At 45.3% G+C, this 106,404-nt stretch carries 98 protein-coding genes and 1 riboswitch; of the genes, 29 read left to right on the top strand and 69 right to left on the bottom strand.

Features of this window, described 5'->3' with window-relative positions:
• Positions 1-579 precede the first annotated feature (579 nt).
• Positions 580-1,461, bottom strand: coding sequence for a nucleotidyltransferase-like protein (locus AB1K83_RS15460; protein WP_413059115.1), 882 nt, complete (start codon positions 1,459-1,461; stop codon positions 580-582).
• Between the two features lie 130 nt (positions 1,462-1,591).
• Here AB1K83_RS15460 and AB1K83_RS15455 point away from each other — a divergent pair, with 130 nt between their 5' ends.
• Positions 1,592-1,942 carry a YgzB family protein gene (locus AB1K83_RS15455; RefSeq protein ID WP_413059114.1) on the top strand — a complete coding sequence of 117 codons (351 nt, stop codon included), beginning with the start codon at positions 1,592-1,594 and terminating at the stop codon, positions 1,940-1,942.
• Positions 1,943-1,988: 46 nt separating this feature from the next.
• Here AB1K83_RS15455 and perR read toward each other — a convergent pair whose 3' ends face one another.
• From perR to bcp, 3 genes are all read right to left on the bottom strand, one after another.
• Entirely contained in the window at positions 1,989-2,432 is a 444-nt protein-coding gene (gene perR, locus AB1K83_RS15450; protein WP_413059113.1) for a peroxide-responsive transcriptional repressor PerR, read from the bottom strand.
• Positions 2,433-2,521: 89 nt separating this feature from the next.
• Positions 2,522-3,460, bottom strand: coding sequence for a D-2-hydroxyacid dehydrogenase (locus tag AB1K83_RS15445; RefSeq protein ID WP_413059112.1), 939 nt, complete (start codon positions 3,458-3,460; stop codon positions 2,522-2,524).
• Between the two features lie 18 nt (positions 3,461-3,478).
• Entirely contained in the window at positions 3,479-3,955 is a 477-nt protein-coding gene (bcp, locus tag AB1K83_RS15440; protein WP_413059111.1) for a thioredoxin-dependent thiol peroxidase, read from the bottom strand.
• 136 nt (positions 3,956-4,091) lie between these two features.
• Between bcp and AB1K83_RS15435 the strand changes: the two genes are divergently transcribed.
• Positions 4,092-5,396, top strand: coding sequence for a glutamate-1-semialdehyde 2,1-aminomutase (locus tag AB1K83_RS15435; protein WP_413059110.1), 1,305 nt, complete (start codon positions 4,092-4,094; stop codon positions 5,394-5,396).
• A 132-nt stretch (positions 5,397-5,528) separates the two neighbouring features.
• Positions 5,529-6,611 carry an FUSC family protein gene (locus AB1K83_RS15430; protein ID WP_413059109.1) on the top strand — a complete coding sequence of 361 codons (1,083 nt, stop codon included), beginning with the start codon at positions 5,529-5,531 and terminating at the stop codon, positions 6,609-6,611.
• A gap of 44 nt (positions 6,612-6,655) precedes the next feature.
• Here AB1K83_RS15430 and nikC read toward each other — a convergent pair whose 3' ends face one another.
• The 9 genes from nikC to mutY form a co-directional block, all read right to left on the bottom strand.
• On the bottom strand, positions 6,656-7,555 hold the full coding sequence (gene nikC, locus AB1K83_RS15425) for a nickel transporter permease (protein ID WP_413059108.1): 900 nt from the start codon (positions 7,553-7,555) through the stop codon (positions 6,656-6,658).
• Between the two features lie 18 nt (positions 7,556-7,573).
• Complete coding sequence (locus AB1K83_RS15420) at positions 7,574-8,578, bottom strand: ABC transporter permease (protein ID WP_413059107.1); 1,005 nt, start codon at positions 8,576-8,578, stop codon at positions 7,574-7,576.
• Positions 8,579-8,675: 97 nt separating this feature from the next.
• Positions 8,676-10,325 carry an ABC transporter substrate-binding protein gene (locus AB1K83_RS15415; protein WP_413059106.1) on the bottom strand — a complete coding sequence of 550 codons (1,650 nt, stop codon included), beginning with the start codon at positions 10,323-10,325 and terminating at the stop codon, positions 8,676-8,678.
• Between the two features lie 24 nt (positions 10,326-10,349).
• On the bottom strand, positions 10,350-11,336 hold the full coding sequence (locus AB1K83_RS15410) for an ABC transporter ATP-binding protein (protein ID WP_413059105.1): 987 nt from the start codon (positions 11,334-11,336) through the stop codon (positions 10,350-10,352).
• Positions 11,308-12,330, bottom strand: a complete 1,023-nt coding sequence (locus AB1K83_RS15405) for an ABC transporter ATP-binding protein (protein ID WP_413059104.1) — start codon at positions 12,328-12,330, stop codon at positions 11,308-11,310. The genes AB1K83_RS15410 and AB1K83_RS15405 overlap by 29 nt, the downstream gene beginning before the upstream one ends.
• Positions 12,331-12,590: 260 nt before the next feature.
• Positions 12,591-14,342: an ABC transporter ATP-binding protein gene (locus tag AB1K83_RS15400; RefSeq protein ID WP_413059103.1), complete on the bottom strand. Its 1,752-nt coding sequence runs from the start codon at positions 14,340-14,342 to the stop codon at positions 12,591-12,593.
• 52 nt (positions 14,343-14,394) lie between these two features.
• Positions 14,395-14,940 carry a DUF402 domain-containing protein gene (locus tag AB1K83_RS15395; RefSeq protein WP_413059102.1) on the bottom strand — a complete coding sequence of 182 codons (546 nt, stop codon included), beginning with the start codon at positions 14,938-14,940 and terminating at the stop codon, positions 14,395-14,397.
• Positions 14,941-15,643: 703 nt separating this feature from the next.
• Entirely contained in the window at positions 15,644-15,835 is a 192-nt protein-coding gene (locus AB1K83_RS15390) for a gamma-type small acid-soluble spore protein (RefSeq protein ID WP_413059101.1), read from the bottom strand.
• Between the two features lie 69 nt (positions 15,836-15,904).
• Complete coding sequence (gene mutY, locus AB1K83_RS15385; protein ID WP_413059100.1) at positions 15,905-16,966, bottom strand: A/G-specific adenine glycosylase; 1,062 nt, start codon at positions 16,964-16,966, stop codon at positions 15,905-15,907.
• Positions 16,967-17,095: 129 nt separating this feature from the next.
• Between mutY and AB1K83_RS15380 the strand changes: the two genes are divergently transcribed.
• Complete coding sequence (locus AB1K83_RS15380) at positions 17,096-18,079, top strand: metal-dependent hydrolase (protein ID WP_413059099.1); 984 nt, start codon at positions 17,096-17,098, stop codon at positions 18,077-18,079.
• 246 nt (positions 18,080-18,325) lie between these two features.
• Here the strand turns inward: AB1K83_RS15380 and AB1K83_RS15375 are convergent, their stop codons facing one another.
• Positions 18,326-18,658 (bottom strand): YfhH family protein, encoded by a 333-nt coding sequence (locus AB1K83_RS15375; RefSeq protein WP_413059098.1) that lies wholly within the window; start codon positions 18,656-18,658, stop codon positions 18,326-18,328.
• Complete coding sequence (gene recX, locus AB1K83_RS15370) at positions 18,645-19,460, bottom strand: recombination regulator RecX (RefSeq protein ID WP_413059097.1); 816 nt, start codon at positions 19,458-19,460, stop codon at positions 18,645-18,647. The genes AB1K83_RS15375 and recX overlap by 14 nt, the downstream gene beginning before the upstream one ends.
• 91 nt (positions 19,461-19,551) lie before the next feature.
• Here recX and AB1K83_RS15365 point away from each other — a divergent pair, with 91 nt between their 5' ends.
• The 6 genes from AB1K83_RS15365 (at position 19,552) to AB1K83_RS15340 (ending at position 26,130) form a co-directional block, all read left to right on the top strand.
• On the top strand, positions 19,552-20,454 hold the full coding sequence (locus AB1K83_RS15365; protein ID WP_413059096.1) for a TIGR01777 family oxidoreductase: 903 nt from the start codon (positions 19,552-19,554) through the stop codon (positions 20,452-20,454).
• A gap of 59 nt (positions 20,455-20,513) precedes the next feature.
• The gene (locus AB1K83_RS15360) at positions 20,514-21,314 is read left to right on the top strand and encodes a polysaccharide deacetylase family protein (RefSeq protein WP_413059121.1); all 801 of its coding nucleotides are present in this window, start codon (positions 20,514-20,516) and stop codon (positions 21,312-21,314) included.
• Positions 21,315-21,382: 68 nt separating this feature from the next.
• Positions 21,383-21,769 carry an OsmC family protein gene (locus AB1K83_RS15355; protein ID WP_413059095.1) on the top strand — a complete coding sequence of 129 codons (387 nt, stop codon included), beginning with the start codon at positions 21,383-21,385 and terminating at the stop codon, positions 21,767-21,769.
• 333 nt (positions 21,770-22,102) lie between these two features.
• Positions 22,103-22,279 (top strand): SE1561 family protein, encoded by a 177-nt coding sequence (locus AB1K83_RS15350; RefSeq protein ID WP_413059094.1) that lies wholly within the window; start codon positions 22,103-22,105, stop codon positions 22,277-22,279.
• Positions 22,280-22,302: 23 nt separating this feature from the next.
• The gene (locus AB1K83_RS15345) at positions 22,303-23,841 is read left to right on the top strand and encodes a fumarate hydratase (protein ID WP_413059093.1); all 1,539 of its coding nucleotides are present in this window, start codon (positions 22,303-22,305) and stop codon (positions 23,839-23,841) included.
• Positions 23,842-24,225: 384 nt separating this feature from the next.
• Positions 24,226-26,130, top strand: coding sequence for a heavy metal translocating P-type ATPase (locus AB1K83_RS15340; protein WP_413059092.1), 1,905 nt, complete (start codon positions 24,226-24,228; stop codon positions 26,128-26,130).
• A 71-nt stretch (positions 26,131-26,201) separates the two neighbouring features.
• On the opposite strand, the gene AB1K83_RS15335 is transcribed toward AB1K83_RS15340, so the two are convergent.
• Entirely contained in the window at positions 26,202-27,101 is a 900-nt protein-coding gene (locus AB1K83_RS15335; protein WP_413059120.1) for a YihY/virulence factor BrkB family protein, read from the bottom strand.
• A 104-nt stretch (positions 27,102-27,205) separates the two neighbouring features.
• On the bottom strand, positions 27,206-27,589 hold the full coding sequence (locus AB1K83_RS15330) for a YtxH domain-containing protein (RefSeq protein ID WP_413059091.1): 384 nt from the start codon (positions 27,587-27,589) through the stop codon (positions 27,206-27,208).
• 230 nt (positions 27,590-27,819) lie between these two features.
• On the opposite strand from AB1K83_RS15330, the gene AB1K83_RS15325 reads away from it, so the two are divergent.
• Together AB1K83_RS15325 and AB1K83_RS15320 are read left to right on the top strand one after the other, a co-directional pair.
• Positions 27,820-29,169 (top strand): alanine/glycine:cation symporter family protein, encoded by a 1,350-nt coding sequence (locus tag AB1K83_RS15325; protein ID WP_413059090.1) that lies wholly within the window; start codon positions 27,820-27,822, stop codon positions 29,167-29,169.
• Positions 29,170-29,246: 77 nt separating this feature from the next.
• Complete coding sequence (locus AB1K83_RS15320) at positions 29,247-29,468, top strand: DUF1128 domain-containing protein (protein WP_413059089.1); 222 nt, start codon at positions 29,247-29,249, stop codon at positions 29,466-29,468.
• A gap of 51 nt (positions 29,469-29,519) precedes the next feature.
• Here the strand turns inward: AB1K83_RS15320 and motB are convergent, their stop codons facing one another.
• Together motB and motA are read right to left on the bottom strand one after the other, a co-directional pair.
• Complete coding sequence (motB, locus tag AB1K83_RS15315; RefSeq protein WP_413059088.1) at positions 29,520-30,281, bottom strand: flagellar motor protein MotB; 762 nt, start codon at positions 30,279-30,281, stop codon at positions 29,520-29,522.
• Positions 30,265-31,080 carry a flagellar motor stator protein MotA gene (gene motA / locus AB1K83_RS15310; protein WP_413059087.1) on the bottom strand — a complete coding sequence of 272 codons (816 nt, stop codon included), beginning with the start codon at positions 31,078-31,080 and terminating at the stop codon, positions 30,265-30,267. Before motA ends, motB begins: the two co-directional genes overlap by 17 nt.
• Before the next feature lie 183 nt (positions 31,081-31,263).
• On the opposite strand from motA, the gene AB1K83_RS15305 reads away from it, so the two are divergent.
• The 3 genes from AB1K83_RS15305 (at position 31,264) to AB1K83_RS15295 (ending at position 33,725) form a co-directional block, all read left to right on the top strand.
• The gene (locus AB1K83_RS15305; RefSeq protein ID WP_413059086.1) at positions 31,264-32,496 is read left to right on the top strand and encodes an aminopeptidase; all 1,233 of its coding nucleotides are present in this window, start codon (positions 31,264-31,266) and stop codon (positions 32,494-32,496) included.
• A 108-nt stretch (positions 32,497-32,604) separates the two neighbouring features.
• Positions 32,605-32,745, top strand: coding sequence for a hypothetical protein (locus AB1K83_RS15300; protein ID WP_413059085.1), 141 nt, complete (start codon positions 32,605-32,607; stop codon positions 32,743-32,745).
• A 404-nt stretch (positions 32,746-33,149) separates the two neighbouring features.
• Positions 33,150-33,725: a beta-class carbonic anhydrase gene (locus AB1K83_RS15295; RefSeq protein WP_413059084.1), complete on the top strand. Its 576-nt coding sequence runs from the start codon at positions 33,150-33,152 to the stop codon at positions 33,723-33,725.
• A 108-nt stretch (positions 33,726-33,833) separates the two neighbouring features.
• On the opposite strand, the gene AB1K83_RS15290 is transcribed toward AB1K83_RS15295, so the two are convergent.
• Entirely contained in the window at positions 33,834-34,379 is a 546-nt protein-coding gene (locus tag AB1K83_RS15290; protein ID WP_413059083.1) for a GNAT family N-acetyltransferase, read from the bottom strand.
• 299 nt (positions 34,380-34,678) lie between these two features.
• Here AB1K83_RS15290 and AB1K83_RS15285 point away from each other — a divergent pair, with 299 nt between their 5' ends.
• The gene (locus AB1K83_RS15285; protein ID WP_413059082.1) at positions 34,679-35,440 is read left to right on the top strand and encodes a tryptophan-rich sensory protein; all 762 of its coding nucleotides are present in this window, start codon (positions 34,679-34,681) and stop codon (positions 35,438-35,440) included.
• 241 nt (positions 35,441-35,681) lie between these two features.
• On the opposite strand, the gene thiT is transcribed toward AB1K83_RS15285, so the two are convergent.
• Complete coding sequence (gene thiT / locus AB1K83_RS15280; protein WP_413059081.1) at positions 35,682-36,236, bottom strand: energy-coupled thiamine transporter ThiT; 555 nt, start codon at positions 36,234-36,236, stop codon at positions 35,682-35,684.
• Positions 36,237-36,344: 108 nt separating this feature from the next.
• Positions 36,345-36,448: riboswitch (TPP riboswitch) on the bottom strand.
• Positions 36,449-36,552: 104 nt separating this feature from the next.
• Between thiT and AB1K83_RS15275 the strand changes: the two genes are divergently transcribed.
• Positions 36,553-36,891: a DUF4870 domain-containing protein gene (locus AB1K83_RS15275; protein ID WP_413059080.1), complete on the top strand. Its 339-nt coding sequence runs from the start codon at positions 36,553-36,555 to the stop codon at positions 36,889-36,891.
• Positions 36,892-37,205: 314 nt separating this feature from the next.
• Positions 37,206-37,961, top strand: a complete 756-nt coding sequence (gene map, locus AB1K83_RS15270) for a type I methionyl aminopeptidase (RefSeq protein ID WP_413059079.1) — start codon at positions 37,206-37,208, stop codon at positions 37,959-37,961.
• A 265-nt stretch (positions 37,962-38,226) separates the two neighbouring features.
• Here the strand turns inward: map and AB1K83_RS15265 are convergent, their stop codons facing one another.
• From AB1K83_RS15265 to AB1K83_RS15250, 4 genes are all read right to left on the bottom strand, one after another.
• Positions 38,227-39,363: a DEAD/DEAH box helicase gene (locus tag AB1K83_RS15265; RefSeq protein ID WP_413059119.1), complete on the bottom strand. Its 1,137-nt coding sequence runs from the start codon at positions 39,361-39,363 to the stop codon at positions 38,227-38,229.
• A gap of 63 nt (positions 39,364-39,426) precedes the next feature.
• On the bottom strand, positions 39,427-40,128 hold the full coding sequence (locus AB1K83_RS15260) for an aspartate/glutamate racemase family protein (RefSeq protein WP_413059078.1): 702 nt from the start codon (positions 40,126-40,128) through the stop codon (positions 39,427-39,429).
• 182 nt (positions 40,129-40,310) lie between these two features.
• The gene (locus tag AB1K83_RS15255; protein WP_413059077.1) at positions 40,311-41,351 is read right to left on the bottom strand and encodes a lipid II:glycine glycyltransferase FemX; all 1,041 of its coding nucleotides are present in this window, start codon (positions 41,349-41,351) and stop codon (positions 40,311-40,313) included.
• A gap of 50 nt (positions 41,352-41,401) precedes the next feature.
• Entirely contained in the window at positions 41,402-42,622 is a 1,221-nt protein-coding gene (locus AB1K83_RS15250) for an ATP-grasp domain-containing protein (RefSeq protein ID WP_413059076.1), read from the bottom strand.
• 608 nt (positions 42,623-43,230) lie between these two features.
• Here AB1K83_RS15250 and AB1K83_RS15245 point away from each other — a divergent pair.
• The 4 genes from AB1K83_RS15245 to AB1K83_RS15230 all read left to right on the top strand — a co-directional run bounded on the left by AB1K83_RS15245 (position 43,231) and on the right by AB1K83_RS15230 (position 50,267).
• Entirely contained in the window at positions 43,231-44,964 is a 1,734-nt protein-coding gene (locus AB1K83_RS15245) for a methyl-accepting chemotaxis protein (RefSeq protein WP_413059075.1), read from the top strand.
• A gap of 161 nt (positions 44,965-45,125) precedes the next feature.
• On the top strand, positions 45,126-46,862 hold the full coding sequence (locus tag AB1K83_RS15240) for a methyl-accepting chemotaxis protein (protein ID WP_413059074.1): 1,737 nt from the start codon (positions 45,126-45,128) through the stop codon (positions 46,860-46,862).
• Between the two features lie 143 nt (positions 46,863-47,005).
• Complete coding sequence (locus AB1K83_RS15235; RefSeq protein WP_413059073.1) at positions 47,006-48,076, top strand: SDR family oxidoreductase; 1,071 nt, start codon at positions 47,006-47,008, stop codon at positions 48,074-48,076.
• A gap of 178 nt (positions 48,077-48,254) precedes the next feature.
• Positions 48,255-50,267 (top strand): methyl-accepting chemotaxis protein, encoded by a 2,013-nt coding sequence (locus tag AB1K83_RS15230; protein ID WP_413059072.1) that lies wholly within the window; start codon positions 48,255-48,257, stop codon positions 50,265-50,267.
• 135 nt (positions 50,268-50,402) lie between these two features.
• Here the strand turns inward: AB1K83_RS15230 and cyoE are convergent, their stop codons facing one another.
• The 15 genes from cyoE to AB1K83_RS15155 all read right to left on the bottom strand — a co-directional run bounded on the left by cyoE (position 50,403) and on the right by AB1K83_RS15155 (position 67,765).
• Positions 50,403-51,311 (bottom strand): heme o synthase, encoded by a 909-nt coding sequence (gene cyoE / locus AB1K83_RS15225; protein ID WP_413059071.1) that lies wholly within the window; start codon positions 51,309-51,311, stop codon positions 50,403-50,405.
• 199 nt (positions 51,312-51,510) lie between these two features.
• The gene (locus AB1K83_RS15220; RefSeq protein WP_413059070.1) at positions 51,511-52,257 is read right to left on the bottom strand and encodes an amino acid ABC transporter ATP-binding protein; all 747 of its coding nucleotides are present in this window, start codon (positions 52,255-52,257) and stop codon (positions 51,511-51,513) included.
• A gap of 15 nt (positions 52,258-52,272) precedes the next feature.
• Positions 52,273-52,932 (bottom strand): amino acid ABC transporter permease, encoded by a 660-nt coding sequence (locus tag AB1K83_RS15215; RefSeq protein WP_413059069.1) that lies wholly within the window; start codon positions 52,930-52,932, stop codon positions 52,273-52,275.
• 70 nt (positions 52,933-53,002) lie between these two features.
• Entirely contained in the window at positions 53,003-53,821 is an 819-nt protein-coding gene (locus AB1K83_RS15210) for an amino acid ABC transporter substrate-binding protein (RefSeq protein ID WP_413059068.1), read from the bottom strand.
• A 183-nt stretch (positions 53,822-54,004) separates the two neighbouring features.
• Positions 54,005-54,796, bottom strand: a complete 792-nt coding sequence (locus AB1K83_RS15205) for an ABC transporter ATP-binding protein (protein WP_413059067.1) — start codon at positions 54,794-54,796, stop codon at positions 54,005-54,007.
• Positions 54,797-54,943: 147 nt separating this feature from the next.
• The gene (locus AB1K83_RS15200) at positions 54,944-56,218 is read right to left on the bottom strand and encodes an ABC transporter substrate-binding protein (protein ID WP_413059066.1); all 1,275 of its coding nucleotides are present in this window, start codon (positions 56,216-56,218) and stop codon (positions 54,944-54,946) included.
• 72 nt (positions 56,219-56,290) lie between these two features.
• Positions 56,291-57,352 (bottom strand): branched-chain amino acid ABC transporter permease, encoded by a 1,062-nt coding sequence (locus AB1K83_RS15195; protein WP_413059065.1) that lies wholly within the window; start codon positions 57,350-57,352, stop codon positions 56,291-56,293.
• 4 nt (positions 57,353-57,356) lie between these two features.
• The gene (locus tag AB1K83_RS15190) at positions 57,357-58,241 is read right to left on the bottom strand and encodes a branched-chain amino acid ABC transporter permease (RefSeq protein ID WP_413059064.1); all 885 of its coding nucleotides are present in this window, start codon (positions 58,239-58,241) and stop codon (positions 57,357-57,359) included.
• A gap of 3 nt (positions 58,242-58,244) precedes the next feature.
• On the bottom strand, positions 58,245-60,140 hold the full coding sequence (locus AB1K83_RS15185; protein WP_413059063.1) for an AMP-binding protein: 1,896 nt from the start codon (positions 60,138-60,140) through the stop codon (positions 58,245-58,247).
• Between the two features lie 16 nt (positions 60,141-60,156).
• Positions 60,157-60,930 (bottom strand): ABC transporter ATP-binding protein, encoded by a 774-nt coding sequence (locus tag AB1K83_RS15180; protein WP_413059062.1) that lies wholly within the window; start codon positions 60,928-60,930, stop codon positions 60,157-60,159.
• A 507-nt stretch (positions 60,931-61,437) separates the two neighbouring features.
• Positions 61,438-62,289, bottom strand: coding sequence for an STAS domain-containing protein (locus tag AB1K83_RS15175; RefSeq protein ID WP_413059061.1), 852 nt, complete (start codon positions 62,287-62,289; stop codon positions 61,438-61,440).
• A 426-nt stretch (positions 62,290-62,715) separates the two neighbouring features.
• Positions 62,716-64,443: an AAA family ATPase gene (locus AB1K83_RS15170; RefSeq protein WP_413059060.1), complete on the bottom strand. Its 1,728-nt coding sequence runs from the start codon at positions 64,441-64,443 to the stop codon at positions 62,716-62,718.
• A gap of 106 nt (positions 64,444-64,549) precedes the next feature.
• The gene (locus tag AB1K83_RS15165) at positions 64,550-65,797 is read right to left on the bottom strand and encodes a peptidase U32 family protein (RefSeq protein ID WP_413059059.1); all 1,248 of its coding nucleotides are present in this window, start codon (positions 65,795-65,797) and stop codon (positions 64,550-64,552) included.
• Between the two features lie 17 nt (positions 65,798-65,814).
• Positions 65,815-66,735: a peptidase U32 family protein gene (locus tag AB1K83_RS15160; protein ID WP_413059058.1), complete on the bottom strand. Its 921-nt coding sequence runs from the start codon at positions 66,733-66,735 to the stop codon at positions 65,815-65,817.
• Positions 66,736-66,958: 223 nt separating this feature from the next.
• Positions 66,959-67,765: an alpha/beta hydrolase family protein gene (locus tag AB1K83_RS15155; protein ID WP_413059057.1), complete on the bottom strand. Its 807-nt coding sequence runs from the start codon at positions 67,763-67,765 to the stop codon at positions 66,959-66,961.
• A gap of 199 nt (positions 67,766-67,964) precedes the next feature.
• On the opposite strand from AB1K83_RS15155, the gene AB1K83_RS15150 reads away from it, so the two are divergent.
• Together AB1K83_RS15150 and AB1K83_RS15145 are read left to right on the top strand one after the other, a co-directional pair.
• Positions 67,965-69,128: a saccharopine dehydrogenase family protein gene (locus tag AB1K83_RS15150; protein ID WP_413059056.1), complete on the top strand. Its 1,164-nt coding sequence runs from the start codon at positions 67,965-67,967 to the stop codon at positions 69,126-69,128.
• 13 nt (positions 69,129-69,141) lie between these two features.
• Entirely contained in the window at positions 69,142-70,665 is a 1,524-nt protein-coding gene (locus tag AB1K83_RS15145; RefSeq protein WP_413059055.1) for a Na+/H+ antiporter NhaC family protein, read from the top strand.
• Positions 70,666-70,714: 49 nt separating this feature from the next.
• Here the strand turns inward: AB1K83_RS15145 and AB1K83_RS15140 are convergent, their stop codons facing one another.
• The 8 genes from AB1K83_RS15140 to AB1K83_RS15105 all read right to left on the bottom strand — a co-directional run bounded on the left by AB1K83_RS15140 (position 70,715) and on the right by AB1K83_RS15105 (position 78,546).
• A complete protein-coding gene (locus tag AB1K83_RS15140) occupies positions 70,715-71,428 on the bottom strand; it encodes a 3D domain-containing protein (protein WP_413059054.1) in 714 nt (237 codons plus the stop codon).
• A 340-nt stretch (positions 71,429-71,768) separates the two neighbouring features.
• Positions 71,769-72,767: a FecCD family ABC transporter permease gene (locus tag AB1K83_RS15135; protein ID WP_413059053.1), complete on the bottom strand. Its 999-nt coding sequence runs from the start codon at positions 72,765-72,767 to the stop codon at positions 71,769-71,771.
• Positions 72,760-73,776 (bottom strand): FecCD family ABC transporter permease, encoded by a 1,017-nt coding sequence (locus AB1K83_RS15130; protein WP_413059052.1) that lies wholly within the window; start codon positions 73,774-73,776, stop codon positions 72,760-72,762. The genes AB1K83_RS15135 and AB1K83_RS15130 overlap by 8 nt, the downstream gene beginning before the upstream one ends.
• A gap of 42 nt (positions 73,777-73,818) precedes the next feature.
• Positions 73,819-74,832 carry an ABC transporter substrate-binding protein gene (locus AB1K83_RS15125; RefSeq protein ID WP_413059118.1) on the bottom strand — a complete coding sequence of 338 codons (1,014 nt, stop codon included), beginning with the start codon at positions 74,830-74,832 and terminating at the stop codon, positions 73,819-73,821.
• Positions 74,833-74,978: 146 nt separating this feature from the next.
• Positions 74,979-76,019: an NAD(P)/FAD-dependent oxidoreductase gene (locus tag AB1K83_RS15120; RefSeq protein WP_413059051.1), complete on the bottom strand. Its 1,041-nt coding sequence runs from the start codon at positions 76,017-76,019 to the stop codon at positions 74,979-74,981.
• A gap of 120 nt (positions 76,020-76,139) precedes the next feature.
• On the bottom strand, positions 76,140-77,114 hold the full coding sequence (locus tag AB1K83_RS15115; RefSeq protein WP_413059050.1) for an MBL fold metallo-hydrolase: 975 nt from the start codon (positions 77,112-77,114) through the stop codon (positions 76,140-76,142).
• 25 nt (positions 77,115-77,139) lie between these two features.
• The gene (locus AB1K83_RS15110; protein ID WP_413059049.1) at positions 77,140-78,141 is read right to left on the bottom strand and encodes a YecA family protein; all 1,002 of its coding nucleotides are present in this window, start codon (positions 78,139-78,141) and stop codon (positions 77,140-77,142) included.
• Positions 78,142-78,315: 174 nt separating this feature from the next.
• On the bottom strand, positions 78,316-78,546 hold the full coding sequence (locus AB1K83_RS15105; RefSeq protein ID WP_413059048.1) for a hypothetical protein: 231 nt from the start codon (positions 78,544-78,546) through the stop codon (positions 78,316-78,318).
• A gap of 197 nt (positions 78,547-78,743) precedes the next feature.
• Between AB1K83_RS15105 and AB1K83_RS15100 the strand changes: the two genes are divergently transcribed.
• Together AB1K83_RS15100 and AB1K83_RS15095 are read left to right on the top strand one after the other, a co-directional pair.
• A complete protein-coding gene (locus AB1K83_RS15100) occupies positions 78,744-79,094 on the top strand; it encodes an alpha/beta fold hydrolase (protein ID WP_413059047.1) in 351 nt (116 codons plus the stop codon).
• Positions 79,095-79,106: 12 nt separating this feature from the next.
• On the top strand, positions 79,107-79,712 hold the full coding sequence (locus AB1K83_RS15095) for an alpha/beta fold hydrolase (protein WP_413059117.1): 606 nt from the start codon (positions 79,107-79,109) through the stop codon (positions 79,710-79,712).
• 306 nt (positions 79,713-80,018) lie between these two features.
• Here the strand turns inward: AB1K83_RS15095 and AB1K83_RS15090 are convergent, their stop codons facing one another.
• Positions 80,019-80,414 carry a VOC family protein gene (locus AB1K83_RS15090; RefSeq protein WP_413059046.1) on the bottom strand — a complete coding sequence of 132 codons (396 nt, stop codon included), beginning with the start codon at positions 80,412-80,414 and terminating at the stop codon, positions 80,019-80,021.
• A gap of 230 nt (positions 80,415-80,644) precedes the next feature.
• Between AB1K83_RS15090 and AB1K83_RS15085 the strand changes: the two genes are divergently transcribed.
• On the top strand, positions 80,645-80,788 hold the full coding sequence (locus tag AB1K83_RS15085; protein WP_413059045.1) for a hypothetical protein: 144 nt from the start codon (positions 80,645-80,647) through the stop codon (positions 80,786-80,788).
• A gap of 72 nt (positions 80,789-80,860) precedes the next feature.
• Here the strand turns inward: AB1K83_RS15085 and AB1K83_RS15080 are convergent, their stop codons facing one another.
• The 7 genes from AB1K83_RS15080 to AB1K83_RS15050 form a co-directional block, all read right to left on the bottom strand.
• Positions 80,861-81,085, bottom strand: a complete 225-nt coding sequence (locus AB1K83_RS15080) for a hypothetical protein (protein ID WP_413059044.1) — start codon at positions 81,083-81,085, stop codon at positions 80,861-80,863.
• Between the two features lie 163 nt (positions 81,086-81,248).
• A complete protein-coding gene (locus AB1K83_RS15075; protein WP_413059043.1) occupies positions 81,249-81,422 on the bottom strand; it encodes a hypothetical protein in 174 nt (57 codons plus the stop codon).
• A gap of 135 nt (positions 81,423-81,557) precedes the next feature.
• Positions 81,558-83,681, bottom strand: a complete 2,124-nt coding sequence (locus tag AB1K83_RS15070) for an AAA family ATPase (RefSeq protein ID WP_413059042.1) — start codon at positions 83,679-83,681, stop codon at positions 81,558-81,560.
• A gap of 574 nt (positions 83,682-84,255) precedes the next feature.
• The gene (locus AB1K83_RS15065) at positions 84,256-84,816 is read right to left on the bottom strand and encodes a DUF4256 domain-containing protein (RefSeq protein WP_413059041.1); all 561 of its coding nucleotides are present in this window, start codon (positions 84,814-84,816) and stop codon (positions 84,256-84,258) included.
• A 246-nt stretch (positions 84,817-85,062) separates the two neighbouring features.
• On the bottom strand, positions 85,063-85,437 hold the full coding sequence (locus AB1K83_RS15060) for a flagellar brake protein (RefSeq protein WP_413059040.1): 375 nt from the start codon (positions 85,435-85,437) through the stop codon (positions 85,063-85,065).
• 45 nt (positions 85,438-85,482) lie between these two features.
• Positions 85,483-85,710 (bottom strand): flagellar brake domain-containing protein, encoded by a 228-nt coding sequence (locus AB1K83_RS15055; RefSeq protein ID WP_413059039.1) that lies wholly within the window; start codon positions 85,708-85,710, stop codon positions 85,483-85,485.
• 21 nt (positions 85,711-85,731) lie between these two features.
• Entirely contained in the window at positions 85,732-86,778 is a 1,047-nt protein-coding gene (locus AB1K83_RS15050) for an HD-GYP domain-containing protein (protein WP_413059038.1), read from the bottom strand.
• A gap of 765 nt (positions 86,779-87,543) precedes the next feature.
• On the opposite strand from AB1K83_RS15050, the gene AB1K83_RS15045 reads away from it, so the two are divergent.
• A complete protein-coding gene (locus tag AB1K83_RS15045; RefSeq protein ID WP_413059037.1) occupies positions 87,544-89,277 on the top strand; it encodes a hypothetical protein in 1,734 nt (577 codons plus the stop codon).
• Between the two features lie 113 nt (positions 89,278-89,390).
• On the opposite strand, the gene rlmD is transcribed toward AB1K83_RS15045, so the two are convergent.
• From rlmD to AB1K83_RS15025, 4 genes are all read right to left on the bottom strand, one after another.
• A complete protein-coding gene (gene rlmD / locus AB1K83_RS15040; RefSeq protein WP_413059036.1) occupies positions 89,391-90,758 on the bottom strand; it encodes a 23S rRNA (uracil(1939)-C(5))-methyltransferase RlmD in 1,368 nt (455 codons plus the stop codon).
• 269 nt (positions 90,759-91,027) lie between these two features.
• On the bottom strand, positions 91,028-91,147 hold the full coding sequence (gene cydS, locus AB1K83_RS15035; protein ID WP_413059035.1) for a cytochrome bd oxidase small subunit CydS: 120 nt from the start codon (positions 91,145-91,147) through the stop codon (positions 91,028-91,030).
• Positions 91,148-91,159: 12 nt separating this feature from the next.
• Positions 91,160-92,185, bottom strand: a complete 1,026-nt coding sequence (locus AB1K83_RS15030; RefSeq protein WP_413059034.1) for a cytochrome d ubiquinol oxidase subunit II — start codon at positions 92,183-92,185, stop codon at positions 91,160-91,162.
• A complete protein-coding gene (locus tag AB1K83_RS15025; protein ID WP_413059033.1) occupies positions 92,182-93,528 on the bottom strand; it encodes a cytochrome ubiquinol oxidase subunit I in 1,347 nt (448 codons plus the stop codon). The genes AB1K83_RS15030 and AB1K83_RS15025 overlap by 4 nt, the downstream gene beginning before the upstream one ends.
• Positions 93,529-93,915: 387 nt before the next feature.
• On the opposite strand from AB1K83_RS15025, the gene AB1K83_RS15020 reads away from it, so the two are divergent.
• Positions 93,916-94,344 (top strand): NUDIX hydrolase, encoded by a 429-nt coding sequence (locus tag AB1K83_RS15020; protein WP_413059032.1) that lies wholly within the window; start codon positions 93,916-93,918, stop codon positions 94,342-94,344.
• A 401-nt stretch (positions 94,345-94,745) separates the two neighbouring features.
• Here AB1K83_RS15020 and AB1K83_RS15015 read toward each other — a convergent pair whose 3' ends face one another.
• The 9 genes from AB1K83_RS15015 to AB1K83_RS14975 all read right to left on the bottom strand — a co-directional run bounded on the left by AB1K83_RS15015 (position 94,746) and on the right by AB1K83_RS14975 (position 106,168).
• Entirely contained in the window at positions 94,746-95,660 is a 915-nt protein-coding gene (locus tag AB1K83_RS15015) for a diacylglycerol kinase (protein ID WP_413059031.1), read from the bottom strand.
• A 33-nt stretch (positions 95,661-95,693) separates the two neighbouring features.
• Complete coding sequence (locus AB1K83_RS15010; protein WP_413059030.1) at positions 95,694-96,263, bottom strand: thioredoxin family protein; 570 nt, start codon at positions 96,261-96,263, stop codon at positions 95,694-95,696.
• Positions 96,264-96,415: 152 nt separating this feature from the next.
• Positions 96,416-97,846 carry an Asp-tRNA(Asn)/Glu-tRNA(Gln) amidotransferase subunit GatB gene (gene gatB / locus AB1K83_RS15005; protein ID WP_413059029.1) on the bottom strand — a complete coding sequence of 477 codons (1,431 nt, stop codon included), beginning with the start codon at positions 97,844-97,846 and terminating at the stop codon, positions 96,416-96,418.
• On the bottom strand, positions 97,846-99,312 hold the full coding sequence (gatA, locus tag AB1K83_RS15000; protein ID WP_413059028.1) for an Asp-tRNA(Asn)/Glu-tRNA(Gln) amidotransferase subunit GatA: 1,467 nt from the start codon (positions 99,310-99,312) through the stop codon (positions 97,846-97,848). Before gatA ends, gatB begins: the two co-directional genes overlap by 1 nt.
• Positions 99,313-99,340: 28 nt before the next feature.
• Positions 99,341-99,628, bottom strand: a complete 288-nt coding sequence (gene gatC, locus AB1K83_RS14995) for an Asp-tRNA(Asn)/Glu-tRNA(Gln) amidotransferase subunit GatC (protein WP_413059027.1) — start codon at positions 99,626-99,628, stop codon at positions 99,341-99,343.
• A gap of 389 nt (positions 99,629-100,017) precedes the next feature.
• Complete coding sequence (locus AB1K83_RS14990) at positions 100,018-101,142, bottom strand: CamS family sex pheromone protein (protein ID WP_413059026.1); 1,125 nt, start codon at positions 101,140-101,142, stop codon at positions 100,018-100,020.
• Positions 101,143-101,147: 5 nt separating this feature from the next.
• A complete protein-coding gene (ligA, locus tag AB1K83_RS14985; protein WP_413059116.1) occupies positions 101,148-103,160 on the bottom strand; it encodes an NAD-dependent DNA ligase LigA in 2,013 nt (670 codons plus the stop codon).
• A gap of 26 nt (positions 103,161-103,186) precedes the next feature.
• Positions 103,187-105,424, bottom strand: a complete 2,238-nt coding sequence (gene pcrA, locus AB1K83_RS14980) for a DNA helicase PcrA (RefSeq protein WP_413059025.1) — start codon at positions 105,422-105,424, stop codon at positions 103,187-103,189.
• Between the two features lie 51 nt (positions 105,425-105,475).
• Positions 105,476-106,168, bottom strand: coding sequence for a heptaprenylglyceryl phosphate synthase (locus AB1K83_RS14975; RefSeq protein ID WP_413059024.1), 693 nt, complete (start codon positions 106,166-106,168; stop codon positions 105,476-105,478).
• Positions 106,169-106,404: the final 236 nt, after the last annotated feature.

Raw genomic sequence — 106,404 nt, 5'->3', positions numbered from 1 at the left:
AACTCTCCATAAAAGAGAAATTCGAATAGCTCGAGTTTCTTGCTGGCATCATTTAAGATGTCAATTTCGAATCCGAATATTCATTTTGTTCCTTTCACCGACGGGGTCGGCTCCAGAACTTTATTTGTTGACGTTTTGCTGTTCAGTTTTCAAGGTTCATTTTGCCGCCTCCAAAAGCGACTTCTCTAATTTAACATCGCTGCCGGTAAGAGTCAAGAGGTTTTTCGAAAAAGTTTTTCTGACCTGCTTTCACTTTGTCTCCCAAGCGACGTTTACTATCCTAACATGCTAGCTATTAGATTGTCAACAACATTAGCGAAATAATTTTTCTACCGCTTTTCAGCAAAAACCTCCACTTTTCAAAGTGGAGGAGAATATATACAGACCGGCATTACATTTAATCATCTCTTTGCTTAACTATCCGCACGCTCGGGGCTACGCATGCAGTCAGAAGCAAGTATGCAGCTTCAGGTGTTCTTCTATAAACGCATTCGATAAATGCATTCGATGATATACAGAAAAATTCATTTCTGCCACATTGCTGCGCCGCCTGCATGCAATATTCCAAACTTGAAAATCCTACTGATCTAGCCTATTGCGGTTCACACTATACTCCCTATGAAAGATGAAATCGTTTTTCGAATCCGTTTCAAATACTTGGATCAACCCTTTTTCGACTAGGAATTCGATAAACACTTCTAAATTGATGGAGTACATTTCCAGTTCTTCATTCTCATGGAGTTCTTGAATGGTCCAGCGCTGCTGTGCCGCCATGACGGTTCTAATATGCCGGGAACCATCCAACGTCCGATTATGGATGAAAAACTCACTGGCCAAGAATAACAGCTCCAACCGTTTTTCCAAAGGTTCTTCACTCAAAATCAATTCCTCATACAACTTATAAATCGACGGATCAATTTTCTTCACCTGTGACCATACCGTAATTTCAGGGAATGATCCTTCCTCGATAACAGCCAATCTTGCGAGGTGATGAAGTGATTGAACGACATGGTGGTAAGCGTCCAAGTAGTTCCCTTGTTCAAAAAATGTTTTACCTTCCATATATCCTCTCACCAATTTCGAAAGCTCCAGTCCCATCTTTATATATCGTCCGTAGGAAGGATAAGAATGCAATGCGGTCTTCAGCTGCTCCACATACTCGTTCCGGTCAAAATACAACTTTCCGTAAAACAACCAATCGACCACTTTCCTTTTCGATCCGACCAAAACCCATTTTTGAAGTTGTTTTTCACTGATGACGTGCATAGCGGCTTTCTCTTCGCCGTCCGTATAATGTTTTGTATAAATCGGGATGTCTTCATTTGCAGTAATGATTAGTAGTATTGCGTCAAATGTATCGGTAACCGGGTCTCCAGGCATCCTTTTTTCCACCAGGATGACTCCAAGCGTATCTGGAGAACTTGCTCGCTCTTGATAGATTGACCTTAGCACCTGTTCCACTACCACACCTCCTTGCCGTTAATGTTTCGACGGTTCTCTTAAAAAATCCTTCATCTTTAAATTGATAAATAACGGAGTGATCGAAATATGTGCTATAGTAATTGAGGATATATGTAAGGAGGAAGGCTACTTGAAACCTTATAAAAATAAGATAAACCGGATCCGCTCGTTTGCCTTATCGTTAATATTTATCGGTGTAGTCATTATGTATATGGGGATCTTTTTTAAAAACAATGAGATTATCATGTTAATCTTCATGGTTCTGGGCGTGCTTGCCATCATTGCGAGCACCATTGTGTATGCGTGGATCGGCGCACTTTCCACCCGGGCGGTCCAAATCGTCTGTCCGAATTGTGGCAAACAGACTAAAATGTTGGGACGCGTCGATATGTGCGGACATTGCCGCGAACCGCTAACTTTGGATCCATCACTCGAAGGCAAGGAATTTGATGAAGCCTACAACCGTCCCGATAAAAAATAGTGTCAAATAAGAAAAGCGTCCAACCCTCAAGGGATGGACGCTTTTCTTATTTGACTGTCACATTGTCCTCAGCGCACGATGGACATGTACCGTACACTTCCAGACGATGCGTGTTCACTTTAAACCCGGTCACGTGGGAAGCGAAATGCTCCACTTCTTCCAGACCCGGATGATGAAAATCTACAATTTTCCCGCAATGCTCACAAATAATATGATAGTGATCGTGTGTCACAAAATCGAACCTACTGGACGCATCCCCATACGTAAGCTCCTTGATAAGCCCCGCATTGCGGAATACTCGAAGGTTATTATAAACGGTTGCTACACTCATGCTAGGAAAATCCTTTTCTAGCGCTTTATATATTTCATCAGCTGTCGGGTGTGACTCGGAGGAAATCAAATATTCTAAGATCGCATGTCTTTGTGGTGTAATTCTGACGCCTGTCGTTTTCAATGTGTCCAGCGCGTCTTGCAAAAGCACTTCAGACATTGCTAAACACCCCAATCCAGAAAGATTATTTCTTTATAATGATTATCAATAGTGTACTTAAGAATTGGGGTGCCTGTCAACTAAAATGCTTAATATCCCTTGAGCGGATCTACGGTATTCAGGAGATCCCGATCCCCTTTCAGCCACCTTTCCAAATTGGCTTCAAAAATCTCAAGGGACCGTTCTACATACTTACCAGAAAAACTAGAGGCATGCGGGGAAATTGAGCAATTTGGCAGAAACCATAACTCACTTTCCTCCGGCAATGGTTCCGTTTCAAAGACGTCAAGTACGGCGTGGCCAATTTCACCTGTCTTCAAAGCCTCGATCAAGTCGGCTTCGTCAAACAAATCACCGCGTCCGAAATTCATGAACACCGTCGATTCCTTCATTGCCTGGAAATACTCTTTTGTCAGCATCCCCCGTGTCTCCTGCGTGCTTGGCAAAACGGAGATGACAAAATCGGCTTTTCCCAGCCGTTCAAGCAGATGGTCAAAAACGATGGTTTCATCCATCCACTCGCTGTCCCTTCCGGACCTGTTGCAACCGATTGTCCGGACGCCGAAAGCTTGAAGTAGCCGTCCGATCTCACCCCCGATTGTACCAGGGCCAAGAATCAAGGCCGTCGCGCCTCTCAGTTCGCGGGAATATACTCTTTTATTCCACTCTTTCTTTTTCTGTCGATCATACATGAGAAACAATGATCTACGAAGGGCCAACATATAAGCGAGCACCGATTCTGCCATCGGAATCTTATGAATTCCTTGTGCATTCGTCATGAGGATCCCGCGCTCCGCGATATACGATAAAGGCATTTTTTCGATTCCCGCAGAAGCGATCATCAGCCATTCGAGGGATTTAGCTTTTTCCAAGAGCTGAATGGTAATATCATTCCCGTAGGTTACGAGGATTTCCGCTTGCGAGATTGCTTCATCCGTTTGTTCGAATTGAAAATGAACTTGCGGAAAGCGTTTCAATAAATTCTCTTTCTGATATTCCTTTACCGGAAACATAAATACAACATTCATCACCGCACCTCAGATCCCTTAGGAATTAACCAGCTGTTCCAACGTTGCCAAAGCGTCCTCGATATGTCCCTTCACTTTCACTTTACGCCACTCTTTTACAACTGTTCCAGTCGGATCAATCAGGAACGTAGAGCGCTCAATTCCCATATACTCTTTGCCGAACATCTTTTTCAACTTCCATGCCCCATACTGTTCCGCCACCTCATGGTCAGCATCAACGAGCAAGGAAAATGGAAGTCCATGCTTGCCGATGAACTTTTGGTGGGAGGTCTCGCTGTCAGGACTCACCCCAAGGATCACCGCATTCAATTCACTGAATTGCTCATGCGCATCACGAAAATCACAAGCTTGCGTCGTACAGCCAGGTGTTGAATCTTTCGGATAGAAATAAAGTATGACATATTTTTTGCCCGCAAAGTCTTCCAAAGAAACTGTCTCGCCTTTTTCGTTAGGCAGTGAAAAAGCAGGTGCCTGCATTCCTACTAATGTCGTCATTGTACATTCCTCCATCATCGTGGTTATTATAGATACAATCGTACCGGACAACGATGTCACTTTCAATTCTTTGGCGTATTGCCCTGATTTTGTTTACAATGAAGGTCGTAATGAATGGAACGGAGGCAACTAAAAAATGAATAGAACTCAATCGGAACAAGTCTATACAGAAGCATGTGAACATATTGTAGGCGGGGTGAACAGTCCATCCCGCAGCTATCGGGCGGTTGGAGGAGGAGCTCCGACCGTTATGGATCGGGCGGAAGGCGCATATTTCTGGGATGTCGACGGCAATAAATACATCGATTATTTGGCAGCATACGGACCGATCATCACAGGGCATGCACATCCTCATATTACCGAAGCAATTACGAAAGCTGCAAAAACTGGAGTCTTATATGGCACGCCAACGAAACACGAAGTGAAATTCGCGAAAATGTTGAAAGAAGCAATGCCACGTATGGATAAAGTGCGCTTTGTCAATTCAGGGACAGAGGCGGTCATGACGACAATCCGTGTCGCACGTGCCTATACGGGTCGAACTAAAATTATGAAGTTCGCCGGTTGCTACCACGGGCACTCTGATTTAGTACTCGTTGCTGCAGGTTCTGGGCCTGCTACACTAGGCACGCCCGATTCAGCAGGAGTTCCTTCATCTATTGCGCAGGAAGTAATCACTATCCCGTTCAATAATCCGGAAGCTTACCAAGAAGCGATGGAGAAATGGGGAGATGAAATTGCTTGCGTACTGGTCGAGCCGATTGTAGGAAACTTCGGCATCGTAGAACCGAAAGATGGATTCTTGCCTTTGGTCCATAAGCTGGCGGCCGACCATGGCGCTTTGATCGTTTACGATGAAGTCATCACCGCATTCCGCTTCCATTATGGCGGAGCTCAGGATCTCCTCGGATTGACACCCGATTTGACGGCTCTTGGAAAAATTATCGGAGGCGGACTACCGATCGGGGCATATGGCGGCAAGAAAGAAATCATGGAACAAGTGGCACCGCTCGGCCCTGCTTATCAAGCGGGTACGATGGCCGGAAATCCAGCCTCGATTTTGGCGGGTATTGCATGTTTGGAAGTGCTGCAGAAACCTGGCGTTTATGAGGAAATGGATCGGCTAGGGGCTTTATTGGAAGAAGGTATTCTGGAATCTGCCCGGAAACACAACATTACATTGACAACTAATCGCTTAGGCGGTGCGCTTACTTTATATTTCACCGATGTGATAGTGGAAAATTATGAACAAGCGGAAGCAACGGATGGTGAAGTATTCGGGAAGTTTTTCAAGCTGATGTTGAAAAACGGAGTCAATCTCGCTCCTTCCAAATATGAAGCGTGGTTCTTGACGACAGCTCATACTGAACAAGATATTCAAGATACTTTACTCGCGGTGGATCATTCATTCAGCGAACTGGGCCGCATATTCAATAATTGACCATTTATCAAGACAAAGGTAAAGTAACAGAAAATAGGAACTTACTACTGATATGAAAGAATAGGATACACGGGGTCTCTTCAAGTTAGGAATTCGTGTATCTCTAAACCTTTATTAGAAAGGAATAATTGCATGAAATTAGGTGCCCGCATCTTTAAAACGGGCGTTGCCATTGTGTTCGCTCTGTTTGTAGCGGATTTACTTCAATTATCCCATCCCGTTTTTGCTGGGATTGCTGCGATCTTTGCCATCCAGCCGTCGATTTACCGTTCGTATTTGACTATCATCGAGCAAATTCAAGGAAATATTATAGGCGCAGCTATCGCCATTTTGTTCGTTCTTTTATTTGGACACCAGCTTCTTATCGTCGGTCTCGCTGCGGTTATCATCATCTTGATCATGTTGAAGCTGGGATTGGAAAAGAACATTTCCTTGGCACTCGTCATGATGATTGCCATTATGGAAATACAGGGTGAAGATTTCTTAGTATTTGCAATGCAACGATTTATCACGATTGTCATCGGAGTGTTAGCTGCGTTTACCGTCAACTTGGTGTTCATGCCTCCTAAATATGAAACCAAGCTTTTTCAATCCATTCACCAAACACAGGACGAGATCATCCGGTGGACCCGTTTGGCCGGGAGGCAAGTATCCGAGCACATCGCTACGAAAAAGTCGCTTAATAAATTGAAAGAGCGTCTCACGCAAGTCGATCAATTTTACCTATTGTTTAAAGAAGAACGCAGCTATTTCAAAAGAAACACAAGGGAAAAAGGCAGGAAACTGGTCATCTACCGCCAAATGCTTGCCACTTCCAGAAGTAGTTACGATGTGCTGAAACGATTGCACCAGTTTGAAAATGAACTTATCAATTTGCCTGAGCATTTCAGAATGATGGTCCAAGAACGTCTAGACGCTCTTCTGACTTACCACGAGCAACTGCATTTGAAGTTTGTAGGCAAGTTGAAGTCGGAGCGTACGAGTATCAGTCCAAACGAAGAATACATCCAACGCCATGAGGTTATGGAAATTTTCGCAAAAGAAATTGCCATTACGAAAGAGGAAGAAGAATTTTCTGCCTACCATCTTCTCCATATCTTATCGGCTATCCTGAATTACGAAGAGCAGTTGGAACACCTTGACAAGCTGATCATTTCGTATCAGAAGCATCATCATAAGGAATCGGAAATCGAGTGGGATGAAGAAGTGTATTAAACCAAAAAACCTGGAGACGGATGATCACCGCTTCCAGGTTTTTATTAATTTTTCATCCGCGGATCAAGCGCATCCCGCAATCCATCTCCCATCAAATTGAAACCGAGTACGGTCAGCATGATTGCCATGCCCGGGAACACCATCGTCCATGGGGCCGTTTGAAGATAGTTTTTCGAATCGGCCAGCATCTTTCCCCACTCAGGTGCTGGCGCCTGTGCGCCGAGACCCAGGAATCCTAGTGCAGCCGCCTCCAAAATAGCTGTCGCAATCGCCAATGTGCCTTGGACGATGACAGGAGCCATGGAATTCGGCAGTATATGGGAAAACAAAATCCTCCCATCTTTCATCCCAATACCTCTCGCCGCCGTAATATACTCATCTTCTTTGATACTTAACACTTTTGATCGGATCAATCGTCCGAAATTCGGCACATTAATAATCGCGATGGCAATTAAGGCGTTCTGTAAGTTCGGGCCAAGCACGGAAACAATCGCAATCGCGAGCAAAATAGATGGAAATGCCAGCATAATATCAAAAATCCTGGATATGATCGTATCCACCCAACGACCATAATATCCCGCAATTATTCCCAGTGCACTACCGACCACAACCGATCCCACGACTGAAAAGAATCCGACCCAGAGTGAAATACGTGCACCATGAATGACTCTGGACAAAATATCCCTGCCCAGGTCATCCGTCCCCAGCCAGTACTCGGACGACGGGGGAAGGAGACGATCAGCCAGAACTTGATCATTGATCCCTTCTTTAGCTATCAGTGGTCCGAATATGGCAAGCAATATGAAGAAGATGACAATACCGGCTCCGACGACTGCCACTTTACTTTTTTTGAATCCGTTCCACGCCTCGCTCCACGGCCCGGCAGTTTTGCTACTAATTTGCGCTTCCGCAATCCCGTCCACTTTCGGAGTTAACTCAGTCATAGATGCCTCCCCCTCTCCTTAGTCATATTTAATCCTCGGATCAATTAAGCCATATAACAGATCGACAATCAGATTAATCATCACGAAGAAAAACGCTACGATGAGAATGCCGGATTGGATGACCGGATAATCCCTATAACCGATAGCATCGTATATATATCGACCAATTCCCGGCCACGCAAAAATCGTCTCCGTCAAAATTGCTCCGCCCAACAGCATCCCCATCTGCAATCCGACAACAGTCAATACAGGAATGACTGCATTTTTCAAGGCATGCTTATAGACAACCCAGAACATTTTTTGCCCTTTAGCCCGAGCGGTCCGGACATAATCGGATCGCATCACTTCGAGCATACTTGATCTAGTCATCCGTGCAATAATTGCCATTGGAATCGTCGCTAGGGCCAATCCAGGCAAAATCAAATGCTTGAGCACCACTCCCAATTGGTCGAAGCGGCCTTGTAAAATCGTGTCCAGCACATAGAGGTTCGTAATAGCATTCACCGGATCCCTCACCTGTTCCCTCCCAGTGACAGGCAACCAGGAGAGTTCCAAAGCGAACACCCATTGCCCCATGAGTCCTAACCAAAATATCGGCATCGATACACCGATCAGAGCGAAAATCATAGCCCCATAATCAAACCACGAGTTCTGAAACCACGCAGAGATGATTCCAGCGTTTATGCCAATCACAACCGCAATTATAATAGCAAATAAAGTAAGCTCGAATGTCGCTGCCAGATAGGGCCAAATTTCATCTGCGACAGGCATGCGGGTCCTCATTGATTCTCCAAAGTCACCGGTCAAGAGGCCTCCGAGGTATTTGAAATACTGGATATACCAAGGAGTATCCAGCCCTAGCTTGACGGTTAACGCTTCCACCGCCTCTTTGGTCGCTTGCTGCCCGAGTATGATTTGGGCCGGATTTCCCGGAATTGCACGGATAATCATGAAAACAACAAATGTCATTCCTAGAAGGACCGGAATGAGTTGCAACAACCTCTTCCCAACGTAGTTGAGCATCGCGTTCACCTCTCCAACTCTGAAATCCACTTGGCTATGTAACCTTTGTATGAAAGGAAAAAGGGAGAGATCCTCCCGGGCTCTCCCTTTCCTTCTATCACTTAAACTCTACATTTGATAGTAGATCAGATCCTGTTGGGTGCGGTTTAAGTCCTGTCAATTCCTTCACTCCGCCAAGCAAAGGAGTCGAGTGGGCCAATGGAACCCAAGGAGCTTCCTCATGGATAATTTCTTGAGCTTTCTTATACAATTCAATACGCTTCTCTTCATCGACTTCCGTCTGTGCCTCTATGAAAATATCGTGAAGTTCATCGTTTTTATAGTACGTGTAGTTGTTGCTTCCTATATTGTCTTCATCTAGAAGGACATACAGGAAGTTATCCGGGTCTCCGTTGTCCCCAGTCCAGCCTAGCATGAAAGCATCGGCATCCCCTTTACTTGCAAGCTCGAGATAAGTTCCCCACTCGTGGGAGACGATTTTAGCCGTAATACCGATATCCGCAAGATTTTTTTGGATGACCTCCGCCACTTTCATACCATCCGGCATATAAGGACGAGGAACTGGCATTGCCCACAGCTCCATCTCGAAACCGTCTGCAAGTCCTGCTGCCGCAAGAAGCTCTTTCGCTTTTTCCGGGTTATACTCGTATGGCTCAATGTCATCGTTATAACCGGAAATGGATGGTGGCATCGGGTTTTTCGCGATATCCGCGCGGCCTTCGAAGAAAGAATCGATGATCGCTTGTTTATCGATCGCATAGTTCAGTGCCTGACGCACTTCTTTCTTATCAAACGGAGGGCGTGTTACAGTCATGCCCAAGTATCCGACGTTCATGGAAGGACGTTCGAACAATTGCAGTTTTTCATCGTTTTCGATTTTGACGCCATCTGATGGGTTGATGCCGTCAGCCAAGTCGATTCCTCCCGACAATAGCTCGTTCAGACGGGCCGAGTTATCAGGAATGGAACGGAAGATGACTTTATCAAGCTTCGGTAGTCCTTCTTGCCAATAGTCTTCAAATTTTTCGATCGTAATCGTTTCATTCGGTCTCCACTCAACGAACTTGAATGGACCTGTTCCGACCGGGTTCCTTTCAAACTGGTCATCGCCCTGTTCGAAAGCTGTCGGGCTTGCGATTGCAAACATATCCATTGCAATATTTTTCAGGAATGGTGCTTGTGCGCGCTTTAATTTGAAGACAACCGTGTAATCGCTATCAGCAGTAACCGATTCGATAATATGTCCTTCATCGCCTTTGAAACCTCCGAACATGGAGTTGTAATACGGGAATGTATCCGCATCTCCATTCGCCCAGCGTTCAAAGTTCTTCACAACCGCTTCCGCATTAAAATCAGAACCATCATGGAATTTGACGCCTTCACGCAATTTGAACGTGTACGTCAACCCATCTTCACTCGGCTCCCACTCTGTCGCAAGGCCCGGTTGGATGGATGTATCCTGTTCACCGAAGTTCAATAGCGTTTCGTAAATATTCTTCGTTACCTTGAATGTTTCCCCTTCTGTCGTTCTCGATGGATCGAGAGATGTGGAATCTCCACCGCGGCCAAAGACCAATGTCTTATTGACATTTTCATTGCCTGCTCCCTCATTCTTCTTTGTTTCTTCGCCAGTGCCGCCATCTTTTTCCGACTCGTTCGTCGTCCCACTATTCGAACACGCCGCCAAGGCTGTCGATAGAGCGAGGATAAGCATCATGGCAAATAACCAAAATTTGTTTTTCTTCATTTTGACCCCTCCATCTGATTTATATCAAACGTCGCTTGAATCGCCATATAGGTGACAGGCGACAGAATGACCCGAACTATGCTCCCTTAGCTTTGGAACCGCTTTCACGCAAATGTCCATTCGATGTGGGCATCGTGTATGAAAGGTGCACCCTGTCGGTGGATCCGCTGGATTCGGAATATCCCCTTCCAGGAGAATCTGTTCTTTCTTGAAGTCCGGCTCTGGAACCGGAACTGCCGACAAAAGCGCCTGCGTATATGGATGAAGCGCTTTCAAATATAGCTGTTCACTATCCGCGATTTCGACCAGTTTACCGAGATACATTACGCCGACACGGTCGCTAATATGCCGAACAACCCCTAGATCATGAGCAATAAAGATGTAGGTGAGATTGAACTCTTTTTGTAAATCCTGCATCAAATTCAAGACTTGTGCTTGAATGGAAACGTCCAATGCCGACACAGGCTCGTCCGCAATGATCAGTTTCGGATTCGTCATCAACGCCCGAGCGATTCCAATCCGTTGCCTTTGACCGCCACTGAATTGATGCGGGTACCTTTTGGCATGATATTCACTTAAACCGACAATCTCCAAAAACTCATTCACTTTCTTTTTCCGTTCCTTCGAATCCCCTATCCCATGAACAATAAGCGGTTCCTCCAGAATTTTTCCAACCGTATGCCGTGGATTCAGCGAGGCGTATGGATCTTGGAACACCATTTGGATATCCCGTCTCATTTTCCGCATTTCCTCAGTCGTCAATGAAGTGAGTTCTTTCCCTTGGAACTCGACTTTTCCATCTGTTGGCTCTAGCAGACGCATGAGCATTCGCCCCGTCGTCGACTTTCCGCAGCCCGACTCACCGACAATCCCCAAGGTCTCTCCCTCGTTCACATAAAAAGATACGTCATCAACCGCTTTCACCTGTCCAACAGTCCGAGCGAGCAGTCCCTCTTGGATCGGGAAATACTTCTTTAATCCTTCAACTTTTAACAAGGGTTTTGTTTCCATTCATGTCTGCCCCCTCTCTGTCGAATAAGAAACAACGTGTCTGATGATCATCCGAAGTTTCATACAGGGCAGGATTCTCCTTCAGGCAACGATCGAACGCGAATTCACATCGGGCGGCAAACCTACAACCATGCCTGATTGACCCAGGTCTCGGCACATTTCCCGGGATGGAATACAATCGGTCCTTCTTAAACCTCATATCTGGAACCGATTGAATCAGCCCTTTCGTGTAAGGGTGCTGAGGATCCTCAAATAACTTCCTGACCGGAGCCTCTTCGATAATCTGGCCTGCATACATGACAATGACCCGTTCACAAGTTTCCGCTACAACGCCAAGGTCATGGGTGATAAGAAGAACGGCCGTTCCTAATCTAGTGTTCAGCTCTTTCATCAGCTTCATGATTTGTGCTTGAATCGTGACATCCAAGGCTGTTGTCGGCTCATCCGCTATCAACACCTTCGGATTGCAAACAAGTGCCATGGCAATCATCACCCGTTGCCTCATCCCACCGGATAGCTGATGCGGATAGTCATTCATAAGCTCGGTGGCTCTTGGCAACCCAACCAGATTTAGCATCTCGACCGCCCGTGTAACCGCTTTCTTTTTTGACAAGCCCCTCTCATGGATCCGGATCGCTTCCGTCATCTGATTTCCGATTGTAAAAAGAGGGTTCAACGATGTCATCGGCTCTTGGAAAATCATAGCGATGTCATTGCCTCTGATTTGCCTCATTTGCTTCTCGTTCAACTTCAATAAATCCTTGTTTCCATACAGGATTTCTCCGCCCACAATTTTACCAGGAGGTTTGGGGACAAGACCCATGATGGATAAGGAAGTGACACTTTTTCCACAACCCGATTCCCCCACAATACCGAGAACTTCCCCTTCTTTCAGATGGAAATCGATGTGATCTACAGCCGGTATTTCCCCTGAATCCGTGAAAAAGGTTGTCTGTAAATCATTCACTTGGAGGATTGTTTTTCTTCCATCCATCGAATCACCTTTTCTTAATATTTTTAATTATTTTTGAAGGTATTCACTATTATACAATTAATTGGTGCAAAGGCAACACATTTTAGCAGATTAATATTATCCTAGTAACACATTACTATAGAACCAATGAAGAAGCATTTTCTGGCATATGACCATCATTTGTAGCTAGCTGCCTTGCCTTGCAATACAAATAAAAAAATGCCACGGATAGAATATCACTCCGTGGCGAATTTTGTAGTATTTTGAAATAGTTTTATTAATTAATCTCCTAGCATCTGCACTTGGAACAAGCTATGATAGATTCCATCTTTTCTCATCAGTTCTTCATGATTCCCACTTTCCACTAGTTTCCCGCCGTCAATGACAAATATTTTGTCAGCATGGGTAATTGTCGATAATCGATGAGCTACGATCAACGTCGTCCGATCATGGACGAGCCGGTCGAGTGAATCCTGGATGAGTGCCTCGCTTTCTAAGTCAAGGGCAGATGTCGCTTCGTCCAAGATGAGCAGTGGAGGGTTTTTCAAGAACACCCGGGCAATTGCAATCCGCTGCTTTTGGCCTCCCGACAACTTGACCCCTCGCTCCCCGACTTTCGTATTGTATCCTTCCGGTAAGGATTCGATGAAATCATGGGCGTTCGCGGCTTTAGCCGCCGCGATGACTTCGTCGTGGGTTGCACCAGGGTTCCCCATTAAAATATTGCTTTCGACAGAATCGCTGAATAGAATGGTGTCCTGCATGACGATGCCGATTTGGTCGCGCAATGATTTTATTTTCACATCGCGGACATCAAAGCCGTCTATCCTGATCGCCCCGGAAGAGACATCATAAAATCTCGGTATGAGACTGACAATGGTCGATTTTCCTCCTCCGCTCATTCCGACGAATGCCACCGTTTCACCCGGATTGACTACGAAGTCAATATCCTTCAAAACGGTTTGTCCCTCCTCTTCATATGCAAAACTCACTTTGTCAAATTCGACTTTCCCGTTCAACGGCGGCATTTCTTCGGCATTTTTCTGATCCACAATATCGTACTTTTCTTCCATTAATTCAAACACGCGGTCCATCGATGCAAATGACTGCGTCAGTGTAGTGGAGGAATTGACGAGACGTCGGAGCGGATTGTATAACCGCTCGATATAAGCGATAAAAGCGACCATTACTCCGACAGACAGATTTTCATTGATCACTTGGTACCCTGCATAGGCGATAACGAGCAACGGGGCTACATCGGTTATCGTATTCACGACAGCGAATGCTTTAGCATTCCATTTCGTATGATCGATCGCCTTTTCAAGAAAGTCACCATTCGTCTCATCAAACCGCTCTTGCTCCTTTTGTTCCAGAGCAAAGCTTTTGATGACGCTGACTCCTGCTACCCGTTCATGCAAATAACTTTGCACATTCGCGAGCGCTTGGGATCGCTTGCGTGTCAGCTCCCGCAATTTCCCGAAAAAATGCTTCACGCTGAATGCATAGAAAGGGAAAGCAAGCAAAGTCACGAGCGTTAGCGGCACATCCAACGTCAACATGATGATAATCGCGATAATAATAGTGGCCAAGTCCAACCAAACATTCATGAGACCGATCATGACAAAATTCTTTGTCTGCTCCACATCATTGATGACCCGGGAAATCACTTCACCCGCCCGCGTGTTGGAATAATAACGCAAACTCAATTTCTGCAGATGGCTATAAAGCTCTTGGCGGATATCATATAAAATTTTATTGCTCACATACTGTGCATAATATTGCCGATAATATTCGACAGGCGGGCGAAGGATGAAAAATACCAACATCGTCCCACCAAGCCAGTAAAATAACTGCCGGGTCATCTGTTCCTTCGTCAATGTATCTGAGCCGATAATATCATCAATGACAATCTTCATCAGCAAAGGTATGAATAAAGGGATAGCGAATTTTACGATACCGATGATGATTGTCAATATGATTTGCCAATTATATGGCTTTACAAATTTCAGATATCTCCTCACACTGTCTCCCATGGAAGGCCTCCTATCGAAAAAAGCCCACCGCGTCTATTCGCAGTCAGGCTTTTCACTTATTGTTATGAACCTGTTTATAAAAATGGTAGCGCGAAGTCCAGACGTTGATAAAATCAGGAGCAAACGGTCCCCTGCGCTGTTCGATCCACCGAATGAGCGTATCAAGATTCCTTTGCAAAATCTGATCGATTACATCAGGGTATCCCATCTCTTTTTTATGATCCGCATATTCGTCTTCATCCAAGATAATATAAGTCATGTCCGGAAACACTTTCACATCCAGATCGTAATCAATGTATTTAAGTGATAAGTTATCATAGACGAATGGCGAACTCATATTAACATAATAATACACGCCGTCTTCTCTCAACATACAAATAATATTGAACCAATGTTCCGCGTGGAAATAGCAGATAGAAGGTTCCCGGGTCAACCACGTCCGGCCATCCGCTTCTGTCACCAATGTACGCTCGTTCCCCCCGATGACAATATTCCGGGTGCCTTTCAAGACTAATGTCTCTTGCCAGACCCGATGGATGCTGCCGTTATGCTTGTAGCTATGTACTTGTATTGTTTCCCCTACCGGTGCAATCGCCATGCCTATTACCCACCTTTTTCCGTCTAGCCTCCACCTCTGCTAACCAATCGAACAGCGAATCGGACTGCGCAGGGTCCGATTTGCCGTATTTCCGCGCTTTTTGCGGAAATTAAGGCACAACTTTTAGTGTTCGATTTGCCTTAATTTCTGCGCTCTTTGCAGAAATTAAGGCACTGCTTTCTAAAAGCGCGCCACGCCGTATCTTCGCCTTATGCCTGTCGCCCACAGGATGTGGGTCATGCAGTCGTCGCGACACGATATCGCGCACTTAGACTGCGAACCTCTACTGCAGGCGCCCTACGCTTTTGTGCCGTCTAGGCTTCGGGCGCCAGAGAATTGAACAGCGAAGGGTTCGATTTGCCGTATTTCTGCGTCCTTTGCAGAAATTAAGGCACCTCCGGGGTCATAAGTCAAAGCTGCTCTGTGGCAAAAAGCGCCACGCTGCATCTTCGCCTTATGCCTGAGGCCCACAGGATGTGGGTCATGCAGTCGTCGCGACACGATGTCGCGCACTGAGACTGCAAACCTCTACTGCAGGCGCCCTGCGCTTTTGTTATTACCGGAAAGTTTTGGACTATTTTATCCATTCATTATATCAGCAGAACGTGCAAATTTAAAATTATTCGGCCCTGCCTTCGTAAAAATCCCCAAATAGAAACCGGCAGAAGCGTTATGCTCCTGCCGGCCGGTGATGTTCATCCACTTATTTTGTTCCGAATCGCCCTGCATTGCCAGAATTTTGTTGCTTCTTCGCTTCCGACTGTTGGTTTTGCTGTCTGACCTGATTTACATCAGTTTCAGAAGCAAATTCCTCAGTCATTGCATTCGGCTGCGCGGAAAGCTGGTTTTGTTTACGTACTTGCTGCGCATTTGTTTGGTTCGGTTTTTTTGTCATGGATTTTCACCTCCGTGGTCAATAGAATGTGCACAGAGGTTTTTTTTATTCAGTAAAATTTAACCATTTTTATCGCATGACGTCCTGCGTTGCATCCCAAATCATATTGATTGGCTTTGATTTGGGCAGCTGCATAACCTCATCGTCGGAAAAAAATTGAAAGCCTTCCGGAGGTGAGTCCATCTTCCGAATCCTTGCATAGTAACTATCCATTTCCCACGTAATGTGGGAAAAGACATGCTTGAATGACAACAATTCCTGTAAATCCTCCACTTGAAGATCCATTGATTCGTTTAATAATTTAGCCGGCTTAAGGCCTTCCTTATTTTCAATTAAAGGAAATTCCCACATACTTGCGAGCAATCCTTTATCCGGACGCTTCCTAAGCAGCCATTTCCCCTCCTCATTTTGCAAAGCAAATGCGGTCAAAGGAATGACTTGCATTTTGGTTTTTTTCGTTTTGATCGGCAGCTCTTCTTGTCGCCCTTCCTGGAACCCAGCGCAAAACTCACGTACCGGGCAAAGAAGACACCTCGGTCTCGGTATGCAAATAGTTGCCCCTAACTCCATGAGCGCTTGATTGAAAGAGGATGGATCTTCTTGGTCGATTAAGTCCATGACAACTTCTTCAAATATTTTCCGTGTTTTAGGTAAGGCAATATCTTCTTCAATTAAGCAAATCCGGGACAAAACACGCATCACATTGCCGTCGACTGCATGCTCGGGAACTCCGTAAGCGATACTGAGCACGGCGCCTGCTGTGTAGGGACCGACTCCTTTTAATGTAGAAATCTCTTTGCGGGTTGCTGGCACTTCTCCTCCGTATTTCTCCAAAACCTCTCGGACACCCGTTTGTAAATTTCGAGCGCGCGAGTAATAGCCGAGTCCTTCCCACATTTTCAGCAGTTCCTCTTCCTCTGCATCCGCTAGCGCTTCCATGGTAGGATATGTTTTAATGAACCGTTCATAATAAGGAATGACCGTTTCCACTCTAGTTTGTTGCAACATCACTTCCGAAACCCATATGTAGTAGGGATCTCTCGTCTTCCTCCATGGCATTTCCCTTTTTTCCTCGTGATACCATGTCAATAGGGATTTGCGAAATATGTCTTTTTGTTCAATGAAGTGCATGTTTTCCTCCTTGCCAACTATGCTTAACGTTGACCGTAAGCGGGTAATTAAGTATATAATCAAAATAAGTGACACACTTAGAATATTCATCCCACGCTTGTATGCTTACAAGCGAAAGGAGTGATTGTTTTGGACACAGGAACACATGTCGTCATGGGAATGGCTCTAGGCGGACTTGCCCTTGCTGATCCGGTCGTGGCGGGTGATACATCAACATGGAGCGCCGTTGCAGCAGGTGTCCTGATCGGCTCATTAATACCAGATATTGACACGGTATTGAAACTGAGAAACAACGCAGTTTATATACGCCATCACCGAGGTATCACCCATTCCATACCGGCCGTGCTGTTATGGCCGCTTGTCATTTCCATTGTATTATCGTTTCTTATTCCGGAGGCGGCTTTCATCCACCTATGGGCATGGACTTTCCTTGCCGTCTTTCTGCATGTCTTCGTTGACATCTTCAACGCCTATGGAACACAAGCCTTGCGTCCGTTTTCTCAAATGTGGGTTGCCATCGGGGTGATCAACACCTTTGATCCCATCATTTTCGGACTGCATGTTGTAGCCCTGTTGACATGGTGGCTTGGGGCCGATCCGGTCGTAACGGTATTAATATTATATGTTGTCATCTTCTTTTATTACCTGCTGCGGTTTGCTACGAAATCAGCCGTGAAACAAGCGGTCCTGCATACAGTCCCGAACGCGACCGAAGTTATTATCGCACCGACCATCCGGTTTTTCCAGTGGAGAGTCGCTGCCTCTTCAGAAACCCATCATTATGTGGGACGCGCCTACGGAAGATCCATCACCATTTATGACCGTTTTGAAAGGGTCCCGATGCCGGACTCCCCGCAAATTAAAGCGGCGATGAAAGATGAGAACATCAAGGCTTTCGTCTCCTTCTCATCCATTTATCGATGGTCCGTCGCCAATATCGGGGACTTATGCGAAGTGCGCCTCATTGATTTGCGCTACCGGAGCAAAGGCTATTATCCATTTGTAGCCGTGGCGCATGTGGATGAAGAAATGAATATCGTAAATTCCTACACAGGTTGGATATTCTCCGAGGATAAGCTGATGAAGAAATTGAAATTTGTCCCTAACTCTTAATCAAAAGCGCAGGGCGCCTAGACGTTAAAAGGACTGTCCTGGATGGGCAGTCCTTTTCGTGAAGGAGGAGACGCTCATAACTTTCTTCAAGCACTCATAAAAATCGATTCAGGCTCATATTTTTAAAGAACCACTTATAAAATCCGGCGTGCGTCCATATTTCGTCACAGGCGCTTATATCGGCAGAAAACCGCTCATATTTCATAACATGCGCCCATTAGGCAAGTTCGCACAACTATCCGCCTATCATTTCCCCTCTTTCACCGGCTTCAACATCGCAACCGGCAAAGCTTCCACCGCTTGCTCGCCGCCCAGGCGGTAGCCCCAAGCGAAACGCCCTTTTAAATAATCTACGTGGAAATAAACCCCTTCATCACCTTCTATCCGGTAAAGCTCTCCCGGTTCGATCGTTTTGAGATCGACTAAATAAGATTGCGCCATCACCACTTTCCTTTGATGGACGGCAAATTCATTAATCATCCCGAGCTGCTCCGCTTTTCTCGCTTTCTCCCGCAAATTGGCAATTTCCGTGCGCAATTCATGTTCGGTCATTTCACTATAATTTTTATTGTTCTCCATCTTCTTCAAGCTCCTTCTTATCAATGAATCGGTCAATCAAGTCGAGTGGAATTCCTTTTTGATACATCGTTTGCTTCACTCGGTTTCTCCGTTGCCTACCGCTGTATTTCGAACTCTGCCTCCGCCATGCCTTCTCGCCGACCGACTCGAGGATAGAATCCCATTCATCCTCTTCCCGTTCAAAATTAACGGAGGCTAGTGCTTGCTTAATAATATCAAATGAATACCCTTTGCGGAGTAAAGCGTTTTGGATTTTTTGTTTTAATTGGACCGGAGTGACGGAACGGTTCGCCTCTGCTGCCTTTGTCGCCAGCTTCGTCGCAATCCGAACCTGTTCTTCCTCCGAATAGCCTTCGAGCACCTTTTCCTGCAACTCTTTTCCAATTCCCTTCTTCCTAAATTCCTGCTGGATGGCCCGAGGACCCTTACTGGAAGTTTTAATTTGCGTTTGCAATAATGCTTCCGAAAAGGACTCGTCATCGAGAAATCCGAGACGCTTCAATTTTACAATGGCTTCTAGGACGACCGCCTCCCCATAACCGGAGTCCAGTAACTTCTTTTTCACTTCAAACTCACTGCGCATACGAAAACCGAGATAATGCAAAGCACGGTTGAAAGCCTTTTGGATCTCGTCTTCGTACACCATTTCATCAATGGACCATTCCTCCAGGGACATGCCTTTCGTTAAGCCGAACTTCACTAAAACGGACTCATGGACACTGAAAGCATATTTCTCGTCGAGGAAAATATTGTATCTCTCGCCATCTTTCTTCTGTTGTGTTATTTTCGTAATAACAGACATGAATCAAGACCTCCCCACTTTCTATCAGTATACATGTTCTATCAATATCATTCAGTTAACTCGTTCGGAGAAGGAAATGGAGGGCGATAGGATGAAAATCGTCATTGCAGGAGGTTCCGGTTTCATTGGAACGGAATTAACAAATCTTTTGCTGCAAGAAGGTCATGAAGTCATCATCTTAACGAGGCGAGCAAAAGAATCAGATGGTCGGCTTTCGTATGTAGAGTGGCTACATAGCGAAGCTACACCGGAAAAGGAGATCGGGACTGCCGATGCCTTCGTCAATCTTGCCGGCGTTTCCATCAACAACGGGCGCTGGACGGAAGAACATCAACAACAGATCTATGAAAGCAGGATGACCGCAACGGATGAGCTATTACGGATCATCCACGAACTACCGCAAAAACCTTCCGTCTTGGTCAATGCGAGCGCCATCGGCATTTATCCTGCATCAGAAACAGTCTTCTATACGGAAACATCTGATGAAGTGGCACCTGATTTCCTTGGGCAGACTGTTAGGGACTGGGAGAACAAAGCATCAAGCGTAAAAGAGATTGGCGTACGTACCGTATTTACAAGGTTTGGAGTCGTCTTAGGGAAGGATGAAGGCGCACTGCCTCTCATGGTCTTGCCGTACCGGTTGTTCGCAGGCGGAAAAGTCGGTTCCGGTAGACAATGGTTGTCTTGGGTTCACGTCACGGACGTGGCCAGGGCGATGGCCTTTGCAATTGCCCAGGAAGGGATTCAGGGTCCGGTCAATGTCACCTCCCCTTTCCCGAAACGGATGGACGACTTCGGCAAGACCATAGGCGAGACGTTAACACGGCCCCATTGGCTGCCCGTCCCTTCATTTGCAATGAAAATGGCATTAGGAAAGAAAAGTGCACTCGTTCTGGAAGGGCAGCATGTCCTCCCGGAAGTTCTCCAGCAAAATGGGTTTACATTCAAATTTCCATTACTAAAAGACGCCCTCCAAAATCTCTTACATGAGTGATGTATAAATGAGACTTTATTGCGCATCCTACCGAAAAAAGGAAGGTGCGTTTTTTCATGATGAAAAGCCATGGGACAGGCATACTGTTGGCCGTTACTATCGCCATAACTGGTCTTATCCTGAATCCATTCTCTGCTAAAGCGGAGGAATTTCATTGGGGATTCAAAAAAGCTACAAACGGCATTCCGCCGAATGCAGGCGCCACGTTGGATGCGCTTCTGGATAAGCACGGAGCCATTTATAAAGGGAAATCCGAAGAGAAAATCGCATATTTAACGTTTGATAACGGATACGAAAACGGCTATACGGAAAGCATTTTAGATACGTTGAAAAGAGAGGACGTCCCTGCGACATTCTTCTTAACGGGGCATTATCTAAAAAGCGCCACACCGCTTGTAAAAAGGATGATCGCCGAAGGACATGGAATTGGTAATCATTCGTATGATCACCCGAACATGGCGAATTTATCAGAAATGCGGATGGAAGAAGAATGGACGAAGTTTGACGACTTGCTTCGCGAGTTGACCGGTTTGAAACGGACGGTCTATGCACGGCCGCCCGAAGGGGTTTTCAATGAGAAACTATTGGCTAAAGGAAATGAACTTGGATATCGTCATATCTTCTGGTCTATCGCTTTTATTGACTGGCATGCCAACAAACCTCGTGGTCGCGACTATGCTTACAACGAATTAATGACCCAGCTCCATCCAGGCGCTGTCATTTTAATGCACACTGTGTCCCCTGATAATGCGGAAGCTTTGCCTTCCTTTATACAGGATGCGAAAAAAGCGGGCTATACGTTCCGTTCATTGGATGATCTCGTGTTGGAATATGAAAATGTGAATACCCGTTTTTGGTGAGCCCGATTCCATCGGTTCCACTCTCCCTCCTGATTAAGGTATAATTTGAACAGAGGAGGTGGTGCAAGATGAAATTCGAAATGACTGAAAATGCGTTCGAAACATCGACATCATTTGGAAAACTGACGATATCGGGCAATGAAGAATACGGGTTCAGACCTTATCAACTATTGGTTTCCTCACTGGCTGTCTGCAGTGGAGGCGTTCTGCGGAAAGTGTTGGAAAAAATGAGGATGGCTCCTGACCATATTACAATTGAAGTGAAAGATGTCGTCCGCAATAAAGACATGGCAGACAGACTGGAGAAAGTCCATATCCACTTCATCATCAGCGGAGCGGAAATCGTCGAGGCCAAAATGGCGAGAGCGATGGAATTGACAAAGAAAAACTGTTCGATGGTCCAATCCGTTATCGATTCCATTGAAGTTGTCGAAACATTTGAATTAAAAAAATGACAAAAAAGACCCGGTCCATATCCGTCTTAGAATGGCCGGGTCTTCATGTATTCACATTACCTTCATTATTCAATTTCATTGGCATTGTTCGTAGTTGTCTTGAAGTATTGCTACCTCAGACGTTTACGGATCCCCTCCTTTTTCATCAGGATTCGATTCGTCCCTACTCTTGCCCTCCTTTTCTAATTGGATTACCTGTATCCTAACATACTATTTTTATTTTGTAAACATTCTGTTAAGTTAAATTATTAATTAATTCGAAAGTCCTGCTAGACTGCATTGAAAAAACAACGTATTTCGTATACGATTGAGACGATGAAAAGAGGTGTTAGGATGCCGAACCTACCAACGAATAATCAAATCGAGGAAGTGAAAAATAGGCTTCAACATTTCCTCATAACGCTAGATCAAATCGAGCCGGAAACGACCGACCTCCAAGAGATCGACCGATTGATCGGAATGATTGATGATCTCGAAGAACAGATGGAAAAAATTAAAACAGATAAGTGAATTTCACTAGGGGGAAATTAGAGATGTACATAGAAGCAATCGAAAAAAGCATGTATGACCTCATTTGCGAAACGTCCACGAACCTACCAAAAGACGTCAGACAGAAGATCCGTGCTGCTAAAGAGCAGGAAGACGCGGGTACACGGGCGGCAATGAGCTTGGATACAATTGCAAAAAATATCAATATGGCGGATGAAAAACTCTCTCCAATCTGCCAAGATACCGGTTTGCCAACTTTCAAAATCAAAACACCGATCGGCGTCAATCAACTTGAAATCAAAGCGGCCATCAAACGCGCAATCGTCCAAGCGACAAAGGATGGTAAACTTCGCCCGAACTCCGTCGATTCCTTGACCGGGGATAATAGCGGGGACAACCTCGGCATCGGATTGCCCGTCATTAAATTTGAACAGTGGGAAGAAGATCATATCGAAGTGAAACTCATCCTAAAGGGCGGCGGCTGTGAGAATAAAAACATCCAGTATAGCTTGCCGACAGAACTGGAAGGCCTGGGCCGTGCCGGACGCGATTTGGACGGAATCCGCAAATGCATCCTCCACTCCGTTTACCAAGCACAAGGGCAAGGCTGCTCTGCGGGTTTCATTGGCGTAGGAATTGGTGGAGACCGGTCTTCCGGTTACGACCTTGCAAAAGAACAACTATTCCGTGAAGTGGATGATGTCAATCCGAACGAGCAATTGGCGGAATTGGAACAGTATATAATGGAAACAGCGAATACGCTCGGCATCGGCACAATGGGATTCGGAGGAGAAGCGACCCTCCTCGGCTGTAAAATTGGCGTCATGCACCGGATCCCTGCAAGCTTCTACGTATCAGTCGCGTATAACTGCTGGGCCTACCGCCGAATGGCTGTCGATATTGATGCCAATACGGGAGGAATTACGGGATGGCATTACAATGACGGAGAAAAAATTGCCTTTGATCAAGAAGCGGCTCCTGTCACAACAAGCCAATCTTCCCGTACAGTTGAATTGACCGCGCCGATTTCGGAAGCGCAAATCCGTGAATTGAAAGTGGGAGACGTTGTTAAAATTAGTGGCCGCATCTACACTGGCCGGGATGCTATCCACAAACACCTTTCAGAAAACGATTCACCTGTGGATCTGGACGGTCAAATCATTTATCACTGCGGTCCGGTTGTCTTGAAAAACGAAGATGGTAGCTATGAAATCAAAGCAGCGGGACCGACGACTTCCGCCCGTGAAGAACCTTACCAAGGCGACATTATGAAGAAATTCGGCGTCCGCGCTGTCATCGGAAAAGGCGGCATGGGACCGAAAACTTTAGCAGCACTTGAAGAGCACGGCGGCGTCTACCTGAACGCAATCGGCGGGGCCGCACAATATTACGCGGACTGCATCAAAGAAGTGGAAGGCGTTGATCTTCTTCAATTTGGTATTCCAGAAGCGATGTGGCATCTGCGCGTGGAAGACTTCACTGCGGTCGTCACCATGGACTCCCATGGCAACAGCCTGCATGCCGATGTGGATAAAACATCTCTTGAAAAACTCTCACAACATAAAGAGAAAGTATTTAGCTAATCCTGTCCCTATAACGGAGCTTTCCGTTATAGGGTTTTTTATATCTCATAGAATGAGTGCAACCGGGCATACCCTCATGCCGTACTAAAATACCTTGAGACAAACTTCCACATCCTCCTGGAAAGCCTAGACATCCTGCCGAGACTGCTATGCTCCACCCCCTCCTAGCAATCTCCCAAATCGATGGAATAATTATGTAGTTCAGAGGGAAGCATATTAGTACTCATTCCTTTCAGAGCATGCTATAATCCAGTTAATAATTATTCTAATTTTAAAGAGGTTATATTCTTGTGTCTTATAGTCGATTCCACCTTACTGGAATCGACTATAGAACTTTATTCAGACATTTGAAAGTGAATCTCATTCTCAATTAGGAGGGATCAAATGATAAACTATGCTGAACGTCAGGAGAAGGAACCTATCAACTGGGGTTCCCATATCGAGTTAATTGCCGCAATTGTATCCGGGATACTAATTGTGCTAGCCTGGCTGATTGGAAAAAACGGAGTGGAGACGGCTTCCGTTACCCTGTATATCATTGCATTTTTAATCGGTGGATTTGCCAAAGCCAAAGAAGGCATCGAAGAAACGGTTAAAAACAAAGAATTGAATGTTGAAATGCTTATGGTTTTTGCGGCTATCGGTTCTGCCATGATCGGCTATTGGGCTGAGGGTGCCATTCTGATCTTCATTTTCGCATTGAGCGGAGCACTGGAGACTTATACGTTAAATAAAAGCCATAAAGAGATTTCTGCGCTAATGGAACTTCAACCTGAAGAAGCATGGCTTGTCCAGGATGACGGTTCCGAAATGAAAGTGCCGACTTCTTCCTTGGTAGTGGGCTCTGTCTTAGCCGTTAGACCAGGGGAACGAATTCCGGTGGATGGTAACATAATTAGCGGGGCAACGGCAATCGACATGTCTGCCATTAATGGAGAATCCATTCCTGTAACGAAGGAAAGCGGGGATGAACTGTTTGCGGGCACTGTCAACTTAAGCGGCGCGATCCGGATGGAAATGACAAAACCGAGCTCGGAAACACTATTCCAAAAAATCATTACGATGGTCCAGAGCGCCCAAAGTGAAAAATCACCATCCCAGCAATTTATTGAACGTTTTGAAGGCACGTATGTAAAAGTCGTGCTGATCACCGTTTTCGTCATGATGTTCCTGCCCCATTTCATCTTCGGGTGGGATTGGACGACAACAATTTATCGCGCCATCGTCCTGCTTGTCGTTGCCTCTCCTTGTGCCTTGGTTGCTTCCATCATGCCCGCAACATTGGCTGCCGTATCGAATGGAGCGAAACGCGGAGTCCTCTTCAAGGGGGGAATCCACTTGGAACATTTGGGCTCCCTTACAACAATCGCCTTCGACAAAACGGGAACGTTGACCAACGGAACACCTGTCGTAACGGATTTCTTGGTTCGTGACGGAGTGGAAGTAAACGAAGCATTGTCCATCTTTGCAAGTATCGAATCCCAATCGAATCACCCGCTCGCTTTGGCAATTACAAAATACGCCAATGAAAAAGGAGTCAATTATGAACGACACATCCAGATGGAAGATGTGCCTGGCCATGGTATTAAAGCATACATGGAAGACCGTGAGCTGCGGGTCGGAAATCCGAGATTCATTGGCCAAAACTTGGCGGACGCTTTCCAGCAAGGAGCGGCTATCGATTTATTGAATGAAGGAAAAACAGTTATATTTCTAAGAGATGAACAAGGAATCATGGCAGCTGCAGCTTTCAAAGATACATTGCGCAAAGAGGCAGTGGAAGCGATTAAACATTTGAAAGATGCGGGAATCCATACCATCATGCTAACAGGGGACAACGAGAAGACAGCCGCCGCAATCGCAAAAGAGTCTGGCATTGAATCATTTGTCGCTGAATGCCTACCTGAGATGAAGGTTGAAAAATTGAAAGAGCTGTTGGCAGAATATAAGTACGTCGGAATGGTTGGAGATGGTATAAACGACGCTCCCGCCTTGGCAACCGCCACATCTGGCATCGCTATGGGGGAAGGGACCGATGTCGCTTTGGAAACAGCCGATGTCGTCTTGATGCAGAATGATTTGACCCGCATCGCTTACGCTACCAAGTTATCACGGAAAATGCAGCGAATCGTCAAGCAGAATATCTTCTTCTCGATTGCAGTAATTATCGTATTAATCATCTCCAACTTCATGCAGGTCGTCGATTTGCCTCTGGGTGTCATTGGACACGAAGGGAGCACCATCCTCGTCATTTTAAATGGGTTGCGGATGCTGAATCAAGTGGATTGACTGGGAAAATGACGGGAAGAGGGACTCTTCCCTACTCTCGTGATTGGAGTCATACAAAAAAGCAATGCCCGTCAAACGATGGCATTGCTTTTTTGTTTGGCAACCTGAGCCTGTTTCCGCTCCGTCATGACTGCGTTCAGTTGTCCGCCCAGCATGAGGATGATGGCAGAGAAGTACATCCACATCATGAGCACGATAATGGCTCCAATACTTCCGTAAGTATTCGAATAATTCCCGTAATTACCTACATAGAATGAAAAAGCGAGTGATGTTACAATCCATCCTACAGTCGAAAATATTGCGCCTGGAATGACACTTTTTAAATGGATTTTCAAATTTGGCACGACCCAGTAAATTGCGGAGAACACAAGGAAAATAAGAATTGGGGGAACAAACCATCTTAGACTATCCCATAACTTTAAAAATCCTTCTTCCAACCCAAAATAAGAGAATGCCAGGGTTCCAATCTGCTGGCCAAAAACCGGCAGGACAAGAGCAACGACCAAAACAGCTATCAGAGCAATCGTAAATACGACAGACATACCACGCGCAACGAAAAAAGAGCGGGTCTCTTCTGCGAAATACGATCGATTTAACGCTTTAGTCAAGGCATTCATCCCCTTGGATGCCGACCAAATTGTTGCGAGGGCACCGATGGATAATAACCCGCCATTCCGATTTTTCAATACTTCTGCGATTGTTGTTTCAATAAGTTGAGAGACGCTTCCCGGTGCATAATCCCTTATAAACAGGAAAATTTCACCGTGATTTAAATTTAAGTACGGTAATAGGGTTATGAGAAAGATTAATAGAGGAAAAAGGGACAATAGGAAAAAGAAAGCGAGCTGGGATCCAAGCCCCGTCACATCTACTTTCTTGATCCGCACGAGCAACTCTTTCAGAAAGCCTTGTGTCGTCGTCACATCAAATTTTTCCAAGTCACCTTCTTTTATATCTGCCATGAACCGCATGATGCCTGACTTTTTTGTATGCCGATCTTTCTTTTCTTTTTTCATATTGCGTTCAAGGGTACGTTGACCTCCCATCACATTTCCGTCACCCCTTTCCTTACTACTTACTTTTTTACAGATGGTTTTGTTGTTGTTTCGCCTTCATCTTTCACAATTGATTTGTATTCATCTTTCGATTCGACGAACGCTTCTTTCGTATCCACGACCAGTTCCTTTACTTGCGGTGTGAGCGTCTTTAATTCTTCAACTTGTGTTTTCAGATAATTGGCATCACCTGATAGCTGATTATAAACCATTTGAACCTTATCTTTTTTCTCCATCACCATCTGTTTCAGGTCATCCGGATTGTTCCTATAATAACTGATTTCCGAAATTATGTTTTTTGATTTTTTCGTTACTTGCTCACGGGTGCTCCGGTCAAATAAACTGATAGCTGCACCTGCTAGAGCTCCCAAAATTACAAATGTACCAAATTTTCCTTTACCCATTGAAAACCCTCCAATTCCCAAATCTTACGCATATTCCATTATACCCGACGCCCTACAAAAACAAACAATATAACGGATTTCTAAAAAAAGTCTTGACGAACCCACTCTATTTTCGGAATATTATCATTAACGCTAGAAAAGTAGTAAAAAAAGTGGAGAGGATATGATAATAATAAAATATTGTTAGGAACGGAGAATACACAGCATGATTACATTGAGGGGGATATGATATGGATGGATTGCAAGAGTTTTTAAACAAAGCGGGAGACCTGGTTTGGGGACCGCCGCTGCTGATTTTATTAGTCGGGACAGGTATATTCCTTACAGCAAGATTGACCTTCATTCAAGTGCGTTTACTGCCCTATTCCTTAAAACAAGTTTTTTCAAGAAAGCATGACAAAAAGGCAGACGGCGATATTTCCCAGTTCCAGGCATTGATGACAGCCATGGCCGCTACAGTAGGGGTCGGGAATATTGTCGGTGTCGCCGGAGCAGTGGCGACCGGCGGACCCGGAGCGATTTTCTGGATGTGGTTGGCTGGATTTTTCGGCATGGCGACCAAATACGGTGAGGCAATTCTAGCCGTCAAGTACCGCGTGAAAGATGCAAAGGGGCAAATGGCCGGAGGGCCGATGTATTATTTGGAACACGGATTAAAACAAAAATGGCTAGGTGTGCTATTTGCCATTTTTGGAGCGTTTGCGGCATTCGGAATCGGAAACGGGACCCAATCTAAAGCTGTTGCTGACGCGATGAGTAGCACATTCAATGTACCTCATTGGGCAACTGGAATCGGGCTAGTCATCTTCGGCGCTTTAGTTATTCTAGGTGGAATCAAATCAATTGGACGGGTGACCGCATTTTTTGTACCAATTATGGCACTCTTCTATTTTATTGCAGGATTAATTATCGTTGTGACAAATTTCAACCTCGTACCTGCTGCTTTCGCCTTAATCTTCAATGATGCCTTCACCGGGCAAGCGCTTGCAGGTGGAGCAATTGGGACAGTCATCCGATTCGGAGTGGCGCGCGGATTGTTCTCGAACGAAGCCGGTTTAGGTTCGGCTCCGATCGCAGCTGCGGCAGCCCGTACGGATATGCCTGGACGCCAAGCGCTCATCTCCATGACGCAAGTCTTGTTTGATACGCTGATCATTTGTTCCATCACAGGTGTTACGATTGTCATGTCAGGCAAATGGAATGAAGGAATTGACAAAGGTGCCTTGACAGCGGAAGCATTCGGAACTTTCCTCGGAAGTGCCGGTCCGATTGTTGTAGCTATCGGGTTGATTTTCTTCGCAACTTCCACCATTTTAGGTTGGAGTTATTACGGAGAAAAGTGCTTCCAGTATCTCTTCCCGAATCCAACAGCTGTCTTCGCGTATCGTCTCATCTTCGTCCTCTTCATCTTCGTGGGCGCAACAGCAACTTTGGATATCGTATGGACTTTGGCGGACGTTCTGAATGGTCTTATGGCTATCCCGAACTTGATCGGCCTACTCGGACTATCAGGTGTAATCGTGTTGGAGACGAAGCGTTTCCAAGCGAAGATCAAAGAAGAGAAAGAATCGTCAAATTGATGGATGACTTATCAATTTGACACTTTGGGAGAATAATGGAATACTTGGGTAGAAGCAATGGAAAGGCGGCTACTAGTATGGATCTATCAAACCCTTCACCAGAAAATGTTAGCTTCATGATTGAACAAATCAAAGAGAAGCTGCGCATGGTGAATGTCGATGCTATGAAAGCGGAGAATTTTAGTACGTCTCAATATGAGGACCTGCACGATATGTACCAAATGGTGATGAAACGGACCAATATCACGCCCAATGAAATGCAGGCAATCGCTGCTGAACTTGGTTCACTGCGGAAATGAAAAATGAAAAAGAGTGCATGGCCCATTTCGGTCCTGCACTCTTTTCCATTTTCAGTTGGCAACCGTTCCGTCTTCTAAAACAAGGGGCTCGATCAGCACTTCGACACGCCGATTTTTACTCCGGCCTTCCGCGCTGTCATTGGAAGCGATCGGATGATACTCCCCATATCCTTTCGCGCTGAACAACAGAGGATCCACCTTATCAGATTGCATCAGGATTTTCAGGAAATTGACCGCTCGCATGACGCTCAATTCCCAGTTCGACGAGAATTCTGCGTTGTTCATTGGCATATTGTCCGTATGTCCTGTTATGACGATCTGGCGCGGCTTGTCGAATATGAGCAATTCCGCAATATCATCGGCCAAGCCCCTATATTCCGGCTTGATTTCAGCCTTCCCCGGACTGAAAAGTATACTATCACGGATCGTGACAAGCAAACCTTCGTCCGTCAGTTTGGTTTCAAACTGGTTTTCCAATTCATGTACCGCGATATAATTGTCCAGCCGGTCCTGGATCTCCCCCAGCGAACGCTGATCTTCCAAATATGAACTGTTCTCATCATGCACTTCGATGGAATCTTTCGGGATGGGAACTGTCGTCGGCGCAGACTGCTCCATCACGCCCTTTCCCCCGTCAAAAATCTCATTGAATACGGTAGTCATTTGCGTGAATTTCGCCTCGTCGATAGAACTGGAGGCGAATAACACGATAAACAATGCGAGCAAAAGTGTCAGAAGGTCTGCATATGGTAACAGCCAGGATTCATCTACAGCATGCTCTTCCTGTTTTTTCTTCTTACGTTTCTTCGACAAACTGGCCAGCCCCTTTCTCGCTGGAATTTGCATTTGCCAGTTTTTTGCGTTCTTGGACAGATAGGTAAGAAGCAAGTTTTTGCTCAATGACTCGTGGAGCTTCCCCTTCCAGCACGGAAAGGATTCCTTCGATCATCATATGCCGCTGCCTTACCTCTTCCTTCGATTTCCGCTTCAGTTTATTGGCAAACGGATGCCATAGCACGTAACCAGTGAAGATTCCTAGCAATGTCGCGATAAAAGCGGCAGAAATGGCCAAACCAAGAGCCGCGATATCATCCAAGTTCTTCAGTGCTGCAATTAAACCGACAACTGCCCCAAGTACCCCTAGTGTCGGCGCATACGTTCCCGCTTGGGAAAAGATAAGTGCACCCGCTGCATGGCGCTCTTCCATGGCGTCGACTTCCTCCGACAAGACATCCCGGATATAATCCGCGTTTTGTCCATCAATTGCAAGACCCAGTCCATTTTTCAAAAACGGATCGTCGATTTCATCCGTTTTCGCCTCAAGTGCCAGTAACCCTTCACGACGTGCTATATCCGCCCATCCTGAAAACATCCGGATGATATCTGCATCAGAAGTAAGCTTCTGTTCTTTAAAAATTTTCCCGAAAAGCTTCGGTACATTTTTCAATTCACTCATTGGAAATGCAATGACCACGGATGCTATCGTCCCAAAGATGATAATCAGTATGGCCGCTAAATTCCATAGGTTGTCCGGCGTGACGCCTTTCATTGCCATTCCGACGAAGAGGGCGACAAACCCTAGAACAAGCCCGATAATTGTTGATAAATCCATGTTAGCCCCTCCAAGTAATCCATTCTTCTTATTACATCGACATTTTCAACCCTTTCTTTAGATATGCTTCTATAAGAGTTGTATAATAAATTTAACATCTGTCACAAGTTCTTAATATTCTTGTGACAGACTTTCTTAGTAAGTAAGTGCCAATTCATGTGTTTAGAAAGGAGCAGTTTGTCCATGACAACATTCGAAAACCGGTTGGAACGCTATGCGGAGTTAGCAGTTAAAGTGGGTGTCAACATCCAGCCAAATCAGTACTTGCTCATTAATGCTTCTATAGAGACGGCTGCATTTGTCCGGCTCGTCGTAGAGAAAGCTTATGATGCGGGTGCACGGCAAGTGTTTGTCGATTGGGTTGATGATGCCGTCTCCCGTATTAGATTTGAAAAAGCTCCCGCCGAGTCCTTTTCGGAGTTCCCGGATTGGAAAGTACAGGAACGAGAGCAACTTGCGGAAAAAGGGGCTGCCTTCATGAGCATCACTTCCCAAAGTCCCGATCTATTAAAAGGGATTGACCCTTCACGCATTGCCGATTCGCAAAAAGCGGCTGGCCAAGCGCTTGATCGGTTCAGACAAAAGATGCAGGCCGACAAATTCAGCTGGACTGTCATCGCCGCACCGTCCAAAGATTGGGCGGATAAAGTGTTTCCAGACCTTCCGGAAGACGACCGAGTTCCTGCCCTGTGGGAAGCGATTCTGAAATCGGTACGGGCAGACCAAGACGATCCTGTGCAAGCCTGGATCGATCATGACCAAACATTACATGCCAAAGTGGACTATTTAAATGAAAAGCGGTATCAGAAGCTTCACTATCGGGCACCGGGCACCGACCTGACCATTGAGCTTCCGGAAGGCCACTTATGGTGCGGGGCCGGCAGCATCAACGAGCAACAGCAAGCTTTCATGGCAAATATGCCGACAGAAGAGGTTTTTACTGTTCCGTTAAAAACCGGGGTCAATGGGTTCGTCTCCAGTACGAAACCTTTAAGTTATGGCGGCAATATCATCGACAACTTTAAAATTACATTTCAAGATGGCCGAATCACAGAGGTAGCGGCAGAGAAAGGAGAAGAAGTGCTTAAACGCCTTGTGGAAACGGATGACGGAGCTAAGTATCTGGGCGAAGTTGCATTGGTCCCTCATCACTCACCGATTTCCGAATCCGGTCTGCTCTTCTATAACACGCTATTCGACGAAAACGCCTCCAACCATTTGGCCATTGGAAGCGCCTATGCATTCTGTCTGGAAGGCGGAAAAACAATGTCCAGGGAACAGTTGGAAGAAAGAGGGCTGAACCAAAGTATCACCCATGTAGATTTCATGATCGGCTCGGATCGGATGGATATTGACGGCATCCGCCATGATGGAACGGCAGAGCCCGTATTCCGGGACGGTAACTGGGCTTTCTAAAATACGTCACAATTGATAAAAACATTTTAAAAAGACCTTAAAAAGATTGGAACTTTACTGTATAATGATAGCAGTGGCGAATTATATTTGTAGAGAGGAGTCTTTCACATGGGTCTCATGTTTACAACAGTTATCGGCTATATGGTCGTGCTTCTATTTGCTTCATTGTTCACAATGCATTATCTTTCCAAGGCTCTTAATGCTTCCGATGCGGAAAGAATCGATCCAAAACCGGATACTAAACTATAAAAGAGTTGCCTTCTAGCAGCTCTTTTGTTTTATCTGAGTGCAGATAAAGCCTTCGAAGTACAGGACATACTAGGATCGTTATTGCCGATCGAATAGCGTAGGGTTCGATTTTCCGTATTTCTACGTCCATTGCGGAAATACAGAAAATCGAACCTTGCACTGTTAGATTGGTAACGGTTACATAACCGACTTACTCGGACAAGAGAACATTTTTCCTTGAGCGATGTGGAGCTGACGAAGCATTCTTGTCTTGTCAGCCTGAAGCTCGATTCAAAAACTCGGCTCAATTAGGCCGATATGTAATTAATTATGATGTTGAACATGTCCTTCTAACGGGCACACTGTTTCTTTTAAAACCATATGGGGAAAAGGAACAGCAAATCCAAAAGGGGTAGGTGTAGTCAATGGCACTTTTAAATGAAATTTTGGAATTCAATGAAACTTTCGTTAGTGACAAGAGATATGAAGAGTATGCAACAACCAAGTTTCCAGACAAGCGGATCGTTATATTAACCTGCATGGATACACGTCTTACCGAACTATTGCCTAAAGCAATGAACTTGAAAAACGGCGATGCGAAAATCATTAAAAGTGCGGGCGCAATCGTCAACCATCCGTTCGGCGGGATCATGCGGAGCCTCCTTGTCTCCATTTATGAGCTTCAAGTCGACGAAGTGTACATCATTGGTCATTACGATTGTGGAATGAGCTCCATCGACACGGATCGTATAACTAAAAAAATGACCGATCGCGGAATTGATTCCAACATATTTCAAACACTAAAGTATTCGGGAATAGATATGAAGAATTGGTTGCATGGATTCAGCGATGTGACAGAAAGCGTCAAAATGAGTGTAGAAGTGGTACGGAATCACCCCTTAATGGATTCAAAAGTGCCTATACACGGCTTGGTTGTGCATCCGGATACAGGACAGCTTGACGTAATTGTCGATGGCTATCAATCTATTGTAGGAAAATAATTTGACCCCCGACAAATTTCCCGGGAAATAAACAAAAGCCACTTCCTCTATTCACAGGAAGTGGCTTCTTATTTTGGTCACCCATCTTCGAAATGGGGCCTTGCCCTTTCAATAATCGTCTTCTACGATCGCATACATATAATGATCTTCCCATACTCCATTGATATAGAGCAGTTTGCGCAGTAACCCCTCTTGCGTGTACCCCGAATTTTCCAGCACCTTAATAGAACCCAAATTCCGGGGCGAGACAAAAGCTTCAATGCGATGCAGTGCCAACTTCTCGATTGCGAACTTTGTCACAAGACCAACCGCTTCAGACCCCAGACCGCGACCGGTTTCCCCCTCATCAATTGAATACCCTACAAAACCACTAGAAAATGGAAGTCGTTTGATACTATACAAAGAAATATGTCCAATCAGTCTACTCGTTTCAGAATCGAAGATACCAAAATTGTATTCCCTTCGATTCCTCATTTGATAAAGCGACTCTCTAATTTTTTCCCGCTGGACCGCTACGGTAAAATAACTATCCTCATGCCGCGGCTCAAACACAGACCAATACTCCCGGTTGGCACTGAGAAGAGCTGTGAAAATGGAAGCATCTTCCTCAGTCAATATTCGTAAATAACAAGATCGCCCTTCAAGCAATATCAATGACATTCACCCTTTTACGAAGATACTTCCGGAATCTGGCCTGTTCAATCTTAGTATATCGTTGTCTGCCACATTTTTTACCTTTGTATCAAATTTATCTGTTGGTGCCTAGACTAAACTGGACGGTAGAAATCGCTTTCAAACCCCCTGTTCTCCGGCAAACCTTTGTAACACGAGCTGCATTTCATTATAACATGAATTTTCCATATACGAAATATTGCATTTGTGACGGAAACTTCACACTTTAGGTGCCACGCAATCCTGTTTGGAATGTATACTTACTGTAGGAGGATTAGACAATGCTAAAGATGATAATGACCTTTTCCTTCGTCGTGACAATGGCCGTCTACTCGATTGCCAACCTGTTGCCATTGAACGATCGGACGACTTGGGAAATTGCAGATAGGTTACCTGTGCTTTTTACACCTGCCGGATACGTTTTTTCTATTTGGATTGGTATTTATATCTTATTGGGCTTTTGGATATACGGCTTTAATGTTAGAACACGCTCTACCGCCTCTAGGACCCGACTTCGCGCAGTTCTTTTTATTTTCAGCTGTTTGTTTAATGTCGCTTGGGTTATATTATGGCATTACAGCTATTACACTCCAATGCTTTGCGTCAAAGTGATACTCCTTGGGCTGCTGCTTGCCCTCTATTTCACTTACCCCCCAAAAGAAAATTCCATTTGGGAAAGGGTACCGATATCCGTTTATGTTGGTTGGATCTTCATCTCCACGATTATGAATTTCAATTATGTTCTCACTTATCGGGAGTGGTCGGGCTGGGGACTGAGCGATCCGTTATGGACCGTCATCTATTTAACGATTGCCACAGCGTTTGCTTTTCACTTCCTCTACCATCATAAAGATATCGGGTTAAATATAGTGATCGTCTGGGCGTTTATTGGGATCATTGTTAAAAATGGTATTGATGAATTATTCGTTTCGGCAGCTGCCCTATTCCTGACAGCAGCCTTGATAGTCGGAATTTTGATGACACGGAAGAGTAAACATGGACAAGAAATAGTAAGCCAAGGAACCGAGAGCATAGCAGAATAAAAAATCGCCGTCCCTCCTTCAACTGAAGAAGAATACGGCGATTTTTATCTTTATTCAGCTGAAAACTCCATCTCAATAGATTTCGTGATGGATGTTGTTTATTTTCCTTACAGCGGTGGTCCAAACAACCGCTGAATAAGAACGCAGGCTAAGGTGACCCTTCACGAAAGTGCCTTAATTTCTGCAAAAAACACGCAGAAATACGGCAAATCGAACCCTTCGCTGTTCGATTCGTAATTGATTAATTTCTTTGTAATAGGCGAGGTGCGGAGGTAAATAAGAGTGATGCGACAATTGCAGATAAAATGATAGAGGGGATCATATAAGTCCCGTTATATACAAGTGAATAAAGCCATACCGGCTGATCACCAGCATATTGCGCGAAAAACACCATACCGCCGATGAAGTGAATTAGATAACGAAGAAGCCCCCCGATCACAGTGCCCACAACAATTGCTGCGATCATCGTCCCCTTCTTTCCACTCGCTTGACCACGCAGCACCCAAACAAGCGTCACAGCCGCAAGGCCCACCAAGGAATATGCAAAGAGATAATCAAGCGCAGCTTGCACCGGGTGATAAATTTTAGGGGTCGTTACCAACTGAATAAGTCCACTTAAAAATCCAGTCAACATGCCACCCGCAATGCCCCATCGAAAAGCCATCACAACAATTGGTAGCATAGACAGCGTTATCGATCCCCCTTGCGGCAATGAAAAGCCTACTTGATCCAGCACAAAAGAGATGGAGCCTAATATGGATACTTCCAATAAAAATTGAAGACGTTTTTTATCCAAATGAATTCCTCCTTCCTTGAAAAAATGGTAGGAGGATGTGAGAATGAAAAATAATTATTCCTAGCTAATGAAAAAAGACATCCCGGATAGAACCGGGACATCTATTATGCCAGTTTCCATCCACATCCCTACGCAAGAATGATCTTACAGGTTCAAAGGGTCAGGACAAGTATATGTCCAATCTCAGCCAAGCGGCACCCCTTGTGGTTTTTCATGCAATTGTCCACTCAAGTGTATAGCATTCATAGAAATTAAGCAAGATGATTTCAAGCACTGGAAATTTCTTGTACAATAGAAGCAAGATGGAGGGACGACTATGGCTAATCAAAAATTATTATCCGCATTGTGTTATTTTAGTATATTTTTTTCACCCTTGCTCTTTCCATTGATTGTCTATTTCATTTCCGAAGATTGGGAGGTGAAGCAACATGCAAAACGCTCACTCGTTTCCCATCTCGTTCCTACCGTTTTACTGATAGCCAGCTTCATTCTTTTTTCCTTCTCCATGTTCTCATTCTATGGACCAATGGACGGAAGCATGAACCATTTTGGGTTTTGGCAAATTACACCATTCCTTTTTGTTGCGATTTATGGCCTGCTCTTCCTCGTCATCGTTATCTGGAATATAATCCAAGGCGTCAAAGTACTTAAATGAAGTTTACATTAGGAAGCCAGTGGGAAATATATATATAAAGATGTTGTAGGAAGAAGGCGATGAAGAATGAAAAGATTAATTAAAACTGCGATAAAATGGGCGCCTGTCCTTTACCCGATCGTCCGCAAATTTCTATCCAAAAGAAGCAAATACGGTTCTTCCATCCCTCGAAGATAATGAAAACGCGAGTCCACAAAAAGTGGCCTTGCGTTTTTTTCTTGTTCTACTAGCAAAAGTTTGCGGGCTTTTGGAATTCTGGAATATGTTATAGTATGGTATGGTAACGACTGAACGGTAGAAAGGATTTGTACAGGATGATCGTAAAAAACGAACAAGAAATCGAAGCATTGAAAAAGATAGGGAGAATTGTTGCGGAAATTCGGGAAGAAATGAAGAAAGCAACTGTTCCGGGCATCACAACAAAAGAAATTGATGAGTTGGGCGGCCGCCTCTTTCAAGAGAAAGGAGCCATTTCCGCGCCGATTGACCAATATGATTTCCCGGGCTATACGTGCATCAGTGTCAACAATGAAGTCGCACACGGCATTCCAGGGTCCCGGGTGATCCAGGACGGTGACTTGGTCAATATCGATGTGTCCGGCTCCTATGGTGGGTACTTCGCCGATACTGGAATTTCGTTCGTCGTCGGAACTCCTGATGAAAAGAAACAGAAGCTCTGCGATGTCGCAAAAAGTGCATTTAATCGCGCGATGACCAAAGTGAAAGCTGGTTCCCGCTTGAACCAGATTGGCAAGGCGGTGGAGCGGGTAGCCAAGGACAATGGGCTTTTTGTCATCAAGAACCTGACAGGTCACGGTATTGGCACTTCCCTGCACGAGGAACCCCAACATATTTTGAATTATTACGATGCGTGGGATGAAACCTTAATGACAGAAGGAATGGTCTTAGCTGTCGAGCCATTTATATCCGAAAAAGCCGAGCATATCATCGAGTTGGGAGACGGCTGGACATTTGTGACGCCGGACGGTTCTCTCGTCGCCCAGATTGAACACACGATTATTGTCACGAAAGATGAACCGATTATCTTGACTTCCTTGGAAGAGGATTAATGAAAAGGGCTGCCTTGAATAGGCAGTCCTTTTCGCATGGGGCCGCTGAGCTCATAACTTTCCACGAGCGCTCATAAAACTGGATTGGCGCTTATATTTCCGGAGAACCGCTTATAAGTCCAGGTTGTCGCTTATATTTCTCCACAAGCGCTTATAACGGCAGAGAATCGCTCATATCCCAAAACAAACGCTCATATCCGAAGGTCACCCATCTGTATCCACTCTAAAAACGGGGCTATCCAACTAAGCGGACAGCCCCTTAACTTCACTTTTTCTTCTGAACCGTTTTCGAGTTCCCTTCCACTAACTGGCCTTTGTACCAAGTTTTCTGGACAGGTTTCATGCCTTTCGTCAATTTTCGGTAATCCCGTTCTTCCGCATAGGACAGGAGGGTCAGCACTTCCCCGTCACTTCCTGCACGCCCCGTCCTGCCCGAACGATGCAAATATTGCTCGATTGTATGCGGAACATCGACATGGATGACATGTGTCAGACCCTCGATGTCCAGACCACGAGCTCCAAGGTCTGTCGCAATCAAGACGCGGAAGTCACCTTTTCGAAAACTCTCTAACGTCTTCTGACGATCCATTTTCTTCATGTCCGAATACAGGACCCCGATCGGCGCCTCGTTGTACCGCAACTTCATCTCCTTCATATGGAGTTGATCCACATTATTCATGAAGGCCAGGGCCCGAATGCCTTGCAAATGCGACAGGCCGCGCAACAGATCTGTTTTTTCCCGTACATCAGTCTTCACATAGGAATGGACCACTTTCCCTTGCTTCGGCATTTCGGCTGCAGTCACTTGAAGCCGGATCGGTTCTTTCATCAACCGCTTCGCGACGAGCTCAATCTCATCCGTGATTGTCGCTGAAACAGCGATTACCTGTCTTTCTGGATGGGCAGCTTCAATCAACCCTTTCACTATCACGCGATGATCGCGGGATAAAAGCTGATCCGCCTCATCTAGGATAATTTGCCGGATGTCGTACATTTTCAATCGGTTGGACCTCACCAGTTCGGCCAACCGTCCGGGAGTCCCAACGACAATGGTCGGTTTCTTTTTTAACCGATCGATTTGGCGCTGCATATTCGCTCCGCCAATCAATTGAGTGACCGTAATACTTGTTCCTTCCACCCATTCCCGGATGATATTGACAATCTGCATCGACAATTCCTGGGACGGTGTCACGATCAAAGCCTGCGTCTGCTTTTTATCGCCATCGACCATTTGCAAAATCGGAAGAACATACGCTAGCGTTTTTCCCGACCCTGTCGGTGACTCCGCTACGATATCTTTGCCATCCAACATTTCCGGTATCATTTTGGTCTGGATCGGCATTTCGGTTTCAAATTTCCATTTCACTCTAATCTTCTCGTCCAAGCGTTCCAAAAAGGACATTCTGATCCCCACTTTCATTCTACTCCATCCAGTATATCCTAGCTTCCGTTTTTACACGAATGTTCATCGTTTCACTTCATATCCACATCTCTCGATTGCCGTTTCGGCCAAGACGAGGAGCGAATCGATATAGTCTTCCCCGAGGTCCAATTCTTGTCTGACAATGGATAGCTCGGTGCAGCCGAGGATCACTTTGTCACATCCTGCCTCTTTCATGGTCTTCTCGATGAAATCCCACTTCTCCCGGCTTGCCGGTTTACCGGCTTTGATTTCATCGTAAATGACCGACATGAGTACCTCTTGGGTTTCCGGATCGGCAATAATGGGCGTCAAGCCATGCTGTTTACAAGCGGACTGGTACACTTCCGTATGGATGGTCCCTGTCGTTGCCAAAATCCCGACTCGAGTCGCGCCCATTTCTCTCGCGAGTTGCGCCGTTTCTGACACCATATTGATGATCGGAAGATCCGTCCCTTCCTGAATATGCGAGAAAAAGGAATGCGCCGTGTTGCAAGGAATAGCCAACACTTCCGCTCCCACCGCTTCCAGGCGCTTGCTATCAGCAACGATAACGGGAACGGGATCCTCCTCACTTTCTCCAAGAATGAAGGCTGTCCGATCTGGAATATTCGGATTATTAGTTATGATCATATTGACGTGGTCTTGGTCTTTCTCCGCGGCTGTCCGCCTGACGATCATTTCACCTATGTACATCGTAGCCAAAGGTCCAACGCCGCCGATGATGCCCAATGTTTTCTTTTTCATGTTATCCAACAAACTTTCTATAATAGTTTTTTGACAACCGCCATTCCATCAAAATTATAGCATACAGCATGGAATGTGCGGTCATCCATTGCACCTATTCCATTATGACGTAGAGCTAAACGGGACGGTTCCCTTTTGGTTAAAATGAAGAAAAGCCACGGATAATTCCGTGGCTGCTTTCCTCATTTTTTCAATTTCTTCTTCAATTGCTGGACTTTCGGAACTACTTTTACGAACAGATTATAAAGGAACGGTTTATACACTTTGTCGACTTCTCCGATATACTCCGTCACGCCATCCTCTTGGCAAAAGCTGCTTTTGAAGGCATATAGCCCGTCCTTTTGGCTGTCTAAAATGAAGACGCCCCCGAGATCATACTGCTCGGCCCCTTCCTCGATCCCCCACTTCATCATTTCATAATTCATAAGGTGGTTTGGATTGAGATTGCGCTTTTCATTCGTACTACCTGCATATAAATAATACAACTTTCCGTGATAGTTTATCGTAACGGCACCTGCCAAATAGTCTTCTTCGTGTTTGACCAAATAAATCCGAAGACCGTCATAGGCCTCGCGCATTTTGACAAAGTAGTCATACGAACGGACTGTGATTTGATTGCGTTCCGCCATTGTTTTATAAATATCATAGAAGATCTTCAAGTACTCATCACTACGGGAATACGAAACTTCCACTCCCTTTTTGATGGCACCTCGAATGATATTCCGCGTCTTCTTCTTATATCTCATCATGATCGATTCTTCGTCTTCGCCTTCCAGTTTAACGATCATGTTCAAACGTGGTTGGATCAGTTCGTCCTTATCGGCCGAGACATTCCGGACTACGTAACCGGCATTCTTATATTTCGTGTCTAGCTCCTCGGAATAAAGGATTTCGGGATCCATTTTCAAAGCGAAGGCTTTGTGCTTTTTCGCAACAATCTCCGCTTCCTTCAACAATTCAGAAACAAGCTGTTCATCATGAAAATCACAAACAGGACCACGCGGCGCGTAGAGCAATGAAAATCCGCCCGGCACTTTCCGAATGAGAAGTGACATAGCGGCTACGATTTCTCCATCCCGTTCCACATATACCTGTTCATTTCCCCAATCATCTTTGACATCCGCCCAATTGGGGTCTTGCGTGAGAGCCCGATACGGGGAGTTTCGGATAAACTCCTCATACCGTTTCACATCTCTCTCATTGTTTTTGTCCAATACTGGCACTCTGGGATCACTCCTTATACCCGTGCACAAAACTCTGCCTATAGACAGAGTCACTCTTTCCGTTTGAAATACTTCTCAAATCGCTTGTAGTAATCTCGATAATAATTGTACAACTTCAACGAACGGATGGGATTCCGATCTTTAGCATAATAAAGGGTCGAAGCGGTCTTTTTCTCCTGGATAAGCCGTTTGACCTGCTGTTTCAATTCATAATCCATCGTATATTTGACGAGCAATTTCAAAGGCACCGTATGCCAGAGCACTTCGTTTCGGCCATACTCGATCGGATTATCACGATGATAGACACGATCTTCCACAAGGTATTTGGCCATGTTATATCCATTCGCAGTGACAAAGTAACTACTGCGTCCTTGACGGATGTTCAATTCGAAGATTTTATATTTCCCGTCTCTGCGATCATATTTCAAGTCGATGTTCGCATAGCCCGTAAATCCGATCGCCTCGAGGAACTTCTGGTATTGATCGTAAATCTCCTGGTTGTATTCCCCGACGATGCCGACATAATTCCCGATCAGGACCGGCGTATAGTCTTCCAAAACAACCCGTCCAAGACACATCATCCTCACTTTCCCGTTGCGATCGCAATAGGCATTCAACACGCGCATGACGGTGTCATCGCCCGGGATATAGTCCTGAATGATGAGTTTTCCGTCATAGGAAGAAGAATAGATGGTATTGATCGCATCGACAAATTGTTCCTTTGTATGTAAAACGTACGCTTTTTTCTTTCCTTCGAATTGGGCATTAAAATAACGCATGCTATCTGAAGGCTTGACGACCACCGGAAAACCGAACGGTAATTCCATATGCGGATCCATCCCTTTAACGAACATGACCGTGTCCGGGTAATCCAAACCGTATTTTTCACACATTTCATAGAAGTTCTCTTTGAATATGATATCATCCATCATCTCTTCATCGACAAACGGAAGAATATAATGCGGCTCTAAATACTTGCTACTTCTGACGGCAAGCTCGACATAATTTTCATTGCTGGCAATTAAGAGTAGATTGTCTGCACGCTCTTGCAGCTCGTCCTTTAATTCCAACAGGCTTTTAATAAACGTATTTGGATCATCGAAATTATCGAAAATTCGTTTTTCTACAATTTTACTATGCATCGTCGAAAGGAGATGGCCTTTCGTTGCAATAATGCTGATGATGCCATATTGCTCGTGGAACGCTCTCGCCATTCCGTAAGCATTGTCATCCGACCCGAGGATGACGGGGAGAAAATCCGCTTTTGGCATGAATAAAACCCCTTATCAACAAGTTCTCAAGCGAATCGAACAGCGTAGGGTTCGATTTGCCGTATTTCTGTGTTCTTTGCAGAAATTAAGGCACCTGACCCGAACAGCGTAGGGTTCATTTTGCCGTATTTCTGCGTGTTTTTGCAGAAATTAAGGCACCTGACCCGAACAGCGAAGTGTTCGATTTGCCGTATTTCTATGTTCTTTGCAGAAATTAAGGCACCCTCAATGGGATGTCCCTTTCAAAATCCGCGACATCCGCCGGCCAACTACAAGCACCAAGTCCTGTGGCAACGTCGGCACTAGTCCGTCCTGTACGTGGAGGCATTATCTGAATTTAGCCTAACACTTATAGAAGTATGAGTCCTCTATGCCAACCGTTCCGCTTACAGCACAATTGACTTTGATGTAATTCAGATAACACCCCCAAGTGTATCGTACACGTGTTTCCAAGTCAAGAAACCGCAAGAGTACAGTAGTTAGGACTTTTGTTTTTTTAATGCTGAAATAATGAAAAACAACTATGTCTTTTGTCTCTCCTTCCGTTTATAATGACGTTAGAACATTTTAATATTTTGGTGGACTAGTAAAAAAATGGGGGTATTATATTGAAAGTATCGGTACGTACTAAACTCGTTAGTTTGGCATTGATCGTTATTTTATTTCCTATATTAATTGTAGGCTTCGTGAATTATTTCGTAGCAAAAAACGAATTGGATGAAGTCGGCAAAATGGGACTGCAAAATGGGACATATGCCGTTTTAGATCTTATTGAAGAGCTGGACCGCCAAGTGAAAGATGGACATCTGACATTGGACGAAGCACAAGAGAGGGCCAAAACGAAAATCCTTGGGCTAAAACAAGCGGACGGGACAAGACCGATTGACAATCCGGCCAAGTACGGGGAGAATTTCTACTTCTACGTTGTCAATGAGGAAGGCGTATTGGAAGCACATTTAAATAAGGAAGGGGAAAGTTTATATGACTCCCAAACAGCAGACGGTCGCTATTTTATACGCGAAGTGATTGAGGTTGCAAAAAATGGCGGCGGATATGTCCAATATGAATGGCCGTTGCCGACAAACCCTGATGTCCTTGCTTCCAAAATCACCTATAGTCTTCCCTATCCTGATTGGGGATGGATCGTAGCAGCAGGAACTTATGAGATGGATTTTAATGCTGGGGCCAAACAGATCATGAAATATACAATCTTGATGATGTTGCTTGCCACCGGTATTGGCGTCGGTCTTTTCTGGATCTTCTCCGGTAGGATGACTTCTTACGTTAGAAGAATAATGTCGATAACTTCCGATATCGCAAAAGGTAAACTGACGGGCGAAGATATCCCCATTTTGTCGAGGGACGAGCTTGGCATTCTCGCGACAAATGTCAACGAAATGAAATCCAGCTTGAATGAAATGGTCGGCCATACAAGGGATTCTTCCAATCGGATGCGCAATTCATCTGAAATGCTGAGCGCGATCACGGAAGAAACGACGGCCTCGGCGGATGAAGTCCACCATGCCATTTCCGAGATTTCGAACGGTGCAGTCGTTCAAGCGGAAGAAGCGGAGACAGCAATCGGAAAAGTGGATAATCTATCCACGCTCATTTCCAATACGACCGAGAAATACGAAGAGATTGTCGGTGGCGTATCTACCATGATGACCTTGCAGAAAACGGGTAGCGAAAAGGTCGACGAGTTGGACCGGAATTCCGTCGAGTTTACAGAAGTTATACAAGACCTCCGGAACAACTTCTCTCAGTTAACAGAGGGCATGGGAGAAATCCAAACGATTGTCCAAACGATTACTTCCATTTCCGAACAGACCAACTTGCTGGCATTAAATGCAAGCATTGAAGCGGCCCGTGCCGGTGAACATGGAAAAGGATTTGCAGTAGTGGCAGAAGAAGTACGTAAACTTTCGGAGGGGACTAACGAAGCGACGAATAAGGTACGGGATCTTTTGGTACGAATCGAAGGGGATACTGCCAACTCCGACAAACAAATGACACATACACTGAAGCTGTCAAAAGTCCAAGTCGGGGCGATCCATGAAACGAAGAAGGCATTCGATGATCTGAGCGATTCCATCGAAGGCATCACCTCCCATCTTCAATCGCTGGATAATGACATGAAAGAGATGGATGCCAATCGGCTTGTCGTGGTCGGTGCCATTAACCAAATTGCCAGCGTCGCAACGGAATCGGCCGCCGCAACGGAAGAAGTGAATGCTTCGATCGATGAACAGAAAACAGCTATCAATTCGATCATGAACTCTTCGTTGGAACTGCATACCGAAGCCGAGCGGATGCACGAATTGGTAGAGCGCTTTACGTAAGATCAAGTTCCGGAAAACACGTTACTATGTGTTTTCCGCTTTTTCATTAAATCATTTGTAACTAATTCACAAAACTTACATTTCCTTTTTACGTCTTTTCTACTATAATAAACGTATAGTGCAAATCGCCTTATTTTTTGCATATTTCTGGGGGGATTGTAATGAAAATGTCTGTTCGCAACAAATTGGTGAGTTTGTCTGTGATTGTCATCCTGTTTCCGATTTTATTTGTCGGCTTGATGAATTACTTTGTCGCCAAAAAAGAATTGGATCAAGTCGGACGCATCGGTCTACAAAATGGCACCTATGCCGTTCTGGACTTGATCGAAGAATTGGATACCGAAGTGAAAAGCGGTAGTCTGACGTTGGAAGAAGCACAGGAAAAAGCACGGATTCGTATTGTAGGTCCGAAAGGCGAAGAAGGAAAACGCGCGATCACCAATCGGGCAAAGTATGGGGAGAATTTTTATTTCTTTGCGGTGACGGAAGAGGGGATCATCGAAGCGCACCCGAGTTTGGATGGGGTGAATGTCATTGATTTTCAAACGGATGATGGACGCTATTTCATTCAGGAGTCCATTACAGAGGCAAAAAAGCCGAATGGCGGATTTGTCCGTTACGATTGGCCAACTCCGACCAATCCTGATGTAAAAGCGCCAAAGATTACATACAGCTTGCAAGATCCGCATTGGGGATGGATCATTGCAGCAGGAACATACGAAATGGATTTCAATGCGGGAGCTGTCAACGTTCTGAAAAACTCCGCCATTATGATGCTCATTGCCACGCTGATTGGCGTTGGCCTGTTCTGGATTTTCTCTGGACGAATGACTTCTTATATCAAGCGGATTATGGCCATGACATCAGATATTGCAAAAGGAAGACTGACGGGTGAGGACATTCCCATTTTATCCAGAGATGAGCTTGGAATCCTCGCAACGAATGTAAATGAAATGAAATCCAGTCTGAACGAGATGGTCGGCCATACACGGGAATCATCCAACCGCATGCGCAATTCATCCGAAATGTTGAGCGCCATCACCGAGGAAACGACAGCATCGGCAGATGAGGTACATCATGCCATTGCTGAAATTTCAAATGGGGCTGTCGTCCAAGCGGAAGAGGCGGAAACGGCTATTGGAAAAGTGGACAACCTATCTGAATTGATTTCCAATACGACTGAGAAATATGAAGAAATTGTCGGCGGCATGACGACGATGACGAATTTACAAATAGCGGGAAGCGAAAAAGTAGGTGAGCTGGAACGCAATTCTGAGGAATTCACGGAAGTGATCCATGAATTACGGAAAAACTTCTCTCAATTGACGGACGGCATGGGAGAAATCCAAGCGATCGTCCAAACCATTACGTCGATTTCCGAACAGACCAACCTATTGGCACTGAATGCCAGCATTGAAGCGGCAAGGGCTGGGGAACATGGAAAAGGATTCGCCGTTGTCGCCGATGAAGTGCGCAAGCTATCCGAGGATACGAACGAAGCGACAAACCGGGTCCGTGATCTTCTTGTCCGGATTGAGGGGGATACCGCCTCTTCGGAAAACCAAATGACACATACGCTGAAATTATCGCAAGTTCAAGTGGAAGCGATCAACGAAGCGAAGCAGGCGTTCGATCATTTATCGGATTCCATCCAAGGCATCACGGGCCATCTGCAATCCCTTGACAGCGACATGCAGGAGATGGATGCAAATCGTCTCGTCGTGGTCGGCGCCATCAATCAAATTGCCAGCGTCGCGACGGAATCAGCAGCCGCTACGGAGGAAGTGAACGCATCCATCGATGAACAGAAAACAGCAATTACGTCGATTATGCACTCTTCTCTGGAATTACAGACTGAAGCAGAACGTATGCATGAGCTGGTGGAGCGATTCACCTAAACGGACAGCAGGACAAGAAGCGCTCTAGCGGCGCTTCTTTTTTGCATTTTCATTCCATGGCGGAAATCGGCTGAGTATGCGATAATCGTAATATCTATCGGAGGGGAGTTCGTGCCCTCCTATTTTTTTTGGAGGGATTCGAATTGACTATTTTCTTGACCGGTTCCACGGGGTTCCTAGGGGGTAAATTACTGGAAAGATTGATTGAAACGACCGACCATCCGCTCGTTATCCTCGTGAGAGATATGGAGAAAGCGGAGCGTCTGCTTGATACACTGCCAGTTGGCGCCGAACAAAGAGTGACATTGGTGAGGGGCGATATTACAGATCCCTTGTGCGGCATGGATTCATCCATCGTGAATGAACTTCAAGGAACTGTGGATCTCTTTTATCATATCGCAGCTCTTGTGAAGTTTGACGAAGAATTGCGGGATGACTTGTTCCGGATTAATTACGATGGCACCCGCCATGCAGTCGACCTTGCCAAACAGCTTGGCGTAAAGCGATTCCATTATATCAGTACCGCTTATACGATTGGAAAGAGGACAAGAGGGATCGAACAGTTATATCCGGTCGATTCCAATGTTCATAATCCATATGAAGAAAGCAAAGTAAAAGCGGAGCATCTTGTTTTTTCTCATTCGGGTCCAATGGAAGTATCCATATTCCGCCCTTCCATCATCGTTGGTGATTCCGAAACTGGCGAGGCGGATTCGGAGTTCACATTGTACGGATTTATGAGGGCTCTAGATGTCTTTAAGAGGAGACGCGGCAAATCCATTTCCCTAAAAGAATCATACCGATTAATAGGAAGCAAGGAGGCCACTTCCAATCTGGTACCTGTAAATTATGTTGCAGATATATTGGCCATTGCAGCAGAAAAAGCACAAAACGGTAAAATTTACAACATTACCAACCCGGCTCCCCCATCGAATCATTTGATATTAAACCTTATCAAAAAAGCTATCGGTTTTGAACAGTTGGAAATTATCGAAGACGCCGATATCAACACATTGACGGAAGATGAGATAAAATTAAACAGCCTGGTCGCAGTTTTCAATGCATATCTATCACGTTCCTTCCATTTCGAAGACGAGAACACCCAACGCTTAATTGCGGGCACTTCCACACATCACCTCCATATGCCGCTTTCCAACCTCGAAATGATCATTGACTCATACTTTCAATTGAAACATCCACAAACTATTGGATGACTCGCATACACATGCGGGTCTTTTTTTATTCCCATCCAAATTGTCATAAAATTTTACGTTTTCTTCCTAGTTTTAGGTTGACATATTTTACTAGCATAAGAGATAATTAAATTAGTCCATTAGTTATATTAAAAGGGTATTTTTTAGGTTTTTTGCACTAGGGGGGAGAAAGTTAAAAATGAAAGAAATTAAAAGAAACATAAGGAGTATAGGCTCTAAACTAACAGCGTCTATCATTCTCCTCTTACTGACCGCATCAGTAGCATTAGGTTTTTTCACATACTTGAACAGTTCACAGGCCATCATCGATCAAGTGGAAGTGACGCTAAATGAAAAAGCGAAAGACACAGCGCACTATATCGAAGAACGGTTCAACCGCAGTTTCGTTGAATTGGAAGCGTTGGCCACGAATGCAGCAGTGGAGAGTATGGATTTAACGATACAACAAGCTTTTTTGCAGAAGAAATTAAAGGTGACTGATGATTATCTAACCTTTGCCATCATCACCTCGGACGGAATTTCACATTATCTGGACGGCACGACAGCGGATTTATCAGATCGGGATTATGTTATCAATGCCTTCAACGGGGAGACGACGATGTCTGAAATCATCATTAGCCGCGTGACGAATGAACCGGTCATGATGCTGGCCACCCCGATCGACACAGCGACTGGGGAAGACGCGCTTTTATTAGCTCGGATTGATGGTTACTATTTAAGCGAAATTATCGAGGATATCAAGATGGGACAAAACGGCCACGCTTTCATCATAAATGCCAGCGGGACCTATCTCGGCCATAAGTTCCGTGAACGTGTGAAAGAACAAGTCAATTATGTAGAAATGGCAAAAACCGATGGCGTGGAAACCGAAGAGTCGCGTGTCATTGGAGCAATGCTGGCACAAGATGAAGGGGTTGTACATTATGAATCGGAAAATGGGACGCAGCTCCTTGGCTTTCATGAACTGGACAACGGCTGGAAAATCGGAGTAATCGCTTACGAGGATGAAATGCTTGCAGGTTTGGATAAATTGAAAGTCGATTTTTTCATCGTCGCTCTGATCATCATGATTCTGGGAATTGGGTTGGCGATTACGACATCCCTTTCGGTCAGCCGTCCGATCAAAGCGATTGTCCGCATGGCGGAACAATTAGGAAATGGTGATTTCACGCAAGCAATTCCGGACCGATATGTGAAACGGAAGGACGAAATCGGGACGTTGGCAAGCACATTTGTCCGCTTGACCGAAAATATGAAACAGATGATCATCCAAGTTAACCGCAGTGCAGAAAGTGTGAATGCGGCGTCCATTGAATTAAATCGGGAGACCGACAATGTTAATAGCATGTCTCACACTATCGCATCAGCCATCCAGCAAATCGGCCGCGGATCGGAAGCACAAGTGGCCATGTCGGAAGAGAGTGCGGCGGCGGTGGAAGAAATGTCTGCCGGTATCCACGGCATTGCGGAACTTTCGTCATCTGTAGCAAAAAACACTGAATTTATTTCCGAGAAAGTGAACGACGGCCATACCGCTGTCCGACAAACGATCCAACAGATGGAACATATTCAGGAAGGGACGAACAAAGCGACCGGAATCATCAAGCAGCTATCCAAAGAATCAGAGGAAATCGGACAAATTTCCAAGATGATCACCGATATTTCGGAGCAGACCAATTTACTTGCGTTGAATGCTTCCATTGAAGCAGCCCGTGCAGGCGAAGCAGGCAAAGGGTTCGCCGTCGTCGCAAGCGAAGTACGAGTGCTTTCAGAGCAAACTGCCGAGTCCGCTGCAAAAATCAATCATCTCATCGACGTAGTCCAACGCCACACCCGGGAAGCGGTGGCGGCGGCAGCACACGGAGAAGAAAATGTATTAAAAGGGACAGAAGTCATTGAGCAATTAGGGAAACAGTTTGAGGATATCGTTCAGGCCATCCACCAAATCAGCAACGAAATCGAAGAAATGTCTGCAGTATCCGAAGAAATGGCGGCCAGCTCCGAAGAAGTCGCAGCTTCCATCGATGAAGTGGCTATCACTGCGAAGACCGCCTCGGAGTATGTGGAAGAAGTCACCGCTTCGACAGACAATCAATTGCACACCGTCGAAGAAATGAACTCCTTCACACATCAACTGTCCGAAATGGTCGATGAATTGCGAGTGGCTATTCAAAAGTTTAAGGTTGAGTAAGACCGCAGACGCAAGAACATTTATACACTTGCTAGGTTTGTGAATTGAAAGGGAGCCCCTGTCATAGTCATTCAACAATAGTTGAATACTTATGGCGGGGGCTCCCTTGTTTCTAATTATAGGAATGGTGGAATCCTAAAGAATAGTTACAATCACCATTGCCAAGAATAGGATCGCTATATAATTGACCGAGTAAAGGAAGTTCAAATGGGCCCATTTCATATTATCCTTTGTGAAAAAGCCCATGACGCTGATGATCAGATAGCCAATATTCAATACCGTAGCGACGATAATGAACGTCATGCCAAGTGACACGAGATAAAAAGGCAATGGCAACAGACAGGCCACATAGACAAACATCTGACGTTTCGTCATATCAAATCCACGGACAACCGGAAGCATAGCCACCTGGGCTGCACGGTATTCCTCATATTTTTTCATTGCGATGGCAAATGTGTGTGGCATTTGCCAGATGAACAATATGATGAACAAAATAATTGGTACGATATGATAGGCCGACGTGACCGCTGCCCAGCCGATCAACGGCGTCACGGCTCCGGACAAGCTACCGATCGCAGTGTTTAAGGTATATTTCCGTTTCGACCACATCGTATAGAGCACGACATACGTAAACCAGCCGACAAACCCATAAAAGGCGGCCTCAAATGTCGTAAAAAATAATAGAATCATCCCGATGGCCGATAAAGCGATTCCAAGAACCAAGACACTCTGAAGGGAAACATTTCCTGTTACAGTCGGTCTTTTCTGCGTCCGGGCCATCACCTTGTCGATATCGGCATCATACCAGTTGTTAAGGACGAGTGCCCCGCCCATCAGTAGAGTGCTGCCGATAATGGTCAATAAAAATAAATCCATTTGGGACATGAATGTGGATTCCGTAAAATGAAGTGCCAACCAAAAACCGGTAAATACCGGTAGTACATTAGCTATTAAAACGGGCGCTTTGAAAAGCAACCTCATATCGGCTATGAATGTGGACGTATTTTGCTCTTCGCCAACGGAGAGCACTCCATCTTTATTCATCTATAACCTCTCCTTAGCCTAGCTTGAAAAAAGCATTAATACTTACTCCTACTCAATAATATACCATTTCTGCAAGACAAATTTAACCCATCCATTTTCCTTTTTCATAAAATCGATGGCTGTTGTTCACAATTTCGTGAAAAAGCGCGGGCCAAACGATGAAAAAGCCACCCTCGTCCCTCGAGAGTGGCATCATCCTTTATTTCAAAGTACGATTCAAGAAAGCACGTGTCCGGTCGTGCTTCGGGTTCGTGAACAACTCCGAAGGATGGCCGGCCTCCACGATTTCGCCGCCATCCATGAATACAGCCTGATTGGCCACTTCTTGCGCGAAGCCCATTTCATGCGTGACGACGATCATTGTCATGTGTTCCTTCGCGAGATCCTTCATCACTTCCAACACTTCCCCCGTCAACTCGGGATCGAGTGCGGATGTCGGCTCATCGAATAGCAGGATTTCGGGATTCATCATCAAGGCGCGCGCAATGGCGACCCGCTGCTTCTGTCCGCCCGATAATTTCGATGGATAGACCGTCGCCTTATCGGAAAGCCCGATTTTCGCAAGCAATTCAGCGCTCCGCTGTTGAATGGCTGTCACAGATTCCCGCTTCGTCAGTCTTGGTGCCAATTCCAAGTTCTCCTTGACTGTCAGATGCGGGAAGAGATCAAAATGCTGGAACACCATTCCCATCTTGGAATTGACTTTCTTGATCTCCTGCGGTTTGGAATAAACCCCATCCTTCACTAAATAATCGCCTGCTACACAGATAGTGCCTCCGTTGACCTCTTCCAGATGCACAAGACTCCTGAGCATCGTGCTTTTCCCAGATCCAGATGGTCCGATCACAGCGACGACATCATTTTTATTCACATTAAATGTGATATTCTTTAGCACTTCCAGCGGTCCAAATGACTTTTTCAGATTGTGTATTTCAATGATTGCCATGGGTTCCTACTCCTTTTAGTCAAATTTAAACCGCTTTTCCAGCCATTTAAAGAATGTCGTCAAGGTCAATGTAATGATCAGATAGATAATACCGGCTATAAAGAACGGTACGATGGTAAAGTCCCGGTTGACCGCGGTCTGCGCAAAATGCAGCAACTCGGGAACCGCTACCGCATAAAGCAGAGCCGTATCTTTCACGAGAGTGACCGATTCATTCGCCACTGCCGGCAAGGCGATGCGGAACATTTGCGGAAGGACGATCCGGGTTGTTGTCTGCCATTTATTGAGCCCGAGAACTTGGGCAGCTTCATATTGCCCCTTGTCGATGGCCAGAAGTCCTCCCCGAAAAATTTCTGCGAAATACGCCGCATAGTTCAAGATGAATCCTAGGCAGGCTGCGACAAACCGATCCAGCACCAAATACTCTCCCACTACGGGCAGCAACGGCAAACCGAATACGATAAATAACAGTTGTAACAAAAGCGGCGTTCCTCGCAGCAAGTAAATATACGTGCTAGCCAACCAAGATAGCGGCTTAAAACTGCTCCGTACAGCTAAGGTCAGGAGGAATCCCAACGGTATGGAAAGGACGATAGCGACAATGAACAATAGTACAGTCACTTGCGCCCCTTCTAGCATCGGTTTCAATATGTTGTTTAAATACTCGAACGACATGAAGGTTTCCTCCAAAAACAAAACAGGGTTTCGCTAGGAAATCCTGTTTGTCCACTATTTGTAGTAGTTTTTATTTCAATACTTTATTTTCGCCAAACCATTTATTCGAAATTTCTTCGGCCGTACCATCTTCATTCATTTCATCAAGAGCAGCTTGAAGTTTTTCCAGCAGCGCTTCATTTTCTTTTTTCACACCGACTCCATATTCTTCAGGAGCAAGGGATTCTTCCAGAACCTTAAATGTCCCTTCTTCCTTGGACATGTAATAGTCGATGACGACTTCATCGATGACGACCGCATCGACACGGCCTGTTTTCAAATCGGTTAATGCCAAGACGTTATCGGCAAATTCCGTAACGTTTTTCACGTTTTCATGAACTGGGTCTGCGTTTAGTGCATCCAATGCGGAAGATAGCGCTTGAAGACCGACGATTTTCCCGTCCAAGTCCGCCAACTTCGTGATTTCTTCATTGTCCGCCAGGGTAGCAACGACTTGTGCATTGCGAAGGTACGGTTTCGTAAATAGGACTTTCTCTTTTCGGTCGTCTGTAATCGTATAACCGTTCCAAATCAAGTCAATGCGTCCACTCGCCAATTCTGTTTCTTTCGTTTTCCAATCGATTGGCTGAAATTTCGCTTCCATCCCCATATGCTCCGCAGCAGCACGTGCATAGTCAATGTCAAAGCCGACAATCTCATTTTTCTCATCGCGGAAACCCATTGGTGCAAACTTATCATCAATTCCGATTATGAGCGTTTCTTTATCATCCGTTTCAGTCCCACCCGATGCTGTTCCGGAATTTCCTTCTTCAGACTTAGAGTTTGAACAACCTACGACCAACGCAAAAATCGATAGCATCATCAATAGGCCGAGTGTAAATCGCTTCATTGTAATTTCCCCTTCCATCTATGTATACTGCTTTTAAATATAAATACTTTAGTACGTTAACACTCTATAAGGATAACATGGATAGTATGAAAATAAAACCCCGAATTAGCAACAAAAAAAGGTGCCAAGTAAAGAAACAAAGTTCCGACTGTTTCAGTACTTAGCACCCGCGGATCGGCCCGATTACCAGACAACCCGTTGGCGACGTTTATATACTTTACTATTGCGATAATCTTTTTCGCCTTCTTTGCCTATCCCCAAGTAATGTTCTCGAACTTCTTCATTAGATAGCAGATCTTCGGCTTTACCCTGCATGACGACACGGCCGCCTTCCATTATGTAGCCATAGTCGGCAATTCCAAGAGCCACATTGGCATTTTGCTCCACAACCAAAATGGACATGCCTTCTTCTTTATTAATTTGTTTAATATTTTGGAAGATCTCTTGTACAAGCAATGGTGCAATCCCTAATGAAGGTTCATCCAACAAAAGTAGTTTCGGCTTTGCCATCAAGCCACGCCCGATTGCCAACATCTGCTGTTCCCCACCTGACAAGAAACCGGCTTTCCGGCCTTGCAGCATTTTCAACTTTGGAAAATACTCATAGATCCGGTTGATATCGCCTTTGATGTTGGAACGGTCCTTCCGCGTATAAGCACCGGCGATCAAGTTTTCTTCGACAGTCAAGTCTTTGAAGATACGCCTTCCTTCCATACTGAGAAAGATGCCGCTTCTTACAATGCCATCAGGCGCAGTATTTCCAATGTTCTTGCCTAGAAATTCAATTGAACCATCGGTAACCTGTCCACCTTCCCCAGCGAGAAGGCCGGAAATGGCTTTCAACGTTGTCGATTTTCCGGCACCATTGCTGCCGAGCAACGCAATGATTTGTCCTTCCGGGACATGAAGCGACATCCCTTTCAGCGCCAAGATGATTCTCGAATAAACGACTTCTATATTATTTACATGGAGCATAGAACGTCTCCTCCCCAATCAAATACAACTTTGGTATTTGCAATTGACACCAGTTTGAAAAAGGACAAACGGGGAAGCGTATGGAACAATCCGCTGCTTCTCCCGTCTGAGTCCCTTTATGCGCGGGCAGCCCGCGCAAATTTCCAATTAGTCTTTGTAACTCATGTAATCAGTCAGCTGTTCCCATTTACCGTTTTTAACGATACCTAGGCGAGTCTGTTCTGTTCCTGCGTGATTGTCAGCGCTAAATGTAACCGGTGCACCAAGTCCACCCAAGTCAAGGTTCGTCAAAGATTCCAAACCGGCACGGATTGCTTCACCGTTAAGCTCTCCATCGGTCTGCTTGGCAGCCGCTTCAATTCCAGCAGCCATGATTTTCGCAGTAGTCCAACCTTGGACGAACTTCTGATCAATATCCTCCAAAGTTTTACCTTCCCCTTTGAGGTATTCTTCGATTTCAGCAATTCCAGGGAAATCTTCATATGGCATTGCGTGAGAGAGGATACCGATGTAACCTTCTGCAATATCTGCGCCAACAATATCAATTACCCCTTCACCGGAGGCCCAATTCAAACCGAAAAATTGAGTGTCAATGCCAAGTGTTTTAGCGTCCCGAAGGATTGTGGAAGTAGCAGCCCAAGTTTGTTGGATAATCGCATAGTCAGGATTTTTCTTCTCCATGTTCAACAATTGGGACTGTGCTTCAGTTGCTTGAACGTCAATTACTTGCTCGTCAACTACTTCTACACCAATTTCAGCCGCATACGCTTTAATATCTTCAATTGGAGAACGTCCAAATGCAGTGTCATTGTATAGTAACGCTATAGTCGGGTTATCCCCTTCATGGTTATCTTTGATATATTTTACAATCGTACGGCCTTGATCGGAATAAGATGCCGCAGTCAAGAAGTTATATGGACTTTCATCCAAGTTTTTCAAGTTTTCAGAATAAGATGCCGAGAAGTAAGGAAGTTTATCGTTGGCAACTTGTTGACGCAATGCTTCCGTGTCACCTGTTCCCCACCCAAGAACTGCAGAAACCTTATCTTTGTCACGGAATTGCTGATAGATCTTTTGCGCTTCCGGAATTGCATAAGCATAGTCTTTTCCGCTCAATTCCACGGTTACGCCTTCAATTCCTCCAGTTTTTTCCAAATGCTTGAAGAATGCCTGCTCCCCTTCAGCAAATGGTGTTCCGACGTCGCCTGTCCCCCCTGTAAGGTCGAACAATCCACCAACGACAACTTTACGTTTCTCGCCTGTGCTTTCTGATTTACCGTCATCGCCACCAGTAGACTTACTTTCGGCTGGTCCGTCAGTTGTCGTTTTTTCTCCCGCATCGTTCCCGCCGCCACAAGCTGCAAGGATCAAGAGCATCATTAAACCAACCAATAAAGCTAAAAATTTATTCTTGCTCTTCATACACAATTCCCCCTTTTTTTGTATGGAAAGAAACCTAGGAACTTGTCCATGTTGGGTTTCGAATTCCCGCCCCTAATACGAAAACGGCCACAATCTGAAATATTTCTTAATGTTTAACCAAATATGAGCTAATCCGCCCGGTTCAAAAATCAGGAATAAGATAATTACGAGCCCGAACGCGAATTCTTTCAGTGCAGAAAACAATTGGTAGAGATCCGGCATAATTCCCGCCATGACATCCACAAGAAAACTCAATAATACGGGTAAAAGCGTAATAAAGACAGCTCCGAAGATGGAACCTAGAATACTGCCAAGCCCACCAATCAGAATCATGGCTAAATATTCGATGGAAACGTGAAAGCTGTACAATTCCGGGCTCACGATCATCGTGTAATGTGCCAATAAGGCTCCGGCGATGCCAACGAAGAAGGAGCTGATAGCAAATGCCATTACTTTGTATTTAAATAAGTTAATACCCATTATTTGTGCTGCGATATCCCGGTCACGGACCGCCAAGAATGCGCGACCAGTACGGGAACGGAACAAGTTGGCCGCATATAGAACAGTCAACAATAAGATAATGACACATAAGTAATAATAGGCAGTATTGCTGGAAAGTGAAAACTCGCCTATAGACGGACGGTTAAGAACCAAGCCTGCCGTTCCTCCTGTGAGACTATCCCATCGGCTTATGACAAAAAGGATAATAACTTGTGCCGCCAATGTTGCGATGGCCAAATACAGCCCTTTCAGACGGAGTGACGGAATTCCGAACAACCCACCGACTACAGCTGTGACTACACCCGCCAACGGCAAAGCAATCCAGAAACTAAGCCCCAGTGTAGAAGTCAAGATTGCCGAAGTATAGCCACCCACCCCGAGGAAAGCACCAACCCCGATGGAAATCTGGCCAGTAAATCCGGTCAGAAGATTAAGACCGATTGCCCCGACCGAAGCGATCGCACATAATGTCAACAATCCGACCCAATAACTGGACGTAAAAGTAGGTACGGCTAAGACGAGCATAACGATGACCGCCCACTTGATCTTGATCGATGTGGTCCCAAACATTTTCATATCTTCTTTATAAGTAGTTTTGTATTTCCCGCTATTCATTGCAAATGGATTACGCACGAGCTCACACCCTTTCTATTCCCCGTCTGCCGAACAACCCATATGGTTTGACCATCAAAATGAGGAGTACGATGATGAATGGCACAACCTCTTTGAGTCCTCCACCAATGAGCGGATCCAAATAGCCTCCCGCCATACTTTGAAGGACACCAATGATGAAACCGCCGACAATGGCCCCCAGCACACTGTCGAGCCCCCCCAGGATCACAACTGGCAATACGGTTAGGCCGATTGCGGCCATCGTAGGGCTTAGACCGTTAATGTTACCTAATAAGATTCCTCCAACCGCAGCAACGACTGCAGCAATCGCCCAAGTTGTAGCATAGACATACTTGACGCTAATCCCCATCGACTGTGCCGCTTGCTGATCGTCAGCCACTGCACGCATTGCGATTCCCATTTTGGAGAATTTGAAGAACAACGAAAATATGGTAAGTAGGACAATGACAACTACAAACGACCATAGATAAACAGGTGTAATTATGACGCCGCCGAATTTCAACGGAGTTGGCGGGAACACTTGAGGGAATGTTCTTGTCTGATGCCCCCAAATCATGTGCACTGCGCCCCCTAATAAGCTGGATAATCCGATGGTTGCCATGATGACGGATATGACCGGCGCATTCATCAACGGCCGGACTACTAACCGTTCTACAACTAAACCGAGTGTTGCACTAAAGACCAACGTAAGAAGTACTGCAAAAATGAAGGGCACTTTATAAGCAGTCATAAGGATCAAGCAAATGTAAGATCCGATGATGACAAATTCCCCGTTCGCCAAGTTTAACGCATCACTCGCCCGGTAAATGAGGACGAATCCCAATGCGACCAGTCCATAGATACTACCTACAACTATTCCGGTGACAAGCATTTGAATAAAAAATGTCATACGTTATGCCACCTCCTGATCAAGTTTCAACTGGATGACTTGAAGACTGATTTCCTCAACAGCTTCCCGGTCAGATTCGGTCATCATCACCTCAAGGCTGTCTGTATACATTCCATCCAACAGCGATTTGTACTTGTCTTCAATAAACTTCCTTCTTACCTTCAACGTACGGGTGAGTTCCCCGTCATTTGCATTAAATTGCTTATGAAGTATGGCGAATTTCCTAACCCTGGCTTCAGGTGGAACATTGCTCATTAACTTGGTGACTTCCCGTTCAATGAATTCAACGACCTGAGGATGCCTTGATAAATCAGAATATTCAGTATAAATAATACGGTTCTTATCCGCCCACCGGCCAACGCTGTTCAAGTCGACATTCAAGATAGCCGTCATATACGGTCTGTCTTTTCCGTAACAAACCGCCTCTTGGATATAAGGGCTTGATTTTAATGTGTTTTCAATAATTCTCGGATAAACCGTCTTCCCATTGAGCGCCGTAATAATGTCTTCTTGTCGATCAAGGATATACAGATGACCATCGTCGTCCATCCGTCCGCAGTCACCGATAGAAATCCAGCCGTCCACCACCATTTTCCGATCTTCTTCATTTAAATATTCGGAGAAGATGGCAGGATTTTTCACATAGATATCTCCATTCTCCTCGACCCGCACCTCGGTATTCGGGAGAGGGATACCTGTGCTTCCCGCTCGGATATCACCGTCATGATGGACAAAAGCAATTCCGGCAAACTCGGTTCCCCCATAGGTCTGTTTTAGATTCAAGCCGATACTATGGTAAAAATGAAATGCCTCAGGTTGCAATGCAGCCCCTGCCACATATGCACGTTTCGTTCTGGAGAGGCCCAAGTGGTCGCGAATGGCGCTGAAAACAAGGAAATCGCCGAGCTTGAACATGAATTGGTCCCCACCGGAAGGCTTTCTATTATTCAGCTTTGCTTCTGCAACTCGATCTCCGTACTTCTTAAATAGATTGAAGACCTTCTTTTTGAACCAGGTCGACCCTTCCATACGGATTGTAAAGTTAGACATTAACGTTTGATAAACCCGCGGAGGAGCCATCAACGTCTGTGGACCGATTTCACGAAGGTCTCCGATAACCGTATGCGGCTTTTCCGGAAAATTGACAACCGTCCCTGTAATTAGCGGGATTACGGTACTCAGTACTTTTTCATGGATCCACGATAGAGGCAAGAATGAAAAATAGTCATCTTTTTTCGTCATTTGATCAATTGCTATTAAACTTTCTGCTGCCGCTATTAAGTTATCATGAGTCAACATGACCCCTTTGGGATTTCCTGTTGTCGCTGCACTATAAGCGATGACAGCCACATTTTTTCCGAGCGACCGTTCAGTTTGAGTCCGAAAAAATCCCGGCTTTTCTCTTGCTAAAGAACTGCCCAGAGTCAGCAACTCGTCAAAGTCAACCAATTTCGGGTGGTTATAGTAACGCATTCCTTGTGGATTATAATAGATGATGTGCTCAACTAATGGAATTTGCTCTTCGATTTCAAGCAGTTTGTCCACCTGTTCCTGGTCTTCGGCGATGACAATTCGCGCTTTACTATCATTCAAATAATAGACAATTTGTTCAGGCAATGACTCTTGGTAGATCCCGACTGAAATGCCTTCCAATACTTGAGTAGCCATTTGCGAATAGAGCCATTGAGGCTTGTTCTCCCCGATGATGGCAAGTATCTCGCCTTTTTTAAAATGGAATTTATCCGATAAGGCGAGTGCAAGTTGCTCGACTTTTTCGTAATAGTCCCCCCAGGTTATTTCATTCCAAATACCGAGGTACTTCTGCCTGAGCGCGACTTCGTTTTTCTCTTTGGACGCCCGTTCGGTCAAAAGTACAGGCAATGTTCTTTCTAATCCCATCGCATAGTCCACCCCTTTAAATAACGTTTTCTTCCCCGATATATGCTTTGATGACGTCCGGATTTTTCTGGATCTCCTCAGGTGTACCGAAGCCTATTCTCTTCCCAAAATCCAAAACGGCTATATGGTCGGATAAGCTCATAACAATCCCCAAATCATGCTCGATTAAAACTACCGTTGTATTCATGACCTCGTGCATATCCAAAATGAAACGTGCCATCAGGTCCTTCTCTGCATTATTCATACCTGCCATAGGCTCATCCAAAAGGATTAGTTCCGGACCTAGTGCAAGAGCCCTCCCCACCTCAACCCGCTTTTGGAGCCCATATGGCAATGTACCGACAGGAGTATGTCGAATATCTTGAAGTTCCAGAAACTCGATCACTTCCTCCACTTTTCTTCGATGGGCGATCTCCTCATTGGAAGCTTTCCCGATGAAGAACCCCCCGGTAAGTGGTCCTGAGTTCATCAGTGTGTGTCGGCCCAGTTTCAAGTTATCGAGTACGGACATGTGGGCAAACAGTGCGATATTTTGAAAAGCACGGGCGATACCCAATGTTGTCCGCATGAACGGTTTCATATTTATGATTTCCTGACCTTTGAATCGAATGGATCCGTTTGTCGGCTGATAAAGCCCACTGATGCAGTTCAACATACTTGTCTTCCCGGCACCATTCGGACCGATCAGTGAAAAGATCTCCCCTTCTTCAATATGATATGTAACGCTATCCAGTGCCTTTACCCCCCCAAATTGCAAAGACACATTCTCTATTTCTAGTATAGGTCCCATATTGAATCCCCCCTTCATACCGTCTGCAACTTAATGTAAGCGTTGTCATGATTCTACAGAGAACTAGCTAGTTTGTCAATGTACTTTTTGTAATTTTACGAAATTTGTAAAGTATAAGTATCTGAATTATTTAACTTTAATTATACTCCTATACTAATAAATGTCGTTTTAAGTAAATAATTTCAATTATTTTACTTCTCGGTATTTTTTAGGTTCGTCAATAATGGCTCTGCTATCGTTTTTTGAAAGGGCTAACATAATATGGATTATTAACTTTTTGCCATTCTAAAAATGTAGGCTGTATTTTCAAATTCCGAAATTTTTATACTATAACAGTTTTTATTTTACATTTTGTTTAGTACACAATAAAAACCATTAGGGACGATTTTCATCCCTAATGGTTTTTATTCGACAATATCTATAAAATTCGGCTTAAAATGAAGACTCTTAATTTAAATCACTTCCTATTTAATAGGCATAGATTTTATAAATTACACAAAGTACAATTCATTCTGTCGCAACCAAATATCTTTTTGACAATGCTAGCTGCAAGGAACTGAAAGTGTCCACTTGTGAAAAATCTAGCCCCAACTGGATGGCAGTTTGGGCAATTTCCGGACGAATGCCGGTAATAGTCGATCGGATACCCAATAGTTTTAAAATCTGGGTGATCTGATAGATTTGATGGGCAACCATCGTATCAATGATCGAAACTCCGGATAGGTCTATAAATAAATGGCGAACACCTGCCATTACACACTTATTGGGTAGGTAATCCAGAAAACCTTGGGCCCGTCTTGTGTCAATGTCACCGATTAATGGAACGATTCCAACTGAAGAATCGATCTTGATAACAGGGGTTCCCAACTCTTCAATCAAATTTTGCTGGGCCATGAATCTATTATTGATGATGGCATGATACATTTCAGCAAATTGCACGTTCAGTTCATCAAAAGCAATGTGGATGACATTCCCCCACCGAATTATGTCTTCCTGGGTCACATCAGTTCCTTGTATAGTAGCAAACCGTTGCACAAATACCCAGAAAGTATACCTTACATGACTTAGTGCTTCCAACACTTCATGTATGGGTGTGTTGCTGTTCACCCGGCTCTCCGCCACGATTATCGCCCAATTTTTTTTGTTGTTTTCAAACTCGTCCTGATCTTGCAACAGACTGCTAGCAATCGTAATATTGGTTAAGCGATTTTGTTCCCGTAGTTGCTTTTCTGTTGACTGGTCGGCATCAATTGAATAAATTGAACCCTCTCTCTCCTCCCGGAAAGTCAACCACTCGTTAGTGATCTCTTCCAGATGCTCGATCAGATAATCATGAAGCTGCTCATCAATTCCACTCAATTCGCTTTCCACCTTCCATCTATTGAAATGAGCCGATACATTCAATAGACTTGCTTTTTCGCATCATTGCGCTGAATAACATGCCTATGAGAGACTTATACAAATACTTCATTTATGATTGCCAACAATAAATTAATCTTTTAATATACATTATAACATACCTTTACAGGTATAAAGGTATTGTTTTCAAATTAGTTAGTAATCACTTTAGCACATGACATAGTACTTAAATGATATACATAATAAGAGAACAGTATCATTTTTATTGTCGTTTAGTTAATCCCATTACAGCATCCGACAAAAAACAACCTACTTCCTTCCTGAAATCGGTTTAATTTTCCAGCAGACAAATGTCTACCCTGTTATTTTATACCTATTATAACTTAATTTCCATAAAAAAAAGACAGGAGAATAATCCTCCTGTCCTTATGAAACGACTAATTCCATGGTATTTCCGTTGACAATTTCCTGGACTTCCGAACCGTCCAAGGTTTCTTTATGGTATAGCTCCTCCACGAGGGCCTCGAAGGCTATTGCATTTTCTTGAATTAGATTTTCCGTTTTACATAGGGCTTCATCGAACAAGGACTGCATTTTCACTTCTTTTTCAGCTTTGCTGAACGTCAGTGTGAAGCTGTCTTGAAATAAACCGGTATCGACCATTCTTTCCAGAATATCCTTCGCTTGCTGAACATCTCCGCTCACCCCGATGCTGTGCTCGCCTAGGTATAGCCGTTCTGCAACTCCGCCAGCCAAGATCATGCTCACTTGATCCATCAATTCGCTTGCGGTTTGCAAGTGAAGCTCTTTCTGGATCGGTGCCACATAGCCAAGTGCTTGTCCACGCGGAATAATGGTCGCTTTCCGAACCGAATTCGGCTTCGTCAGTGCCGCAACAAGCGCATGTCCCGATTCATGGATGGCGACACGACGCTTTGTATCCGGATCATTCAGTGACCGTGATGTACTCCCCAAAATGGTCCGGTCAATTGCAAAATCCAAATCATGCCGATCTATCTCATCCCGACCATCCCGGACGGCTCTTCGGCTTGCCATTTCAAATAAAGAGCTTAGTTCAGCACCGGAAAATCCGGAAGTGCTTTCCGCCAATGTATCCAACGATGCAAATACATCCGCGGCCAATCGTTTGCCGCGCGTATGAATATCAATAATTTCCCTTCTGCCCATCGTATCAGGCAGTGGGACCTGGAAGGAGAAATCGATTCTACCCGGGCGTAGGAAAGCTTCATCCAACATATCTTTCCGGTTGGTCGCTGCGATGAATAAAATCCCGTCATTGTCGCTTCCGCCGTCCAATTGGACAAGCAATTCCGTCAATGTTTTTTCCGTTTCCTCTCCGCCATGCTGTTTCCGTCTACCAGCCAATGCGTCCACCTCATCGATAAAGATGACAGCCGGCTGCTGCTTTCTAGCATTTTGGAAGAGTGTTCGGACACGGGAGGCTCCGACCCCTACGAAAAGTTCTGTAAAGGCCGCCCCGCTCGCTGAGTAGAATGTAGCACCAATTTCATTGGCAATGGCTTGTGCCAATAAAGTTTTTCCAGTTCCCGGAGGTCCATATAGAAGAATCCCTTTCGGGGGTGTAATACCGACTTTTTCAGAGCGTTTCGGGTCTTTTACAATCTCCAACGTTTGTAAAATCTCCTCTTTCATCTCAGTCGGGATTCCGCCAATGTCATTCAGCGTAATATCCGGAAGTGGCGTCGCTTTCGCCGTGCTGTTTTTCATCGATGAAGCGCCGACTCCCAACTTCCCTTTTTTATGAAGAATGAACAAGGTGAGAAGTGACACTATGATTAATCCACCAAGGATCAATCCGCCAGTTTGACTCTGGCCACTATATTTATATGAAACATTATATTTTTGTACCAATTGTTCGACTAATTCACTTTGCGGTCGGACTTGTGTGACGTACAATGCGTCTTGTGTTTTTAAGTACAGTGTCCCGTCCGCTTTTTCCTTCAGGGACATTGGTTGTCCATGCTGAACCGCAATCGTTTGCTCCATTTGGGAAAATGAAATCGAAGTCCCTTCGGTCGCATCAAAGAGATACCAGCTGGCAGTTGTTACAGTTCCAATGACTAAGAGGGCCAGGACGACAATCTTTGTTGCAAACTTTGAAATGGGCTTCAAGCACCCCAACTCCTTCATAAAAGATATATCTATTATATAAAATTGGAGGGTTCTTGAACAGGCTTATTCATGAAGATATTATTACAATTTCAGGCCGCTCTCTCGCTTACTTCCTTTTTCGGATCATATCGAACGGCTTTACAGGTACTACCACTTTCATCTTCACAATCATCATTGGATTCGGTGCGCGATCGATCGGCTCATCCTGTTCATCCCAAAGCTCATTAATCGTCTGGTCGAAATGGGTAAATCCTGGACCATAAAACTCGACTTCATCACCGATGCCAAATAGATTGCGCTGTTGAATCGTCGCAATTTGCGTCTCTTCATCATACTCAAGAACTTGACCGATAAAACTATAGGCCGGGATTTTCCGTGGCTTCCCGAATAATTGTTCGTTCTCCGTTGGCACGCCATAATAAAATCCGCTAGCAAGCTCTCGTTGCGCCACTTTCCATAGCTCGTCTTCCCATTCCTGCTTAAACTCATAGTTATCTGGATCACTGCAATAGGCATCGACTGCCTGGCGATAGACATTGGCCACTGTGGATACATAGTGAATCGACTTCATCCGTCCTTCGATTTTCAAACTGTCTACACCATTCTCCACCAAGTCCGGGATATGCCTTATCATCGCCATATCGACGGAACTCATCGAAAAGGCTTCTAGTGCCTCTCCGCCAAGCAACGATTCCCGCTCTCCGTCTTCCGGCACTTCATACAATTCATATTTCCAGCGGCACGATTGGGTGCACCCTCCGCGGTTTGCGTCCCGGTCCGCCATATGATTGGACAGGACGCAGCGTCCAGAATAGGAGATGCACATCGCTCCATGGATGAAGGCTTCGATTTCCACTTCCGTTTTTTGCCGGATTTCTTTAATCTCATCCATACCGACTTCTCTGGCCAACACGACACGTTCCAACCCTTCCTCTTTCCAAAAGTTCAAGGTTTCGTAATTGGTCGCTGAGGCCTGTGTCGATAAATGAATAGGCAATCCGGGTGCTTCGGTTGCACAAATTTCAATGAGAGCAGGATCTGATACAATCACTGCATGGATACCGATGTCACGCAAAGTGCGGAAAAACTCCCCCGCCCCTTCGACATCCCCTTCGTGGGCAACCATATTCGCCGCGACATAGACTTTCGCATCGTAGCCTTGCGCAAATTCAACCCCCTCACGCATTTCCTCGTAGGTGAAATTTCCTGCCCGACTACGGAGGCCATATGCGTTTCCTCCGATGAATACTGCATCTGCTCCGTATCGGATCGCCATTTTCAGCTTTTCTAATGTTCCCGCCGGTGCCAAGACTTCCGGTTTTTTTGTAATGACTCGTTTCGCCGTTTTTACCATTCTGGATAGCTCCTATCTTATTGGATCTCTGTTGGGTCTTTTAAGAAAAATCCTTCACTCAACGCTCGTTCTTGCGGATGAAGGGATTGTAATCGGTCATTCAAACGGATAGCCAATTCTTCCGACCAGCTTTCCGCTTCAAACGCCTGTTTTGCTTCGACAAAGAGGCGGGCAATCTCGATAAACCGCTCCCCTCTCGTAAAAATGCCGTCCAGTTTCCATTGCGTCAAACCTGCATCGGCTAAATTCCCTAGCTGCGGCATCAGGTTCACATCGTCTGTCGCAAATATATGAGTTCCATTGATATCTTCATAAATGGAATAATGCGTTTCCTCTTTTTTCGGTTCTACCAAAAACAATTGACGCTCTTCCATCGAAGGTGCCTTTTCCTGGATGTATCCAAAATAATTATGGACGAGTGGCCGTTTGGACTGATGGATGCAAGTCGCCCCATAAACCAACACTTCCACTGGCACAGTCGTTTGCTGCTGTATCATTTTCAATTCTTCATAGGTCAGCTCACGGGCGAGCACTGCGCCGACAGCACCGCGTTTTGCCCAAAAATTCACCTGGTTGGCGCTCGTCACCATCACCTGGGCGTCGTATATATAAGGGAGCACGATATTATTCTTTTTCATTAAATGAATGACACCCGGATCGCCCACGGTCATCGCATCGACACCAATCGATTGGAGGCTCTGTAAATAAGGCATTACTTTTTCAATCCGGTCATTATGCATAAGCGCATTGACCGCCACGTATATTTGCTTGCCGTTTTCATGCGCATAATCCGTCAATGTGTGTATTTCATCCAAAGACAAAGATGCCGGCAGACGCAATCCAAACTCGTCCTCCCCTACGTATAAGGTATCGATTCCTGCGTCCAGCAAGGTCTTCCCTTGCTCCACCGATTCAGCTGTTGCAATCAGCTCGATCATAAACATCCTTCCTTTCTAGTCACTATCGACCATATTATAAAGAGGAGGACCAGGATAAATGTATTAGGGAAAACCCTTACTTTTTGAACACAATTCGACATTTTTTGATTTTTTATAGGAATTAACCAACAAAAAACGCAAAGCAACAGTCCCCCTGTCGCTTTGCGTATCAAACTTCATTCTTCTATTCTATTTTCACTGTTGCCGAGAAATAGCCTCCTTCTCACAAGGCAACCCTGCCTAGAAACTCTATATTTTCCAGCCAATTCGTCGTTGTCCTAAACAGTTCTTTTTCAAATGAGTAGCTGGAAAATGTGTGGTCCGCATTTTCAATATAATGCGTTTCTGCAAATTGACTAAGGGGTCTACCGTGCAAGGCCGCAAGATAACGAGCGGCATGCTCTTTCGGGATATCTTCGTCTGCCTCTGCATGAATTATCAGAGCCGGACCGTTATATAACCGGACCGCGTCGATTGGTTCATAATTTTTCAGGTCTTCCAAAAATGAATGGCTTACATAGAAACCTTGAAAATCGACTCTCCCTTTCGCTTTCGATTCTTCGAGCGCATCTTCTCCTAATATGCCAGAAATATCTTCATGCGGTTTGCCGACCGGGGACCATAAGACCAGCTTTTTAATCCGGCGATCTTGCGCCGCCGTCACTGCAGCAACCGCCCCTCCCAGACTATGTCCAATTAAAATAATATTTCTCGTGTCGATTTCTTTAATGGAAGAAAGGTGATTCAGGACAGCTTGGACCTCTTGCAACTGCTTCGTTAGCGTTACCTCTGCATAGTCACCGTCACTTTCCCCGCAACCGCTAAAGTCAAAACGTGCGACTGCATACCCTGCATTTGTAAAATGGCGTGCTGCCTTGACAAACAAACGGTGTTCCCCCACTTTGCTTCCGACAAAACCATGTAGCAAGACGATAAGCGGTGTTGCACTTAGCTGTCTTCTCTCCGGGAGATGAAGAGCTCCTGACAAATACGTATCGGTTGAAGCGAGAACAGTAAACGGTTGACTCATGCGATCCTTCCTTTCCATACAAGTACATAAAATTTAATGGTAATTAATCTTACATGTTTACTAGGTATTATACTGGATAGTTTCCCAGATTGCAACGGAATAGCGAATTGTCCCTGAAATAATAATTCATCTGACAACATATGGTGAGTAAAGGCTTTTCTTTGGACTTGCAATCGAAACGGAGAGGAATGAGAAGCGTATGCGTTTTTTTGTGTTAGGGGCAGGGTTGATGGGAAAAGAGGCGGTTCGCGATTTATTGGCAAATCCAGCAGTCGAAGAAGTGATTGTCGGTGATTTGGTTGAATCCCAGGCCTTACGGGTTTGTGGACAATTCAACGATTCACGATTACAGGCCATGCAAACGGACACTTCAAATGAGAAAGGGTTTATCCAAGCCATTTCAAATAGCGATGTGTTGATAAACGCCACTGTCTATACGCTCAATGAAGCAGTTGCCAGGTTGGCAATCGATGCAGGTGTCCATGCCGTGGATCTAGGTGGAAATGTGAATGAAATTTCACGTAATATCTTGGCTTTGAATGAGGTAGCAAAAAGGGAGGGAGTTACGTATATTACCGAATTGGGCGTCGCTCCGGGATTGACGAACATCTTAGTCGGCTATGGCGTATCCAAATTCGATGAAGTGGAGACGATCCAATTGCGTGTGGGCGGCCTGCCAAAAGTGCCCGAACCACCCCTCGAATATAACCAAGTCTATTCAATAGAAGGGATCCTCTATCAATATGAAGGCGAGTCGACGATCATACGGAATGGCTTGAAACTATCAGTCCCCGCTCTTACTGAAGTAGAGGATATTTATTTTGATGGATTCGGCACTTTGGAAGCTTTCCATACAGCCGGTGGCACTTCCACCTTACCGGATACTTTCGCTGATGTCTGTCACTTGGATTATAAAACGATTCGTTACCCCGGGCACGCTCAAAAGATGAAACTCCTTTCAGAGTTAAATTTAATGAAGGAGGATTATTTCATCGAGATCAATGGACAAGACGTGCGACCTCGTGATGTGTTTGCGAAAGTCCTTCAACCAATTATCGCTCTGGGAGATAAAGAGGATGTCGTGCTGGTACGCGTCTTATTGGAAGGCCGGAAAGGTAATAACCGTATGCGCTACGAGTTCGAACTACAGACGGACTTTGACCGGGAAAACAACGTCACGGCCATGGCGCGCTCAACTGCCTACAGCATATCGGTTGTAGCCCAGATGATTGCCAAGGGAGACATCCAAGAGAAAGGGGTATTTGCGCCAGAGCAAATTGTACCGGGAGCCCTATTCGTCGAAGAAATGAAGAAACGTGGAGTGTGGATTCAGGAAAAACAAACAATTGTAAATACAAATTGAAGGGAGATTTGTAATGGAAGCGACTTGGTGGTCGATACTGCCTCCACTTCTCGCGATCGGTTGTGCCATCATTACGCGGGAAGTGGTCTTATCGTTGCTCCTAGGCGTCGTAAGCGGTGCGTTACTATTAGCCAATTTCTCCATTACCGGAGGGCTAAGCGATTCATTCCAAACAGTTTTCGCCCAAGTGGCAGATCCAGAGTGGACAACACCCATTTTAATATTCGCTCTCATGTTAGGTGGGGTGACAGCTCTATTGACAAAGTCGGGTGCTACTGAGCGGTTTGGCGTATGGGCGATGTCCAAAGTGAAATCCCGTGTCGGAGCCCAGCTCGTTACAATGTTCACAGGTTATGCTATTTTTATCGACGATTATTTCAATTGTTTGGCGGTTGGACAAATTGCTCGGCCGATTACCGACAGCCATGGCGTGTCCCGATCAAAACTGGCTTATTTAATCGACTCGACCGGGGCCCCCATCTGCGTTCTCATCCCCCTGTCCAGTTGGGGAGCCTATATCTTTTCTTTATTAGCTGATCCAATCAAGACCTATGGGCTTGGACATAGCCCGGTTTCTGCATTCTTCCATGTCTTACCGGCCAATTATTATGCAATCGGCTCGTTAGTTATGGTATTCCTTGTCATCTGGTGGCGAATGGATTTTCCATTGATGCGAAAACATGACCAACAGGCCTATGAGAAAAAGGCTTCACTGCCCCGACTTGGTGAATTAAGGGCCGTGCCGAAAAAAGTTCCTTTTTCACAAGCATTCGACTTACTGATTCCCATTCTGACGATGATTATCGGGACTATCCTTTTTTTCCTCAACTCAGGTGGCTTTTTCAGTGGCGGGGTAGGTTTGATGGAAGCTTCCGGGGAAGGGAATATTACATTGGCTCTCGTATACGGTGTTGTTCTCTCGGTAGTCGTGGCGGCTCTCCTCTATATTCCAAGGAAAAAGATGAAAGCAAAAGAATTCCTGTCGACTTTCACCAAAGGAATGGAAAGCATGTTAGGCGGAGCCATGATCCTCGTGCTCGCTTGGTCGATCGGCGATATTGTCGGCCGCTTGGAAACAGGTCAGTTCCTCGCCTCTATGGTAGAAAGCAATGTCCCGATGTGGATCATCCCAGCCATCCTTTTTGCCCTTGGCTGTGTCATGTCTTTTGCCACGGGAACTTCTTGGGGCACATTCGCCATCATGATTCCGATTGGGGCGACCATTGTCGGCTCAACGAATCCTGAATGGGTGTTGCCTGCAATCGGCGCAGTCATGGCGGGAGCGGTGTTCGGAGACCACTGTTCCCCAATTTCCGACTCGACAATCCTTTCCGCAATCGGAGCCGATTGTGACTTGATGGATCATGTATCGACCCAGCTACCCTATGCTCTGACGGTGGCCTTCACTTCATTTGCAGGCTATATCGTGTTCGGCCTCACCTCTTTTGTCTGGCTCGGCTTGGCGGTGAATCTTGTCGCTTTAGTTGTCGTATTACTCTGGTTAAAGCGGAACACCAAGATTACGGCAGTCAGCTGAAAAGCGGCCACTGCGACGGATTCACAGTCCGTGGCAGTGGCCGCTTTTTTTAATTCAGCACCCGAAGTTTCACTTTCTTGACGCCCCACTCCATAGCGCTGGAATGAGAAGGGATGAATACATCGATTTTATTTCCTTTAATTGCGCCGCCAGTATCACCCGCGACCGCTTCTCCGTAGCCTTCCACCCAAACCTTTGTCCCCAACGGAATAATACGGGGATCGACCGCGATCACTTTTTGGTTGGGATTGGCCCGAAGGTCGATGCCATACGCCGTCGTTCCAGAACATCCTTTACAATATGCCGTATAGGCCGTGGCCGTCACCGTCATTTCTTTTCCGCCGGTTGAGGCAGGGGAAGAAGCCGCAGGTGTTGTTGCTTTTGGTACTGGAGCAGGTTGTTCGGCCTCCGGAACTATGGCAACTGGTGTAGTTGGTATCTGAGAACTAGCACTCTCCGGTTCTTTTCCGCTGATAATCAATTCATCACCAGGATGAATCAGGTCTTCCGTCAATTCATTCCACTCCATCAAAGAAAATAAGGGAACGGAATGGTTGAGAGCGATCCGGTATAAATTATCTCCTTGCATGACTGTATAAGTTTCAGGTTCTTCGTTTGCTTCACTTATTGGCTTCCATTCTGCCCAGTTATCGACATACTCTTTAAACGTATATTCTCCGCCTACTAATTCGGATGCTTGTGCCAATGGGATAGTGATACTGGTAAATAATACGGCCAAAACTAATAAAATCTTGATCTTCAAATGAATACTCCTCCTTAGTTATGGATAAATGCAGCTTGTCCAAAAGATCATTTTGTTCTATTGGAATTTCTCATGGCTTCCCCATCGGTCTGGGAGTTTTTCGTATCCCAGCCTTGTCTGGACTGGTTTTCTTCCCCCTTTCTATAATTCATTGAACCAAGTATTGCCATAAAACTTCGAAATACAAACATTCGTAAACAAAAAAAGACACCAACTTTCAAAACAAGTAAAATTTGTTTTGAAAGTTGGTGCATATAAATCTGCCGTTTGAGTAGTTCAGCAGTGAAATATTTAGCTAGACATTCTCTAGGAAATAAGATGTTTTCACCTATTATAAATTCTATATATTCCGATTCCGGTAAAGCAAATAAATGAAGAACGGTGCTCCGATTCCGGCGGTGAAAACGCCTGCCGGAATATCCAATGGCAAGAAAGCTGTCCTTGCTACGATATCAGCAACTGTTACAAGGATCCCTCCAACTAGTGCGGAGGCTACGACCATATTTGCAAAAGAGCGGCCGATCAGCATTCTGGAAAGATGAGGTGCGATCAATCCAACGAATTCAATTCCCCCGGCAAAAGCGACTGAAGAACCGGCCAATGCGACACTTATCAACAAAAGGAAGAAACGGCTTCTTTGCACTTGCACCCCGAGACCGTAGGATACGTCATCTCCCAATTCCATTACATTGACTGTTCGCGCAAACAGAAGCGTTATTGGAATAAACACGATGACCCATGGCAACATGGCCAACACCTCGTTCATATTGGAGCCGTATAAGCTTCCGGTCAACCATAAATACGCTTTTGTTGTGACAGCCGTATCGCTTAGAACGAGCAACATCATAACAACCGCTTTCATCGCGGCAGCCACTCCGATGCCGATCAGTACAAGTCGAATCGGTGTCACGCCTTGATTCCAAGCGAGCAGATAAATAAGAAGCGCGACGATCGCTGCGCCTGAAATTGCGACAAACGGGAGAAAGGTAATGCTGATTGTCCCCATTGCAAATACTAGAAAGAGGATGGCTCCGACCGATGCACCCGCCGTCACTCCAATAATATCCGGCGACGCGAGAGGATTTCGAATAATCGCCTGCAAGATCGAACCAGAGACACCAAGCGCCGCCCCCACCATGAAGGCAAGCAATACACGAGGGAGTCGCAAAGTGTTGAGGATGAAATCATGTTCCCCATCCCCTACACCGATCAAGTGCTTCACTACATTTAAAGGATTGATGAAAGTACTCCCTGCAGAGAGCGCTAAAATAAAAGCAACTAAAGCGAAAAGGAAGATCAAGGCAAAAACAACTTTTTTTCTCGATTGAAATTTAGCCATGCTTCGCCAGCCCCCTGCGCGCGATATAAATGAAAAACGGGGCGCCCAAAAATGCGGTCATGACACTAATCGGCATCTCTTGGGGCATGATGACAAACCGTGCCGCAACGTCCGCCAACAACAAAAGACTGGCTCCAAGCAACGCGCTATACGGAATGACCCACCGATAATCCGGTCCAACCAGCCCTCTCGCCATATGCGGAACAATCAATCCAATAAAACCGACCGAACCGGCCACAGCTACAGATCCTCCCGCCAAGATAACGATGACAAGTCCCATCATCACTTTAATAAAGACAATCTGCTGCCCTAGACTTTTTGCCACCTCTTCACCTATCAGTAAAATGTTAATATGACGGCCTAGCAACAAAGCAAGTAAGCTTGCACCAAACATATAAGGGAGCACAGGAATGATCATATCCATGCTGCGCCCCGCAACCGAGCCCGCCAGCCAGAATAAAATACTTTGGATCTTCTGTTCGTCAATGACGAGCAACCCTTGTGTGAATGAAATGAACAAAGCGGACATCGCTGCTCCCGCCAAGACGATTTTAATGGGGGAAAGCCCATCTTTCCCGAGCGAGCCCAAGAAATAGACAAGCACCGCCGCCACCGCAGCACCCAAAAAGGCAATCCACATATAACTCCGTAGCGAATCAACTGAAAAGAACGTCATGGAGAACACGATAAAAAATAATGCGCCTGCATTAATTCCCAAAATATCGGGCGCCGCTAAGGGATTACGGGTCAACGCTTGCATCAACGCTCCTGCAATAGCCATATTGGCGCCTATAATAGTTGCGATAACAGCCCGAGTCAGCCTCGAAGTCGTCACGATGACATGCTCCGTCACTGTAGCATCATAGTGAATAAAGGCTTCCCATGTAGTTCGCAACGGGATCGAGTTTTGGCCAAGCGCGATGCTTAGGCTAAAAGAGCCGATGAAAATAGTGAACACCACAAGTAAACCAACCCATTTAAGAGGCGGATGAGGGAGTAGAATTCTCACTTAACCCCTTCTTTCGTAACAGGGGGAGGAGCCCCTCTGCTTTTATTTTTCCAATTCGTACCGTTCGTAAATATCATCCAACATAAGGTTCGCCGCTTTAATGCCTCCACCCATATTCCAAATGATTTCGTCGACTCGATATACTTGATCGGATTTCACGGCGTCCAGGTTTTTCCAAAGTGGATGTGATGTCCATTCTTCATATGTTTTCTTCACCGCTTCATCATTTTCCATGAATAAGTAAAAAACATCGGCATTCATCTCTGTAATGCTTTCTTTGTCTGTTAATTTCAAAACATCTTGATTGCTGTCTTTCAAATTTTTCGGTCCTGCGAAGCCAAGTTCGCTCAAAATGGAACCCGCAAATCCGGTGACATAGATCCGTGCGTGGTCGGCCCGGAAGTTAAGGACCGCAGCATGTTGTGGCCATTGGTCACCCATTTTCTCCTCGATTTTCATTTTGAAATCGGCCACCCGGTCATCCCAGTTGGCTATTAGCTCATTTGCTTTCTCTTCTTGGTTCATCGCTTGCCCCATTAGCTCCACTGTCCCCTTGAAGTCGAACACTGTCTCATGTGCAACGGTCGGTGCAATTGCGGATAATTGTTCATACACTTCTTCGTGGCGCAATTTTGACGCGATGATCAAATCCGGCTTTAATTTTGCAATCTCTTCTAAGTTTGGCTGTGTTTCTTGCCCAACAATTTGGACATCCGCCAAATCCTCTTTCAAATAGTCATAGACCGGTTGCTGAAGCCAAGATTCCACGATTCCGACTGGTTTTATTCCGAATTCGACCGCCGCATCGTTTGCGCCTTGGTATAATGTCACAATCCGTTCAGGCGTCCCTTTAATTTTTGTCGTTCCCATCGCATGGGTAATCTCGCGTTCACTGTCGTCGCCTGTTTCTGTGACGTTTGCCGGTTCATCGCTTGAGTTTGCCTCTTCATCCGTCGAGGACTTTCCGCATCCAGTTGCAAGGACTAGCAGTGCAAATAGAAGTCCTAGAATAAATAGATGATTTTTCTTTCCAAATAAAATTCCGTTAACTGACATCATTTTCTTCCTCTCAGTTCCATAGTAATAGATCGCGGCGATACGTTTTCCGGACAACTTAATCGCCCTTTGATAATGAGAATCATTTTCAATTATGAATGATAGCATAGCACGGATAATCGTGTCTATACTGTTTTATATCAATTTTAAAAGTTGTTTGCCAAGACGCGATTCCGCTCTTTAAAACGTTCATTATGCGTAGAGACAACAGCCCGATCCCCCGCTTCCGGGGAAATAAAGTGTTTCGCGCGATTTACCGCATTCCCTGCGTCATGAAATGCACCTGCGATCAATTTCAATTTCCCTTCGTGGTGTAAGACATCTCCTGCCGCAAAAACGCCGGGAACGGAAGTCTCCCCAACTGGGTTCCCCGCAACATAAATCTCACTTTCGATTTCGACCTTCACTTCACTATTCTCAAGGAGTTCCCTCTCCCGCTCAAATCCATGGTTGACTACAACCTCGTCAACGGCCACTGCACTTTCTTGTCCCTCCACCCCTTGTAAGATGACCGTTTCTATTCGTTCGTGGTCGGGCGACGCTATCAATTTTTCAATCGTCGTATTGTACAAACATTCAACAGAACTGGCTACTAGCTTGGACACTTCTGCCTCATGAGCTTTGAACGTATCATTCCGGTACGTCAAATAGACTTTCTTGGCAATCGGCTCCAGCTCATTCGCCCAATCGACTGCCGCATTGCCCCCGCCGGATAGTAAGACGGTTTTGTCCCTGAACCGTTCAAGTGATTGAACCGTGTAATGAAGATTCGTCACTTCATAACGTTCAGCCCCTTCGATTTCCAATTTAATCGGCTTCAAAATACCTCCACCGATTGCCAAGATGATCGTTTTCGTAAAATGCTTCTCTCCGCTCGAAGTATGTATGATAAACGTTCCATCTCCGCTCCGAGCAATCGATGTCACCTTCTCCCCAAGCGCAAGTGTCGGTTCGAAAGTCAAAGCTTGTTCGGTCAATTGCTCGATTAATTGCGCTCCACGAATCGGGGTCAATCCCCCCACGTCCCAAATGATCTTTTCAGGATACACCGTCACTTTCCCACCCAATTGAGGCTGCGCTTCAATGATTTTCGTTTTCATCTCCCGCAACCCTGCATAAAAAGCTGAAAACATCCCCGCCGGCCCTCCACCAATGATGGTGACGTCAAAGAGATCTGCTGAATCCATTTACTTTCCCTCCAACCATGATAATGAGAATCATTTTCATTTAGGTTACAAGATTTCAACTATTTTTGCAAGAACAAAAAAAATCGGATACCAAGAATAGGTACCCGATTTTTTCATATTTTATATTTCATAATGCCAAACACCTTGTGTCATCGCTTTCCGGACTTGACCGGCTTCCTCCAGATGATCCAGATGGCCGATGATTTCCGAAATGACAAGGGAGAATTGCTTCCGGTATATGTCACCGTAATAGGCTTCAGCTAGATCATGGGCGGTGGAAATCCCTGACTCGATCAATTTGATGATTCTCTCTGCCTTATGATCCATCTTCAATAGCTTGGATCGAATCAAATCTGTATGACCTTCAATCAGATTGCCATGCCCCGGAAATACTGTGTTTGCATCAACCTCGAGAAGTTTCAGCAAAGAATCGCGATGCTGACGGACAGAAGGCAAACGATTTCCTGCCATATCCGGATCGATAATGGCATTCGTTGACGAATGTTCGATGAGCACATCTCCCACGAACAGCCATTGCCGATCGGGATCCAGAAAACTGATGGAGTCAGGTGAATGACCCGGTGTTTCTAGCACATGCAGCCCGGCAACGATGTCTCCTTCCACGATAGGAAGGATATCCGTTTTTAATGCGAGCTCATTCGCTTTTTGGATTGTCTCTTGAAATTTTGCTAGCCGTGCATCGCCAGCAGTTCCACATCCCATTTTCTTGTACAGCTGTTGGAAGAAACGGTAGCGCATCTGTAAGAAATCCGTATCCATCTTCAGCCGTGGAATGGCCGTCGGATGGGCATAGACAGGAATCTGACGCATTTCCAAGATACGTGAAACCAAACCGACATGATCGCCGTGATGATGAGTCAGCAAAATACGGTCGATATCCGATATTCCCCATCCATGTGCTTCCAATGTCCCCGTCAACTGTCCCCAGCTATGTTCCGATGAAATTCCGGCATCTATCAGTGTCAAGGACTTCCCGTCATTAATTAAGAAGAAATTAAATGAGCGTAACTGATTGCTAGCCGGAACGCTGATCAGATAACTAGTGGCCCCCCGACTCTTTATAATAGAAGTCATCTCGCCCCACTCCCTTTCCTTACCCCTATACTGGAAGGTATTTCGAGTTGTGATACTCTACCAATTCTTTATGATACCTATTCATCGATGAAGGGGAAACGCCGAACCATTCGGCCATGTCTTTTAATGTCATCGTCAGTGGCTCGAAAAGCGCCTGTTCATGGCCGAATCGAATGGCACCGGCAGCAATCGCGACGTCTTTTCGGGCATTCGGTTGCTGTTCCACTAGGAAGTCTTCTACAATTTCCAGTAGCTGCTCGGATTCCCGATTGTGTTCTTCTAGAAACTCCATGACATGTAAAAGGACACCCGCTTCGAAATTGGTAAACTCCCCACCTTCATAGCCATCTTCCCCCAGCAACTTCCAAAATTCAATAGCCTGTTCCTTCAAGAACTCTGAAGCCGTCAGCTCGTTTTGAGCTACAAACCGTTTTGCAAATTCCCGGATGGCTTCGGTGTGGTCCGTCGGGAAGAAGATCAAGCTTGAGACGGCCAAATAATGATTCTCCTGTTCCGAGGTTCCCTCTGGTAAAATGAAACAATAGAGATGGACACCGACCGGAACAGGTTTCTCGCTTTCCCGCCGCAACCGAATGGTCTCATCCTTCACAATCATATGTACAGTGAGATAAGCATCATCCACTTCTATCACTTCACCGATAAACACGCGAGGCTGTTGCCATTCATCGAGTACGCGTAAAACGGATGGACGCACCAGCTTTTTCTGTTGTTTTGCCAAATAGCCTTGCCAAATATCTAGGCGATGATGGAAAAAGAACTCATCCAAGACAATCGCCTCGATCATCTCCTCCTGCAAATATGTTCCTAGCAGCTGCTTCCATCTATTCGCCAAACCCAAATATTCGGGGATGTCTTTTCGTTCCGGATATTCTTCATAGAATGCCTGCAATACTCGTTCTAACTCTTCCGATTGGACCGTCTCAATGGACACCGCCTGCTTCGATACACAACATTTCTTATATTTCTTTCCACTGCCACAAGGACACGGATCATTACGTCCTACCACAACTAACACTTCCTTTTAAAGATTTGAGACTCTATTAGTGTAACATCTTATGGGCGATGAGGCAGGATGACCAAATACTTCCATAGGTGCTTTCTAAATGCTGATTGGTAGGGAGACGATTAAGAGGATTAGTCGTATAGTTGATAAGAAGCGTCGGAGAATCAGAGTTACAACTTACCATCTCATCATCGGATTATAAAATGACACCCCGAAAAGGGCAGGAATCAATAGAGCTAAGACCAGGAAAATGACAGCAGCCAATTTAGACTGGTTAATGAGCCTATCATCCCCTGATTTCAAATGCTGAAAGAAACTCAATGTAAAATAAATGCATAATCCAAACATGATGACGGAAAGCAAGCTTGGCCAAAGCCCTGTCGTTTCCATGTGCATCATTCGATGCATGGCAATCCCTCCACAGTCTGTATTTTGATCTTTCCTTATTACAATTTATCCAGATTTTCAATTCTCAAAGAATGCATCCCGCCGCAAAAAGCACTGCATGAAATGAACATTCCCATTACCGGGAAGTAGGCTAGTAATATAAACAACGATTATAGCATAAAATTCACACATTAAATCGGAAATGAGAGTGCTTCGAGATGGAGATCCGTCCAATACACAGAAAAAGAAAGAGAATCTATCTCCTGTTTTCCAGCTTTTTGTTTGCCGTGTTTGTCATCCTTTTCAGTTATCACACGAGTAAATCCAACTTGAGTTATTCTGTCTATCCACCTGTTGGAGAAATGGTGGACCTGGGAGACTATCAACTGCATATGTATGCAATCGGAGAAAAAAACGATATTCCTACCGTCATTTTAGAATCAGGATCAGGCACCCCTTCTTCTGTTTCGGATTGGCGATATATCCAGCCGGAACTCGCAAAAATGACAAGAGTCATTTCCTATGATCGGGCTGGCTACGGTTGGAGTGACACTGCATACAATGATTGAACGAGCGAGCAAATTGTAAAAGATCTTCATAAGATGTTAGAAGTTTCAGGTGAAAAGGGGCCCTTTATTCTAGTAGGCCATTCGTTTGGTGGGTTCAACACGCAGTTATTTGCTCATCGGTTCTCAGATGAAGTGGCTGGAATCGTATTGGTAGACTCCTCCCTTGTCGATAAATGTCCAGAAGTATCTGATTCAACTTTATTGATTCAAGTGGCGTTACGAAAATTGGGTGCGATGCGATTGCTAGGCGAACTCGGCATGTTACCGGTTCCTGAGTCGGTTCTGTTGGATGGAAGATCCAAGGAGTTTTTATATCGAAGATTTTACAACAAAGACCAACAAAGTGAACTGAAATTCATGGCGACCGTTGATGAACAACATCTCAAGACAGTCCAAAAGGAAGGACTCGGAAAACTACCCATGATCATTCTTTCTTCCCGAGCGGAGGAAAAGGAACATAAGGACTGGCAGACCGAACAAGATGCTTTACTTCAGCTTTCACCCAATAGTAAGAGAATCATTGTGGAAGATGCGGGCCACTATATTCATCATGACCAGCCTAAAATCGTTATAGATAGCATACTCGACATTCTTGAACAAAGTAAAGGTGCTCATTGAACTCAAGCAGCTAGAAGGGGCTGTCCAATTAGCTGGATAGCCCCTATTTTTGTATGAGGGCGGATGGTGTGCGGTTCGGTTATGAGCGGTTGATTTGGAATATGAGCGATTCCCCGCCGTTATAAGCGCTTGTGGGAAAATATGAACGCCAACCTGGACTTATGAGCGGCTCTCTGAAAATATAAGCGCCAATCCTGTTTTATGAGCGCTCTTCAACAGTTATGAACTCAGCGGCCCCATGCGAAAAGGACTGCCTTATCCAAGACAGTCCCGTCATGTATTCGGTCGTAGAATCCTAGTCACATTCTATTTTGCATTTTCATCCGGTTGATGAATCCCGAAAATATTGCCTTCGGTATCCATATAGTAACCTTGCCACGCCATGCCAGGCAAAGCATACTTCGGCATGGCGACCTTGCCGCCATACTCCAATATCTTAGCTTCCGTTTCTTCGTAATTTTCCACACCCATTGTACAAGCAAATCCATTTAAAGCTTGGCCTGCTTCCGGCGGAGCACTCTGCCGCTGCATCAAAGCACCATTGATCCCAGGTTCACTATCATCGCCAGTCACCGCTCCATAGTAAGGCATTCCCGCAAAATCACTCCAATCTTGAAATGACCATCCGAATACCTCTCCATAAAACTTCTTCGCCCGTTCCATGTCATCCACGTGAATTTCGAAATGAATTAATCTACCCATGATTTCCTCCTTTTCCTATTCTTTAATTTTGAACATTATAATAATTGAGAACCTAATTATACCATTTAATCGTCAATTAAATACGCATTGACATTCACTCTGTATATTTTTTTGGTTTGTGCTATCACTTATTCATCGTTTCTCCCCTGGGATTGTATAAATATTCCTTGAATAATAAAAACGGTGATCGGACAAAATAACAGGACCTTAATTAGATTGGAGGGAATAGAATGAAGCATAAAAAATATTTTCTTCCATTTATGTCGGTTATTTTGTCAGCAGGTTTTCTGTTCGGCTGTAACGGCGTTGATGAAGATGAACCCGATCCAACGGAAGAACCGTCAGAACAACAACAACAAAATAATAATCAATAAATTGTTATACAGCACCGGTCTAGGCGGTGCTTTTTCTATACCTAAAAAAATAAAAAAAATTCCCTTCTTGGCTCATCTATTCTTTCTTACTATGTATAACCCACATAATAAACCAAGAAAAGATGCTATAACACCAAATCTGAGCACACTTATTATATATTCAGCAATCGGTTTATAGGATATTGAACGAACCCCATCGCCTAAATTCTCAACTTCTTTATAGTTTACTAATAAAATTGCAATTCCTATTCCCATAAAAAAGCTATAAACAGCACTTTTTCGAAGTAAAATCTCCACAAACACACCTCCCTTTTTCCTTGTATTCAGCATGATAATCGTGGCTTCAATTATCAGATCGTATTTAAATTCTTAATTTCTTGGCATAGGTACCCAAATTAAATAAAGTGGTTTGAGGGACCTTTCCAACAACATGCCAGTTTAGTTATAAGAAGGCTCTGAACTAATTCACCTTCTGATTTTCAAGTTTACTAATTGCTAAACAGATTAAGCCAATAGATAAAAAAATTATTGCACTCTTACTTTCTAGTTCCTCCAATACGGTTAGGACAAGTGTAGCAATTCCCATTGCCAAACCAATAGATTGGAATATAATTTTTTTAAAACCCTTTCTCATGATTACCTTCCCTCCTTCCATAAATATACTAATTAAGAATATCTTATCATATGAGCACCGGTTTATTGAAAATAACCTCCCCCACGCAATGGCAGAGAAAAAAAACCACTGAAATGAATTCAGTGGGGTGCATTTTTAAACTTTTTTCACAATAATCTCTTCTTCCACTACATCGACATATACTTTTTCAATATGGTCTTCTTCTAAGATTAAATCTGTTAACGGATCTTCAATTTTGTCTTGGATCATGCGGCGAAGTGGTCGAGCCCCGAAACGTTTGTCGTAACCAAGTTTCACTAACGCACGTTTGGCTTCCGGGGAAATGGTAATCGCGATATCATTTTCTTCAATCGCTTCTTCCAAATCCTCTAGCATCAAGTCTACAATTTCCAGCAAGTTTTCTTCTGTCAATTCATTGAACGAGACAATCGCATCAAAACGGTTGAGGAATTCAGGTTTGAAGTAATCACTTAATGTGTCCAGCTTTGTGACGGATTCATGAGCTGTCTGATTAAATCCGACACTTACTCTTCTGTCCCCTGTTCCCGCATTACTTGTCATAATGATGACCGTATCTTTGAAGCTGACTGTTCGACCATGTGAATCGGTCAGACGGCCATCTTCCATTATTTGCAGGAACATATTTTGCACATCTGGATGCGCTTTTTCGATTTCGTCCAGCAATATAATTGAATACGGGTTGCGTCGAACTTGCTCAGTTAATTGACCCGCTTCTTCGTGTCCGACATATCCTGGAGGGGAACCGATGATTTTGGATACCGAATGTTTCTCCATATACTCACTCATGTCGAGACGGATTAACGAGTCTCGTGAACCGAATAATTCTTCAGCCAACACTTTCGTAATTTCCGTTTTCCCGACCCCGGTTGGACCTACGAATAAAAACGAGCCAATCGGACGTGTTTTGGATTTAAGGCCTGCACGGCTGCGTCGGACAGCTTTCGCAATTTTGTCGACCGCCTCCTCTTGACCGATGACTTTTTTGCGGAGATTGTCTGCAAGTCCTTTCATTTTCGCTTGATCGGCCGCTTGCAGTTTCGTGACGGGGATACCTGTTTTTTCTTCTACGATTAACTCAATATCCGCAACCGTAACTTCTTTGTTTTTCACTTCTCCATTTTCTTTCGCTTTCTCTAACTGTTTACGCAATTGGATTTCCTCATGGCGTAAATGGGCCGCTTTTTCATAGTCTTCCACTTCTGCGGCTTGTTCTTTTTGTACAACAATTTCATCCAAACGGTCTTGAATTGCGTGGGAATCACCTGACGTCTGCTGTAGATTTAAACGTGCTCCGACTTCATCCATTAAATCAATTGCTTTGTCTGGTAAAAACCTGTCTTGAATATAACGTTGAGAAAGCGTGACGAATGCTTGTATCGCTTCATCGGAATAATGGACTTCATGGAAGTCTTCGTAACGATCTTTAATGCCATGCAAAATTTTAATCGCGTCTTCTGCAGATGGTTCTTTCACAATAATTGGTTGGAAACGACGCTCCAGTGCGGCATCTTTTTCAATTTGACGGTATTCTTTCAATGTCGTTGCCCCGATCAGTTGCAAGCCTCCACGAGCCAAAGCCGGCTTCAAAATATTGCCCGCATCCATTTGCGAACCTTCTGCCGTTCCTGCCCCGACGAGCAAATGAATTTCATCGATGAATAAAATGACATCTTTTCGATTTTGCAACTCGTCGATTAACTGCTTCATGCGCTCTTCAAACTGCCCGCGAATCCCTGTATTCGTAACGAGTGAAGCAACGTCCAACAAATACACTTTTTTGTTCAACAGTTTCGCCGGTACATCACCTTCGTGAATTTTCACCGCAAGTCCTTCCGCAATCGCTGTTTTCCCGACACCCGGTTCCCCAATTAAGACCGGATTGTTTTTATTTCTTCTATTTAATGTTTCAATGACACGCTTCACTTCTTGATCGCGGCCGATCACTGGGTCAATCAACCCTTGGCTTGCGTCGTATGAAATGTTTTTACCCAACTGATCGAGCAAACCGTTGCCTAGATGTTCATCGGCTTGTCTCGTTTGTGTACGCGCTTGCCCGCTGCCGTTCGCTTGGAAAAACTGGTTTGCATCGTTGCCGAATGATGGCATCTTGCCGGCAGTTAGTTGACCTTGCATCGTTTGAAAACAAGAGTGACACAAACTGATCTGCATCCGTTGCTGATTCACTTGAAGTCTCAAACTCATCGTGGCTGCGCTTTGTTGACAATGTTGACATTTCATAACGGTTTCCTCCTTGATATTTTTATTTGATTCTCTCTGACTGACCTTGACTATCTTTGACTTATGACTAAATTATACACTGACCTTTTTTGACTTTCAAGTTTTTTGTTTGATCTTATTTGATTAATTGTAAAGATGGTTGTAAATGTGCCAAGCATCTTTACCATTCACAGCCCGGGACTTGCACTGTATGGCTACGCCTACGCTGGACGCAAAAAAACACCGCTTGGAAAAAGCGATGTTAGGAAGCTTGGAGTAGGGGTGTTATTTATTTCGACAGTTTTTGCAAACTTTCACTGTTTGAGTTGGTTCAATTTTTAGAGGATACAATAACTTTATTCTTTTTCGTTGACATAACGGACAGTCTCCCCGAGCATTAAATGGTAGCTTATTTAAAATTTTCCCTCGATTTCGTTTCGCCATCGCTATTCACCTCTACAGTGAAGATTTCTCTTTCTCTCTAGTAGATGATGGAAAGCTGAAAATCTTGACGAAAAGAAGAAAAAATTTATAAGGATTTTCTTAGCCTACCTGCATGGTAGCTCCAAATTCCATCCAGACACTCGCGTATATTTTAAACTCTCAGAGAGCCCCGGAACCCCCTGGCAGCATAGTAGGAATCCGCTCCATTATGGTATACGAAGACGTGTCCATAACGACGATCGCAAAAAAGAGCGCCACCGAGTGTTCTGATATCAGTTGGAGTTTGTATCCAGCTCGACGTTTTCCTATCGAATTCTCCCAGTTTCTGCAGCTCCCGGTATTGTTCTTCCGTTAATAGTTCAATCCCCATGGCAGACGCCATATCCATAACGCTATTTTCCGGTTTATGTTTTTTTCTGGACTCCAGCGCTTCGCGATCGTAACATACACTCCTGCGACCTTTCGGACTTTCTGCTGCACAGTCGTAAAAAATATATTCGTCCGTTTCGTTATCATAATCCACAACATCCGGCTCACCACCGGTCACTTCCATTTCGTTTAGCGACCACAGTTTACCAGTATTCGCTTCCAACTTCATTTGAACTTTTTCCCATTCCAGACCTTCATGGCGGTTCATGTTTTTCTCAAAACGGTCTTTCAATACTTCAAGTAATTCTTCCCGTTGTTCGATTGGCAATTCCTTATTGCTCATGCTAGTTCTCCCCTTGTTTTATAGTGAGTAGTCAATCCCTATATTACATAATTATGTGTTAACCTACAAAAAATCCGTAGTCAAATTAGAAAGAGGGTTGGCTTAGGCCATTTTCTTCTGGCTGCGTTTTTCCATATAAAATATTGAATATATTTCCCAAAGTCCTCTTGTACATGTTCAATGCCATGGCAGTTGCCGAATCACTAGCACTTTTTTTGACTTCGATCTCTCAATGTTTTTCTACAATTAATAAAATTTACCTATTTTTTCGCGGATCTCGAACTGTCTTTTATAACAATAACGAATAATTTCAGTTCTGACCGGCTCTTTCATTTCGATGAATTCCACTGCAACTCGAAATTTATTTTTTGATATCAGCCTAATTCCGACGACACGCCCTTTGAAAGGAACTGCTTCTGAGGACGAACCATAGTAAAGGGAAACATTGCCCGTCAACTCGTCTCCAATTTTAAATTGATCGCTCAGATTGTTAAAAAATGCTAGACCACCCCCGCTAATATCGTCAGTAACAAACTTTTGTGTCTCCCCTGGAGAAACCTCAATCGTGATTGTTAACGAAATAGGTACCCGGAAATAGTTTCTGCGGTGCACTTTCCACACCGAATCCGTATCCGGTTTTACTAGCTTGATTTTACCATCAACCGTTTAAATAGATGATGTAAAGCCGAGCATCTCTTTCTTTTCATTATAAATATAAACGTTTACTTGACCGTTTATCCGATGTACCGATATATAGTTTTTATCTTGCGGCAACTGGATATATACAACTTCGTCTTCTACGCCAATAATGTTTGAATAATAAATGTAACCATTTTCGTATTCAATCATCAGCAATTGATTAATCCAAAGGTCTACTTTTTCTTTATTCCTCATACACTTTGGCTCCAATCGAAATCAAGATATAACTTGCTGGATATTTACAGACAATTTTTCACTAAGATCTAAGAAGTTCTCCTCCACTTTTACTAAGGGATACATCGGATCATGGGGTTTGATCATAACAATTTTCCCTTTTCTTCCATCTGACAAAATAACATCATTTCCTATGAGTCTCTGCATTATTTTTTCGATAAACCTTTGCACTATCTTTGGATCAAGTAGACCAAAGGCATCGCTATTCATTTCGCGTAAAGTTTCATAAAACGTAGATGGCTCGTGGTAAACTCTTTTGGATGTCATCGCATGAAATACATCAGCAACTGCCACAATACGGCCGAATAAATCAATTTTTTCATTGCGAATTCCGAATGGATATCCGCTTCCGTCCAACCGTTCATGATGTTGCAGTGCGACCAGAGCCTGTCTATGACCCGTGCCAACTGTTTTTCTGATCATCTCATAACCGTAAATCGTATGTTTCTTCATGACCTCGAATTCTTGCGGCGTTAATTTCCCCGGCTTGTTCAATATTTCTATTGGAATTCTCATTTTTCCGATATCATGCAGCGTAGCAGCAGTCGTCAATTGCAACAGTTCGGCTCTATCAAGATTCAACCATTTTCCTATGAGTGTAGCAATAATGCCTACTGCGATATTATGGCGATATAGGTAATCATCTTTAGCTTGTAGCGATGCAAATAGCTCGAATAAATTTGGACTTTCTGTCATTTTGATCACGGATGGGATAATTTGATCGCGTATTTCCATTATGGGCACTTTTTGCGAATAGCGGACCTCATCAAACAAATTTTGAATTTGTATTACCGATTCGTCGATTATTTGGCTACACTCTCCGTATTGTGAATCATGATAAGGAACTACACTCCTGACATCTTGCTCATCAAGCTTGACATGGTGGGATTCCAACAATGTCAAATGTTCTCTGCGCAATATAGTGGATGCTGAAATTAGTAAAAGTCCATTCTCGTCAGAAATATTCTTAATTGTTTGCTGCCCGAGCAAATGTGACGAACGATTTTTATCTGAATTCACCGCAGACATATTACCACCCCTTTTAAGCTGTAACATTCCCCTGTTTTCTTCTTTAAATAAGGACTACTGAACAACATAGTCTAGTCTGACATTCCAAAACAAAGACCTGGTCGACCAGGATCACTTCTGGATAATGGCCAAGCCCTGACAATATCAGAGTCTAGCCACCTTCCAAACGGGAAAATTATTCATGGAGGATCACCTGATATGCTTTTTGTTTGTACAAAGCAATGCCTCTAAGTAAAATAATCCTAAATTTTACCATTATACTTCTTTTTCATTCGGAAAGAGAGAGGTAAAACCCTTTAAAACTTCGAAGATTATTTAGTTGTTTAGCAGCCCTTAAAAAGTCCCACTTGCACATATATATAGTCTTGAAGGACAAAAAATCCCCTGAACAGGGGATTTGGGGACATTTTTTTATTTCATCATAATCATTTTCAATACTGTTTAGCTTGCAAGATTAAGCTATTCTTAAGATGAGAAAATCAAAACTACCTGTTTGGTTCACCTTCTTCTCGTTTTTTAATATTGCGACCAATTTCCCGGTATCATTATAGTTCTTGTGTCATACATATATTTATGTGAAATATTGCTGTTTCACTCTCAGTGATAGAAAGGTTTCAATAATACACCAACAGAAAGGGGGGAATGGCTGACTTAAATACGTCAACTTCGCTTAACCACGTTTTGCGTTATCAACGAGGCTGAAAATGGAGAACCATTACTCCAGAATTAGAAATGCCACTAGTTTTTATTAGGAGATGACTTGTTATGAAGAAGAGAGCTATTTCATTGTTTCTTTTCATAGTTTTGCTTTTATCTTTCGCTGTTCCCGGCCTTGCAGCCTCGGAAACATCCACTAATTCCTATCCACTACATCAAGGCGCCGGACCCTTTGACTGGAAGGACCACTTGGAAGGATCGGACTTCGGCATCAACGTGAAAAAAGGTGAGGATAAATTTGTCCCCGGTTATGAATTAGGTAGCGAAGGTACTGTCTTCTGGCATTTTGTAAATCCCGATAAGCTGGGCGGTTACGCTAATATCACATTCCTTGACGCAAATGAAAATGAAGTCACAATCAATAATGTTAAATCTTATAAGAATGACCAACACTTCGGAGTCGTAACTGCTCAGTCCTGGAAGCTTCTTAACGCGGTATACTACCCCGACAAAGCTCCAGGCAAAAAGGGCACTCAGTTCAACCTAGGCCACACAGCTGGCAAGGAGGCTTACGGTGCTCTGAAAGTAACCGCTAACGTCAATAAGCAACACGATGAGGTCACTTGGCAGCGTTACTACGAGCGCGATGTGCAAGACTTTTACAAGCGAGACGTACAGGACTTCTACAACCGTGATGTGCAGGATTTCTACAGTCGCGACGTACAAGACTTCTACGAACGCGAAACCTCTAAAAGATATGTACCTGTGTTCGAGAAAAAGGTTAGTAATAATAACAAAGGCACTACAAGTCTTTTAAGCGGTAATAACGGCGGAAAATTCAATAACGACATGGTCTGGTTAGAAGTAGATGTCCAGAAGGCACGTAGCGAGGGCTATACATTTGGCATCGCACAGTCAAATCCAGGAAATAGTTATATTGGTTATGATTACGACGTTAAAATTGAAGGGGAGCAGCTCATCGTTTCCTTTGATGACAGGTTCATTAATACAAAAATTACTGCGAAGGTTTACCAAACTTCCCCCACAAAGCATGACAACACAGGGGCCGTGGGGCTTGCGACCGGTGGCACGCTTGCCGTCAATCTACCAAATGGGTATGGCGATAAGGTTTATCTATATGTGCATCTTGAAAACGGCATCAACTGGTACACTACAGGCGAATACGAGTTTGTGGAATGGCGCTACAAAGACACGATAACTGGAGAATATGCGCTGATTAGAACTAACACTGGGGAATATGAAAAGGTAAAGACCGAAACTAGCGACTACTATATTGATGAAACAGTGTACGGCCAATACAAAAAGACCAGGACTGAGATCAGCGATTACAAACTAGTCGATACCAAAGAAATAGAGAATACAACTGTGACCGACGACTACAACGTGGAGTTCGATCTAGTCGTTACTTACGCAAATGGTGACTCCGTTTACACAGGTAAGATCCAAAATAAAGGCGAGGTTGTTATCCCTAAATTGCTGCCAGGTAATTACACAGGGATTCTTAGCGGCGATGATATTAACGATCAAATCAAGTATACGAATGTCCTTGTATCTAAGACGGCCGAAGTGAACTTCAACGATGTCCCAACTGTAATAGGCGAACAAGTCGATATCTATCTTGGCGACATCAAGACTGACAAACAGCTCGAGGATGTCAAAATAGATAACAAACTTCCGGACGTCAAAACCGATAAACAGCTCGAGGATGTCAGAGAGGATAACAAACTTCCAGATTTATATCTCCCGGATAAAATCCTTCCAGACGTAAGGCTGGGGAATGAAACTGATCCTTACGGAGAGTACGCCATAAAGCTTAACTAAAACTCCATAAGCTAAATCATGTAAATGGGAAAGGAGCTTTATTTGCCCCTCTCCCATTTTTACTATCTTCATCGTGGCTTGTTTTAAACGAGTGAAAATGGATTATTCTGGTTCTACAAACCTATTTCCAACCAAGCGACCGATTCCACGTGACTACTCTGCGGAAACATATCCACCGGTTGCACTTCCTCCGTCCGGTAGCCGCCATCTTCCAAAATCCGCAAATCCCTCGCGAGGGTGCCGGGGTTGCAGGAGACGTAGACGACGCGTTTCGGCTTGTACCTTAAAATCGTCTGCAACAGTTTTTCATCGCAACCTTTACGTGGTGGATCGACGACGAGGACATCGAACCGTTTGCCTTCCGCGTACCATCTCGGGATGACGTCTTCGGCAGCGCCTGCTTCAAAGTAGGCGTTGGAGATGCCATTCAGTTCGGCGTTGCGTTTGGCGTCTTCAATTGCTTGCGGGACGATTTCGACGCCATACACTTCTTTCGCTTGCTGCGCCAAGAATAATGAGATGGTGCCGATTCCACAATAGGCGTCAATGACTGTTTCCTCTCCCGTTAACTGGGCATAGTCCAATGCTTGTTTGTACAAGACCTCTGTCTGCACGGGATTGACTTGGTAAAATGAACGTGCTGAAATTTCAAACTGAATGTCCCCGATCGAGTCGATGATGACGGACTGTCCGTACAGACCTAGTGTTTCATTTCCGAAAATGACATTCGTTTTTTCGCTGTTGATGTTTTGCATGATGGACGTTACGCCCGGAACCGTTCTCCGAATCAACTCCACAACCGCGTCTTTCTGGGGAAATTTCTTTTTCAACGTGACTAGGACGACCATCACTTCGCCCGTTGCCCGCGCTTTTCGGACAACGACATGACGCAACATGCCGCGATGCGTTCTTTCATCATACGTCTCGATGCCGAGAGAATGAAGTTCTCGTTTCACTGCGGTCATGATAGCGTCCGCTTCCTCCGTCTGGATAATGCACACATCCGTATCGACGATTTTATGGGTTTTTGATTGATAGAAACCTGAAATGACCTCCCCGTCCCGCGTGCTGAACGGGATCTGGGATTTATTACGGTAACGCCACGGGTCTTCCATCCCTTTAACCGGGTGGACCGGAACATGCGGCAGTTTGGCGATCCGGTCGATGACATCGCGCACCGACTTCCTCTTTTGCTCAAGCTGTGCTTCATAGGATAAATGCTGGATCTGGCAACCGCCACACGTCGGGAATACATGACATGGCGGAATAATCCGATCGGCAGAAGGCTTTTTGATTTCAAGAAGCTTGGCAAATCCATAATTCTTCAACGTTTTCGTCACATGGACTTCCACTTCTTCCCCCGGTAGCGTTCCAGGAATGAACAGCGGATACCCTTCCACCTTCGCGACACCCGCTCCGTCATGTGTTAAATCCTCCACCGACACGTGAAGGCGGTCATTTTTATTTACTATATAAGACATTGATTTTCCTCCAAATTTCAATTGTCTTTAGTTTATCATGTCCATTCCGGGAATGGTGAATAACACATCGCTTGCGAGCGGAGTTTTCGCTCGGTTGAGCGGGATTCTCCACCTGTTCGTCGTAGGTCTCAAGCCATTGGGCGGAATCCTCATGCGATTAAGCGGAGTCCACCACCGGTTGAGCGGAATTCTCTGCCTAGCCAGTGCAATCCTCCCCAATGAAAAAACCCCGAAAGCCGGTACCTACCGAACTTCCAGGGTTCATTTCCTCACTTCTCTCGTTCCTCTTCCTTCCTCACTGCACGATCCTTGGGCGCTACATAGAATGCCACGGCAAGCGAGCCAAGCAGGACAACGAAAGGAGCGTAAAATATTAAAAAGTCGTTCATCCCATTCCCTCCTTACGCATGGAAATCTTCTTTTCCTCGTACGTATTTTTTGTTGAACAAGAATAATCGCATGAGCAGCACCAATGACGGGATGAGCAAGCTAAGTCCTAGGACGAACGCAACAATGAGCGCGATCGCCATGGCAGGGTTGGTGAAACTGTCATAGATTGTCAAGTACGGGTAGAGCAAATAGGGGTAATGCGATGCTCCGTACCCGAAGAAGGCGAAGATGAACTGCCCGGTCAACAGACCGAATGCCAGCCCGTATTTCTTTCGTTTCAGCAAGAGCCATACCGTTCCCAAAAACAGCAAGGCGGACAGGAGGAACATCGGCCAAAACGTCTGGATGTTGCTGTAGTGTTCCGGGTTATGTTTCCGTAATTCGAATATGATGCCGCCCGCCGTAATGATTGTCGGCGCGGACCAGATCAACGCATATTTCCGCAGCAGCTCCGTCGCTTCCGTATCCCCGGCCTTATTCGCATACCACGTCAGGAAAACAGCCGATATATAAAGTGTCGCTGCAATGCTCAGGACGACAATCGACCAAGTGAGGGGGCTGGTGAACAGTTCCCAATAGTCGAGCACAGGTTGATTATCCACCATTTCTACAAATCCGCCTTCCGAAATCGTCAAGACGATGGAAAGAGATGCGGGGATGAGAAGCCCGGCGAGGCCATACATAAACGAGTAGCCTTTATGCCCGCGAGCTCCGTATGTCTCAAAAGCATAATACGAACCGCGGATCGCCAGCAGGATAATTCCAATGCTGACGGGGACCAAAAGCGTCGTTCCGTAATAAAATGCCGTTTTCGGAAAGAAGCCGATAATCCCGACGAAGAAGAAGACGAGGAAGACATTTGTCACTTCCCATACGGGGGATAAATAGCGCTGGATGACATTGGTCAGAATGCGCTGCTTCCCTGTCAACAGACTATACGCATTGAAAAAACCTGCCCCGAAGTCGATCGCCCCGACGAGGATATACCCGAACAGAAATGTCCACAACACCGAAATCCCTAAGATTTCAAGCGTCATAGCACATCACCGCCTTTCTCCATATGACGGTCTTCGATTTCTTTCTCCACCGGATTTTTCCGGAACATTCTTCCAAGAACAACGACGCTTCCAATACCCAAGACTAGGTATAACAAGGCAAATAGCCATAGCATCGTATCGACATGGGCGCTCGTGGTGGCCGCTTCAGATACTCGCATAATGTTCCGTAAAATCCAAGGTTGTCTTCCGACTTCCGCCAGCCACCATCCTGTTTCGATTGCAATCATAGTCAACGGGCCGCCCATCACAATGAGCCAGCGGAACCACTTAGAGGACACCATGCGCCAGCCTCGCTTCATTCCAATCCAGTAGACGGCGGACAGCAAGGCCATCCACATGCCGATAAATACCATGATATTAAAGAGATAATGGATATAAAGCGGCGGTGTATCTTCCACTGCGAACTGGTCCAGCCCGATCACTTCCGCGTTCGGTGTACCGTGCGCCAGGATGGACAGGGCAAATGGGATATCAATCGAATACTTCACTTCTCCATCCGACATCACACCAAGCAGGACGAGTGGCGCGCTTTCTCCCGTTTCAAAATGCCATTCAGCAGCCGCCAATTTCTCCGGCTGGTATTCCGCTAAATATTTTCCAGAGAAATCACCGATGATTGCAGCGGCAATTGAGAACACCAACCCTAATTTCATTGTCAAATACAGAGCTTTTTTATGATATATATGATCGGAACCCCGTAACAAGCGGAATGCTGCAATGGCAGCGAGCACGAATGCCGCGGTCATATAGGCAGTTACAACGACATGCGCCACCTTTGTCGGCATCGCTGGGTTGAACATCGCCAAGATCGGGTTAATATTGACGAGCTCTCCATTGACGATGTCAAACCCTTGCGGTGCGTTCATAAAGGCATTGACAATCGTGATGAAAACTGCCGAGAACGAAGCACCTAAAGCAACCGGTATGAGTAGCAGCAAATGTTTTTTCTGATTCTCAAAACGATCCCATGTGTACAAATAGATTCCAAGGAAGATCGCTTCAAAAAAGAAGGCGAAAGTTTCCATGAAGAGCGGCAGCGCGATTACATTTCCCGCCAACTCCATGAAGTTTGGCCATAATAAAGATAATTGCAGTCCGATGGCCGTTCCGGTGACGACTCCGACCGCCACGGTAATGACAAATCCGCGTGCCCATCGTCTTGCCAGCAAAATATAATGTTCATCATTCTTCTTAATGCCGACCCACTGGGCAATCATGATCATCAGTGGGACCCCGACTCCGATTGTAGCGTAAATAATATGAAAAGATAAAGTCAACTCAGTCAGAACCCGTGAAAAAAAGACGGCTTCTTCATTCCCCATCCTGGTCTCCTCCTTAGTTAGCGAATACTCTGCCGATGATCGATACCAACATGATGGCCGCCACGATGAATACCAACCACATCAGTTTTCGTTCATGCTCTTTATACATAGGACCGTTCACGTCCTTTCAACTTGGTTAAGGCCGAGGTGTAATTCATCTATAGCCTGACTCTATTCTATACCCACTATACGAACCTTTAACGATTATATTATTAGATATCCGTGAATTATTGTTGAAGCCTTTGTGAATAAAATACAACTTACTTTTGATTTCCAAGACAGAAAAAGAGCATTTCTCTTGATTTTTTTCAAACAATCCACTTGATAATTGTTTGAATCTTTCGTACAATAAATTAACTAAAAAAATGAACAACTGAGGTGAATACAATGGAGTTGAAACGAAAAGTCTTAGCTTATATTACATCTGGAGAAGGATCCGAACGCAAACTCCTTGTGTTCGAAAACAAGGAGCATCCCGAAGAGGGCTGGCAAGTTCCCGGCGGCACCATCGAAAAGGATGAACTGCTCTTGGATGCCTTATACAGGGAGATCGAAGAAGAGACAGGCATCAACCGCGATGAGCTTGTTTTGAAAGGGAAAGTCACTAAAAATAAACATTTTCCTCGGAACCGGGAATTGGTTTACGAGCGAAATATTTTCCACCTCGCCTATACCGGCAAGGAACAGCCACCTTGGGAACATCACGTCCATAGCGACGGCAAGGACAACGGAGCCACCTATTGTAATCGTTGGATTCCAATCGACAGCCTGCCAAAATTGGCCAGTAAGCAAGATGAAGCCATCGAGTTTATTTGAAGCTGAGAGAGTCCCCTGTCAAAGGGGACTTTTCTTTTGAACGGCGGGGGAATTGCCATGACAGTTTGACAGGGACATGATAGTTGCGGACGGAGACATGACAGTTCCGGGGATTGTCCTTACAGTTGGAGGAATCGCCATGACAGTTTGACCGGGACATGACAGTTGCGGACGGAGACATGACAGTTTGAGGGATTGTCCTTACAGTCGGAAATATTGCCATGACAGTTGCAGCCGAGCGAACCATTTCTCCACCATTTGTTCATGGTGTCAATAACCTCTAAACGTCTTTGACCAGCTTCAAAAGGTTTCCGTCTAACATCACAACACTTCCGGACAACCTCACAACAATCTCTCCCATCACCAAATAAAAAAACCCCTAAAAAATAGGGGTCACATCATTATTCGGGGCGATCTTTTTTCCGTAATTTTTCAACTGGTGCGAACATCTCGACATGACGGCATAGGTTTTGGAAGGTTGCTGGCAGGACGCCGCCATATTCGCCGTCGAGATTGAGAAGAACCTCTTCGTTGGAGGTTACTGTAATTTTTTCCGCTTTGCTCGAAATGACGAGAGGATCGTCCAAGTGCTCTCCGCGTAGAGCGAGTGAAACGATTCGGATAAACTCTGCAATATTACATTTTTTCAGGATGAGCAACGTGAATTTTCCATCGTTGATGCTGGAATCCGGTGCGAGTTTTTCAAAACCGCCCACAGAATTCGTCAGACCGACCAAAAACATCATTGCTTCATCATCAAATACTTGTCCATCGTATTCAATTTTGACGTGGGATGAATGAATGGATGGAAGCATTTCAATCCCTTTCAAATAGTACGCGAGTTGGCCGAGTACCGTTTTTAACTTGCTCGGAACATCATAAGTCAACTCCGTCATCCGGCCGCCTCCTGCAATATTGATGAAGTGGCGGTCATTCATTAGACCGACATCGACCGGGATGGTCTTTCCTTGGACGATGATATCCACGGCATCTTCGATATCCCGTGGGATTTTCAGGGCACGGGCAAAATCATTAGTTGTCCCCGTGGGAATCAATCCGATGGTCGGCCGTTTTTCAAATGGGCTGACTCCCGCAATGACTTCATTCAACGTTCCGTCTCCACCCGCTGCAATGATGACGTCGAATCCTCTTTCCACCGCGGTTTTTGCCGCAGCAGTGGCATCACCTTCGGAGGTTGTCGCATGGCAGGAAGTTTCGTATCCCGCCGTCTCCAGCTTCTCGAGGATTTCCGCCAAATGTTTTCGTATAATTTCACGCCCCGCGGTCGGGTTATAAATAATTCGTGCACGTTTCATCCCATTTCCCTCTCAATTCATACAGATGATGGTTTAGGCTTGCTTTTGAAGAACCGGAAGAAATGTTTTTCGGATATCTTCGTAAACGGTCAGCCATAATTCCGGTTTTGATGTAAATTCGGCCGTCAGCCTCTCGATCAGCGCTTTTTGTTTCTCTTGGAAGTCCGTTGAGTCGGCAGGTGGTAACCCTTGTCGAAGCTCCATAACATACTCTTGGATCGATGCGGCACGTGGTCCCCATTTCCCTAGGACCTCACCGTTTTGATCCAGGAGGAGGTAAATCGGGATAGAACGTCCGCCGTTCGTTAAATATCGGTCAATTAACGCCGGATCCTCATCTCGATAAACAGTTCGCACATCCAACAATGCCGCCTCGGAAATTCTGCGCAAAACAGGATTGTTCATCATCGCATCCCCGCACCAATCTTCTGTAATGACTAACAGATTCGGTTGCTTCGCTTTCAGTATCTCGATGAACTCATCATCTTGAGGGACCTCAAACTGTTCGTAAATATGAAAACTGTTCTCTTTATGTTTTTCCATCTGATCCATGTATTGTTCGAGGGAAATCGCTTCTTCGAAATATTGTTTTTCCGTTTTCATCCGTTTTCCACACTCCTTTCTACTAGTGTACGGATACTTTATAGTCGAATCAAATTCAAAGAACTATAACAAGCTCTCCTTCTGTCAGCTGAGTGAAAAGCGCCCTATGCTTGGACTCTTTTTCAAGTCTTGCATAGGACGCAGAAAATCCATTACCGCTTATTAATTTCTTCAAGAAGGATTTTATTGACGAGTTGTGGATTCGCCTGTCCTTTTGTCGCTTTCATAATTTGGCCGACAAGGAAGCCGACAGCCCGGTCTTTACCGTTCTTATAGTCTTCGATCGATTGCTCGTTTGCATCCAATGTCTCCGTGACGATTTTCAGAAGCGCGCCTTCGTCGGAAATTTGGACAAGTCCTTTTTCCTTGACGATTACCGCTGCGTCTCCGCCTTTTTCAATCAATTCTTTGAATACTTTCTTCGCAATTTTGGAAGATATTGTACCATCGACAATCAATTTGATCATGCTGGCAAGTCCTTCCGGTGTCAATGCCGTGTCATGCAGTTCCTTCTGCTCTGCATTCAAATAGGCCGATACGTCTCCCATTAGCCAGTTGGAAGCCAATTTTGCATCCGCTCCAGCGTTGACTGTCGCATCGAAGAAATCGGACATTTCTTTTGTCAACGTCAAGACGTGGGCATCATATTCTGGTAGATCCCATTCAGTCACATAGCGCTCTTTCCGTGCGTCCGGAAGCTCTGGAATTTTAGCACGGACCCGGTCGATCCATTCTTGGTCAATATGAACCTCTGGCAAATCCGGATCGTTGATGAAACGGTAGTCGTTCGCACTTCCTTTGACACGCATGAGCACCGTTTGACCGGTCGCTTCGTCATAACGGCGTGTCTCTTGCTGGATTTCACCGCCCGCCAGCAAAATTTTCTCTTGGCGTTCCACTTCATTGGCAATACCGCGGCGTACAAAGTTAAACGAGTTAAGGTTTTTCAACTCCGTTTTCGTACCGAATTGTTCTTGACCGAATGGGCGCAAGGAAATGTTCGCATCACAACGAAGAGACCCTTCTTCCATCCGCACATCGGACACACCCGTATATTGAATAATTGCTTTCAGTTTTTCAAGAAAAGCATACGCTTCTTCTGGAGAGCGGATATCAGCTTCCGTAACGATTTCGATAAGAGGCGTCCCTTGACGGTTCAAGTCAACTAACGAATAGCCGTAATCAGAGTGTGTTAATTTCCCGGCATCCTCTTCCAAGTGAACCCGCTCAATCCGGATTTTTTTCTTCTTCCCGTCCACTTCAATTTCAATCCAACCGTTTGAACCGACTGGACGTTCATCTTGAGAAATTTGGTACGCTTTCGGGTTATCCGGGTAGAAATAATGTTTCCGGTCAAAGTTCATAACTGGTGCAATTTCACAGTTCAACGCCATGGACGCTTTCATTCCGAATTCAATCGCTTGTTTATTCAACGTTGGCAGCGTACCCGGGTAAGCTAAATCCACAACATGGATGTTCATATTGGGATCTGCGCCGAAGTGAGCAGGTGCCGGTGACATTATTTTTGTATCTGTTTTCAATTCTACGTGGACTTCAAGTCCAACAATTGTTTCAAAGTTCATCAGTTAGTTCCCTCCCCAATGGCCGGAGTGCGCTTATGAAAATCCGTCGCTTGTTCGTAGGCATGTGCCACTTTATACAACGTTGCTTCATCGAAATGTTTACCGATAATTTGCAGCCCAATCGGCAATCCTTCAGAGAATCCGCAAGGTACGGAGATGGCAGGAATTCCTGCAAGGTTGATTGGAACTGTCAGTACGTCATTGGCATACAAAGTCAGCGGATCCTTAACAATTCCACCAATTTCATAGGCAGGTGTCGCCGAAGTCGGCCCTACGATGACGTCGTATTTTTCGAAGAGTGAAGCAAAGTCTTGGGCAATTAACGTACGGACACGCTGCGCTTGCACGTAAAGCTCTTCATGATGATCCGCGCTGAGCGCATACGCACCGAAAAGATTCCGCTTGATCACTTCATGACCGAATCCTTCCCCACGTGAACGTAAATAGAGCTCATCCAAGTTTTTTACGCCTTCCGGACGGTATCCAAAACGGATGCCATCGAAACGGGACAAATTGGATGATGCTTCAGAACATGCGATAACGTAGTAAGTTGCAGAAGCATATTTAGAGTTTGGAAGCGATACTTCTTCCCACTCCGCTCCGAGCGATTCCAAAACTTGAATTGCTTCACGAACCGCCGTTTTCACTTCCTCTGAAACGCCTTCGCCTAGGTATTCCTTTGGCACTGCCACTTTCAACCCTTTGATATCGCCTGTTAAAGCAGCTTTGAAGTCAGGTACCGCTTCCGATGAAGACGAGCTGTCCCGATAGTCGACCCCCGAAATGGCACCAAGAAGAAGCGCATTGTCCTCTACCGTGCGAGTGATCGGTCCGATTTGGTCAAGAGAGGAAGCGAATGCAATCAAACCGGAACGTGATACACGCCCATAAGTCGGTTTCATCCCGACGACGCCACAAAATGCAGCCGGTTGGCGTACGGATCCGCCTGTGTCCGAGCCAAGTGAGAACAATACTTCTCCCGCTGCAACGGCAGCAGCTGAACCGCCGGACGAACCACCCGGTACACAATCCAGGTTCCATGGATTTCTAGTTTTCTGGAATGCCGAACGTTCTGTTGTGGATCCCATCGCAAATTCATCCATATTCAGTTTACCGACAGATACCATACCTGCCGCGTCCAATTTTTCTACAGCTGTTGCGTCATAGACAGGAACAAATTCTTCCAGCATCTTGCTGGCACCGGTCGTTTTGATCCCTTTGGTTACAATATTATCTTTGATTCCGACTGGCAACCCGAAAAGAGGACCTCGGTTGTCAGTTGGGTTATTGTCCAATTGGTCCGCTTTCGCAAGTGCTTCTTCTTCGGTGACTGTCAGGAATGCTTGGACTTTCCCATCCACTTTTTTGATATGATCCAACGTGTCTTGTGTCAATTCTTTTACAGACACTTCACGGCTATGTAAAAGCGATTGAAGTTCTGTTGCCGTTTTATTTACTAACGTCATCTTGAAATTCCCTCCTCAAATCCGTTCCTTATAGAATGGATGGTACTTTAATTAAACCGTCCTCGTGTTCTTTTACGCTTTTCAGCATTTCTTCGCGGTCCAGGACGTCTCTCGGTACGTCTTCACGCAACACATTATAAAGAGGGATCGGGTGCGTCATCGGAGCTACATTTTCCGTATCGACTTCTCTAAGTACATTCGTGAAGCTAATCATATCAGCCAATTGCTCAGCATACACTTCGGCCTCTTCATCAGAAAGGCCGATTCTGACAAAATTAGCAAAATACTGCACGTCATCTTTTGTAAATTGCGTCATTTTCTTTCCTCCCATTACTCACTGTACGATTAATAATAACACCTTCTCATAGCGATGAAAAGTTACTTCAATCAATTATGCCTCGGCATAATTGCGTCCGGATTGGAATTGCGAACCGAACAGCGAAGGGTTCGGTTTGCCGTATTTCTGCGCCCTTTGCAGAAATTAAGGCACCGCCTTCGAACAGCGAAGGGTTCGGTTTGCCGGATTTCTGCGCTCTTTGCAGAAATTAAGGCACTAGACAGTTTGGATTGCCTTGACTCCCCTCAAAATCCGTGACATCCGCCGGAGGCTAACTTGATTCAGCAAGGTGCACGAAGTTCTTTGTTTTAAATACTTCACAACATTCCTTTCGACACTATCGGAAGAAATATACTTGCTGAATCAAGTCAATATCCATATATATGGACGTATGGCTCGTCTTTTCCCGCTTCCTTCAGAATCAGCGCCTCCGGGCCATTGACCGATTCGACCGTCACCTCGGTATGGATATCCGGAAAATACTTCACGACGAGACCCGTCAAATACTGGGTGAATCCAATGATTTCACTGGTTCCATAAAATTGAATCGGAATTTCAATCCGCAATGAATTCAGTTTTCCTTCCTTGAAGAAACCCGTTCCAATAACATCGACGAAGCTCGGAAAATAGGTATCGATATCCTGCTTGAAATTATTGAAGGTCGTGTTGATCTCCCGATAGCGGTCAATGGAGGATGAAGCTGGGAAGACGACATACTGCTCGTTCACTTCTTTCCACCCCGACGGAGCGTCATCACCCTTTCCAGCGACCGCCTTCGCAAAATAAGTGCCCGATACGATAGAGTTGCGGCTCTCTTGCTTGAATAAACCGACGACAATCGGAATATCTTTTAAACCCTCTTCAGTACGGAGACGTCGGACAATTTCTTCCGCCATCTTCATACCCTCTTGTTGTATTTTGTTATCGGGAATGACGGTCTCTTTCCCGCTTCTCGTGTAGCTGATCGAATTCATGGCAAGGCCGATGGAAATGCCGTCGAGCCTTACTTTTTTCTCATCGGTCATGATCAGGTAGTTTTGTTCGATGATATGAGCAAGGTAAATTGGTGCTCGTTCAGAGATCTCCTCTTCGCTCATTCCCTCTTTAACAGGTGGATTCAATCCTTTTTCATCAGTCGAACTTCTCGATAACCATGATCTGGCCATGTCCCGGTCGATATACTGGCCTTCCTGAAAGAAATGGTCTTTCGGATTGAAATGCTGTGCAGAAATACGTAGCAATCCTCTTTCCGCTTCTCTCATATCATATTTCGTATAAATATTGTTCACAATCAAGCCACGGCTAGCACTCTTTTTGAATGGCAACAGCGTCCGATAAAATTCATCCTTCAGTTGAACGTCTGGAATCAAGACCGTCTCTTCGACAGTTTCTTCACTTTCCTGGAGGACTTCCTCGTCCGGATTAATGGAGGGCAAGCAGCCGCCCAATAAAAGAGCGGTTGCCAGGCCGATCAGTGCAAATGATTTCTTCATACAGCTTACTCCTTCTCACCAAGGGCATCGAGCAATTGTGTTTCATCCCAAACGGATATGCCGAATTCCTGCGCTTTTGCGAGCTTCGATCCAGCATCCTCGCCCGCAATGACGAGGTCCGTCTTTTTGCTGACACTGCCGCTCACTTTACCGCCAAGTGCCTCGATTTTCTCTTTTGCCTCATTGCGCGTCAGAATTTCCAATTTCCCTGTCAGGACGACCGTTTTTCCGGCAAACGGCCCTTCCGTCGGGAGCTCGTTCCGGGATCGTCCCGTGTAAGTCAGGTTCACTCCGTACTCTTCCAACTTCCGGAGCACTTTCTGGACGTCTTCATTGCTGAAATAGGTCGTGATGGAATCGGCCACTTTATCCCCGATCTCGTGGATGCTAGTCAATTGTTCTGTATCAGCTTCCATCAAGGCAGCCAGCGTTCCGAATTCCTCCGACAGAATAGTCGCAGCCCTTTCCCCGACATGACGGATGCCCAGTCCGAAGAGCAGTTTTTCCAGCGAATTGGATTTGGATGCTTCAATGGCTGTCAATAGATTGGAGACCGACTTCTCCCCCATGCGCTCCAATTGCAGTAAGCGGTCTTTCTCCAGCGTATAGAGATCCGCCACATCGTGGACCAGTTCGGAATGATAGAGCTGGTCGACAAGACGTTCCCCGATTCCTTCAATATTCATCGCATTCCTGGACACGAAGTGGATGATCGCTTCCTTCATTTGCGCCGGGCATTGCGGATTGACGCAACGCAGTGCGACTTCTTCTTCAATCCGGATCAGTTCGGATTCACAGACCGGGCAATGGTCGGGCATCCGGAATGGCACTTCCTCGCCGGTCCGTTGTTCAATGATCGGCGCCACGACTTCAGGGATGATGTCCCCCGCTTTCCTGACGATGACCGTGTCACCGATCCGGATGTCTTTCTCCAGAATCAGATCCTCATTATGCAAGGAAGCGCGCCCGACAGTTGTTCCAGCAACACGGACCGGTTCCAAGATCGCTGTCGGTGTCACCACGCCAGTTCGTCCCACGCTCAGTTCAATCTCGAGCAATCGGGTTGTCACTTCTTCGGCAGGGAACTTATAGGCGGTCGCCCAACGCGGACTCTTTGCTGTATAGCCAAGCTGTTCTTGATCTTCATACCGGTCCACTTTCACTACGATCCCATCAATTTCATAATCAAGATCAGAGCGCTTTTCAGTCCATTCGGCTATGTACTCCATAACCTCTTCGATTGTGGCACAGCGTTTGCGCCCATTATTCGTAACAAATCCAAGAGAATCCAAGAAGTCCAGGGAATCGGAATGACTATCCTGACCGTACGCGCTGCCGTCCCCACCGATTCCATAGATGAAAATTGCCAAGTTCCGGCTCGCAGCTATTTTGGGGTTAAGTTGGCGAAGAGAGCCTGCCGCCGCATTTCGTGGATTGGCAAATGGCTCTTCGCCTGCTTCGTCCCGGGCTTCATTCAAACTAACGAAAGATCTTTTCGGCATATAGGCTTCCCCGCGCACTTCAATCGTCAACGGCTGTTTCAAACGCAACGGGACGGAGTGGATGGTCCTTAAATTGGCCGTAATATCCTCTCCGACTGTACCGTCCCCGCGCGTCGAACCTTGTTCAAACCGTCCATCGACGTATTTGAGGGAAATTGCCAGTCCGTCAATCTTCAATTCACAAACATACGTAATATCGGGCCCTGCTGCTGCACGCACCCTTCTATCAAAATCGCTTAAGTCCTCATCATTAAATACATTCGAGAGGCTGAGCATCGGGTGTTCATGCACCACTTTCCCGAATCCGCTCAATATTTCCCCGCCTACCCGTTGCGAAGGGGAATCCGGATAGATCAGATCAGGGTGCTCCGCCTCGATCGCGAGCAATTCCTGCATGTATTGGTCATATATAGAGTCCGGAACGAGCGGTTTATCCAATACATAGTACGCATGACCGTATTCCGTCAATAGCCGATTCAGTTCCTCCACCCGTTTTTCGAGTGCGATTCGATCCATGTCCATCTTTTACTCCTCCAACTTGATTACGCTTTTTCAATCGGTGCGAATTTCGCAAGCAACCGTTTAATGCCAATCGGATCCGGGAAGGCGATGTCGAGTTCGACCTCTTCTCCAGTCCCCTTTACACTGACGACCATACCGGTTCCCCATTTTTTATGGATCGCTTTATCCCCGGGCTTCCATCCAATCTTTTCCCCGCCGCTGGACTGGTAAGCCGGCTTTCTGACAGCAGGGCGTACCGGGGCTGCCGAGCGTGCCGAAGAACGCGGTTGAAAAGCGAAGCCGTCGTCTCCCGGTATGACTTCAATGACGTCGTCTGAGATCTCTCCGATGAATCGGGATGGGCTATTATAGCTTGATCGGCCAAAGAGCATGCGGAAAGAGGCGGACGTCAAGAATAGTTTTCGTTCCGCACGCGTGATTCCAACGTACGCGAGTCTGCGTTCTTCTTCCATTTCCTCGTCATCCCCGATGGAACGGGAATGTGGAAAGACGTTTTCCTCCATGCCGATGATGAAGACGACCGGGAATTCCAGCCCTTTCGCTGCGTGCATCGTCATCAAGACGATTTTCTCTGCTGATTGGTTCTCTTCTTTATCCAATGAATCGATATCCGCAATGAGCGCTAAATCAGTCAAGAACGCAATGAGCGAGCGGTCTCCGGTTTCCTCTTCCGCCCGTTTTTCGAATGCTTCCGTAACGGAGAGAAACTCTTCAATGTTTTCCAATCGACTTTCCGATTCGATCGTCTTTTCATTTTGCAACATGTCCCGGTATCCTGTTTTCTCCAATACTTGCTCGACCAATTCCGTCACCGTCAAATATTCCTGCATTCGGGTGAAGCCGGTGAGGAGTTCATGGAATTTCGCGACTTCATTGGCCGCTCTTGGGGTTAATCCCATAAAGTCGACCTCTTGCAAAGCGTCGAAGATCGGAAGGTCATGTTCAATCGCATATCTTGCCATCCGATCGAATGACGTCGCGCCGATACTGCGTTTCGGCTCATTGATGATGCGGGCCAATGCCAGGTCATCCGCATTGTTGGCAATCAACCGCAAATACGCGAGCAAGTCTTTAATTTCTTTCCGGTCATAGAATTTCGTGCCACCCACGATCGTGTAATCCAAGTTCGACTTGACCAAATATTCCTCGATAACGCGTGATTGTGCGTTCGTCCGGTATAGAATGGCAAATTGGTCAAGCTTCAGATTCTCTTGCTCCTTCAACTCCAAGATCTTACCGACAACAAACTGGGATTCATCCTTTTCATCGCTGGCCTTGTATACGTAAATCGGTTCGCCTTCTTCATTTTCCGTCCGAAGCTTTTTATCATAGCGGCTTCGATTATTCGTAATGACGTCATTGGCTGCATTCAAAATTCGTTTCGTTGAGCGGTAGTTTTGTTCCAATAAAATGATTTCGGCATTTTTATAGTCCTTTTCAAACGACAGGATATTGCCGATGTCGGCGCCTCGCCATCTGTAGATGGATTGGTCGGAGTCACCCACGACGCAAATGTTCTTGAATTTGCTCGCTAGCATTTGCACGAGGCGGTATTGCGCGTTGTTCGTATCTTGGTACTCATCGACGTGGATATATTGGAATTTATTTTGGTAATACTCGAGGACTTCCGGAACTTTTTCGAATAAGGTCAATGTCAGCATGATGAGGTCATCGAAATCGAGCGATTGGTTTTGACGAAGACGCTTGGCGTAACCATCGTAGACATCCGCCACCGTTTTTTCGAATGGGTTAAATGAATTGATCTGCCCACGATAGGTTGACGCATCGATACATTCGTTTTTCGCAGAACTAATGGCATTTAACATGGAACGAGGATCATATTGTTTTGGATCGAGGTTCAACTCTTTCAAGACACTTTTAATGACCGTCAGCTGATCGGCCGTGTCGAGGATGGTAAAGTTCTTCGAAATGCCGATCCGGTCAATATCTCGACGAAGAATCCGGACGCACATCGAGTGGAACGTGGAGACCCACATCCGTTCGCCCGTCCCGTGGCCTAGCAATCCGTCAATTCGGTCGCGCATCTCCCTCGCGGCTTTATTGGTGAACGTGATCGCTAAAATATTGGAAGGGTAGATGTTTTTCTCCACAACTAAGTATGCGATCCGATGCGTCAGCACACGTGTTTTTCCGGAGCCGGCCCCCGCCATGATCAACAGTGGCCCTTCCGTTTTCTTCACGGCCCGCGCTTGCTCAGGATTCATACCTACAAGCAGGTTTTGTGCAATTGTATTCATAGCTTCTCGCCCTTTCGGAACATTTGTTCTTTATTGTACAACAGTTTGCTCTTAAGAGGAAACGGATTTTACCGCTTCCACAGTAGCAAGGGCTGCTTTCAAGTCGTCATAAATGATATTGCCCACAATGATCGTGTCCGCAATTTCCGCCATCTGCTTGGCTTCCTCAGCCGTGGTGATGCCCCCGCCGTAAAAAAGGCGCGTTTTGTCGAGGACGCGCTTAGCTGCCTCCACAATCTCAGTCTTGCCATAACTCCCGCTATATTCCAAATAAAACACGGGCAGCTTGAAAAGATGCTCCGCCATGCGAGCATAGGCGATGACATCCTCCTCATCCGGCACTTCCGTAACGCCCGTCAATTGCGCGGCTTTGCAGTCAGGGTTTAATATGCAGTAGCCTTCCGTAATGATTTCATCCCAATTCATCATATGACCGTATTCCCGCAACGCCTCATGGTGAATCCCGTTAATCCACTTCGCGTTTGTCGAATTCAAGACTGTCGGAATGAAATAATAATCAAACCCCGGCGTCACCGACTCGACAGTCGACACCTCCAGCGCGATCGGCACCGAATACCTTCTTAGACGGACGAGTAGATCCAACACATTCTCAAGGGTCACATCATCTGTCCCGCCCACAATGATTCCATCGGTCCCGGACTCTGCCAGACACTCCAGATCATCGTCATTAATCGGCTTGGCCGGATCTATTTTAAAGGCATGTCGCCACATTATGTAATCCATCGTAACCACCCAACTCCCAAAAAGTACATTCATTTCAGTATACCAAAAAACCCGGCCGGAATCTTCTCCGGTCGGGAGGCGAAGTTGTGAAAGTTGGTTAGAGGTATGGATGAATGCGGGGATTAGGAGCGCTAGTGCAAAAGATATGAGCGGTTGCGTAGAGTTATGAGCGCCGGCACGAAGTTATCAGCGCTTGCGCAGAGTTATGAGCGCCAGCGCGAAGTTATCAGCGCTTG

It is taken from the genome of Sporosarcina sp. 179-K 3D1 HS (assembly GCF_047228905.1).
Lineage (GTDB): Bacteria > Bacillota > Bacilli > Bacillales_A > Planococcaceae > Sporosarcina.
This window is presented reverse-complemented; position numbering and strand designations above follow the sequence as displayed.

Excerpts from the sequence above, each read along its gene's own strand:
- AB1K83_RS15415 (WP_413059106.1), bottom strand. The coding sequence starts at position 10,325 with ATGAAGAAAAACAAATTTTGGTTATTTGCCATGATGCTTATCCTCGCT.
- gatA (WP_413059028.1), bottom strand. The coding sequence starts at position 99,312 with ATGACGTTAGTAAATAAAACGGCAACAGAACTTCAATCGCTTTTACAT.
- AB1K83_RS15050 (WP_413059038.1), bottom strand. The coding sequence starts at position 86,778 with ATGTCTGCGGTGAATTCAGATAAAAATCGTTCGTCACATTTGCTCGGG.
- AB1K83_RS15220 (WP_413059070.1), bottom strand. The coding sequence starts at position 52,257 with ATGGCAATCATTGAAATACACAATCTGAAAAAGTCATTTGGACCGCTG.
- AB1K83_RS15055 (WP_413059039.1), bottom strand. The coding sequence starts at position 85,710 with ATGAGGAATAAAGAAAAAGTAGACCTTTGGATTAATCAATTGCTGATG.
- AB1K83_RS15275 (WP_413059080.1), top strand. The coding sequence starts at position 36,553 with ATGGCTAATCAAAAATTATTATCCGCATTGTGTTATTTTAGTATATTT.
- AB1K83_RS14975 (WP_413059024.1), bottom strand. The coding sequence starts at position 106,168 with ATGGATTACATAATGTGGCGACATGCCTTTAAAATAGATCCGGCCAAG.
- AB1K83_RS15150 (WP_413059056.1), top strand. The coding sequence starts at position 67,965 with ATGCGTTTTTTTGTGTTAGGGGCAGGGTTGATGGGAAAAGAGGCGGTT.
- AB1K83_RS15410 (WP_413059105.1), bottom strand. The coding sequence starts at position 11,336 with ATGGAAACAAAACCCTTGTTAAAAGTTGAAGGATTAAAGAAGTATTTC.
- AB1K83_RS15090 (WP_413059046.1), bottom strand. The coding sequence starts at position 80,414 with ATGGGTAGATTAATTCATTTCGAAATTCACGTGGATGACATGGAACGG.
- AB1K83_RS15070 (WP_413059042.1), bottom strand. The coding sequence starts at position 83,681 with ATGAAATGTCAACATTGTCAACAAAGCGCAGCCACGATGAGTTTGAGA.
- map (WP_413059079.1), top strand. The coding sequence starts at position 37,206 with ATGATCGTAAAAAACGAACAAGAAATCGAAGCATTGAAAAAGATAGGG.
- AB1K83_RS15305 (WP_413059086.1), top strand. The coding sequence starts at position 31,264 with ATGACAACATTCGAAAACCGGTTGGAACGCTATGCGGAGTTAGCAGTT.
- AB1K83_RS15395 (WP_413059102.1), bottom strand. The coding sequence starts at position 14,940 with ATGGCGATTGCACCGGTAGGGGAAACAATACAAGTACATAGCTACAAG.
- AB1K83_RS15400 (WP_413059103.1), bottom strand. The coding sequence starts at position 14,342 with ATGGGAGACAGTGTGAGGAGATATCTGAAATTTGTAAAGCCATATAAT.
- AB1K83_RS15390 (WP_413059101.1), bottom strand. The coding sequence starts at position 15,835 with ATGACAAAAAAACCGAACCAAACAAATGCGCAGCAAGTACGTAAACAA.
- AB1K83_RS15350 (WP_413059094.1), top strand. The coding sequence starts at position 22,103 with ATGCCGAACCTACCAACGAATAATCAAATCGAGGAAGTGAAAAATAGG.
- cydS (WP_413059035.1), bottom strand. The coding sequence starts at position 91,147 with ATGAACGACTTTTTAATATTTTACGCTCCTTTCGTTGTCCTGCTTGGC.
- AB1K83_RS15185 (WP_413059063.1), bottom strand. The coding sequence starts at position 60,140 with ATGGGATTAGAAAGAACATTGCCTGTACTTTTGACCGAACGGGCGTCC.
- cyoE (WP_413059071.1), bottom strand. The coding sequence starts at position 51,311 with ATGAATAAAGATGGAGTGCTCTCCGTTGGCGAAGAGCAAAATACGTCC.
- AB1K83_RS15230 (WP_413059072.1), top strand. The coding sequence starts at position 48,255 with ATGAAAGAAATTAAAAGAAACATAAGGAGTATAGGCTCTAAACTAACA.
- AB1K83_RS15065 (WP_413059041.1), bottom strand. The coding sequence starts at position 84,816 with ATGAGCAATAAGGAATTGCCAATCGAACAACGGGAAGAATTACTTGAA.
- AB1K83_RS15125 (WP_413059118.1), bottom strand. The coding sequence starts at position 74,832 with ATGTCAGTTAACGGAATTTTATTTGGAAAGAAAAATCATCTATTTATT.
- AB1K83_RS15260 (WP_413059078.1), bottom strand. The coding sequence starts at position 40,128 with ATGAAAAAGAAAACATTGGGCATCATCGGCGGCGTTGGACCTTTGGCT.
- AB1K83_RS15330 (WP_413059091.1), bottom strand. The coding sequence starts at position 27,589 with ATGGGTAAAGGAAAATTTGGTACATTTGTAATTTTGGGAGCTCTAGCA.
- AB1K83_RS15430 (WP_413059109.1), top strand. The coding sequence starts at position 5,529 with ATGAAATTAGGTGCCCGCATCTTTAAAACGGGCGTTGCCATTGTGTTC.
- AB1K83_RS15120 (WP_413059051.1), bottom strand. The coding sequence starts at position 76,019 with ATGGATTCAGCAGATCTCTTTGACGTCACCATCATTGGTGGAGGGCCG.
- AB1K83_RS15375 (WP_413059098.1), bottom strand. The coding sequence starts at position 18,658 with ATGGAGAACAATAAAAATTATAGTGAAATGACCGAACATGAATTGCGC.
- AB1K83_RS15285 (WP_413059082.1), top strand. The coding sequence starts at position 34,679 with ATGCTAAAGATGATAATGACCTTTTCCTTCGTCGTGACAATGGCCGTC.
- AB1K83_RS15205 (WP_413059067.1), bottom strand. The coding sequence starts at position 54,796 with ATGCTCCATGTAAATAATATAGAAGTCGTTTATTCGAGAATCATCTTG.
- AB1K83_RS15020 (WP_413059032.1), top strand. The coding sequence starts at position 93,916 with ATGGAGTTGAAACGAAAAGTCTTAGCTTATATTACATCTGGAGAAGGA.
- AB1K83_RS15345 (WP_413059093.1), top strand. The coding sequence starts at position 22,303 with ATGTACATAGAAGCAATCGAAAAAAGCATGTATGACCTCATTTGCGAA.
- AB1K83_RS15250 (WP_413059076.1), bottom strand. The coding sequence starts at position 42,622 with ATGCCAAAAGCGGATTTTCTCCCCGTCATCCTCGGGTCGGATGACAAT.
- rlmD (WP_413059036.1), bottom strand. The coding sequence starts at position 90,758 with ATGTCTTATATAGTAAATAAAAATGACCGCCTTCACGTGTCGGTGGAG.
- mutY (WP_413059100.1), bottom strand. The coding sequence starts at position 16,966 with ATGCACTTCATTGAACAAAAAGACATATTTCGCAAATCCCTATTGACA.
- AB1K83_RS15010 (WP_413059030.1), bottom strand. The coding sequence starts at position 96,263 with ATGAAAACGGAAAAACAATATTTCGAAGAAGCGATTTCCCTCGAACAA.
- AB1K83_RS15075 (WP_413059043.1), bottom strand. The coding sequence starts at position 81,422 with ATGAGAAAGGGTTTTAAAAAAATTATATTCCAATCTATTGGTTTGGCA.
- pcrA (WP_413059025.1), bottom strand. The coding sequence starts at position 105,424 with ATGAATACAATTGCACAAAACCTGCTTGTAGGTATGAATCCTGAGCAA.
- AB1K83_RS15435 (WP_413059110.1), top strand. The coding sequence starts at position 4,092 with ATGAATAGAACTCAATCGGAACAAGTCTATACAGAAGCATGTGAACAT.
- AB1K83_RS15165 (WP_413059059.1), bottom strand. The coding sequence starts at position 65,797 with ATGGTAAAAACGGCGAAACGAGTCATTACAAAAAAACCGGAAGTCTTG.
- AB1K83_RS15085 (WP_413059045.1), top strand. The coding sequence starts at position 80,645 with ATGAAGCATAAAAAATATTTTCTTCCATTTATGTCGGTTATTTTGTCA.
- AB1K83_RS15145 (WP_413059055.1), top strand. The coding sequence starts at position 69,142 with ATGGAAGCGACTTGGTGGTCGATACTGCCTCCACTTCTCGCGATCGGT.
- AB1K83_RS15210 (WP_413059068.1), bottom strand. The coding sequence starts at position 53,821 with ATGAAGCGATTTACACTCGGCCTATTGATGATGCTATCGATTTTTGCG.
- motA (WP_413059087.1), bottom strand. The coding sequence starts at position 31,080 with ATGGATTTATCAACAATTATCGGGCTTGTTCTAGGGTTTGTCGCCCTC.
- AB1K83_RS15295 (WP_413059084.1), top strand. The coding sequence starts at position 33,150 with ATGGCACTTTTAAATGAAATTTTGGAATTCAATGAAACTTTCGTTAGT.
- AB1K83_RS15215 (WP_413059069.1), bottom strand. The coding sequence starts at position 52,932 with ATGTCGTTCGAGTATTTAAACAACATATTGAAACCGATGCTAGAAGGG.
- AB1K83_RS15025 (WP_413059033.1), bottom strand. The coding sequence starts at position 93,528 with ATGGGGAATGAAGAAGCCGTCTTTTTTTCACGGGTTCTGACTGAGTTG.
- gatC (WP_413059027.1), bottom strand. The coding sequence starts at position 99,628 with ATGACGCAATTTACAAAAGATGACGTGCAGTATTTTGCTAATTTTGTC.
- AB1K83_RS15325 (WP_413059090.1), top strand. The coding sequence starts at position 27,820 with ATGGATGGATTGCAAGAGTTTTTAAACAAAGCGGGAGACCTGGTTTGG.
- AB1K83_RS14990 (WP_413059026.1), bottom strand. The coding sequence starts at position 101,142 with ATGAAGAAATCATTTGCACTGATCGGCCTGGCAACCGCTCTTTTATTG.
- AB1K83_RS15115 (WP_413059050.1), bottom strand. The coding sequence starts at position 77,114 with ATGACTTCTATTATAAAGAGTCGGGGGGCCACTAGTTATCTGATCAGC.
- AB1K83_RS15335 (WP_413059120.1), bottom strand. The coding sequence starts at position 27,101 with ATGCGGTTCATGGCAGATATAAAAGAAGGTGACTTGGAAAAATTTGAT.
- AB1K83_RS15045 (WP_413059037.1), top strand. The coding sequence starts at position 87,544 with ATGAAGAAGAGAGCTATTTCATTGTTTCTTTTCATAGTTTTGCTTTTA.
- AB1K83_RS15240 (WP_413059074.1), top strand. The coding sequence starts at position 45,126 with ATGAAAATGTCTGTTCGCAACAAATTGGTGAGTTTGTCTGTGATTGTC.
- AB1K83_RS15355 (WP_413059095.1), top strand. The coding sequence starts at position 21,383 with ATGAAATTCGAAATGACTGAAAATGCGTTCGAAACATCGACATCATTT.
- AB1K83_RS15320 (WP_413059089.1), top strand. The coding sequence starts at position 29,247 with ATGGATCTATCAAACCCTTCACCAGAAAATGTTAGCTTCATGATTGAA.
- AB1K83_RS15340 (WP_413059092.1), top strand. The coding sequence starts at position 24,226 with ATGATAAACTATGCTGAACGTCAGGAGAAGGAACCTATCAACTGGGGT.
- AB1K83_RS15135 (WP_413059053.1), bottom strand. The coding sequence starts at position 72,767 with ATGGCTAAATTTCAATCGAGAAAAAAAGTTGTTTTTGCCTTGATCTTC.
- AB1K83_RS15405 (WP_413059104.1), bottom strand. The coding sequence starts at position 12,330 with ATGGATGGAAGAAAAACAATCCTCCAAGTGAATGATTTACAGACAACC.
- AB1K83_RS15300 (WP_413059085.1), top strand. The coding sequence starts at position 32,605 with ATGGGTCTCATGTTTACAACAGTTATCGGCTATATGGTCGTGCTTCTA.
- AB1K83_RS15105 (WP_413059048.1), bottom strand. The coding sequence starts at position 78,546 with ATGCATCGAATGATGCACATGGAAACGACAGGGCTTTGGCCAAGCTTG.
- AB1K83_RS15155 (WP_413059057.1), bottom strand. The coding sequence starts at position 67,765 with ATGAGTCAACCGTTTACTGTTCTCGCTTCAACCGATACGTATTTGTCA.
- bcp (WP_413059111.1), bottom strand. The coding sequence starts at position 3,955 with ATGACGACATTAGTAGGAATGCAGGCACCTGCTTTTTCACTGCCTAAC.
- AB1K83_RS15360 (WP_413059121.1), top strand. The coding sequence starts at position 20,514 with ATGAAAAGCCATGGGACAGGCATACTGTTGGCCGTTACTATCGCCATA.
- recX (WP_413059097.1), bottom strand. The coding sequence starts at position 19,460 with ATGTCTGTTATTACGAAAATAACACAACAGAAGAAAGATGGCGAGAGA.
- AB1K83_RS15420 (WP_413059107.1), bottom strand. The coding sequence starts at position 8,578 with ATGCTCAACTACGTTGGGAAGAGGTTGTTGCAACTCATTCCGGTCCTT.
- AB1K83_RS15100 (WP_413059047.1), top strand. The coding sequence starts at position 78,744 with ATGGAGATCCGTCCAATACACAGAAAAAGAAAGAGAATCTATCTCCTG.
- gatB (WP_413059029.1), bottom strand. The coding sequence starts at position 97,846 with ATGAACTTTGAAACAATTGTTGGACTTGAAGTCCACGTAGAATTGAAA.
- AB1K83_RS15365 (WP_413059096.1), top strand. The coding sequence starts at position 19,552 with ATGAAAATCGTCATTGCAGGAGGTTCCGGTTTCATTGGAACGGAATTA.
- AB1K83_RS15015 (WP_413059031.1), bottom strand. The coding sequence starts at position 95,660 with ATGAAACGTGCACGAATTATTTATAACCCGACCGCGGGGCGTGAAATT.
- AB1K83_RS15445 (WP_413059112.1), bottom strand. The coding sequence starts at position 3,460 with ATGAATGTTGTATTTATGTTTCCGGTAAAGGAATATCAGAAAGAGAAT.
- AB1K83_RS15190 (WP_413059064.1), bottom strand. The coding sequence starts at position 58,241 with ATGACATTTTTTATTCAAATGCTTGTCACCGGAATAGTTGTAGGTAGT.
- AB1K83_RS15180 (WP_413059062.1), bottom strand. The coding sequence starts at position 60,930 with ATGGGACCTATACTAGAAATAGAGAATGTGTCTTTGCAATTTGGGGGG.
- AB1K83_RS15200 (WP_413059066.1), bottom strand. The coding sequence starts at position 56,218 with ATGAAGAGCAAGAATAAATTTTTAGCTTTATTGGTTGGTTTAATGATG.
- nikC (WP_413059108.1), bottom strand. The coding sequence starts at position 7,555 with ATGACTGAGTTAACTCCGAAAGTGGACGGGATTGCGGAAGCGCAAATT.
- AB1K83_RS15030 (WP_413059034.1), bottom strand. The coding sequence starts at position 92,185 with ATGACGCTTGAAATCTTAGGGATTTCGGTGTTGTGGACATTTCTGTTC.
- AB1K83_RS15265 (WP_413059119.1), bottom strand. The coding sequence starts at position 39,363 with ATGTCCTTTTTGGAACGCTTGGACGAGAAGATTAGAGTGAAATGGAAA.
- ligA (WP_413059116.1), bottom strand. The coding sequence starts at position 103,160 with ATGGATCGAATCGCACTCGAAAAACGGGTGGAGGAACTGAATCGGCTA.
- AB1K83_RS15160 (WP_413059058.1), bottom strand. The coding sequence starts at position 66,735 with ATGATCGAGCTGATTGCAACAGCTGAATCGGTGGAGCAAGGGAAGACC.
- perR (WP_413059113.1), bottom strand. The coding sequence starts at position 2,432 with ATGTCTGAAGTGCTTTTGCAAGACGCGCTGGACACATTGAAAACGACA.